Below are 114,566 nucleotides of genomic sequence, written 5' to 3' on the forward strand. Positions count from 1 at the left end.
TGCTGGCCGACAACCTCACCGTGCTGGAGAACATCGTTCTCGGCGCGGAGCAGTTGCACGGCATCGGCGGCAAGGCCCGCGCCAAGATCGTGGAACTCTCCGACGCCTACGGCCTCGGCGTCCGCCCCGACCTCCTCGTCGAGGACCTCGGAGTCGCCGACCGCCAGCGCGTGGAGATCCTCAAGGTCCTCTACCGCGGCGCCCGCACCCTGATCCTGGACGAGCCGACAGCGGTCCTCGTGCCGCAGGAGGTCGAAGCGCTCTTCGCCAACCTCCGCGAGCTCAAGTCCGAGGGCCTGACGATCATCTTCATCTCGCACAAGTTGGGCGAGGTGCTCTCGGTCGCCGACGCGATCACGGTCATCCGCCGCGGCACGACGGTCGGCGACGCCGACCCGAAGTCGGTCACCGTCAAGCAGCTCGCCGAGCTCATGGTCGGCAGCGAGCTGCCGTCGCCGGAGACGCGGGAGTCCACGGTGACCACCGACGTGCTGCTCACCGTCGAGGGGCTCACGCTCTCCGACTCGGGCGTGGAGTCGATCGCGAACTCCTCGGGCCGCCTCTTCATCGAGGAGGCCGAGGCCAGGGACGCCCGTCGACTTCTCGACGACGTCTCCCTCACCATCCACAAGGGCGAGATCCTCGGCATCGCCGGGGTCGAGGGCAACGGACAGTCCGAACTGGTCGAGGCCATCATGGGGATGCGGACCCCCGACGCCGGGGTGATCACCCTGGACGGCGCCGACATCACCACCACCCCCACCCGCAAGCGGCGCGAGGACGGCATCGGGTACATCCCCGAGGACCGCCACCGGCACGGCCTGCTCCTCGAGGGCACGCTGTGGGAGAACCGCATCCTCGGCCACGTCACCGAGAAGCCCAACAGCCGCGGCGCGCTGCTGGACCTGACCGCGGCCCGCCGCGACACCGAGCGGATCGTCAAGGAGTACGACGTCCGCACGCCCGGCATCGAGGTCACCGCGGCCTCCCTCTCCGGCGGCAACCAGCAGAAGCTGATCGTCGGCCGCGAGATGAGCCACCTGCCCAAGCTGCTGATCGCCGCGCACCCGACCCGCGGTGTGGACGTCGGCGCGCAGGCGCAGATCTGGGACCAGATCCGGCAGGCCCGCCGCGAGGGCCTCGCCGTGCTGCTGATCTCCGCCGACCTGGACGAGCTGATCGGCCTGTCCGACACCCTGCGGGTGATGTACCGCGGCCGCCTGGTCGCGGACGCCGACCCCGCCACGATCACTCCTGAGGAGCTGGGTTCCGCCATGACCGGCGCCGCTTCCGGCCGGCTCGAGCACACGGACGCCGAAGGAGAGGACCGATGAAGAAGTTCGACAAGGATCGGCTGATCCTCGGCCTGGCCGCTCCCGTGCTCGCGATCGTCGCCGCCTTCGTACTCACCGCGCTCGTGCTCCTGGCCACCGGCAAGGAACCGTTCCACGCGTTCAACGTGATGTTCGACAAGGGCCTGACGAGCGACAGCCAGGTCTTCATCCTCAACAAGGCGACGCCGTACTACCTCGCCGGCATCGCGGTGGCCATCGGCTTCCGGATGAACCTGTTCAACATCGGCGTCGACGGCCAGTACCGCCTCGCGGCCTTCTTCGCGGCCGTCGTCGGCGGCGCGGTGAACCTGCCCGCCATCGTCCAGATCCCGCTGATCATCCTCACCGCGGTGCTCGTCGGCGCGATGTGGGCGGGAATCGCGGGTCTGCTGAAGGTGACCCGGGGCGTCAGCGAGGTCATCACCACGATCATGCTGAACGCCATCGCCACGGCGGTGATCGGTTACTTCATGATCCCCGGCCGGCTCGCCCAGCTGCACGCGGACACGAACTCGGTCTCCACCAAGGAACTGCCCTCCTCGGGGCACTTCTTCGGGTTCGACATGGGCACGGACGGCACGATCTGGGGCTTCATCGTCGTCGCCGCCCTGATCGGTGTCCTCTACTGGTTCGGCCTGTCGCGCACCCGGTTCGGCTTCGACCTGCAGACGGTCGGCCGCTCGGAGTCCGCGGCCGAGGCGAGCGGCGTCGACGTCAAGCGCATGGTCATCACCAGCATGCTGCTGTCGGGCGGCATCGCCGGCCTGGTCGGCATGCCGGTGCTGCTCAACGACGCGCACCAGTACAGCACCGAGTTCCCGGCCGGCATCGGCTTCACGGGCATCGCCGTGGCGCTGCTCGGCCGCAACCACCCGATCGGCATCGCGCTGGCCGCGCTGCTGTGGGGCTGGTTGGAAATCGCCTCCAGCAAGCTGGAGTTCGAGGACTACGACAAGGAGATCGTCGGCGTCATGCAGGGCATCATCGTGCTCTGCGTCGTCGTCGCCTACGAGGTCGTCCGCCGCTACGGAATCAGGCGCCAGCAACAGAAGGTCGGCGAAGAACTCGCCGCCCAGGCCCGCAACGCCCAGCAGGAGGTGGCAGCGTGAGCGCCACGGCTACCCCCGGCAAGACCGCCAAGAGCCCCGCGGCGAAGATCCGCGCCAAGCTCACCGTCTCCCGTGTGCTGTTGATCGTCGCGGGTGCGCTGATCCTCATCTCCGCGGTCCGCGCTATCACCGGCGCCAACGACATGACGTCGTCCGGACAGATCTCCGGCGCCCTGACCATGGCCGTGCCGATCGGCCTCGCCGGGCTCGGCGGCCTGTGGTCGGAGCGGGCCGGCGTGGTCAACATCGGCCTCGAGGGCATGATGATGCTCGGCATGTTCTTCGGGGCATGGGCGGGCTGGCAGACCAACCCGTGGCTCGCGGTCGTCGCCGGCATCCTCGGCGGCGCGCTCGGCGGTCTGATCCACGCCGTCGTCACCGTGACCTTCGGCGTCGACCACATCGTCTCCGGTGTGGCGATCAACATCCTGGCGCTGGGCGCCACGCAGTACCTCGCCAAGATCTGGTTCAGCATGGGCGAGGCGGCGGAGAAGGGCGGCAGCCCCAAGCAGTCGCCGCCGATGGACGACATCAAGTCGTTCACCGTCCCCGGCCTCTCCGACTGGCTGCACACCCTCGAAGGCCACCACTGGTTCCTGGTCTCGGACCTCGCCGGGATCATCGGAGGCCTGGTCACCGACCTGTCGTCGCTGACCATCCTGGCCGTGCTGCTCTTCGTCGGCACGTTCTTCGTCCTGTGGCGGACCGCGTTCGGCCTGCGGCTGCGCTCCTGCGGTGAGAACCCGATCGCCGCCGAGTCGCTGGGTGTCAACGTCTACAAGTACAAGTACCTGGCGGTGATCGCCTCCGGCGGCCTCGCCGGCCTCGGCGGCGCCTTCCTCGCCATCGTCCCCTCGCACATCTACAACGAGGGCCAGACCGGCGGCCGCGGCTACATCGGCCTCGCCGCCATGATCTTCGGCAACTGGCGGCCCGGCGGCCTCGCCATGGGCGCGGGCCTGTTCGGTTACTCCGACAGCCTGCAGCTGCGCAACGGCGGCGAGACCGTGCACGCGCTGCTGCTGGCGCTCGCCGTCGGCCTGATCGCGCTGGCCGCCTGGCGGCTCTACCAGAAGAAGTACGTGCCGGCGGTGATCGGCGCGGCCGTCGCCGTGCTGCTGGTGGTCTGGTACGCGCTGACCGACACCGTGCCCGACCAGCTCGTCGGGGCCACGCCGTACATCGTCACCCTGCTGGTGCTCGCGCTCGCCTCCCAGCGACTGCGGATGCCGAAGGCCGACGGCCAGCCGTACCGGAAGGGCCAGGGCAAGTGACGAATTCACCTCCCGAGGGGTTCGATGGAGCCGGTGCCGGCTCGGATTCTGTCGACTCCGTCGACTGGGAGAGCCTGCGGAAGCACGCCCGGGACATCATGTCCCGGGCGTACGCCCCGTACTCCAAGTTCCCGGTCGGCGCGGCCGCCCTCGTCGACGACGGCCGGGTCGTCGTCGGCTGCAACGTCGAGAACGCCGCCTACGGCGTCGCGCTCTGCGCCGAGTGCGGCCTGATCTCCGCGCTGCACGCCTCGGGCGGCGGCAAGCTCACCGCCTTCACCTGTGTGGACCTGCGCGGCAACCTGCTGATGCCGTGCGGGCGGTGCCGCCAGCTGTTGTGGGAGAACGGCGGCCCTGACCTCCTCGTGGACACGGCGCGCGGTGTCGTCCCCATGAGCGAAGTCCTGCCGGACGCCTTCGGCCCCGAAGACCTGAACCGCTAAGGAATAGTTGTTATGGACGTCATTTCCGTCATCCGCACCAAGCGCGACCGCGGCCGCCTCAGCGACGAGCAGATCGACTGGGTCATCGACGCGTACACCCGCGGTGCCGTGGCCGACGAGCAGATGTCCGCGCTCGCCATGGCGATCCTGCTCAACGGCATGGACCGCGCCGAGATCGCCCGCTGGACCGCCGCGATGATCAACTCGGGCGAGCGGATGGACTTCTCCTCCCTCCCGCGCCCCACCTCCGACAAGCACTCCACCGGCGGCGTCGGCGACAAGATCACGCTGCCGCTGGCCCCGCTCGTGGCGGGGCCTGCGGCGCGGCCGTGCCGCAGCTCTCCGGGCGCGGCCTCGGCCACACCGGCGGCACCCTCGACAAGCTGGAGTCCATCCCGGGCTGGCGCGCCGCGCTCTCCAACGCCGAGATGCTCGACGTGCTGCGCGGCACCGGCGCCGTCATCTGCGCCGCGGGTGACGGCCTCGCCCCCGCGGACAAGAAGCTGTACGCGCTGCGCGACGTCACCGGCACCGTGGAGGCGATCCCGCTGATCGCCTCCTCGATCATGTCGAAGAAGATCGCCGAGGGCACGGGGTCGCTCGTCCTCGACGTGAAGGTCGGCACCGGCGCCTTCATGAAGACCCTTGAGGACGCCCGCGAGCTGGCCTCCACGATGGTCGGCCTCGGCACGGACCACGGGGTCCGGACCGTGGCTCTGTTGACGGACATGTCCACGCCGCTCGGCCTGACGGCCGGTAACGCGCTGGAGGTGCGGGAGTCCGTCGAGGTGCTGGCGGGCGGTGGCCCTGCCGACGTCGTCGAGCTCACGCTGGCGCTGGCCCGCGAGATGCTCGACGCGGCGGGTCTGCGCGACGCCGACCCCGCGAAGGCGTTGGCCGACGGCTCCGCGATGGACGTCTGGCGCCGCATGATCGCCGCCCAGGGCGGCGACCCCGACGCCGCGTTGCCGGTGGCGCGGGAACAGCACGTCGTGAACGCCTCGACGAGCGGCGTCCTGGAGGTCCTCGACGCGTACGCCGTCGGCATCGCCGCCTGGCGCCTGGGCGCGGGCCGCGCGCGCAAGGAGGACGTGGTGCAGCTCGGCGCGGGCGTGGAGCTGCACGCGAAGCCGGGCGACTCCGTCGTGGCGGGGCAGCCGCTGATGACGCTGCACACGGACACACCGGAGAAGTTCGCGTATGCGCTCAACGCGCTGGACGGCGCGGTGCTGGTGGGGGCGCCGGGCGCGAAGTTCGAACCGAAGCCGATTGTTCTGGACCGGATCGCTTAATGGTGCGGTGAGTTGGCGGGTGCGGGTGCGGGTGCGGGTGCGGGTGCGGGTGCGGGTGCGGGTGCGGGTGCGGGTGCGGGCCGGGGCCCGGTGACTCCGGGGGTGTGTTTCGAAATCGACTATTTACGGGCCCTGGGGGCCCACAAATAGCTCGGGAGGTACTAGCCGTAAACGCACTCGCGTGCGAGACGGGCGGCTAGGACCATGAGTGACATGGCGACAAGCAACTATGACGGATGTGGTCGGTGCATGGTTGGCGTGCGCAGGCTGTCGCGGAAGACGGATGCAACGTCATCTCCCACGAGGCAGAAAGAGCAGGTCCTGAGCGCGGTTGCGGCCGTCGGTGGCCACGTCATCGCTTGGGCGGACGACATGGAGGTATCGGGCGCCACCGACCCGATGACCCGCCCGGGATTCGGTCCGTGGCTACGGGGCGAAATGGGCCCGTACGACGGCATCGCGGGCGCGTCTGTCGACCGCATCGGCCGCAACGTGCGAGATGTACTGAACACTGCGGACAGTAACAAGGCGGCCGGACGCGTACTGGTCACCGCTGATCATGTCGGGCTATGGGATCTAGACGACCCGAACCAAGAGATCGATCTGACGTTCAAGGCTCTAGGCGCGCAGATGGAACATCGAGCGATCAAGAAGCGCAACATCGACGAAACGGAGCGCGCTCGCAAAGCTGGCCAACCGAAGCAGCTGAACAGCTACGGGTACAGGTACGTACGCCTGATCCCCACCGGCAAGGTCGACCACGTCGAGATCGATCCGGTAGCTGCGAAGATCATCCGCGAGGTAGCTGAGCGGGTCCTGACGGACGAAACCGGCACGATCACCTGTGCGACCGAAGCCGCGCGTCTCACGCGTGCTGCTGTGCCCTCCCCTCGTGATCATCGGGCGATGATGTACGGGCGTGAGCGCCAGGGCTTCCCATGGTCGCCGGATTCCGTGCGGAACATCCTCACGAGCGAGGCGTCACTTGGCTTTCTCATCCACGGCAATCGGCCGGTGATCGGAACAGATGGGCACCCGGTACGGCTTGCGCCAGAGCTTTGGAGCCGCGCCACACGAGACCAATTGATCGAAAAGTTGGCGCCGAAGAAGACCGTTCCGCGCACCCGAGCCCCTAAGGGGATCCGTCTCCTGTCTGGGCTGGCTCAGTGCGGGAACTGTGGGAGCCGCATCTATGTTGCTGGCTCCAGTAACGGCGGATACAGGTATGGGTGCCAGGCGCGACAGCGAGGTTTTCCGCCGCCCCCTCCGTGCAAGCCCGCGCCCCGCATGAAGGGAGACGATCTGGACAACCAGGTGACAGATTGGTTCCTCACCAGGTATGGATCCGGTCAAGTCATGCGGCGGGAGTTCGACGCGGGAACCGGATATGGCGCGCGGATTGCCGATCTCAAGGCCGACCGTCTACGCCTACGCGAAGACCGCAAGGCGGGGCTGTATGACGACGCCGATGATGCGGAGTGGTACCGCGCCGAGTACGCCCGAATGGGGCGCGAGATTGCGGAATTCAAGGCGTTGCCCGAACGCCCGCCAGGTATGCACCTCGTGCCGACGGGGCAGACCATCGCCGACGCGTGGCACGCCGCGCAAGACGACGCCGCCCGTAGGGAGTTGCTGAACAACTACGAGGTACGCGTGAAGCTCTTTCCCAGAGGCGCAGAAGAGCGCGCGCAGATCACCGGAGTGAATGTGTTCGCACAAGCGGCGTAACCGACCCAGAGACGAGACGACGCCCCGCCGGATGTGATTCCGACGGGGCACCTTGTTGTCCACCGCCAGGCCCGCTTTGGATCCATGATCCATCAAGGCGGGGCGCCGTGCCCCACCCACCCACCCAGGCAGCTCCCGCAGGCAAGTTCGCCCGCCAGGCGCCGCCAGTCGAGCCAGCTCACCCACACGCATACAAGCGAACGGACCTGGCTGGAGGCCGCCGGCCTCCGCGGCTTCGGCCAGGCCGCACCGGGCTGACCTAGGAGTTTGGGCCGAAGCAGCGGACGCCGGCCGCCGCCCCACAGCAGGCCACCCGCGCCAACCAGTCCAAGCAGAGACCGGGCCCTGATGATCTTGGTCAACTCCCCGCGCCAAGTATGACCACCGACGGTTTCAAGTACTGCACGATGTTCCCGTTGCGCGTGGTGAAGGTCGCTGGCTCGATCGACAGATCGCAAAGTATCCGCCCCGCCGTACTGAGAAGGCGGATAGTGCTTTCGTCTATGACTTCCGAAAGCCGCCACGGGGCGGATGAGTAGAAGAAGACCCCGAGACCGTGTGCTCCCGCCAGGCGGAAGCTGACACCGTCCTCGTTCGTGTCCTCGATCACGACCCTCACACTCGACGACGTATCGACTTCCCATCCCTTGCCGTCCGGCGCTACGCGCTCTCGCGGCTGACCGTCGAGCAAGAGAGACACAGCCTTTGCCGTATCCGGGGAATCAGTAGCTACCCGCCAACGGCTAAACGCCACAGGTCGATCATTCACCGTGCACACGAAGAGGAACCTACCGACGACGTCAGTCATACGGTGGTCCTCCATGCCTCACCAAATCGCGTCGGATCTCCGCCAGCTCTGCCAGGTCCGCAGCAACTCCAGCAGCGATCTCCGCCTCAGCCAAAGTGTGGCCGGAGCCGACATACCGCCAGCCCCCTTCGGTGACCGTCGTACCGTCATCGACTGGCAGCAGCCCGAAGTGCTCAGCGCGGGCAGCCCGCAACGCGCCATAAGTGGTCGAGTACCGCCGGGACTTCGTCAGAACGTGTCCCCGACATCCGAAGGTATGAGCCCATGCCCTCAGGCGCAGGTGATCAAGTCCCGGCAGGTGGCCCAGGCGCCAGCAGGTAGCCATGAGCGTCCGCAGGTGGGCAGCGACCGGAAGCAGCGCGATGTCATCCAGCGATGTGACCCGCCTATCAGTGCCACCGCAGTCGCCGACGCTCTTCGATACGTACTTCGCCACATAGGCCGCGACCGCTTGATCGGTGACAGGCGAGTCGTCTCCGAAGGAGCGCACCGGGTGCACATCGAGTTGCACTCCCCAGCGAAAGACGTGCTCCCCGAGGCCGGGCACATACGACGTGTGCACCGCCACAGCGCCAGCGGCCGTGCGCACAACGTCTTCGAGCAGTTCCACGGTTGCCCAGCCGGGCGGAGAGCCGTTCGGGCCGTTAGGGCCGTCCAGGCGGATCACAGCGTGGAAGTGGATCGCGCCGCGCCGTTGGTACTCCGCGACCTTTGCGAAGCTCACCCGCAGGTGGTCATTCAGCTCGGACTGAGTGATTCCCGCCGCCGTGGCGAGGTGACGCCGGATGGTGATGGTGGTGCGGTTCCACAGTTCTCCGGTATGGGCGTTCCACAGGCAGTGCGCCGAGTAGTCGTAGCAGTCCCGGCAAAGGGGTTGCCCTACAGCCGGTGCGTCCGCGCTGTGTGCCTGACCACAGCACAGCGAGCGCCCATGCTCACAACGGCCGCCATTCCGCCGGGGGTGACACCGATCGGTGCCGGAGCAGGCGCGATGTACGGCGCCGAATGAAGGCGGGGTCAGAGTGACGAACAGCCGGGGATGATCGGCGACGCGGGACGAGGTTCCTTTGCCGCCGAGCAGACCGGCCCGCACCAGGTGGAACGTGTCCCCGGAGTGAAGACGCGAACACGGAGCACAGCGCGATTCCCGGCGGTTGCGGCACCGCACGGCCAAGCGGCCACCCGGCTCGTTGCTGGTGTCGTAGCAGCCCAGAACCTCACCCGTGGCCGCATCGCGGGTAGTCGTTCTACCGGAGAGGTACACCGGCGCGGCACACCCGCCGACGAAGTGAATCTGTTCCATCCACCGCTGGAATCCCGGCTCGTTGACCAGCCGGATCATGTCCCGCTCTGTGGCGGTAAGAGCGCTCAGGCGCTCCGCACGGTGCAGCGCGGAACGCCTGGCGTCATGGTCATCAAGGACCGCACGACGCATCCGGGGGCGACCTTTCTGTGTTCGCAGCCATCAGGGAAGTGATCGAGTGCGCGCGGGTTGCGAATGGCATGGGGATCTCCTGTCGTTGTGACCTGCGGTTTTCACGGTGTGTGCTGGCCGGCGGGCACGATCAGTGACCGGCCCGCCGAGTGGGATTGGTGCTCAGCCCGCTCCCCGATCCCGTAGCCGGGTGCCACGGCAGCGGCAGGGCCGCAGACGTCCAGCGCGGGTGTAGTAGCGGATACGGGAGCAACGGCGGCAGCGGATCGGACGGGACATCGCGGCGCCCTCCTGTCAGTTGGTCAGTTCGAGAAACGCGCGATGATCCACGTCACGAGTTCGCTGATCATGAACACCGCCGGGGTCAGCGCCAGATAGAAGCCGAACAGCCCGATCAACGTCGCCTGCCACCAGGAGACTTCACGCGAGCGGACCATCAGGACCGTGATGATCCCCAGCACTACGACCAGCGGGAGCGCTGCTTGTTCGCTCATGCCGAACTCCCTCCCGTGCCGATCGCGTGAACCAGTCCCGGCAGGACCGGGGTGTTCTTCGCGTGCAGAACGGCGGTACGACGTGCTTGATCGGTCGTGGTGAGCGTCGAGCGAGCCCGAAGCCAGTGACCACCGATCGTCGTAACGGCGACGCCCTGTTCGTCCTCACTGATCGACTGGGCCACCATCACGGCATCCGGAGACAGATCACCGAGCGCCATCTCTGCGGTTGCTTCATCGTTCACGCGGTGACAGATCCGCCCGCCGAGCTGCGCACGCAGTGCCGTCACGCCAGGCCCCAGCTCGGAGCCGACGCGCTGACCGGCCACCACCAGGTGAAGACCGAGCGCCGCACCCAGTTGAGCCAGCCGCAGGAGCGCAGTAGAACATTCGGCCGCCTCCTGCCGAGCGTCACGGGAGCCGTCCGTCAGGTACAGCTCAGCGATTTCGTCGACAAGGATCACGATCGGTACCGGCCGGACATCCTCGCCCAGCTCCCAAATGGATCGGACCCCCGCCGCACGGCATTCGGCCATGCGGTGTTCAGCCTCGATCACGAGCCCACCCAGCAGCCCCGAAGCCTCCCGGCGATTGCACGCCAGCGCGGACAGCCGAGCCTCGAACAACGACAGTTCCATGCCGCCCTTACAGTCGATACCCACCACCGCCACCGGCTGTGGAGCCAGTTGCCCAACCAGTGCAGCCAGCAGGGTGGACTTCCCCGATTGCGTCGCGCCGACCACTAGCCAGTGAGGCACCTGCCGGAAGTCGATCTCCCAGGCCGCGCCGTTCTCGATCCGGCCCACCAGCGCAGCGAGCACCCGCACCGGCCGGACAGGAAGCCTGCCCGCGCCATCGGCCAGCGGATCACGCGCCGTAGCCGTGATCAGCACTTCACCGCGTCGCGGAGAGACCACCCGCGCCGAGTGAACCCGCCAGGCATGCGCCAGCGCCTCACTCGCAGCCATGAACGGCGCCGGAGTCTGTCCCGGATGCAGATGCACCCGCACCGTCAGCCCGTTCCCGGTCGCCCGAGGCAGCCCCAACCGTGGCGGGATCGGTCGAAGTGCTGTGGCTTTCACCAGGAAGTCACCGCCGACCACCGCCTGACGCGGCCGGTTGGTCACCGTCAGATCGGCATTGGTGCACAACTTCCGCCAAGTCCACCGGATCCTCACCACCGTTGAGGGGAACCCGACCAGATACCAGCGCCACGGCACGTCACGAAGCCGCCCAAGCCAGCCGGGAAGCCGGTCCTCCCAATAGCGCTGCGACAGCAGGACCACGATCAGCGCTACTGAGATCACCCAGATCCACATTTCCCACGGCATCACCCGCCACCCCCGTTCCTCTCCTCCGGACGCTCCTCCAGCGTCAGCAGCACCAGACGCGCCCCATGAGCCGCCGACTCGGCATGTACGGCCGTCAGCGAGAGCAGGTAGCGAAGCGTCGGTACGTCCTCAAGTACCGCCAACAGCCGTTGCGTCCCGGCCAGCACTTGCAGATCCCGCATGAGCGCGGTCACCACGTCTGTGCGTCTTTGTGCCACCAGTCGTCACCCCCGTTCGATGTTTGGGCGGCGAGGCCGAGTGCCAGCTCTGCCGCCTCGGTCGCGTCCCTAGCGATGCGTGTGAGCGTCAGGCGCCTCGTATCAGGATCGAGCGGGGCAGCCTCCACCACTTCCGCGATGGCGCCCAGGTTGGTCAGCCGTTCTCGCAGGTCAGGCCAGTCCCCGGCCATCAGTTCTCCCCGCCGGCCGTTTTGGCTTTCACGGCCCCGCCACTCACCGTGGCCGTAGCCGATTCGCTGGTGATCCCCGAAGCGCGAAAGGACGTTCCCTTGCGCCCGTCGATCTCCCAGGCGACCGCGATCAAGTCGGCGACCGTTACCCGCATCCCCTCAGCGAGGCCGACCGGCTTGACGGGTACGGCGATCTCGATCACATCAGCCCGCCGATTGGCCAACTGCCGCACCGATACTCCGACGACGTAAATCGTGTTGCCGTCGCGGTCGGTGCGGATCTGTCCCGTCTCGGTGTTGATCCTCGGCTCAGGAGGAACGACACACATGATCGTTCCAAGCCGTGCCGTGTCCACCGGAATGTTCTGCATGAGCGCACTGCCCCCGCTTTCTCGACCTTGACGAGCCCGTCAGCTTGTTCGCTTAAGACTTGTCCTGATGAGTTGTAAGCGTGGATCAACTTGACGGTTGAGCGCAAGCACTTATTCTGACGAGTGCTGGGCAGACATCGCCTATAGCACGCACCACTGACACTGTGGCCGAGCAGCAGACACTACGAGGAGGCACCCATGCCGGGTGACATCATCCGCCCCAGCGCCATGTATCGGCAGCTCGCGGACCGTCTCGCCGACTCCATCGCCGCAGGCGACTTCCCGCCGGGAACCGTACTCCCCAGCGAGACGCAGTTGATGGAGCGCTACAAGGTCTCCCGCCCCACCGTCCGCGCGGCTGTCGCTGAACTGCGCACCATGGGATTGGTGGAGAGCCAACACGGCAAGGGAACCTTTGTTCGCCGACCGTCCGCACCGACCACCAGCATTCAGCGCACCATCACCCGCAGCGGGAAAACATTCACGGCCGGTCAACAGCAGTTCACCGAGATCGAGCCCCCCACGGTGACCCGCACCGAGACCATAGGTGCTGCCGCTGCGTTCCTGGAGCGCGACGAGGAGGCCGCATTCGCCGTTGACAGGCTGTTGGTGGAAGCAACCACCCACGCCCGAGCCAGCCACCGCACCGTGATCCCGTTCGATGTAGCCGAACGGTTCCCTTCGTTGGCAGAGGAACCGAATACCGCGCCCGCCGAGATTTACGGACTCTTCGCCGCCGCCGGACAAGTCCTTGAGTGGTCCGAGACCGTCACGGCCCGCAGCCCGTTCCCTGACGAGCGAACCACCCTCAACATGCCGGAATCCGCACCGATCCTGATCACCCACCGCGTCACCCACGGCACGGACGGCAGGCCGCTACTCCTCGAAGAACTCAAAGTCAGCGCCGAACAAGCCCGCCTCACATTCCGCGTCACCGCCGACAAGACCCCGCCCAAGCGGGCAGGCTGATCGGTCTAGATTTTCTCTACTTACTCAAGGGCGCGCCTGCGGCGCGCCGGGCGGCCAGGCCGCCCCGTCCGGGCTGCGGCCTGGCGGCCGGTCCCGTCCGGGCGCCCGCCGCCCACCGGACACCAGGGCACCCCAGACAGCGCGAAACCCCCGCCAGCCACAGCCAGCGGGGGCAATCGTCGCTCGGATCATCGAAGGCAGGCATCCGCGTGCTTGCGTGCTGCGAACTTCGCTGGACTCACGCCCGGGGCATACGCGTTGAGCCGACAACCGGAACACGTCACCCACTGGTGACCATCCTTGTCCTCTTCCACGCACACCGTGCCACCCGACCGGGTTCGGTATCGCTGGCCGACCGTCTTACGCCGCATGCCTCCACCCTCCCGCGTCAACCGTTCGCCACAACAGACGGGTTCAAGCCGTGCGGCCGGGTGCGGACGGCGCTGTAAGGCTTCAACCGCAAAGCCTCACAGCGCCGGCCGCTTGCGCCAGCTCGCCACCCGCCACGACCGCTACCACCATGCATCCGGTATCGGCGGGCTGTCATCGCAGTTCCGCAACAGGGAAGCCAACTTGCGCACGGCACCAGGTGAGCCTTTGAACCGCACCAGGCCGAATCCGGCTTGATCCGTAGCGGCCACCGCCCGTAACTCCCGCGCCCCTACGCCCAGGGAGACCAGCACCAGGTTCATTTCCTCAGCCGCGTCCCTGGCGTCCGCCCATGCCTTGATGTAGCCCGCCTCGCGCACCCACACCAGACCGCACACATCCGGTGATGCGTCATCCTCCACCGGACACACCTCCTCACAGGACCTCGCACGCATATGCGAAATCCTTTGCAAAAGCAAAAGTAGCAAAACCGCAGCCAGTTGTGTACGGAACGCGACAACTCACCCCACCCGTCCCGCCAGCAACACTGCGGCCCCTCCCCCTGAATGAGGGAGGGGCCGCAGGATCACAGGCTCAACGTCACCGCCAGGCGCTGCACGGCCACGTCGTGTACGAGTGGCAGACAGGACCGTTGAGGTAGTACTTCCAAACCCAACCGGTCGTACCCGCCCGTAGTCCACCAGCGCTACGACGCGTCAGCCGAACGTGCATCCACGACCCGCGCGCGTTCCCGATGATCTCCACCCGGTCGCCCCGGTAGAGGTGACCCCGAACGTTGGGCCCGAAGCCCCCGTAGGAACGCAGGCGGAGGCCGTTCACGCGCACCGTCGACCACTGCGTCCATGACGAGGAGGTAGCCACGGCGGCGGTCCTGGGTGCAGGCGACCCCGGTTCGGGAGCCCTCTGGGCGCTCGCCGACCCCACGCCGAGGACGGCAGCCGCCACCATCGACGCGGCAATGACCACGGCCCGCAGGCGATTCTTGTTCAACATCAACTCTTGTCCCTTCACGCGATCGAGACGAGAAGGGCAGGTTGTCAACCTGTCGCGACTCATCCTTACGAGTGAAGAGCATGCGCGCCCCCTGTCGAGAGCGTCAACTACTTATCCTGATGAGTGCCGAGCTGATGTCTAACGGTCATGCGGCTCAGGGCAGGCAACAGACGGCCCCGGTCATGCCTGGGAGGCGCAACCGGGGCCGTCTGGGAGCAGTGCTAGGCAGACTTCATCTTGCGCTCCTTGGCCTGCCGCCGTACCTCGGTCTTCTCGCGCCTCACCTGGGCCGCCTCCTTAATGCCCGCCTTGCGGCGCTCCTCGTAGCCCCAGGGCTCAACGACGTGGTAGCACAGCCCGCAGACGTAACCGCCGTCCGGGCCCTCAATCACCGGTTGCAGGCACTTCTCACACCGCATCGTCGGTGACATGTGAGTTCCGTGGCTGGCGTCGTCGGTCATGGGTTCAGTGTGCCGCAACCGGGAGGAGCGGCAGTAGTGGACGGGGGCAAGGAGCGATGCCTCCAGAAGCTCCACAGTTGCATGACCAACGGCCGTCCGGCCCCTGGATCACTGTTGCTCCGCAGTTCGTACAGTTCATAACGACTCCCTTTGATGTTGATGTTCGATGACACTCACGCGCTCGGTTGGATTGCCCACATGTGCGCTCTCTCTTCCTTCTGGGGGGGTGACCCGCTCCCGGGCGGGCGTGTTGACCTTCCTGCCGCCCGGGGGCAGGGGCTTAGGGGCCTGCTACAGGCCATGAGGTCTCCGGTGCCGTCCTGGGCTCGCCGGGGCTTGTGGGGGGACGCGTGGAGCGAATGCGGCCTGCCCGTAGTCGGGTTCTTCCGGCATGCCGACCATGAGCGAATCCCAGACCTGATCAGCGAGAACCTGCATGCAGAATTCGCAGGCGTAGACATGGCCGGTCGCACCGCTGACAGTCGCAGCGCCGATCCACAGGACGCGTGTCGATTCCTGCCCGCACCAAAGCCAGCAACGGCCCGACTGCCATAGGTTCGCGTCACCCGTCTGTGCAACTGGCGGCAGCCCGGCAAGTGTCGGAATCTGCAAGCCGGGCATCCGTGCGCCGGATTTCATTTGCCCCACCTCTCTTGATCGTGGGCGACGGCTATCCGCGTGCTGGCTTCTTCGAGTCCCGTAACGCGCCGCAGCGTCGCCCTGTCGGTGTCCCAGGACCGGCCGGAGCCAAGAGCACGCAAGCTGACTCGTCGCCCCTCAATGGCCGTCACGAGCCCGACTTGCTGTCGGGTGGTGTCCCGCGCAACGGTGCCGACGCGAATGTCATCAGCGGCCCCCGGCGGCCTGTGGGGGCTCACCGCTCCCACTCCCCGAGCCGGTCAATCAGCCGGGCAACCACGTCATGGCGGAGTGGGGCAATGGATACGAATGCTCGACCGTGGATTGGGGGCTCAGGTGTGACCATCACGTGGAACCCGATCTTGGCGAACGCGTCGCGTAGCTCATCCGCCGCGTTCTCCGCGATGCGCCTCACATCGGTGTCGGCTGACTGCTGTCTCGCATCCATCGGACTGCCTCGCTTTTCCGCCGTCGCTGTGTGTACTGCCAGCGTTGCCCTCCGGTGCGTAGGCTCAACAGGGGTAGCCGAGTGACAACCAACGGGTCACAAAGGAGCGTTGAGCTATGGCGATGGCTTACGGCGAATGGCTCAAGGAGCAGCGGGAGAAAGCCGGGCTGACGCAACAGGTTCTTGCCAACGCAGCGACCATGACTCGTAGCCACATCGCCCACATCGAAGCTGGCCGGCGGTGGCCGTCGGAAGAGGACGCGCGGCAACTGGACAGAGCCCTGAACACGGGAAACGTCTTATCCAGCTTCCTTCCCACGGGGGACGGCGCGCCTGTCGCCGACTACTTCGAGAACGCCAAGCAGCTCGAACAACAGGCATCGATGATCCGAGAGTTCGCACTCTCGTACGTGCCGGGCATCCTCCAAACGGAGGCGTACGCCCACGCAGCTTTCCGAGCGGGCTTCCCTCCCATGAGCGAGGAAACGCGTGACAGGGCCGTTGTCACACGCCTCAAACGCGGGCACATACTTGCCGACCCAGTGACGCCGATCGTCTGGGCGCTGTTGGATGAGGCGGTGCTAAGGCGTCCGATCGGCGGGCCAGCGGTCATGGCGGAACAGCTCATGCACCTCGTCGACTTGGCGGACAGCACCCGTATCCGTGTACACGTGTTCCCGTTCGGCGTTGGGGCGCATTCCCTGCTCCAAAGCATGGTCACGCTCATGTGGTTCGAAGACCAACCCCCGATCGCCTACGTTGAGGGGCTCCATACGGGCAAGGTCCACGACAGTCCGGCGCTAGTGGAACGGTTCCAGGGCGCCTACGATCTTGCGTTAGGCGACGCGTTGCCGCTCAAAGAGTCACTTGCCCTCTTGAGGCAGACAGCGAAGGACTTCGGACACGATGAACAGTGAGCACATCGCCCCCAAGGCATCCACGCTGACCGGTTGGCGGAAGTCCAGCTACAGCGGCTCGGACCAAGGGAGCTGCGTTGAAATCGCGGACGGCTACGCCGACGTTCCGGTACGCGACTCGAAAGATCCCCATGGGCCCGCCCTGCTGTTCGCTGCCGACGCGTGGTCTGCGTTCGTCGCGGGTGTGCGTGCCGGAGACTTCCCCGCCATCGACTGACACCAGCAACGCCGCGTCAGCCCAGGCATCGCCATCTGTCGGGGCTGACGCATGTTGATCGGCTGCGGGTTGCTTCACCGGATGATCAGACCCGTGGAGACCGGGCGGCTCCGAGACTTTAAGGTCTGCTGATCAGTGGGGCCCCTCCGAGAGCAAGACAGGGGGCCCAGTGGGACCAAAGGCGTTCTGAGGAGCCTGCGGCCCCACATTCGCCGACAGCTTACGGACCCCCTGTCATGCTCTCGCCCCACAGACCACCAGACCTCAAACTCTCTCCACCGCCCTCCGCCGCGAGTCGTCTGCGGCCTTGGCAATCCAACCCAAAAATCGCCAAAGCCGCAGGTCAGAGGGTTTATTGACCTCCTGGCCGGGTAGAGTAGGTATAGAGCTAGTACCTGGGCAGCATTTCGAAACACACCCCCTCCGCCCCCGTCCCCCTCCGCTCAGACCCCGGGGAACTCGCCGTCCCCGACCGCCGGCCGCGAACGACCGCCAGGCGCCGGCGGTGAAGAGCAGGGCGGGCCCCTGCGGGTCCTTGGAGCCGCGGACGGCCGTTCCCGTACCGCTCCACAGCACTATCGCCGCGCTTGGCCCACGTGTCCGCCAGGTTTTCCAGGTAGATCATCGGCTTGAGTGCGAACCGCTCCGGAAATTGGATGACGAAGAACGACCCGTTCATCCCCGGGTGGGCGCCGGCGCGGAACGGCAGCATCTGCACGTTCACATGGGGCCGGGCCTCGGCCACGTCGATGCTGCCGAGCTATTTGTGGGCCGCCAGGCCCGTGGACAGTCGATTGCGAAGCCCCACCCCGGAGGGCCCGGCGCCCGACCCGCTACCGGCCCGCACTGTCCGCGCGGCGACGCGCGTCGCGTAAAGCGTTACCCCCGCCACTCCCGCCAGCGCCGCACCACCGAACGCCGCCGTCCCGCCCCACCCCACGGAGTGATAGGCGGAAGCGCCGAGAGTTCCGCCGACGCTGTTGCCCACGTAGTACGCCGTCAGGTACAGCGCCGAAGCCTGCGCACGCCCCGTCGTCGCCGTGCGGCTCACCGCCGACGACGCCACGGAGTGGCCGGTGAAGAACCCACCGGTGATCAGTACGAGTCCGGCCAGGACCAGCACCAGCGACGACGAAAGGCTCAGCAGCAGCCCGCTCCCCGCCAGGGCGACCGCGACGTAGAGCGCACCCCGCCGGCCGACCCGGCCGAGCAGCACGCCGGAACCCGCCGATGCCGCCGTCCCGACCAGGTACACCAGGAAGATCAGACCCACCGCCGTCTGCGAGAGCCCGAACGGGGAAGCCATCAGCCGATACCCCAGCACGGTGTAGACCGCGCCGAACACGGCCATGAAGAGCAGGCCGATCACGTAGAGCCGCCGCAGCAGCGGGTTGGACAGATGGCCGGTGACGGTGCGCCACAGGGCGCGCGGGTTGACCGGCCCGGGCTGGAAGTTCCGGGCCGCCGGCACCAGCAGGCGGAACGCGACCGCGCAGGCCAGTGCGACGAGCCCGACGACGAAGAGTGCCGTGCGCCAGCCGAGCGCCTGCGAGACCGCTCCGGAGAACACCCGCGAGCTCATGCCGCCGATGCTGTTGCCGGCCACGTACAGGCCGATCGCGGAGGCCACCGCCTTGGGGTGGATCTCCTCGGCGAGGTACGCCATGGCTGTCGCGGGGAGCCCGGCCAGGGCCGCGCCCTGGATGGCGCGCAGAACGACGAGCGTGGTGAGGTCCGGGGCGAACGGGATCACGAGCGCCAGCAGCACGGCGCTGAAGACGGAGGCGGTCATGACCGCCGTGCGCCCGTACTTCTCGCTGAGCGCGCTCACCGGCAGCAGCGCGATGGCGAGGGCGCCGGTGGTGGCGGTGACCGTCAGGCTCGCCTGCGCCGGGGTCAGCGCGAGGTCGGCGGAGATCGCGGGGAGCAGCGCCTGCGTGGAGTAGAGGAGCGCGAACGTCGCCAGTCCGGCGGCGAAGAGCGCGAAGTTGGCGCGGCGGTAGCCGGGGCTGCCGGGGCTCAGCTTGAGGGCGTGCTCGGCGGTGGTGTCGGGGGACGACGGAGTGAAGGCGCCCGCGCGCGGTGCGGCGGACGCCTCCGTATCGGCGGGAGGCATGCCCTGAATCTAGGCCCGCACTATTTATGCGTCCAATGCACAGACGGTGCATAATTGATGCTGTGGAGCATCAACGCAGCTCAGCGGGGCGCCTGTCACCGTCCCGCAACGGAAAAGACATCTCTCCGGCGGGCCTCGACAGCGAGTCCTGGGCCGCGGTGCTGGCGCCCCGCCTCGCCCAGTTCGCCGCCGTGGCGCGGCACGAGCACGTGACCCGCGCCGCGCAGCAACTCGGTATGCCGCAGTCGACGTTGAGTCGGGCGATGGTCCGGCTGGAGCACGACCTGGGGGTCGCGCTCTTCGCCCGCCGGGGTCGCAACGTCCGGCTGACCCGCGCCGGTCACACCTTCCTGGCGTCGGCCGAGCGGGCGCTCGGCGAGGTCGAGCGGTCCGCCGAGGCGGTACGGGTGGACGCCGACCCGCACACCGGCAAGGTCGCCTTCGGCTTCCTGCACACGCTCGGGTCCGAGACGGTCCCGTCGCTGCTGCGGGACTTCCGCGCGGACTATCCGCGCGTGCAGTTCCAGCTCGTCCAGAACTACGCCGAGGCGATGCTGGAGCGGCTGCGCGCCGGCGAACTCGACCTGTGCCTGACGTCGCCGCCGCCCGACGCCCCGGACCTGGTGGTGCGGCGGCTCGACGAGCAGCGGCTGAGTCTGGTGGTCCCCGCCGACCACCGGCTCGCGACCCGTAAGCGGGTCCGCCTCGACGAGGCCGCGGGCGATCTGTTCGTCGCCCTCGAACCGGGGTACGGACTGCGGCGGATCACCGACGACCTGTGCGCCGAGGCGGGGTTCGTACCGCGCCTGGCGTTCGAGGGCGAGGAGGCGGAGACGCTGCGCGGCCTGGTCGCGGCGGGGCTGGGCGTGGCCCTGCTCCCGCCGCCGGCGGTACCGCGGCCCGGGGTGGTGGAGCTGACGGTCTCGGCGCCACGCGCGGTCCGCTATATCGGGGTGGCGTGGCTGGACGGGCACCCGGACACGGCGCCGGTGGCGGCGTTCAAGAAGTTCCTGCTGTCACGGCGGGGGCAGTTGCTGCCGCGGTGAACAGAAGTGCGGGCGCCGGGGGCCCTGCACTCTCCAACGCGAGCGCGCAGCGTTCAGCGGTGCGACGTCAGTCCGAACCCCGACGCCAGCGGCATCCGCAGACCCAGCGGCGGCGGAGCCGCCAGTGCGTCGGCGATCGGGCGGGCGAAGGGGCGGCCCAGCAGGGCGCCTAAGGCGAAGTCGGTGGTCAGAGCGGAGATTTCGGCGCGGTGCTGGTGGAGGCTATGGCCGTCGGTGTGGACCTCGAAGCGGCAGACGTCGCGGTTGACCTTCTTCGCGCGTTCCGCGAGGAGGTAGGAGAGTTCGGGATCGGTGGCGAAGTCGTCGGTGCCGTGCGCCATGAGGACCTTGCGCCCGATGAGCTGCTTCACCGGATCGGGTTCCTCCCCGGGCGGCAGCCAGGGGGAGAGCGCGACGACGGAGTTGACGGCCGGGTGGCCCGCGGCGTGCAGGGCCGCGCGGGCGCCCATGTCCATGCCGACGAGGCAGACCGGGACGTCGCCGTAGCGGCGGACGACCTCGCCGACGGCCCATTCGGCGTCCGCCGCCGGATGGGCGTTGCCGCCGTTCCAGCCGCGGTAGCGGTAGTGGACGACGTGGGCCGCGAGACCGTCGGGCCTGCCCTCCCGCACGAGGTGGCGGGCGAGCGGCCGCACGAGGGCGGCGGCCAGGGAGGAGGGGCGCCGGGTGCTGGTGGGATCACCGCCGGGAAGGACGAGGGCGACGGCGCGGACCGTCTCTCCGGTCTCGCGCCGCGGGGCGGGAACGAGTCCCGGCGCGATCGGCCGGCCGAGCCGGGCACCTCGCGCCGTCAGTGCTTGCGAAGCCATGGCCCAACGATGGCAGACGGAAGGGTGTGGACTACATGTCCGTGCGGAAAATATTCCGCCCCGAGAGGTGATCTACGCGCGTAGGCGGTATCGTTCGTGGATGCAGAGCCAGAAAACGAGCACCCCGACCCCGGACCAGATCCGTCGCGCGCCCAAGGTGCTCCTCCACGACCACCTCGACGGCGGGCTGCGCCCCGGCACGATCGTCGACCTCGCCCGCGCCATCGGCTACGCCGGTCTGCCCGAGTCCGATCCGGACAAGCTCGGCACCTGGTTCCGCGAGGCCGCCGACTCCGGCTCCCTGGAGCGGTACCTGGAGACGTTCGCCCACACCTGCGCGGTCATGCAGACCCGCGAGGCGCTGGTGCGGGTCGCCGCCGAGTGTGCCGAGGACCTCGCGGCCGACGGTGTCGTCTACGCGGAGATCCGCTACGCCCCCGAGCAGCACCTCGAAGCCGGACTGACCCTCGAAGAGGTCGTCGAAGCGGTCAACGAGGGCTTCCGCGAGGGCGAGCGCCGGGCACGTGAGGACGGCAACCGCATCCGTGTCGGCGCGCTGCTGACCGCGATGCGGCACGCGGCCCGCTCGCTGGAGATCGCCGAACTCGCCAACCGCTACCGCGAGCTCGGCGTCGTCGGCTTCGACATCGCGGGTGCCGAGGCGGGCTTCCCGCCCACCCGGCACCTGGATGCCTTCGAGTACCTCAAGCGGGAGAACAACCACTTCACGATCCACGCGGGCGAGGCATTCGGCCTGCCCTCGATCTGGCAGGCGCTGCAGTGGTGCGGCGCCGACCGGCTCGGGCACGGCGTGCGCATCATCGACGACATCCAGGTCGCCGAGGACGGTGCGGTCAAGCTGGGCCCGCTCGCGAGCTACGTCCGCGACAAGCGGATCCCGCTGGAGATGTGCCCGACGTCCAACCTGCAGACGGCGGCGGCCCCCTCGTACGCCGAGCACCCCATCGGGCTGCTGCGCCGGCTGCACTTCCGGGTCACGGTGAACACCGACAACCGGTTGATGAGCGGCACGAGCATGAGCCGTGAATTCGACCACCTGGTCGAGGCGTTCGAGTACTCCCTCGATGACCTGCAGTGGTTTACGGTCAATGCGATGAAATCAGCATTCATCCCTTTCGATGAACGTCTCGCGATGATCAATGACGTAATCAAGCCGGGATACGCCGAGCTGAAGGCCGAGTGGCTGTTCCAGCAGGCCGTCGTCACACCGGCGCTGGCCAGCGGTTCTGCCGCGGCGCGGGGCTGATCGAAAAGCCTGCGGGCGTGGCCGTGACCCCCGGGTTACGGCCACGCCCGCACGTGTTTCCCCCGCTTGCACCCTTCGTGATGTCATGACTACGTTCCGGAGCCATGACGACCCGAACCATGAAGACTCTTGGCGCCGCCGCTCTCGGCGTCGCCTTCGCCGCCGCTGCCGCAGGCTCCGCCTCGGCCGCCGCCTCCCTCCCGGCCGTGGACGCCCTCGGTACCGCGGGCTCCGTGCTCGACCAACTGCCGGTCGGCTCGGTCGCCAACACCCTGCCCGGCCTCGGCCAGGCCACCGAGTCCACCAAGACCCTGCTCACCGGCAAGGGCTCCACGCTGCCGGAAGCCCAGAAGGACCCGGTCGGCGGCCTCCTCGGCGGTCTGCCCACCAAGGGTCTGCCCACCAAGGGCCTGCCCACCAAGGGTCTGCCGACCGGCCCGGTGTCCAGCAACGCACTGCCCGGCGGCCTGCTCGGCTGACCGTAGGCACCCGGCCCGCCCGGCGCACCCCGCGCGTCGGGCGCGCACCCACGCGACCGAGACGCGGCGACGGGCCGTACCCTGCCTTCCCGGCGGGGTACGGCCCGTCGCTCTTGCTACGCTCCGCGCGTGCACATTCCTCGGAGAACCGCCGCATTCGCGCTGCTCGCGCCCCTGTTGCTGGTCGCGGCCTGCGGCGGATCGTCCGGCGGCGGCAAGGCGGGCGCCTCCACCGGGCCGACCGCGAGCACGCCCGCGGCGCTGCCCGCGGGCACCGCGCTGGAGCGGACGGCTCTGGTGCCGGGGGACGCGGCGGGCTTCACGGTCACGGCGGGCGATCCGAACGCCGTCGCGAGCGGGGGGACGGCCTCCGACAAGCGCCAGTGCCAGCCGCTCGCCGACCTGCTGTCCGGCGTCGCGCCGACGGGGGCGAAGGAGACGGTGGTCAGGACGCTCATCCCGGCCGGGCAGAAGGGTCCGGGCCCGAGCGTGATCGTCACGCTCAGCCGCTACGCCGGCGGCGGAGCGCACCAGCGGATCGCGACGCTGCGTACCGCGGTGCACGCGTGCGCGTCGGGGTTCCGGCCGGTCATCGAGGGCGTAACGGGGGTGCCCGTGGCGGTCGCCACCCGGCCCGCGCTCGCCCTGGGTGACGAGGACCTGCGGTTCGCCCTCGGTTTCGCGGCGGGCGGCAAGGGCGCCCGGCAGGACTTCGTCGTGATCCGCACCGGCGAGACCGTCAGCGTCTTCCACGGCGGGAACCTCACCCTCGCCGAGAGCTACGACGTCCCGCGGCCGGTGGTGACCGCGCAGCTGAAGAAGCTGGGCGCGCCGGTCACCAAGCGGCGGTAGCGGACTTCTCCGCGGACGCCGGCCGGTCCGCGGACGCCGCACCTCCCAGCCGTGGCTGGGGGAGGACCAGGGTGCTCATCTCGTACTCCTCGGGAAGGTCGGCGGCCGGAGGGTTCCGGTGTTCCGATGTCTCCACGCTACGAGCACGTACCGAGACGAATGTCGCTCTACGGGGCGATCCCGACCCTGGTAGTCCGCGGGGACGACCCCTGAGACCGGGCCTGGGGTCCTGGCCGGGTGCGGGCGCCGGCCCCGCGCCGCCGCAGCAGACGCCGGGCCGCCGGGACGACCGCCAGATAGGCCAGCGCGACGCCGGCCGTGTTCAGCAGCAGCGCGTCGATGTCGAAGATCTGGCCCGGCACCACCGTCTGCAGGAACTCCACGGAGAGCGACACCATCAGTCCGGCGAAGACCGTCCGGGCGAACGACCCGACCCCCGGGGTGCGGATCCGCCCGCCCGTCATCGGCAGCAGGAAGCCGAGCGGGGCGAGCAGCACCAGTCCCGCGAGGAGTCGGCGGGCGGCCTCGAAGGGGCTCATGGCCAGGTCGGCGCGGATGGTGCCGAGCGGGCGCAGATTGGGCGCCGCGACCCAGGGAACGTAGTGCGGCCGCAGCATCAGCCATCCGACGAAGGTCAGATGCACGGCGGTGAGCGCCAGGCCCATCGCGCGTGCCTTCAGGATCGGAGCTTCAGGCTGCACGAGGGGAATGACGCCATTCACTTCACGACGGTTCCCGCCGTGTCCGCCGCTTCCGGCCGGGTGCGCAGCGCCGACGTGCACCCGTAGCGCTTGATGTGGTCCTCGGGGTTCGGACCGCCGAGCAGCACCGTGTGGTCCGCCGTGCCCACCCCGGGCGCCGCCTCGAAGGTGCACACCAGCTGGGCCAGGGCGAAGGACGGCAGTTCGTCCAGCGACAGGCTCAGCCGCAGCGCGTCCTTCGGATCACCCCGCAGGGGACCGGAGATGTCCAGGTTGCCCGGCACCTCGGTGGCGAACCCGGCCTCCGCCTCCGCGGCGGACGGCCGGCGCTGCAGCTGGCCCAGCAGCTCGTGGGCGGCGACCAGCCGGTCCGCCGGCGCCGGGCGCGCCAAGGCGCCGTCGGGGACGGTGAGGGTCCGTGTGACCTGCGCGGCGAGCGCGCTGCACACCAGGTACACCTTCACGACGGTGGTGCCGGGCGTCTCCGACGGGACGGCCGCACTGGGCGCGGCGCACGACACGCGGGTGGGCGCGGGCCCCGCGTCCACCGGCACGGTGGTCGTGCGGATGCCGCAGCCGCAGGTGGCGGCGGTGACGAGGGCCGCGAGCAGCGCGGCGGTGCGGAGCGTGCGGGCCCGCGAGGAGCGGGCGCCGGTTCTCAGGAGGGATGTCAGGGTCGTCACGGTCGGCCGCCGTCCTCGTCGCCCTCGGGCAGCGCCTCGGCGGGCCGCACCGGCAGGTACAGGGTGAAGACGGCCCCGCCGTCGGGGGCGTTCGCGGCGGTGATGTCACCGTCGTGGATGTGCGCGTTCTCCATCGCGATCGACAGGCCGAGCCCGCTGCCCTCCGAACGGGCGCGCGAGGCGTCCGCCTTGTAGAACCGGTCGAAGACATGCGGCAGCACGTCCTCGGGAATGCCGGGGCCGTTGTCCGCGACGGTGATGACCAGCTGGTCGTCGGTGGTCCGCATCGAGACCCGGACCGGGGAGCCGCCGTGCTTGAGCGCGTTCCCGATCAGGTTCGCCATGATCACGTCGAGCCGGCGCGGGTCGAGGCGGACGAAGACGCCGCGCGGCGCGTCCAGCTCGACGGAGTCCAACCAGGCCCGCGCGTCCATGCACGCGGTCACCATGTCGGCCACGTCGACCTCGTCGAGCAGCAGTCGGGCGGTGCCCGCGTCGAAGCGGGTGACCTCCATCAGGTTCTCCACCAGCTCGTTGAGCCGGCGGGTCTCGCTGACCACCAGGCGCACGGCGGGCGCGATCATCGGGTCGAGGGAGTCGGCCTCGTCCTCCAGCACCTCCGTCACGGCGGTGATCGCGGTGAGCGGGGTGCGCAGCTCGTGCGACATGTCGGCGACGAAGCGGCGGCTGGCCGCCTCCCGTGCGCTCAGCTCCTCCACCCGCGTCTCCAGCGCCTCCGCCGCCTTGTTGAACGTCCTGGACAGCTCGGCGAGTTCGTCCGTGCCCGATACCTTCAGCCGGGTGCCCAGCCGGCCCTCGCCGAGCTGCTGCGCCGCGACGCCGAGCCGCTGGACGGGCCGCAGCACCGTCGAGGCGGCGGCCTGGGCCAGCAGGGCGGAGCCGATCAGCGCGAGCATCGTGGCGATCCCCAGTGACCAGGCGAGGGAGTTGAGGTCCTTGCGCTCGGCGTCCAGCGACTTGAGCATGTAGCCGGTCGGGCCGTCGTCCATGATCTTCGCGCCGGCCACCAGGTACGGGGTGCCGTGCAGCGAGATCCGCAGCCAGTGCAGGTGGTACTTGTTGTCCTGTTGCTTGTGCCGCGTGTTCACCGCGTCCTGCAGCGCCTTCGGCACGTCGTCCAGGGTGAAGACGTCCCGGGCGGACGGTGCCGCGCACGGCCCGTTGTCCGGGGTCTTGTCGATCAGCAGGACCGCGTACTGGCCGGGTCCGCCCATCTCGTCGGCGGCGTTCTTCAGCCCCTCGCACGGCGGGTTGACCGGCAGCGAGGCGGCGTTGCGCTGCAGCGAGTCGCGGAAGTCGTTGAGCGCGGAGTTCTGCGCACGGGTCAGCACGGCGTCACGGTTCAGCCAGTACGCGATCCCGGACGCCGACACCGCGGCCGTCAGCGCCACCGCGGCGAACACCGCGACCAGCCGCAGCCGCAGGCTGGTCCAGCGCAGCATGCCGGAGGCCCAGCCGAAGAACCGGTCGGTCACTGCGGCGTGTCCAGGCGGTAACCGACACCACGGACCGTACGGATGAGGGTCGGTGACGACGGAACGTCCTCGATCTTCGCGCGCAGCCGCTGCACACAGGCGTCGACCAGCCGCGAGTCCCCGAGGTAGTCGTGCTCCCACACCAGCCGCAGCAACTGCTGCCGTGACAGGGCCTGGCCGGGGCGGCGGCTCAGCTCCAGCAGCAGCCGCAGCTCGGTCGGCGTCAGCTGCAGATCCTCGCCCTCCTTCGTCACCGTCATCGCCGAACGGTCGATCACGATGGAGCCGAAGGCCGCGGAGTCCGTGCTGTCGCGCTCACCGCGGCGCAGCACGGCGCGGATCCGGGCGTCGAGCACCCGGGGCTGGACGGGCTTGATGACGTAGTCGTCGGCCCCCGACTCCAGTCCCACCACGACGTCGATGTCGTCGCTGCGGGCGGTCAGCAGGATGATCGGCAGCTGGTCGGTCCGCCGGATGCGACGGCACACCTCGAAGCCGTCGATGCCCGGCAGCATCACGTCCAGCACGATCAGGTCGGGACGCTGCTCCTTGAGCAGTTTCAGGCCGTCCTCGCCCGTCGCAGCGGCGACCACACGGTGGCCCTGGCGGGACAGGCCGAGTTCGAGGCCGGTACGGATGGCGTCGTCATCCTCGATAAGCAACAGGAAAGGCACGCCGGTCATTGTGGCCTACCGGAAGCCCTTGTAACGAGCACGGGGGGATCTCACCTCGCTGATCGCCCTCCGGCGCCACCTTGCGCGTGCCGGAAGTCTCTGTGACGGGCCTGTGACACTTGGCGGACAGCGCCATGAAACTGGCCCGGCAGTCTTATGGACCTCGGCAGGCATCCACACGGAGACCGACGCCGAATATCACCAAGACGGTTCCACCGACGGGGGCGCGACATGAACGCACTGCACAGCACCACCACCGCAGTCCTTCAGCCGCGCCAGCACACCGCCGGCCGGAACGACGGTAAGTCCGGTGCCGCGAGCGGACGGGGGTGCGCTCGCGGCACCGGACGGCAGACGGCGCAGAGCACCGGCCAGGTGATCCGCAACCGTCCGCCGTACATGACGGCGATCGACGGCGGCGCCGCACCGGCCGCCGCGGTCACGGCCACGATTCCGGCACCGCGCCACGACAGCCTGGCGGAGGCGGAGTTCACCGCCTACGTCAAGGAGCGCCGCGCCTCCCTCTACGCCACCGCCTACCACCTGACCGGTGACCGCTACGAGGCTGAGGACCTGCTGCAGAGCGCGCTGTTCTCCACCTACCGCGCCTGGGACCGGATCAGCGACAAGGCGGCCGTCGGCGGCTACCTGCGCCGCACCATGACCAACCTGCACATCAGCGCCTGGCGCCGCCGCAAGCTCAACGAGTACCCGACCGAGGAACTGCCGGAGACGGTCGGCGAGTCGGACGCGATGGGCGGCACCGAACTGCGCGCCGTGCTGTGGCAGGCGCTGGCCAAGGTTCCCGAGACCCAGCGCACCATGCTGGTGCTCCGCTACTACGAGGGCCGCACCGACCCGGAGATCGCCGACATCCTCGGCATCAGCGTCGGCACGGTCAAGAGCAGCATCTGGCGCTCGCTGCGCCGGATGCGCGAGGACGAGGCGCTCAGCTTCGGCCGCGACGAGGAGGAGTCGTTCGGCGAGCTGGTGGCCTGACGATCCGGACCGTCCACAGAACGCCGGTCGGGGGACCGGTTGGGGGGGCACGGGGGAACGGGGAACGGGGGAAAACCGGGGGGTACGGGGGAATACCGCGGTCGGGGGAGCGCGGTGGGTGCGGGGTCGGACAGTCCGGGGGGACTGCCTGGCCCCGCACCTTTGTGTGTGGGCTTGCGTACGGGCTTGCGTACGGGTTCGTACGTGGGGCCGGGGCCCGCCGTGCGTTTCGGTGGTGCGACGTGTGCGGGCCGCGGGGCCGCCGGCCTCCGTACGGTTCGTTCGGTTCGTTCGGTTACGCGTCCACGGGTATGTCGGCCGGTCGGTCCGACCGCCGCGGAGCGGAAGGCCGCCGTGGCAGCGCGGTGATCCGGCGCAGCGCCTCGTCCTGGCCGCACGGGTAGGCGCCCAGCGCCGTCTGCCGGGCGACGATCGCCCGCTCGCCGCGCATCAGCCGCCAGCCCCTGCGCACCAGGACCGTCACCGACTTGCGGCCCTCGGCCAGATCGCGCCGGAACCGCCGCCAGGCCGTGACGGCCGGTCGCCCGCGCAGGCACAGGGTGTCCGCCAGCAACCCCAGATCGCGGCACCGGTCGGTGATGTCCGCCGCGAAGATCCCCTCGGCGACGAAGACGGGGGAACCGGTCAGCTCGACATGGATCTCGCCGGTGATGGAGCTGGACGCGATGTCGTACTCGGGTACCGAGGCGCTCCCGGTGGCGCACAGCGTGCCGATCGCGGCGACCGCCGCGTCCGCGTCCCAGGACAGCGCCGAGTCCCAGTCCGTGCCGGCGCCGTGCGGCAGCTGGGGGAGGGTCGGGTCGTCGTGCTCTTTGTAGAAGTCGTCGAGGTGCAGCACGGGCAGACCGGTGCGGGCGGCCAGGGACGACTTGCCGGACCCGGAGGGCCCGGTCAGCAGGATCACGCGGGCGGCGGGGAGGGTGCCGGGCAGAGAGGAACTCACGAGACACCAGTGTGCGGCATTACGCCGTGCGGGTGACCCACCGGTCGCGGATTTGGACGGTCTGTGCGCGTCCGACTACGTTGGGTGGCCGAGTGGTGACCTTCGCGGTGTCGCGCCGTGAAGTGTCCCGTCGGGCGCGTCTCCGCGCCGCGTTCCCACCCGATCTCCGCACTCCCTATGCCAAGCAGGTGGCCATGTCGCACCACGCCCGTCCGAAGCGGAACTCCTTGCTGCGCGTCGCGGCCACCGTCACCGTCACGGCGGCCGCCGCCCTTGTGGCGAGCGGCTCGGCCTCGGCGAGCACGGCGGCGCCGGCCCTCACCGACGCCGCCCTCGGGGCCGATTCGGCCCTCGGAACGACGCTGGGCACCCATTCGGCCCTGGGCGCGGCGCTCGGGCCCATCAAGCATCTGGCGCTCAACCCGCTGGCGCACACCGGCACGGACCCGCTGGACAACGTCGTCACGCCGCAGGTGGCGGACTTCAAGCCGGTGTCGACGGGCGCCCTGACCGGGCCGCTCGCCGACGGGGACTCGCTGTCAGAGCTGCCGCTCCTGGGCCAGGTGTCCGAGCTCCTGCCCGGCTGAGGAACCCGCGTCCGCGTCCGCCGTTCCGGTCCTGGCCCTCGGCACGGCCGCGACCGGGATCGCGATGCCTATCGAGGCCTTCGCGACGGCCACTTCGACGTGCCGGGTCTCGGAGTTGTCGGGGCACAGGCAGCTGGTGTCGGCGGCCTCCGCGATGTACAGCAGCGCGTAGCGGAGCTCCTGGGGGTCGCCGGAGCGGACCGCGCGCAGCAGGGTGCGGACGACGCGGGTGGCGTCGACCGCGCGGTGCACGACCCGTGCGGCGGCTCCGAGCGCGGTGAGGGACATCAGCGCGATCCAGACGGTGGCGTCGCCGTCATGGATCCACAGGTCGCGCAGGAGCACCAGAGCCAGGCCGAGGAGCGTCAGGCCACCGAACGAGACGCCGTCGCGGAGGGCCAGTTTCCGTAGGACGGAAACCCGCCACCAGGGCGAGTCGTGGAAGTCCGGCGGCAGATGGAGCCGCCGGGCCAGCAGCCGGTCGAGGGGCCGGGCCAGCGACAGCACCGGGTCGCCGGGCGGCGGCTCGGGCCGCTCCGGCGTCGTGACGGCGGCGGGGACCGCTTCCGAGGGCCGCCAGTGGCGGCTCCACCGCAGCTGCCCGAGGGCGAAGCCCACCGCGCTCACCAGCAGTCCTGCGGCGTAGAGGCCGCCGAGGATCGGGAGGCTGTCGGTGTCGAAGGCGTTGCCGCGCAGCGGCCGGGGCAGGGCGATGACATCGAGGGAGTCACCACGCCGGTACTGCCGGTCGTCCGCCCGGATGCAGTCGACCTCGGCGTCCCGGCGGGAGCCGTCCCAGGGGTCGGTCCAGCCGACACCGCAGTAGTCGTCTCCGGTGTTCGACGTGACATGGGCGGTGACGCGCTCACCGAACACGGCGATCGAGGCCACCGGCACGGCGCCGAGCAGCGCCAGGACGGCCAGGACGGCGCACCAGACCGGCAGGCGGGCCGGCAGAGCGCGCGGGGCCGGCCCGCCGGACGCGGGCGCCTCCAGGGCGGCCCGCAGGGCGTGGCTGTCCCCCCGGGCGGTCTCCACGCGCAGGCTGCCGCCCGACGGCGTCCGGTGGACGAGCGCGGTCCGCACGATCCGGCGGCCGGAGCCGGGCGCGGACCCGGCGCGGGCGTACAGGGTGCGCTCGAAGGTGCCGCCGGGCGGCAGCTCCAGCACCGGGCCCTCCGACGAGAGGAAGTACAACGGCCCACCGGGCAGTGCCACCAGCTCGCCGCGCTCGGAGGTGCTGGGCGGGGGCTCGTACGGGGCCTCTTCAGCGGGGTCGTACGGAGATCCGTCGGCGGGCCGGCGCGCGGGTGCGTCGACGCGGAGCCGGCCGCGGATCCGTATCGCCCGGCCCGCGGCGACCGCGCGGGCCTTGCGCCGCCCGAGCCACACCGGGACGGACGGCACCAGGAAGCACAGGAACGCGCTGATGGCGACGTAGGGAAGAACCCCGGTGAAGCCGTCCCACACAGGGATCCTCCGACAGTACGGGTGAACGGGTACCTCAAACGCAACACCCCCCGCGGGTCAAGACTGCCCCGCGAGGGGTGCCGGTGGGCGGAGACCTTGCTCACACATGACGTGTGAGGGCTGCTCACACGCCGATCGGATGCCAGACGGTCTTCGTCTCCAGGAACGCCGTCATGCGGTCGGTGCCCGGGTCGCCCGACCAGTCGCCGTCCTTCGCGCCGCGCGGGCGCAGGACGCGCTTGAGGTTGTCGGCCGCGGCGATCTGCAGCTCCTTCGCCAGCGCGCCGTCCGCGCCCGTCAGGTCGATCGCGTTGACGTCCTGGTGGGAGGCGAGCGACGGGGAGATCTCCGCCGTCCGCCCGGACAGGATGTTGACGACTCCGCCGGGCAGGTCCGAGGTGGCGAGCACCTCGCCCAGCGACAGCGCGGGCAGCGGCGACTTCTCGCTCGCCACGACGATCACCGTGTTGCCGGTCGCGATCGCCGGGGCGATCACCGAGACCAGGCCGAGGAACGACGACGCCTGGGGGGCGAGGACGACCACGACGCCGGTCGGCTCGGGGGTGGAGAGGTTGAAGAACGGCCCGGCGACGGGGTTGGCCCCGCCGACGATCTGGCCGATCTTGTCGGTCCAGCCCGCGTACCAGACCCAGCGGTCCACGGCCGCGCCCACCTGCGCCGCGGCCTTGACCTTCGAGACGCCCTCGCCGGCGGCGACCTCCGCGACGAACTGCTCGCGGCGCCCTTCCAGCATCTCGGCGACGCGGTAGAGCACCTGGCCCCGGTTGTACGCGGTCGCGCCCGACCAGCCGCCGAACGCCTTGCGGGCGGCCACGACCGCGTCCCGCGCGTCCTTGCGGGACGACAGCGGCGCGTTGGCGAGCCAGTCGCCCTTGGAGTCGGTCACCTCGTACACCCGCCCGCTCTCGCTGCGGGGGAACTTGCCCCCGACGTACAGCTTGTACGTCTTGAAGACGCTGAGCCGCTCGGACTTCTCGACCCTGCCGAGCTTCTCGTTCTTCTCAGTCTTCTCAGTCTTCTCAGACTTCTCGGACTTCTCAGACATCGAGGTACGCCTCCAGGCCGTGACGGCCGCCTTCGCGGCCGAAGCCCGACTCCTTGTAGCCGCCGAAGGGCGAGGTCGGGTCGAACTTGTTGAACGTGTTGGCCCAGACGACGCCCGCGCGGAGCTGGTTCGCCATCCACAGGATGCGCGAGCCCTTCTCCGTCCAGATGCCGGCCGACAGGCCGTACTGCGTGTTGTTGGCCTTCTCGACGGCTTCGGCGGGGGTGCGGAACGTCAGGACGGACAGCACCGGCCCGAAGATCTCCTCGCGGGCGATCCGGTGCGCCTGGGTCACGTTCGTGAAGAGCGTCGGACGGAACCAGTAGCCGGCGGACGGCAGGTCGCAGGACGGGGCCCAGCGGTCGGCGCCCTCGGCCTCGCCGGCCTCGGCGAGCTCGGTGATGCGGGCCAGCTGCTCGGCGGAGTTGATGGCGCCGACGTCGGTGTTCTTGTCGAGCGGGTCGCCGACGCGCAGGGTCTGCATACGGCGCTTGAGCGCGTCCAGCACCTCCTCCGCCACCGACTCCTGGACCAGGAGGCGGGAGCCGGCGCAGCAGACGTGCCCCTGGTTGAAGAAGATGCCGTTGACGATGCCCTCGACGGCCTGGTCGACGGGCGCGTCGTCGAAGACGATGTTGGCGGCCTTGCCGCCCAGCTCCAGCGTGACCTTCTTGTCCGTGCCGGCGATGGAGCGCGCGATGGCCTTGCCGACCTCCGTGGAACCGGTGAAGGCGACCTTGTTGACGTCGGGGTGCTCCACCAGCGCCGCGCCGGTGGCGCCGTCGCCCGTGATGATGTTGACGACGCCCTTGGGCAGCCCGGCCTGGCGGCAGATGTCCGCGAAGAACAGGGCGCTGAGCGGAGTCGTCTCGGCGGGCTTGAGCACCACCGTGTTGCCCGTGGCGAGCGCCGGGGCGATCTTCCACGCGAGCATCATCAGCGGGAAGTTCCACGGGATGACCTGGCCGGCCACGCCCAGCGGGCGCGGGCTCGCACCATAGCCGGCGTGGCTGAGCTTGTCGGCCCAGCCCGCGTAGTAGAAGAAGTGCGCGGCGACCAGCGGCAGGTCGGCGTCGCGGGTCTCGCGGATCGGCTTGCCGTTGTCCAGCGACTCCAGCACGGCCAGCTCGCGGGAGCGCTCCTGGATGATGCGGGCGATCCGGAACAGGTACTTGGCGCGCTCGGAGCCCGGCAGCGCGGACCACTTCGCGAACGCCCTGCGGGCGGCCTTCACCGCCCGGTCCACGTCCTCGGCCCCGGCCTGGGCGACCTCGGAGAGGACCTCCTCGGAGGAGGGCGAGACGGTCTTGAAGACCTTGCCGTCGGCGGACTCGCTGAACTCGCCGTCGATGAAGAGCCCGTACGACGGCGCGATGTCGACGACCGCGCGGGACTCGGGTGCGGGTGCGTATTCAAATGCCATGTCGGTCAGTCCACCGTCACGTAGTCGGGACCGGAGTATCGCCCGGTGCTGAGCTTCTGGCGCTGCATCAGCAGATCGTTGAGCAGGCTGGAGGCGCCGAACCGGAACCAGTGCGGGGACAGCCACTCGTCGCCGAGCGTCTCGTTGACCATCACCAGGTACTTGACGGCGTCCTTGGTGGTGCGGATGCCGCCGGCCGGCTTCACACCGACCTGCACACCCACCGCGTCGCGGAAGTCGCGCACGGCCTCCAACATCAGCAGCGTGTTCGGCGGGGTCGCGTTGACGGCGACCTTGCCCGTCGAGGTCTTGATGAAGTCGGCGCCGGCGAGCATCGCGAGCCAGGAGCAGCGGCGGATGTTGTCGTACGTCGCCAGCTCGCCGTTCTCGAAGATCACCTTGAGGTGGGCGGCGCTTCCGTCCGGCCTCCGGCAGGCTTCCTTGATCGCGCGGATCTCCTCGAAGACCGACATGTAGCGGCCGGAGAGGAAGGCGCCGCGGTCGATGACCATGTCGATCTCGTCCGCGCCGGCGGCCACCGCGTCGGCGGTGTCGGCGAGCTTCACCGGCAGCGCGGTGCGGCCGGCCGGGAAGGCGGTGGCGACGGACGCGACGTTGATGCCGGATCCGTGCAGCGCCTCCTTGGCGGTCTTCACCATGTCCGGGTACACGCAGATCGCGGCGACCTTGGGGGCCGTGCGATCGGTGGGGTCCGGATGGATGCCCTTGGCGCACAGCGCCCGGACCTTGCCGGGAGTGTCCGCGCCCTCGAGCGTGGTGAGGTCGATCATGGAGATCGCCAGGTCGATGGCGTAGGTCTTCGCCGTCGTCTTGATCGAGCGGGTGCCGAGCATGGCGGCACGGGCTTCGAGGCCGACGGCATCGACACCGGGCAGTCCGTGGAGGAAGCGGCGGAGCGCGGTGTCCGAGGCGGTCACGTCCGCCATCGTCGCCAGCCGGGCCGCGGCTTCTGGGCCGAAAGCGGGAACAGTGGGCATGGTCACCACATGAGCATATCTACGCGCGTAGCGACCTGTCACCACCTCCCGCTGATTGCTTCACCACACGGGGTGGCGTGCGCGGGCGGGACCGGAAGCCGCACAGGGCAGGCGCCCCAAGCGATCGGGGGCCGCCGACCGGCTCTCCCCACCCCGGACGCCACCCCCTCCGATGCCGTAACGCAACCTGGGCGCGACCGGCCGCGCGGTGCCCGTCAGGCAGAATCGGGCCTTATGACGAGTTCCGACGACCCCACGCCGACCCCGCAGCCCGACCGGCCCACGTACGCCGACCGCGTCTACCGGTCGATGGCCGGCATCGTCACCGGAGTGCTGCTGATCGCGCTCTCCCTGTGGCTCGGCGGCGACGCGGTGCTCCGCGGCTCGGGACGCACCCCGTGGCTGACGCTCGCCGGACTCCTGGCGGCGCTGCCCCTGCTGGCGGCCTTCACGATCCGGCCCGCCGTCTACGCGGGCGAGGAACGGCTCCGCATCCGTAACCCGTTCCGGACGATCACGGTGCCGTGGTCGGCGGTGGAACACCTCCGGGCCGGCTACTCGACGGAGGTCATCGCGGGGGGCAAGCGCTACCAGCTCTGGGCGATCCCGGTCTCGCTGCGGGCCCGCAAGCGCGTCGCCCGGCAGACCGCCCGCGCGGCCACCGCGACCGCCCGCCAGTCCACCGCCCTCAACGCCCCGGACATCCCGGTCCGCGCCTGGTCCGACCAGGCCGTCGACGAACTCCGCGACCTCGCCGAACGAAACGCCGCGAACCCCGGCGCCCAGGGCGAGGTCACCGTCCGCTGGGCCTACGAGGTCCTGGCCCCGATCGCCACCGGCGCCATCGTCCTGGCCGTCCTCCTGGCCATCGGCTGACGCCCGCCGGGCCGGTGGTCGTCATCACAGGACCGGCAGGCGGTATTCGCGTTCGTAGAGGTGGGCTGAAACCGCAGGACGCCGGCCACCGAGAGCGCTTGCCGTGGGGGTGTGAACGAGGGGCAACTTCGGGGTGAAGCATGCTGTGGCGCCGCTGTGAGTACGCCCTTTGTCTGCACCGTCTCATTACATTGCGTGTGCTGCATGTTGCCGCATATGCAGCCTTCCTTGAGACGGCCAGCAGGGGTGGGGGATGGCAGCAGGGGACACGGGGGGCGCGGCCGGGGTGGGTGCGCGCTGTCGGATAGACATCGATGACGAGGGGTTTCACTCCTGGCGGCTCACCGCCCAGAACGGGCGGACGGTCGCGGTCGGCGCAACCGCTTACCCGGATTACGGGGAGTGCCTGCGGGCGTTCGAGCGGTTGTGTGCCGGGTCGGTGGGGCTGCCCGGGGGAGTGCAGCACGCCGCCGACAGGAACGGGTGGGTGTGGCGGCTGCGCGGGATGGACGGGCGGACGGTCGCCGTCTCGTCGCGGGCCTACGAGCGACACTCGACGTGCCAGACCGCCTACGACCGCTTCCGCGTGCTGCTCACCGAGATCGGCGCCGACAGCGTCGATGTGGTGTAACCGGGCGTAAATGAACGGAAGTTGCTTCTACGGGGCTCCTCGTTCACATCCGCTTGCGCGCCCGTCCACCGCACCCCGTGAACGTCAGCCATGTGACCACGGAAGCGCATGACCGACCGCCCGCGGCAGCCGCCGTCGAGGACGTACCGAGGCGGCTGTACGCGGATCCCGGGCTGCCGGACCGCGTCTTCCGCGGGGTGGCCCGGGGCGGTGGCGGGTTCGTTCTGGCGGTGATGCTGCTCGTCGGCGGGTTCCTGCTGTACCGGGCGTGGCAGGCGCTGTCGAAGGCCGGCTTCTCGTTCCTCACCACCCAGGCGTGGGAGCCCGATGCCGGGAACTTCGGCATCGCGGCCGTCCTCACCGGCACCGTGCTCATCGCGCTCGTCGCGATCTGCCTCGCCGTACCGCTCGCCATCGGCACGGCGCTCTACATCTGCGAGTACTCGCCGGCCCGGCTGCGGCAGACGCTGATCAGCCTGGTCGACCTGATGGCCGCCGTGCCCTCGGTGGTCTACGGGCTGTGGGGGCTGTTCTTCCTGCAGGGCCACGTACTGGGCACCGCGCGCTGGATCGCCCGGTACTTCGGCTGGTTCCCCCTGTTCAAGGTCGACGGAGCCGATCCGTCGGACCCGCTCGCGACCGCCACCGTCTACACGTCCTCGACCTTCGTCGCGGGAATCGTCGTCGCGCTGATGGTCGCGCCGATCGCCTGTTCGGTGATGCGCGAGGTCTTCTCGCAGGCACCGGTCGGCGAGCGGGAGGGCGCCTACGCACTGGGGGCGACGCGCTGGGGCATGATCCGCAGCGTCGTGCTGCCGTTCGGCAAGGGCGGCATGATCGGCGGCACGATGCTGGGCCTGGGCCGCGCGCTCGGCGAGACCATCGGCGTGTACCTGATCATCTCTCCGGTCTTCGCCGTGCAGCCGCACATCCTGCAGAACGGTTCCAGCTCCGTCTCCTCGCTGATCGCGCTGCGGTACGGCGAGGCCAGCGAGTTCGGCATGTCCGCGCTGATGGCCGCGGGCCTCGCGCTCTTCCTGATGACCCTCGTCGTCAACTTCGCCGCATCGTCGATCGTCGCCCGCAGCCGGTCCGGCGCGGCCAGCGACTCCTGAGGAAGTGCCCGATGACCCTCGTCGCCCCACCGCGCGGAGACAGTCCACCGCTCGTTCCGCGCACCACCCTCCCCGCCACGACATTGGTCGAGGCCGTGCGTGAGCCCCGCCGGCGGCTCGCGCTGCTGCGGGCCACCGACGTGTACGCGGTGCTGGGCGCCGCGGCGGCGTCGCTGAGCATCACCGCGCTGCTCTTCACCCGGCTGCTGCCGTTCAGCGGCGGGCTCGGCTTCGCACTCGTCGCGTACGGGCTCTTCCTCGGGCTGTACGCGCTGCTGGTCTCGTTCGACGAGGACGGCCCCGCCGTCCGCGACCGGGTGGCGGCGGTCCTCGCCCAGAGCCTGGGCCTGCTGATGCTCGCCGCGCTCGCGTTCGTCGTCGTCTACACCCTGTGGGAGGGCCGCAAGGCGCTGCCGCACCTGAACTTCTACACGAAGGACATGGCGTCGGCCGGGCCGCTGGACCCGCTGTCGGCGGGCGGCATCCTGCACGCGATCACCGGCACACTGGAGCAGATCGGGATCGCGCTGGTGGTCACCGTCCCGACCGGGCTGCTGTGCGCGGTCTTCCTCAACGAGGTGCCGGGCCGGTTCGCACGGTTCGTGCGGACCATCGTGGAGGCGATGACGGCCCTGCCGTCCATCGTGGCGGGCCTGTTCATCTATGCGACCGCGATCCTCACCCTCGGCCTCGACCGCTCGGGGCTGGCCGCCGCCCTCGCGCTGTCCGTGATGATGCTGCCGATCATCATCCGGGCCGCCGACGTCGTCATCCGGTTGGTGCCGGGACCGCTGCGCGAGGCCGCGTACGCGCTCGGCACCTCGCGCTGGCGCACGGTGTGGCACGTGGTGCTGCCGACCGCCAGGTCGGGGCTCACCACCTCCGTGATCCTCGGTACCGCGCGCGGCATCGGGGAGACCTCGCCGGTGCTGCTCACCGCGGGGTTCACCGCCGTCACCAACACCGATCCGCTGTCGGGGCCGCAGATCTCGCTGCCGCTGGCCACGTTCGAGTTCATCAAGTCCCCCGAGCCGACCATGATCGCCCGCGGGTTCGGCACGGCCGCGGTGCTGATGGCGCTCGTCCTGCTGCTGTTCATCGCCGCCCGTGTGATCGGCGGTCGCGGCCCCGGCCAACTGACCCGCCGCCAGGAGCACCGGCGCGTGCTGGCCTCGCGCCGCGACGCGGCCCGGTTCCAGGAACGGACCGCCGCACGGGCCGAAGAGTCGACCGGCTCACCTGCATCCGCCTCGACCAGGAGTGCTCTGTGACACCCGCACCCGGAACCATGAACCGCGCCCGCCTCGTCGCCGCGCTCCTCGCGCTGCTCTGCGTGCTGCTCGCCTCGAACCTGCCGGCCGCGCAGGCCGACTCGTACACCAAGATCAGCGGCGCGGGCTCGACCTGGAGCTCCAACGCGCTGGACCAGTGGCGGCGCAACGTCACCCAGTACGGCATGACGGTGAACTACGCGGCGGTCGGCTCGTCCGTCGGGCGCGAGCAGTTCAAGAACGGGGTGTCGGACTTCGGCGTCTCGGAGATCCCGTACGGGCTCACCGAGTTCGGCGTGAAGGACGCGCCGCCCAAGCGCGGCTACGCGTACATGCCGATCGTCGCGGGCGGCACCTCGTTCATGTTACAACCTCAAGATCGGCGGCAAGCGGGTCACCAACCTGCGGCTGTCCGGCGCGGTGCTCACCAAGATCTTCACCGGGAAGATCACCATGTGGAACGCGCCCGAGGTCGCGGCCGACAACCCCGGCCTGACGCTCCCGGCCCGCCGGGTCATCCCCGTCGTCCGCTCCGACGGCTCCGGCACCACCGCGCAGTTCAGCACCTGGATGGCCAAGGAACAGAGCGGCCTGTGGAACGACTACTGCCGGCGCGCGGGCAAACCGACGCCCTGCGGTCTCACGTCGTACTACCCGGTCATCCCCGGCTCCGGGTTCACCGCGCAGTCCGGCTCGCTGGGGGTCTCCGGCTACGTCCGGCAGCCGCAGGCGGAGGGCGCGATCACGTACGTCGAGTACTCGTACGCGATCAAGACCGGCTTCCCGGTCGCCAAGCTGCTCAACAGCAGCGGCTACTACGTCGAGCCGACGGCCTCCAGCGTCGCCGTGGGCCTGATGTCCGCCCGGATCAACGAGAACAAGAACTCCACGGACTACCTGACGCAGATCCTCGACAACGTCTACCGCTCCGGTGACCGGCGGGCGTACCCGCTCTCCAGCTACAGCTACATGATCGTCCCGACCTCGAACGAGGCGCCCTTCACCGAGGACAAGGGCAGGACGCTCGGGGCCTTCGCCTACTACTTCCTCTGCGAGGGCCAGCAGCAGGCCGACCAGCTCGGCTACTCGCCGCTGCCGATCAACCTGGTGCAGGCCGGCCTCTCGCAGGTCCGCCGGATCCCCGGTGTCGAGGCCAAGAATGTCGACATCAAGGGCTGCCGCAACCCCACCTTCTCCGCCGACGGCTCCAACACCCTCGCCAAGAACGCCCCGTACCCGCAGCCCTGCGACAAGCAGGGCGGCACGCAGTGTTCGACGGGCACGGCGGGCGCCAAGGACGAACGGACGCCGGTGAAGGCCGGCGCCAACGGCGGAACCTCGTCCGGCGGTACGTCCGGCACCTCCTCCGGCGGCACGACGGCCGGCTCGTCCGGCGGTACGACCGGCGGCACCGCGGCGGGCGGGACCACCGGGGCCACGACGGCGGGCGGGACGACCGGCACGACGGCCGGGGCGACGGGCGCCACCGCCATCGACCCGGACACCGGGGAGCAGGTGCCGGCCGACAGCGGCGGCGGTGGCGGCGATCCGTCCGTGGCCGGCAACCCCGTCTCGCTCGCGGCCGGCGGGCGGGGTGCGCTGCGCACCACGCTGATGGCGCTGTCCGCGATCCTGCTGCTCGGTGTGGTCGTCGGCCCGCCGATCGCCGCCCGCGCGCTGGGCGCCCGGGCCGACCGTAAGAGGAAGAGCGCATGAGCGAGCGCTTGAGTGGACGTATGGGCAAGCGCCTGAGTGGACGTATGGGCAAGCGCCTGAGTGGACGTATGGGCAAGCGCCTGAGCGCACGAATAGGCACGCGCAGGGGCGGGCGAACCGGCACGCGCATGAGCAGGCGCGCGAGCCGGCGGGTGCTCGGTCTCGCCGCCCTCCTCGCCGCGATCGTGATCGCCCTGCTGCCGCTGCCCGTCACCGCCTCGCAGGCGAGCGCCGCCGACGGCGAGGAGTCGGCCGTCACGCACGCCGGCACCAAGGGCCGCTACGACGACTTCTCCGCCCTCAAGGTCACCGTCCACCAGACGCAGAAGCTGCGCGCCCAGGGCATCCGGGTGACCTGGACCGGCGGCGCGCCGACCACCGACACCGAGTTCACCTCCGACTACCTGCAGATCATGCAGTGCTGGGGAGACGGTCAGAACGGGCCCGACCGGGAGAACTGCGAGTTCGGCGCCTCGGGCATCGGCGGCACCGGCGGCCGCTGGGCCGGCCAGCGCGCGCTGCCCGACCAGGTCGACCCGGGCGAGAAGACCTACGTCCTGGACCCGGCGCACCCCTTCGACAACCCCTTCGTGCCGTTCCGCCCCGTCAAGGGGAAGCCGACCAAGTCCTCCACGGACTTCACCTACTTCGGCCCGATCGACACCAACGAGCAGCCGTTCGTACGCGTCGGAGCCGACGGCACGGGGGAGTCGGTCTTCGAGGCGCAGACCGTCGTCCAGGCCCCGCACCTCGGCTGCGGCGACGCCACGGCCGATGGGCCACGGCACTGCTGGCTGGTCGTCGTGCCGCGTGGTGCGCACGACGCCGACGGCACGATGGGGACCGCAGGGGACAAGGTGGACGCGTCCGGACTGTCGGCCACCAGTTGGGAGCAGCGGCTCGTCTTCCGGCTGGACTTCCTGGCCACCGGCTCCTACTGCCCGATCGGTCAGCCCGAGTCCCGCACCATCGGCTCGGAGATGTTGACGGACGCCCTGACGTCCTGGCAGCCGGTGCTCTGCCAGAGCACCGGCACGACGTTCGGCTTCAGCCAGAGCGGTGAGCCCTACGCCCGCCGCCAGGTGACGGCGACCGCGGCCGACGCCCCCGGGCTGGCCTTCACCCTCGACCCGGTGGAGGCGGCCGAAGGCGGCCCGCCGGTGGTGCACGCGCCCGTCGCGGTCTCCGGCCTCACCCTCGGGTTCCACATCGAGACCCCGGGCTCCGGCGAACTGCAGGAAATGCGCCTGACGCCGCGACTCGTCGCGAAAATGCTCACGCATTCCTATATCCGTGACGTACCGGGTTGGCAATTGGCGCAGGCGCCCGCACACGTGGCGAAGAATCCCGCCTCGCTGCGCAACGATCCGGAATTCATCGCCCTCAATCCGCAGTACAAGAACTGGGCGGTGGACGCGGCCCGGCCGCTTTCGCTGCTGGTGCCGCTGGACGAGTCCGACACCGCGCGGCTGGTCTGGCAGTGGCTGCGGTCGGACCCGGAGGCGAAGGACTTCCTCGCCGGGAAGCCGGATCCCTGGGGCACGAAGATCAATCCGTACTTCGGCAGCCTGACCCTGGACAAGGACACCGGTCTGACGGACTTCCCCAAGTCCGACCCGACGCTGTCGCCCGCGCTCTCCGTGCCCGCGAACGACCCGCTCACGTACGGCATCACCGACCTGGACCCGTACACCCAGGACATGCACGACAGCGCCCAGCGCACCCGGCGCGGCAACACCGGGCGGACGATCGTCGCCGAGCTCGACAGCAACGCCCACAAGGCGAAGCTGGTCAGCCAGGCCTCCAAGCCGGGCGACCGGGCCGTCATCGCCCTCGTCGACTCCGCCTCGGCGGCCCGGTACGGGCTGCGGACCGCCGCGCTGCGCACCGCGGACGGCACGTTCGTGAAGCCGACGGACGACACCCTCGCGAAGGGCGTCGGCATGATGCGGCCCTCCGCCGTCCCCGGCGTGCTCACTCCCGACCCGGCCAGTGCCCGGGACGGGGCGTACCCGCTGACCACCGTCACCTACGCCGCCGCCTCGACGGGACGGTCGGCCACTGACCGCACGGCGTACAGCCGGCTCATCCGCTACGCGGCGGGCGCCGGCCAGACGCCCGGCGTGTCGGCGGGCCAACTGCCGCCCGGCTACGCGCCCATGCCGCAAGGGCTGCGCACCCGGGCGCTGGCCGCCGCGAGCACCCTGGAGAAGGTGACGGACCCGCCGAAGGCGGACGGCGGCGGCACGGCCGGCGCGGGAACCACGGGCGAAACCGGTGCCCGTGGTGGGGAGACGTCCGGCGGCCCCGGCGGCACGACGGGCGCCGGCGGCGCTTCCGGCGGACCCCCGGCGTCCGCCACCCCGACCACCCCGCCCGTGACCCCCGTGAAGCACATCGATCCGCAGAAGCAGAGCGTCGTGCGCGCCACCGGCTCCACGCCGGGCGCGGTGCTCGGCGCCGTCCGCTGGGTCCTGCCGGCGGTCCTCGTCGCGGGCGGCGGCGCGGCCCTGGCGGGCCCGGCGACGCTCAAGTGGGGGGCGTGGCGACGCCGGTCCTGAGGGCAGCGGTTCCCGGCATCCCTTCGGATGCCGGGCGTCCGCATTCCCTGCGGCGAACTCCCTTGGGGGCGCCTTGGAAACCCTCCCGTAACCTTTTCATCCGCCTTAATTGGTGGCCCCTGCAGCAGATTTGGGGAATTGTTTGCCATGGCCGATCGACGGGTCGGCAGCACGAAAGTCCGGATTTGCTTGAGCGTCCATTCGGTATTCCGTTTATTCGGAGGAGAACAGAAGTGAACGTCAAGTCCCGCGCTCGTATCGGCTTCATCACCGCGACCGCCGCCCTCAGCCTCGCCGCCCTGGCCGTCCCTGCCTCGGCCAACCCGCCGGCCGGCGAGTACCGGCAGCTCGCCGGTGTCGGTTCCGACACCACCCAGGACGTGGTGAACGGTCTCGGCGACGTCGTCACGAACGCGAGCGGCAAGATCATCGCCTCTTACGACGCGACCGGAACGTCCCCCCTCAAGACGCGTGCGGTGGGCTGTGACACCCTCGCCCGCCCCGACGGTTCCGGGGCCGGCATCGCCGCCCTGAACAACGCTGTGGACAACGCCACCGGCTGCCTCGACTTCGCCCGCTCGTCGAGCGGCCCGTCGGACACCAGCACCACGGACCTGACCTTCATCCCCTTCGCGAAGGACGGCGTCACCTACGCCACGCGCTCCTTCAGCGCACTGCCGACGAACCTCACCAAGACCCAGCTGACCGACATCTACAAGTGCACGCTGACGTCTCTCAACGGTGTGACGATCCAGCCGCTGCTGCCGCAGACCGGTTCCGGTACGCGGAAGTTCTGGCTGAACACCCTCGGCCTGACCGACGCCACGATCGGCTCGTGCGTCAACGGCACGATCCAGGAGAACAACGGCCTGGCGCTCACCAACAACAGCCAGATCATGCCGTACTCGATCGCCCAGTACATCGCGCAGGGCAAGAGCCTGCCGAACGTGCCGAACCGCCGTGGTTCGGCCGTGCTGCGCAACGTCAACGGCGTCGCGCCGACCACGTCCGGCGTCCTGAACACCGCGTTCCCGATCGTGCGCGACGTCTACAACGTCGTCCCGACCGCGAAGCTGACGAACGCGCTCATCTCCTCCACCTTCGTCGGCACGACGTCGAAGGTCTGCGCCCAGACCACCGTCATCCAGAACTACGGCTTCGGCTCGCTCGGTACGTCGTGCGGTGCCACCACCGTCAAGGGCGAGAAGTGACCGTTCGTTCCGCTGCGCTCCGCTGATCTGACACCCCACTCCGCGTGACGGCCGGGCGCCCTCCAGGCGCCCGGCCCTCCGTCCTGAACCGCAGAACATCCCTTGGGGGGATCGCCACCATGATCGTCATCGCACCACGAAGAGTCCCTGCCGCGCTGTTCGCTGTGGCCGCGCTCCTTCTCGCCGCCGCGGCGGCCCTGTTCGACGCTGCTCCGGCGGCGCACGCCGCGCCCGCCGTGAGCGCCGGCACGTTCGCGATCACCCCGGCCAACGGCGAGCTCACCGCCGATCCGTTCATCGCCTCACTGCGGACCTCGGCCGCCTGCCCGGCGGGCTTCGGCGCGTCGGCGGCCCTGCAGTTCGTCCTGCCGGACGGCTCCGCCGTCACCATCCCCGGCGCCCGCGAGTCCGGCGGTTTCGACACCGGCCCGTTCACCCTCACCTATGACGCGATCGGCGGAACGCTGGCGGACGTCATCGGCGCGCCGGTCGCCGACGGTGACCACGAGCTGCGCGTCACGTGCTGGAACGGCACCGGGGACGCGGCGCCCGCAGCCTTCTCCACGACGATCACCAGCACCGGTGACACCTGGACGGTGAAGTCCCAGGCCGTCCCCACCGCCACCGCCCTGGCGGTGAGCCCGGCGGGCACGGCGGTCGCGGGCGCGGAAGTCGCCCTGACGGCGACGGTCGACCCGGCCGCCGCCGTCGGCAAGCTCGCGTTCTTCGACGGCGCGACCGCGCTGGGGGAGGCCGACGTGGCCTCCGGGCAGACCACGGTGAAGACCTCCGCGCTGGTCGCGGGCGCGCATGATCTGACGGCGCGGTTCACGCCGGGCGATGCGGGGGCGTTCGTGGCGTCGTCGTCGGCGGTGGTTCCGTACGTGATCACGGGGGCTACGGGGTCGCCTTCCGCTACGGATACGGGGACAGGGTCTCCGACCCCCTCCGACAGCTGGGTTCCGTCGCCCAGCGACACGGGGTCGCCTACCGCTACTGACACGGGGTCTCCTACGGCGACCACCGGGGACGTGACGTCCGGCGGTACGTCGGGTGAGGGGGGTACGGGCGGTTCTGGGGGTGCTGGTGGTTCCGGGTCTTCCGGTGGTGGGACCGGTGGGAGCGGGAGCCTTGCTCATACCGGTGCGGGGTCGGCCCTGCCGCTGGGGTTCGCGGCTGCCGCGCTGGCCGTGTCGGGGGTTGCGTTCGTGCGGTATGCGCGGCGCAGGGGGCTGTTGACGTTCGGTTCCCCGCGACACCGCTGATCGGGCGGGGGCCGGGACCCCTTGCGGACCCGTCCCCCTCCTCACGTTCCGACCTCCGTGGCCCGGTGGTCGCCCTCTTTCAAAAGCCCGCTGTCGGCTGTTGGACGCCGCTGGGTCGCACGTCCCTCTCAACCTCTGGAGCGCACCCGTGACCGTGCTCGCCCCGCCCGCGCCACCGCCCCCGCTCACGTCCCCCGAGCCCGTGACCGAACGGCCGACCGCTCCCGGGATCGCGTTCGTGGGGGCCGCGTTGTGTGTTCTGGCGGCGTTGTTGCTTGGGTTCGCTGCCAATCTGACGGTTGTGGGGCATCTGCAGCACGCGCGTGATCAGCGCACGGCGTATGACGATCTGCGGGCGCAGCTCGCGATGGGGACCGCGCCGGTCGGGCAGGCCACGTTCGACGGCAAGCCGTTGGAAGTGGGCGCGCTCATGGCGTTGTTGCGGATTCCCGCGCTCGGGGTGAAGCAGGTCGTCTTCGAGGGGACCGGGTCCGGGGTGTTGCGGTCCGGGCCCGGACATCGGCGGGACACGCCGTTTCCCGGGCAGGCCGGCACCAGCCAGATCCTGGGGCGGGCGTGGGGGTACGGAGGGCCGTTCAACGACATCGCGCGGCTGCCGGTGGGCGCCGAGATCAGGGTGACGACCGGTCAGTCCACCGCCGAGTACCGCGTCACCGGGATTCGGCGGGACGGCGATCCGCTGCCCGAGGTGCTCGGGGCCGGTAAGGGGCGGCTCACGCTCGTCACCGCGACCGGTGGGGCCTATACGCCGTCCGGTGTGGTGCGGGTCGACGCCGATCTGGTGTCGCGGACGCAGCCGAGTCCGCCCCGGCCGCGCCGGGCGGGGTGGATCGAGGACGCCGAGAAGCCGCTCGGGAGTGAGAGCGGGGCGTGGTTGTCGGTCTACCTGTGGTCGCAGGCGCTGCTGGCGGCCGCGCTGCTCACCGTGTGGCTGCATCGGCGGTGGGGTCGGTGGCAGACCTGGATCACCGCCGTGCCGGTGCTCGCCGCGCTCGGGGTCGGCGCGTCGGGCGCCGCTATCTGCCTGCTTCCCAATCTGCTCTGAGGACGGAGTTCTATTTTCATGACGGATACCGAGGTACTTCCGGTTCTCGGTGGGATCGGTGCGGCCGGTCTGCGGGCCGAGGCGGTCTCCGCCTGGTTCGGGGACCACAAGGTCCTGGACCGGGTCTCGCTGACCATGCCCGCGCGCCAGGTCACGGCCCTCATCGGCCCCTCCGGCTGCGGCAAGTCGACCTTTCTGCGCGTGCTGAACCGGATGCACGAGCTGATCGGCTCGGCGTCGCTGGCCGGGCAGGTGCTCCTGGACGGCGAGGACATCTACGAGCGGGGGCGCCGCATCACCAGCGCTCGCCGGCAGATCGGGATGGTGTTCCAGAAGCCGAACCCGTTCCCCGCGATGTCGCTCTACGACAACGTGCTCGCCGGGCTGAAGCTGGGCGGCATCAAGTCCACCCGTGGCGGGCGCGACGACCTGGTCGAGGAGTGTCTGACGCGGGCCGGCCTCTGGAACGAGGTCAAGGACCGGCTGCGGCAGCCCGGCGGCGCGCTCTCGGGCGGGCAGCAGCAGCGGTTGTGCATCGCGCGGTCGCTGGCCGTGCGGCCCCGGGTGCTGCTGATGGACGAGCCGTGCTCGGCGCTCGACCCCACGTCGACCCGCCGCATCGAGGAGACGATCGCGGACCTCTCGTCCGAGGTCACCATCGTGATCGTCACCCACAACATGCAGCAGGCCGCGCGGGTGTCGGACTCCTGCGCGTTCTTCCTCGCCGAGCAGGGGACGCCGGGCGTCATCGTGGAGCACGGGCCGACGGACGCCATGTTCGGCGACCCGCAGGACCCGCGCACCACCGACTATGTGAACGGGCGGTTCGGCTGACCCGTCAGATGCCGGCCGCTACCGCCAGGTCGCTCTTGAGGGCGGTCAGGACCGTGTCCGCGGTGCTGCGGGCCCCGGTCAGGGTGGTGACGGGGACGACGACTTCCAGGTAGCACTTGATCTTGGGCTCGGTGCCGCTCGGGCGGACGATGACGCGGGCCGACTCGACGCCGGAGGCCGGGTCACCGGCCAGGGTGTAGCGCAGGCCGTCGGTGGGCGGGAGGGCCTCGCTGCCCTCGGCGAGGTCCTCGGCGAGGGCGACGGTGAGGCCCGCGAGGACGGTCGGGGGCTTCTCGCGCAGGCGCGTCATGGCGTCCGCGATCAGGGAGAGGTCGGCGACGCGGGCGGAGAGCTGGTCGGTGGCGTGCAGGCCGTGGTCGAGGGCCAGGTCGTCCAGGAGGTCGTCGAGGGTGCGGCCGTCCTCCTTGAGGCCCGCGGCCAGTTCGGCGATGAGCAGGGCGGCGGTGATGCCGTCCTTGTCGCGGACTCCGGCCGGGTCGACGCAGTAGCCCAGCGCCTCCTCGTAGCCGTAGCGCAGGCCGTCGACACGGGCGATCCACTTGAAGCCGGTGAGGGTGTCCTCGTAGGGCAGACGGGCCGCGGCGGCGATCTTGGAAAGAAGTGAGGACGACACGATGGACGCCGCGAAGGTGCCCGTCGCCCCCTTGCGCACCAGGTGGACGGCGAGCAGCGCGCCGACCTCGTCGCCGCGCAGCATCCGCCAGCCGGACTCCGAGGAGCGGTCGGGGACGGCGACGGCGCAGCGGTCGGCGTCCGGGTCGTTGGCGATGACGATGTCCGGGCCGACGGACTGCGCTGCCTTGAAGGACAGGTCCATCGCCCCCGGCTCCTCCGGGTTGGGGAAGGCCACGGTCGGGAAGTCCGGGTCGGGTTCCGCCTGCTCGGCGACGGTGGTCGGCGCGGGGAAGCCGGCGCGCGCGAAGGCGGCCGTCAGGACCTCGCGGCCCACTCCGTGCAGCGGCGTGTAGACCACGGACACGTCGCGGGGCCCGTTCGGCGCCACGACGCCGGCCGCCCGGTTCAGGTAGGCCTCGATGACGTCCTCGCCGAGGACCTCCCAGCCGTCCGCGGCCAGCGGCACGTCGGCGAGCGAGCCGATCGCCGCGATCTGGTCGGCGATCTCCGCGTCGGCGGGCGGCACGATCTGGGAGCCGTCGCCGAGGTAGACCTTGTAGCCGTTGTCCTGCGGTGGGTTGTGGCTCGCGGTCACCATGACGCCGGCCACCGAGCCGAGGTGCCGTATGGCGAAGGCGAGGACGGGGGTCGGCAGCGGGCGGGGCAGCAGCGCCGCCCGTAGGCCCGCGCCGGTCATCACGGCCGCCGTGTCGCGCGCGAAGTCGTACGACTTGTGGCGTGCGTCGTAGCCGATGACGACGAGGCCGCCGGTCTGTCCCTGCGCCTTGAGGTAGCCCGCGAGACCCGCGGCCGCGCGGATGACGACGGAGCGGTTCATGCGCATCGGGCCGGCCCCGATCTCGCCGCGCAGCCCGGCGGTGCCGAACTGGAGCGTCCCGGCGAACCGCTCCTCCAGCCCGGCCGCGGCCACCTCGTCACCGGCCTCCACCGCCGTCAGGAGGGCCTCCAGCTCCGCCCGGGTGTCCGGGTCCGGGTCCTCGCCGAGCCAGGTGCGCGCGGCGTGCGTGAGCTGAGTCCTGTCGGTTCCCATATGAGGCTCCTGATCGGGGGGAGGAAGGAAATGGGCGTACGGATGCCGGCGCGGGCGCCGGAAGGCGCCGCCGGGCGGGCCTGTACCGCAAGCCTGCCCGGCGGCGGGGGCCTTCGACCCGTTCGGGCCGGACGACACGAGGCAGACGTCACCGGCCGGACGTCACGGGCCGGATCTCACCGGCCCTGACGTCACGACCCGCGTGCCTCGGGTCGCGGGACCTGAGCGGCACGTCACCGGCCCGGGTGTCACCGGCCCGGGTGTCACCGGCCCGGGTGTGGGCATCCGGCCCGGACGGACGCCCGGACGGACGCCCGGACGCCGGGCCCGGACGCCCGACGGACTACCGGGCCGGACGGCCTACAGCCGGCCGAGGACCTGGCCCAGCAGGCTGCCCATCCGAGTGGCGGACTCGCGGCCGGCCTCGAGGACCTCCGCGTGGTTGAGCGGCTCGCCGGTCATGCCCGCCGCCAGGTTGGTGACGAGGGAGATGCCGAGCACCTCGGCGCCGGCCTCGCGGGCGGCGATGGCCTCCAGCGTCGTGGACATGCCGACGAGGTCGCCGCCGATGGCGCGGACCATGCCGATCTCCGCCGGGGTCTCGTAGTGCGGGCCGGGCAGCTGGACGTAGACGCCCTCCTCCAGGGTGGCGTCCACCTCCTTGCAGAGCGCGCGCAGCCGCGGGGAGTAGAGGTCGGTGAGGTCCACGAAGTTGGCGCCCACGATCGGCGAGGTCGCCGTCATGTTGATGTGGTCGCTGATCAGGACCGGCTGGCCGGGGCGGAAGTCAGGGCGCAGCCCGCCGCAGCCGTTGGTGAGGACGACGGTCTTGCAGCCCGCGGCGACGGCGGTGCGGACGCCGTGCACGACGGTGGCGACACCGCGGCCCTCGTACAGGTGGTTGCGGCCGAGGAAGACCAGGGCGCGGACGCCGTTGATCGTGACCGAGCGCACCATGCCGGAGTGGCCCGCCACGGCGGGCGGCGGGAAGCCGGGAAGCTCGGTGATCGGGAATTCGGCGTCGGCGGTGCCGAGCTGGTCGGCGGCGGGCACCCAGCCCGAGCCCATGACGAGGGCGACGTCATGGGTCTCGGCGCCGGTGAGCTCGCGCAGGCGGGCGGCGGCGGCATCGGCGGCGCCGTACGGGTCGGGGATAACAGAAGCGTTCACGCGCACGAGGGTATCCGGTTCCGGCCTACGCGCGTAGACGTCCTAGCGGAGCGTCTCCCGAATTTCGGATGATCCGCCGATTGACGCCCGTGCCGGAGGGTGGTCGGAACACCGTTCCGGCGCGGCACGGACGGGTCAGCAGGGGCGCTTGCGCAGCTCCATCACGTAGTCGTGCGGCGCGCCGCACGACTCCGCCGCGTCCGCGATCTCACCGAGGTAGCGGGCGTTGGGCAGGCCGCCCTCGTAGTCGTTCAGCACATACGTCCAGGCGGCGACCTCGCCGTCCAGCGTGTGCACCCGGACGGTCGTACGCCGGTAGATGCTCAGCGGGACGCCCTCCCAGCGGTCCATCGACTCCTCGTCGATCGGCGCGATGTCGTACAGCCCCACGAAGACCTGCCGCAGCGGGTCCTCGACCAGGGTCGCCAGGGCGCCCTCCCAGCCCATCTGCTCACCGCCGAAGGTGAGCCGCCAGCCGTCCAGCCAGCCGGTGCCGCGCAATGGGGAGTGGGGGGCGCGGCGGGTCATGAGCCGCGCGTCGAGGTTGCCTGCGTAGGCGGCGTAGAGCGACATGAGGACGAGAGTACGGGAGGGAGGTGAGCCCCCTGTAAGTGAACGCTTGGCGCGTGCGGGACAATGGGGTACGTGACTCGGATCGTGATCATTGGCGGCGGACCCGGCGGATATGAGGCAGCGCTCGTTGCCTCGCAGCTCGGCGCGGAGGTGACCGTCGTCGACTGCGACGGTCTGGGCGGGGCGTCGGTCCTCACGGACTGCGTCCCTTCGAAGACATTGATCGCCACCGCCGAGGTGATGACCACCTTCGATTCCTCGTACGAGGAGCTGGGCATCATCGTCGCGGACGACACCCCGCCGCTGGAGCAGGCGGCGCGTGTGGTGGGCGTGGACCTGGGCAAGGTGAACCGGCGGGTGAAGCGCCTGGCGCTCGCCCAGTCGCACGACATCACCGCCTCCGTCACCCGTGCGGGCGCACGCGTCATGCGCGGCCGCGGCCGGCTGGAGGGGTGCCAGACCGCGGGTGGCACCCGGTGCGTCGTCGTCGAGGCGGCGGACGGAACGTCCGAGACGCTGACGGCCGACGCGGTGCTCATCGCGACCGGCGCGCGCCCGCGCGAGCTGCCGGACGCGCAGCCGGACGGCGAGCGCATCCTGAACTGGACGCAGGTCTACGACCTGGACGAGCTCCCCGAGGAGCTCATCGTGGTGGGCTCCGGCGTGACCGGCGCGGAGTTCGCCGGCGCGTACCAGGCGCTCGGCTCGAAGGTGACGCTCGTCTCGTCGCGCGACCGTGTGCTGCCCGGCGAGGACCCGGACGCCGCCGCCGTGCTGGAGGACGTCTTCCGGCGCCGCGGCATGAACGTGATGGCGCGCTCGCGCGCCGAGTCCGCCAAGCGGGTCGGCGACCGGGTGGAGGTCACCCTGGCGGACGGCCGGGTCATCACCGGTTCGCACTGCCTGATGGCCGTGGGGGCCATCCCGAACACCACCGGCATGGGCCTGGAGGAGGCGGGGGTCAAGCTCAAGGACTCCGGCCACATCTGGACCGACAAGGTCTCCCGCACCTCGGCGCCCGGCGTGTACGCGGCCGGTGACGTCACCGGCGTCTTCGCCCTCGCCTCGGTCGCGGCCATGCAGGGCCGGATCGCGATGTACCACTTCCTGGGCGACGCGGTCGCGCCGCTCAACCTCAAGACGGTCTCCTCGAACGTGTTCACGGACCCGGAGATCGCCACCGTCGGCTACACCCAGGCCGACGTCGACAGCGGCCGGATCGACGCCCGCTGCGTCAAGCTCCCGCTGCTGCGGAACCCGCGCGCCAAGATGCAGGGCATCCGGGACGGCTTCGTGAAGCTGTTCTGCCGGCCGGGCACCGGGATCATCGTCGGCGGTGTCGTCGTGTCGCCGCGGGCCAGCGAGCTGATCCACCCGATCTCGATCGCGGTCGACAACAACCTGACCGTCGAGCAGATCGCGAGCGCGTTCACCGTGTACCCGTCCCTGTCGGGCTCGATCGCCGAGGTGGCCCGCCAGCTGCACACCCGCAAGACCGCGAGCGAGCTGTGACCCGCTGTAAGGCCCTGTAACCCGCCGCGTGACGGAAGATGACCGGAAAGTAACCGGACAGTAACCGGGTGGTGGAGCCGTAACGGCTCTACCACCCGATGGTCTCTTTTGTGCACGACTTCGGTTAAGTGGCGCAAAGTGCTGAAAGCAGACGGTCGTTGGCGTTACTGTCAGTTCCGTGTTCGCTGCAGAACGTCGTCAACTGATCCTCGAAATGGTGCGTGCCAACGGAGCGGTCTCGCTCCGGGAACTCGCCCGTGTCGTCCAGACCTCCGAAGTGACCGTACGGCGGGACGTGCGCGCTCTGGAGGCCGAAGGACTGCTCGACCGCCGGCACGGCGGTGCGGTGTTGCCGGGTGGTTTCACCAGGGAGTCCGGCTTCCCGCAGAAATCCCATCTAGCGACCGCGGAGAAGACGGCCATCGCCGACCTCGCGGCCGGTCTCGTCGAAGAGGGCGAGGCCATCGTGGTCGGCGCCGGGACCACCACGCAGGAGCTGGCCCGCCGGCTCGCGCGGATCCCGGGGCTGACCGTCGTCACCAACTCCCTGCTGGTGGCGCAGGCGCTGGCACACGCGAACCGGGTCGAGGTCGTCATGACCGGCGGCACTCTGCGCGGTTCCAACTACGGCCTGGTCGGCAGCGGGGCGGAGCAGTCCCTCCAGGGGCTGCGCGTGTCGCGGGCCTTCCTGTCCGGTGCGGGACTGACCGCGGAACGCGGTCTGTCGACGTCCAACATGCTCTCCGCGAGCGTGGACCGGGCACTGGTGCAGGCGGCGGCCGAGGTCGTCGTCCTGGCCGACCACACGAAACTGGGCTCGGACACCATGTTCCAGACCGTGCCCACGGATCTGATCACGCACCTGGTGACGGACGAACCGCCGCCCGGTGACGATCGCAGCGCGACCGAGCTCCAGGCCCTCGCGGACCGCGGAGTGCAGGTCGCCGTCGCGACCCTCGTCGGGGCCGACGCCATCGCGGCCGGCCGGCCGCGCCGCGAGATGCCGATGCCCGCGCCTCGGAGGCACCCGCACCCGGGACAGCCGCCGCTGCGCAGCGCCGCGCCGCTCGTGGCCGACCAGCAGGCCGCCAGGATCGCCGACCTGCGGCGCCGTTAGGTACGCGGGAGGAAACCCCGGGCACAGGACGCTTCCGACGCCCTGAGCCCGGTCCACCCCGGGCGATTCCCGACGACGGATCCCGTCACGCCTGCGCGGCGACCGCCGTGGGGGTCCGCAGGCCGTCGAGGGCCAGGTTCATCAGGCGGTCGAAGATCGCCCGGTGCTCCTGGTCCTTCTCCGCTACCAGGACGATGGCGTTCGTCAGCTTGAGCAGGTCGGCGATGGTCGCGTCCGCACGCACCTCGCCGGCCCGCTGGGCGCGCTCCAGCAGCGCCCCGCCCGCCGCGCGCAGCGGCACCTTGCACGCGACCATCTTCGCGTCGTCCGCGGCCATGATGGCCGCCGCCAGCCCGCGGTACATGGTCGAGTGCACGGCGACCATCCGCAGCCACCGGACGAGCGCGTCGGTCGGCGAGTCGGCCGTCAGCAGTTCCTTCGCGCCCACGGTCAGCAGCTCGACCTCCTGCTCGAAGACCGCGTTCATCAGCGCGTAGCGGTCGGGGAAGTGCCGGTAGAGGGTGCCGATGCCGACGCCCGCGTGGCGCGCGATGTCCTCCAGCGACGCGTCGGTGCCGTGCACGATGAAGGCCTGTCGAGCCTCGGCCAGCAACCGGTCGTAGTTGCGCTGCGCGTCTGCCCGCATCGCCACCCGCCTCCCAAGGTCCGATCCCGGAGTCCCGGGGTTCCAGAATGGCATTGTAGAACCGGAGGGTACCTCCGTATAGTTAACGGAGGCACCCTCCGTTTTACTCTCCGCTGGAGGTCTACTCAGTATGTCCACGTCCTTGAGCACGGCTCCGGTCACCACCAACCCCGCCCCGACCCGGCGGCACCACCCGCTCCTCGCCCTCACCGCCATCGTCGGAACCCAGCTGATGCTGCTGCTGGACGCGACCGTGGTGAACGTCGCCCTGCCCGGCATAGGCTCCGACCTGGGCTTCTCTTCCACCGGCATGTCCTGGATCCTGAACGTCTACATCCTGTCCTTCGGCGGTCTGCTGCTGCTCGGCAGCCGGATCGGCGACCTCATCGGCCGCCGCCGCGCTCTGATCATCGGTGTGCTGGCCTTCACCGCCGCCTCCGTGGCCGGGGGGTTCGCCACCGACGCGACGACGCTGCTGATCTCCCGCGGCGCCCAGGGAGCCGCGGCGCCGCGCTGGCCGCGCCCAGCACCCTCGCCCTGCTCACCACGACGTTCACCGGGACCAGCGAGCGCAACCGCGCGCTCAGCGTCTTCTCCGCGATCTCCGGCGCGGGCTCCGCCGTCGGTCTCATCCTCGGCGGGATGCTCACCGAATGGGGATCCTGGCGCTGGGTTTTCTTCATCAACATCCCCGTCGGGCTCGCCATCGCCGCGCTGGCTCCCCGCCACGTCGCCGAGACGGCCCGCCACCCCGGCGGCCGGTTCGACGTCGCCGGAGCGCTGACCGGCACCCTCGGCATGGCCTCGCTCGTCTACGCCTTCATCCGCGTCGCCGACCAGGGCTGGAGCGACAGTCGGGCGCTGACCACCTTCGGCGCGGCCGCCGCGCTGCTCGCCGCGTTCCTGGTCAACGAGGTACGGGCCGAGCGGCCGCTGGTCGTCCTGCGGCTCTTCGCCGACCGCAACCGGGCGCTCGCCTACGGCTGCATGCTGCTCATCCCGGCGGGCATGTTCGGGGTCTTCTACTTCTCGACCCAGTTCCTGCAGGGCGTGCTGGGCTACAGCCCGCTGCGCACTGGCTTCGCCTTCCTCCCGCTGGCGCTCCCGCTCTTCGTGGCCGCCCGCACCGCGCCCCGCGCCCTGGCCCGCTTCGGCGCCAAGCGTGTGGCGTCGACCGGTGCCCTGCTCTCGCTCAGCGGGACGCTGTGGCTCTCGCAGCTCGACGCGGGTGCCGGCTTCGCGAGTGCGCTGCTCGGCCCGCTGGCCCTCATCGGGGTGGGCATGGGCTTCACGATCATGCCGCTCAACACCCTCATCCTGACGGAGGTCCAGCCGCGCGACGCCGGTTCGGCGTCCGGGCTGCTCCAGACGATGCAGCAGATCGGCGGCAGCCTCGGCCTGTCGATCCTCGTCACGGTCTTCGGCACCGCCTCCCGGGGCGCCACCGGCGGCGCGGGGGAGGTCTTCACGGCGGGCGCCACCGCCGCCTTCGCTGCCGCCGCCGTCTTCACCGGCCTGGCGCTGCTGCTGGTGCTGGCCGTGCGGACGCCCGCGAAACGGTGAGGGTGCGGGACGGCGAAATGCCGGGCGGGCCCCTCGGGCCCGCCCGGCATCGTCACTCCACCGGACCGTGGATCAGTCCTTGATCTCGCAGATCAGCGCGCCCGAGGTGACCGAGGAGCCGACCTCGGCCGTCAGGCCCTTGATGGTGCCGGAGCGGTGCGCGTTGAGCGGCTGCTCCATCTTCATGGCCTCCAGGACGACGACGAGGTCGCCCTCGTTGACCTCCTGGCCCTCCTCGACCGCGACCTTGACGATGGTGCCCTGCATCGGGGATGCCAGGGAGTCGCCGGAGGCGGCCGAACCGGCCTTCTTGGTGCTGGCGCGGCGCGGCGCCTTCTTGTTCAGTCCGACCGGCATGGACGCGACACCGAGCGACGCCGGGAGGGAGACCTCCAGGCGCTTGCCGCCGACCTCGACGACCACCGTCTCGCGGGCCGGGGCCTCGTCGTCGTCGCCACCGACCGGCGCGAACGCCGTGATGGTGTTCTCGAACTCCGTCTCGATCCACCGGGTGTGGACGGTGAACGGCTCGGCGGATCCGCCCAGCTCGGGGGCGAACGCCGGGTCGGTCACGACCGCGCGGTGGAACGGGATGGCCGTGGCCATGCCCTCGACGCGGAACTCCGCCAGCGCACGGGCCGCACGCTGCAGCGCCTGCTGCCGCGTCGCCCCGGTCACGATCAGCTTGGCCAGCAGGGAGTCCCAGGCCGGGCCGATGACCGAGCCCGACTCCACGCCCGCGTCCAGCCGGACGCCGGGGCCCGACGGGGGCTGGAACGTGGTGACGGTGCCGGGAGCGGGCAGGAAGCCGCGGCCCGGGTCCTCGCCGTTGATACGGAACTCGATCGAGTGACCCCGCAGCACCGGGTCGCCGTAGCCGAGCTCCTCGCCGTCCGCGATCCGGAACATCTCGCGGACCAGGTCGATACCGGAGACCTCCTCGGTGACCGGGTGCTCGACCTGCAGACGGGTGTTGACCTCCAGGAAGGAGATCGTGCCGTCCACGGCCACCAGGAACTCCACGGTGCCCGCGCCGACGTAGCCGGCCTCCTTGAGGATGGCCTTGGACGCCCGGTACAGCTCGGCGTTCTGCTCCTCGGTCAGGAACGGCGCCGGAGCCTCCTCCACCAGCTTCTGGTGGCGGCGCTGCAGCGAGCAGTCACGGGTGGAGACGACCACGACATTGCCGTGGCTGTCGGCCAGGCACTGCGTCTCGACGTGGCGCGGCCGGTCCAGGTACCGCTCGACGAAGCACTCGCCGCGCCCGAAGGCGGCGACCGCCTCGCGGACCGCGGAGTCGAACAGCTCCGGGATCTCCTCGATGGTGCGCGCGACCTTCAGACCGCGCCCGCCACCGCCGAAGGCGGCCTTGATGGCGACCGGCAGGCCGTGCTGCTGGGCGAACGCCACGACCTCGTCCGGGCCCGCGACCGGGTCCGGGGTGCCCGCGACGAGCGGGGCACCGGCGCGCAGCGCGATGTGACGCGCCGCCACCTTGTCGCCGAGGTCGCGGATCGCCTGCGGCGGCGGTCCGATCCAGGTCAGCCCGGCGTCCAGCACCGCCTGGGCGAACTCGGCGTTCTCGGACAGGAATCCGTATCCGGGGTGGATCGCGTCCGCCCCCGATTCGGCTGCGGCGGCGAGCACCTTGGCGTAGTCCAGATAGCTGGACGCCGGCGTGTCACCGCCCAACGCGTAGGCCTCGTCGGCCGCGCGGACATGCAGCGCGTCCCGATCCGGGTCTGCGTAGATGGCTACGCTGGCGATCCCGGCATCCCGGCAGGCGCGGGCGACGCGGACTGCAATTTCACCGCGGTTGGCGATGAGCACCTTGCGCACGATGGCTCCCTCCTTGAAACAAGCCGAGTTTAGTTACTGACGACACTTCATGCCGAGTCACCCCTACAGGTGAGCTTGCCCACACGGAGGGTGATTCGAGCGCCGGTCGAGCGTCCGAGTGCGTGCAAAATCCACGGTACGAACCCATTCGTCCGGGTGTTGCGGGGCCCTCGGTGTGGCCCATGTCTCTCTGTGTGACCGAGGCCAGGATGGCGGATCCTTTGTGGGTTCTCCACGAATAGGGGGTGGAATCTTTGCTGGTCCGCCACCCCGAAAGGGTGGTGGGGTCACGGACCTTGTCCCGCGGACTACCGGTTAGTAGCCTTCGCCGTGCGTGATACCCGCGGTAACGGTTGCAGATTGAAGGGGGCAAGGTGCGCAGAGGTCTGGCCGCGACCACGGCTGTAGTGCTCGTGCTGGAGGCGCTCGTCATCGCTTTCATCCACCTGGTGCTCGGCCTCTCCGTGCGAAACCAGAACATGTCCCTCGCCGGCCTCGACCCCGACGGCATGGCCATCGGCACCTTCGTCGGCGGCGGCCCTGTTCGCCCTCTTCCTCATCGGCTGTGCCCTCGTCCCCGCGCGAGCGGCGATCCGCAACCGCCCGCCGGGCCGGTTCGGGCGGATCCTGCTCATCGTGTGCGCCGTCCTGCACGGCCTGCTGGGCGCGCTGGTGGTCGGACTGGTCGGCTGGCCCGCCTTCATCTTCATGATGCTGGTCCTGGCGCTCGTCGTCGGCACCCTGGTGGTCTTCCCGGACACCGAGGACAGCGACAGCGCCGCCGCGGGCAAGGGCAACGGCAACGAGCTTCCGCCGCCGACCGCCCCGGCCGCAGCCTAGATCGTCAAGGCCGGAAGCGGGCGGACCCCGGGCCCGTAAGCAGCGCCTACTCGGTCCAGAGGTCGGTGATCCGCACGCCCACGTCGGCCAGCAGCCGCCGCAGCGTCGGCAGGGACAGTCCGATGACGTTGCCAGCGTCCCCGTCGATCCCGTCGACGAACGGCGCCGAGCGGCCGTCCAGGGTGAACGCGCCCGCGACGTACAGCGGCTCGCCGCTCGCGACGTAGGCGGCGATCTCGGCGTCGTCCGGCGTCCCGAAGCGCACGGTCGTCGACGCGGTCACCGAGACCTGCTTGCCGTTCGCGGTGTCGATGACGCAGTGCCCGGTCCGCAGCACACCCGAACGGCCGCGCATGGCCATCCACCGGGCCGTGGCCTCCGCGGCGTCCGCCGGCTTGCCCAGCGCCTCGCCGTCCAGCTCCAGCACGGAGTCGCAGCCGATCACCAGTTCACCGCCGGTCAGGTCCCCCGCGACCGCCGCCGCCTTCGCCTCGGCCAGCACCTTCGCCAGCTCCGCCGGGTTCGCGGCCGTCAGCGCGTCCTCGTCGACGCCGCTCACCACGACCCGGGGATCGAGCCCCGCCTGCCGCAGCAGAGCGAGACGGGCGGGGGAGGCGGAGGCCAGGACCAGGGTGCGGCGGGTGCTCATCGGGCCATCGTAATTCGGGCCGGTGCCGGGAGGTCCTCGGGTCAGGTGCCGGGAGGTCCTCGGCCGGTCAGCCGCGCCAGCCGACCAGGACCATCAGCAGCGGCACGGTCAGCGCGATAACGATCATCATGCGCCGCAGCATCGCCTGCACCTGTCGCATGTCCTCCGGCGGTTCGTCGCGCCGGTCGCGGTCCGACCACAACATGTCTTCCAGGTTGCGCCCGGGAAAAGGCCCGCGCCTGAGTACGGGTACTCAGGCGCGGGCCACGAGGTGACTATTTCCTCGGACGGGTCCCTCGGCGGGGTTCCTCAGCGCGGCCAGTAGGACGTGCGCCAGGCACCGGGACCCGGGGCGGGGGCGGGGCGCGGCACGTTGTGGGCCGGGGCGGCCCACTCGTCCGTCCGCTGCGGGCCGTCGGCGCTGCCCGCCGTCGCGGCGGCCCGCGCCTGGACCAGTGCCACGACGGCGGCAAGCTCCTCCGGGGTCGGATTTCCCCGCTCTACCTTGATCACCACGGGACGGCTCCTTCAGCGGTCGGGGGCGGCTGCGGACTGTCGTACGGTCGGCTACAGGGGGATGTTGCCGTGCTTCTTCGGCGGCAGGCTCTCGCGCTTGTTGCGCAGCGTCCGCAGCGCCTTGACGAGGTGCGCGCGCGTCTCGGACGGCATGATCACCGCGTCGATGTAACCGCGCTCGGCGGCCACGTACGGGTTCAGCAGGGTGTCCTCGTAGTCGGCGATCAGCTGCTGGCGCAGCTCCTCGACCGCCTCCGGCGTCTTGGCCTCGGCCAGCGTGCGGCGATGCAGGATGTTCACCGCGCCCTGCGCGCCCATGACCGCGATCTGCGCGGTCGGCCACGCCAGGTTCAGGTCCGCGCCCAGGTGCTTGGAGCCCATCACGTCGTAGGCGCCGCCGTACGCCTTGCGCGTGATGACGGTGATCAGCGGGACCGTCGCCTCCGCGTAGGCGTAGATCAGCTTGGCGCCGCGCCGGATGATGCCGTTCCACTCCTGGTCGGTGCCGGGCAGGAAGCCCGGCACGTCCACGAAGGTCACGACCGGGATGTTGAAGCTGTCGCAGGTGCGGACGAAGCGGGCGGCCTTCTCGGACGCGTCGATGTCCAGGCAGCCCGCGAACTGCATCGGCTGGTTGGCGATGATGCCGACCGGCCGTCCTTCGATCCGGCCGAGGCCCGCGATGATGTTCGGCGCGAAGAGGGCCTGCGTCTCCAGGAACTCGCCGTCGTCCAGCACGTGCTCGATGACCCGGTGCATGTCGTACGGCTGGTTCGCGGAGTCCGGGATCAGCACGTCCAGGTCGAGGTCCTCGGCGCTGGTCTCCAGGTCGGCCTCGACCGGGTAGGCCGGGGCGTCGGCCAGGTTGTTGGACGGCAGGTACGACAGCAGGGCCTTCACGTACTCGATGGCGTCCTTCTCGTCACCCGCCATGTGGTGCGCGTTCCCGGACGTGGTGTTGTGGGTGCGGGCGCCGCCCAGCTCCTCCATGGCGACGTCCTCGCCGGTCACCGTCTTGATCACGTCGGGTCCCGTGATGAACATGTGCGAGGTCTGGTCGACCATCACCACGAAGTCCGTGATGGCCGGCGAGTACACCGCGCCCGCCCGCGCACGGGCCCACGATCAACGAGATCTGCGGGATCACACCGGAGGCGTGGGTGTTGCGGCGGAAGATCTCGCCGTACATGCCCAGTGAGGCCACACCCTCCTGGATGCGGGCGCCGCCGGAGTCGTTGATGCCGATGATCGGGCAGCCGGTCTTCATCGCCCAGTCCATGACCTTGACGATCTTCTCGCCGTAGACCTCGCCCAGGGCGCCGCCGAAGACGGTGAAGTCCTGCGAGAAGACGGCCACCGGACGGCCCTCGACCGTGCCGTACCCCGTGACGACGCCGTCGCCGTAGGGGCGGGTCTTCTCCAGGCTGAAGTTGGTCGACCGGTGGCGGGCGAGCTCGTCGAGCTCGACGAACGAATCCTCGTCGAGGAGGAGTTCGATTCGCTCCCGCGCGGTCAGCTTGCCCTTGGCGTGCTGCTTCTCCACCGCGCGCTCGGAGCCGGCGTGCGTCGCCTCTTCGATACGGCGGCGCAGATCCGCGAGCTTGCCCGCGGTGGTGTGGATGTCGTGCTCCGGCTCGGCCATGGAGGCGGCTCTCCTGCTCTCGTGGGTCCTGTCGGGTCCTACTTGACTGGCGAGTAACGCTGTTTCGTAGCGTAACGGCGCGACCGCTTCTCCAGCAGTGCGGCGTTGGACACACTCCGTCCACGCCTCATCTCCTAATCTGGACGAATGACGACTCCCAACCGCTGGTCCGACCTGGAGCGCCCCCCTCTCGGTGAGGCCGCGCTGCGCCGCGCGGTCGTCGCGCCGGACAGCTTCTGGACGTCTCTCGACGTCGTCGAGACCACCGGTTCCACCAACAGCGACCTCGCGGAACGTGCCGGGGCCGGCGCCTGCGAAGGCGCCGTGCTCGTCGCGGAGGAGCAGACCGCGGGGCGCGGCCGGCTCGACCGCCAGTGGTCGGCGCCGCCGCGCTCCGGTCTGTTCTTCTCGGTGCTGCTGCGGCCCGCCGACGTGCCGGTGGAGCGCTGGGGCTGGCTGCCGCTGCTCGCCGGGGTCGCCACCGCCACCGCGCTGTCGCGGACGGCCGGCGTCGACACGGCGCTCAAGTGGCCCAACGACCTGCTCGTGACGATCGACGGCGAGGAGCGCAAGACCGGCGGCATCCTCGCCGAGCGCACCGGTAAGGACGGCGTCGTCGTCGGCATCGGCGTCAACGTGTCGCTGCGCACCGACGAGCTGCCCGTCCCCGCCGCCGGCTCCCTCGCCCTCGCGGGCGCCAAGGGCACCGACCGCGACCCGCTGCTCCGGGCCGTGCTGCGCTCGCTGGCCGACTGGTACACCGAGTGGCGCGCGGCGGGCGGCGACCCGGCCGCCTCCCGTCTCCAGCAGACGTACGCGGCCGGCTGCGCCACGCTCGGCCGCGAGGTCCGCGCCGAGCTGCCCGGCGGACGCGAGCTGGTCGGCACCGCGGTCGGCGTGGACGATGACGGCCGGCTGGTGCTCGCCACCGCCGACGGGGAGCAGGCGGTCGGCGCGGGAGACGTCGTGCACATCCGCCGCGCGTAGCGGCCGTCCGCTCGGCCCGCGGCAGCGGGCAGCGGGCCGGCCCCGAGGTGGAATCCCGGCCGCCGGTTGGTCCGCCGGAGCCGCTACGATCCCTGGAACCGATCGGGGCGGTTCACCCGTCCGATGGATCACTGACGTCGGTTCACGGGGGTTAGTACATGGCAGACAAAGACGACGCCGCGCAGCTGAAGATACGCGCGCAGCACCTGCGCGAGTGCGCCAAGCAGGCGCGCTCGGCCGCCCGGACGCTGGGGACGTACCTCGACGGCGTGGTCGGCAAGGCCACCCCGCGCGCGACCGATCCCGCGAAGAACCCGGGCACGGCGATCTGGCACGGGCCGTTCGCCGACCGGTCCACCCAGGCGCTCGTCGGCCGGCACCGCATGCTGCGCGAGATGGCCACGGCGCTGATGGGTGACGCGACCCGATGGGAGAACGCGGCGACGCGGCTCGACGACGAGGCGAAGGCCAAGGAGAAGGCCAAGGCCCCGGCAGGTGGTAACTGATGGCATATCAGGGCTTCGATCCCGTCCAGCTGAAGGCACTCGCGGGGGATCTCGACTCCCTGGCGCAGCACGCCGGCGGGCTGCACAGCAAGTTGGCGGGGCTGCTGACCACCGCCCAGCAGAACCTGCCGCCCGGCACCCGGGCCTCCGTCGACCCGAACCTGCAGGGCCTCGTCGGCGATCTGGTCGCGATGCCGTTCTTCGGCCGCAGCCGGCTGCCGGGAGTGCTCACCGGTGAGCTCGGTGACATGCAAGCCTCGATGAAGCGCCGCATCACGCAGCTGGAGGCACTCGTCGCGTTCCAGAAGCAGGGCTACCCCGTCGACGAGAGCATCGTCTTCCTGGACGAGGCGCCGCCGGACCCCAAGAAGGTCGACGCCGCCCTCAAGGAACTGCAGGCCCTGAACGGCAAGGACTTCGGCAACAACGGCAACCGCGACGACCTGGAGAAGCTCTCCCGGCTCATCGACGGGCTGACCGGGGCCGAGCTCGACGCGATGGTCACCAAGGCGTCCCCGCAGGACCTCGCGCGCTACGGGAAGCTGGCCGACTGCACCGACGACTCCGGCTGGAACCCGTTCGACCACAACGGCCTGCCGACGCAGGAGCGCCTCGACACCCTCGGCCGGATGCTCTCCAAGGTCGGCGCGGAGAACATGGGCAAGCTCACCACCGCTTTCCCCGGTGTGCAGCCGACGTTCGAGAACACCGACGCGTACAAGAACGGCGGGAACTCCCAGAACGGCCAGAACAACTCCGGCATCCACTGGCAGGTCCCGTCGGACCCGCTCTTCAACGGCGAGCCGTCGGCGGACGACATCAACCAGCGCCAGTTCGGCGACTGCTGGTACGTCGCCTCGCTGTCGGCCGTCGCCTTGAAGGACCCCCAGTTCATCAAGGACGGCATCAAGCAGAACGACAACGGCACCGTCAGCGTGCGGATCTGGGACAAGGACGGCAACTACCACTGGGTCACCGTGACCCCGGACCTGCCGACCGACACCAACGGCACCCCGATCAGCACCTACGGCAACGGCGACACCTGGCCGGCCTACTACGAGAAGGCGTTCGCGCTGGCCTACACCGGCGGTGAGGGCGGCTACGGCGGTATCGAGGGCGACGACCCGAAGGCGTCGGCGCCCTATCTGACCGGGCACAACGGCGCGGACATCGACAAGAGCGTCTTCCTGGGGATGGGTTCGCAGGACGACAAGGACCTGAACCACCTGAAGAAGTCGTTCGACGCCGGGAAGGCCGTGACGGTCTCCACGCCGAACGACGAGAGCCTGGACAAGAACTACCCCAAGGAGTGGGGCAACGCCTACCACAGCAACCACGCCTACTACGTGCGCGGTTTCACCGGTGACGGGAAGATCATCCTCGGCAATCCGTGGGGCACGTCGGGCTATCCGCCGCTCACCGTGACCCAGGACCAGTTCAACAAGTACTTCCAGTCGCCCGAGGCGTACGACGTCCCCTGACGAACACGGTGAGCGAGATGACCGAGCACGTGAAATACCCCTTCGAAGTGGACGGCCGGTGGCCGGTCCGCTACCACATCCCCTACGCCGTGGAGCACGACGGACACAGCTACGGCGTCGTGGCCAGCATCTTCGCCGAACCGTCGGTGCACGGCCGGCTGCAGGTGAGCCGGGAGGGAGTGCCCGTCGCCGAGTACGACGACCTGACGGCGGGCGACATCGTGGAGATCACCGGTGACGCGTGGCGCGTCACCGGGGTGGAGTACCGGACCCGCATCGTGCTGGAGCGCGCCGACGCGGGCACGGACGGCAGCGGGAGCGGGGAGACGGCCGATGCGTAGGCACCTGGCACCGGCGGCCGCGGTCGTGGCGCTGCTGGCGCTGGCCGGCTGCGGCTCCGCGTCCGGCTCCGGCGGCGGTACGGACGACCCCACGCCCTCCGGCGGGGGCACGAAGTCCGTGGCGGCGCGGGACAAGGGCCCGGTCTGCGTGGGCACGGCGGCGGCCGACGGGCTGCACGTGCTGCGCGGTGGCGGCTACAAGCTGCCCGGTGGCGGCGCGGTCCGGTACGAGGCGGCGCAGTCGGACGGGACGACCCGCACCGCCACGCTCCGCGAGGGCGCGACCTACCAGGACGGCCAACGGAGCCAGTCGGTCAAGCCCGGCCAGCAGGTCACGTACGCGGGCCACGCCTTCACCGTCAGCCAGATCTGCTCCTACCGGGTGGTGCTGGAGCCGAAGGACGCCGCCGACCGGACCGCGGCGGCCGCCGCGCCCGTGTCCATGAAGTCCGTCGGCGGGGCCGCCGACAGCGGGCTCTGCTTCACCACGAACGCGGCCGTCCGCGCCGCCGCCGCGAAGGGCTTCCCGCCGAAGGGCGGATCCCTGACGCTGATCGACAACGGAGGGCTGAAGGTCTTCCCGACCGGCTGGTCCGTCGTCGCCCTGTCCGTCGATCCGGCGGCGGGGACCGCCCGCTTCACCGCGAACTGCGCCGCGGTGCCGGTGGCGGACTACCAGGACGCGGCGGTCGGCGACCCCGTCGAGCTCGCCGGGGTGGAGTTCACCGTCGGGAAGGTCTCCGGCAAGGTGGTCACCCTGACCCGGACGAGCGCTTAGGTCCTGCACCCATCGCCCGTCCGGCCGCACCTGCCCGGCCCGCCGACGTGGGTACGGGCAGGTGACGTGAGCTACGGCACACCTGCCGTATCGTTGAGGCGGCGCGTCGGCTTGATGATCGGAAGGGCTCGGACGGGCATTGCGCAGGGATCTGACAGGGGGCGGAGGGTGAGCGTGGACGACGCGGACCTTCCCCCGCACGCTACGGAGCCGGGCACCGGCCCGGCCCCGGACGGGGCCGACCCCGACAAACCGGCTGATCCGGCCCCTTTCGCCGACCCTGGGGCGGTCGCCGACCCCGGCGCCGGCACGGATTCCACCGATTCCACCGAGCATCCGCTCGCGCTGCGCCTCGAGCACCTCATCCTCGGCGCCGGCCGTCAGTACACGCCGTTCCAGGCGGCCCGCACCGCCGGCGTCTCCATGGATCTCGCCTCCCGCTTCTGGCGCGCCATGGGCTTCGCCGACATCGGCCAGGCGAAGGCCCTCACGGAGGCCGACGTGCTGGCGCTGCGCCGCCTCGCCGGGCTCGTCGAGGCCGGGCTGTTGAGCGAGCCGATGGCCATCCAGGTCGCGCGCTCCACGGGCCAGACCACCGCCCGGCTCGCCGACTGGCAGACCGACTCCTTCCTCGAAGGGCTCACCGAGCCGCCCGAGCCCGGCATGACGCGGGCCGAGGTCGCCTACCCGCTCGTCGAACTGCTCCTGCCCGAGCTGGAGGAGTTCCTCATCTACGTCTGGCGGCGCCAGCTGGCCGCCGCGACCAGCCGCGTCGTGCAGTCCGACGACGAGGAGGCCGTCGACCGCCGGCTCGCCGTCGGCTTCGCCGACCTCGTCGGCTTCACCCGGCTGACCCGGCGGCTGGAGGAGGAGGAACTCGGCGAGCTCGTCGAGGCCTTCGAGACCACGGCGGCCGACCAGGTCGCCGCGTACGGGGGCCGCCTGATCAAGACGCTCGGCGACGAGGTGCTGTACGTCGCCGACGACCCCGGCACCGCAGCCGAGATCTCGCTGCGGCTCATCGAGACGATGACCGGCGACGAGTCCATGCCCGCGCTGCGCGTCGGGATGGCCTTCGGGACCGTGACGACACGGATGGGCGACGTCTTCGGCACGACCGTGAACCTCGCGAGCCGTCTGACGTCGATAGCGCCACGGGACGCCGTCCTCGTCGACGGCGACTTCGCGCAGGCCCTCGGCGAGGCGGGCGACGCCCCCATCTCCGAGGTCGACGCCTCCGCCGAAGACAAGTACCGCTTCGCCCTGCAACCGATGTGGCGCCGCCCGGTCCGAGGCCTGGGCGTAGTAGAACCCTGGCTCCTGACCCGCCGCGGCTGACGCCTCGCGCGGCGCCCTCCGGACATTCCCCTGCCGGGGCTGATGCCCTGCGGCTGACCCGCGCGCCCTGCGGTCGGGCGCGGCTGCGCCGCGGGCGGCCTCGCGCAACCGCCGCACCAACACCCGACGCGTCGGAGCAGGCCCGTCGAAGCTGATGCACCGCGTCGACGATCCGGCGCGGCAGCCGAGCCGGGCGCCGGAGCCGCGCAGCGGGCCCCGCGGCGGACGCGTGTGGCCGGGCCGGCCACCTCCTCTGCCGCGCGGCCGGCGAGGCTGGCATGATCCGGGGCATGACGGAGTCTGAAGTGCGGTTCGGGGAATGGGTCGCGGTGCGGCGGCATGGTGCGCGCGTCGCGGAGTTGGTGCTGGATCGGCCCAAGGCGATGAACGCCATCTCGACGGAGATGGCGGGGAGCGTGACGGCGGCGTGTGCGGCGCTCGCCGCCGACCGGACGGTCAGCGCCGTGGTGCTGACGTCCACGCACGAGCGGGCCTTCTGCGTCGGCGCGGACCTGAAGGAGCGCAACTCCTTCACGGACGCCGACCTCGGCCGGCAGCGGCCGCACACCCGGGCGGCGTACACGTCGGTGCTGGAGCTGCCGATGCCGTCCATCGCCGCGGTGCACGGCTTCGCGCTCGGCGGCGGCTTCGAGCTCGCGCTGTCCTGCGACGTGATCGTGGCGGACGCCACGGCCGTGGTGGGCCTCCCCGAGGTCTCGGTGGGCGTCATCCCCGGCGGCGGCGGCACCCAGCTGCTGCCCCGCAGGGTCGGCGCGGCACGGGCCGCCGAGTTGATCTTCACGGCACGCCGGGTGCCGGCGGAGGAGGCCCGCGAGCTGGGGCTCGTCGACATCCTGGCCGCCGCGGGCGAGGACCGCGCGGACGCGCTGGCCCTCGCCGAGCGCATGGCCGCGAACTCGCCGGTGGGCCTGCGAGCCGCGAAGCGGGCGCTGCGGCTGGGGCACGGGCTCGACCTGCGGACCGGTCTCGACGTCGAGGACGCGGCCTGGCGGACGGTCGCGTTCTCCGGGGACCGGGCCGAGGGCGTGGCGGCGTTCAACGAGAAGCGGACGCCGGACTGGCCGGGGGAATGATCGGAAGCATGGACAAACGGGAAATCGGTTGAAGGAGTAGTCAAACAGCCCCAAGGGCGACATTTGTTCTTAACCTGGTGGGATGGGTGACGGGACGGCCGATCGACGGCTGCGAGCGGTCGTGGAGCTGGCGCAGGCGATGGCGGCCGCTCAGGACCCGCGCGAGGCGGTACGGGCTGCCGCCGCCAAGGCGCGCTGCGCGATGGGCGGCTCCTTCGCGGCACTGTCGTCGTGGGAGCGGGGCTCTGGCCAGCTCAGGGTGCTCGTCAACGACGGCGACCTGGCGCCGGGCGAGGATCCGGAACCGCAGGACGAGACCTACCCCGTGAACGACTTCCCGGAGATCGTCGAGTTCCTGCACGGGAAGTGGGCCGGCGGCGGGGAGCCGCACGCCTGGGTCGAGACGGCGGACGGCGTGCCGCAGGGGCCGGGCGCCTACTGCCACCAGCGGGTCGCCGCCCTGCGGCGGCGCGGGCGCGGCTGCTGCGTCGTGGCGCCCATCGTGCTGCACGGGCGCGCCTGGGGAGAGCTGTACGTGGCGCGTGGCGCGGGCGAGCCGGTCTTCGACCGGGCGGACGCGGACTTCGCCACGGTGCTGGCCGCCGTGATCGCGGCGGGGATCTCGCAGACGGAGCGGCTCGCCGAGGTGCAGCGGCTGGCCTTCTCCGACCCGCTGACCGGGCTCGGGAACCGGCGCGCGGTCGATGTCCGGCTCGACGAGGCGCTGGAGCTGCACCGGGTGTCGGATGCCGTGGTGAGCCTGGTGGTCTGCGATCTGAACGGTCTGAAGAAGGTGAACGACCGGCTCGGGCACGCGGTCGGGGACCGGCTGCTCGAACGTTTCGGCTCCGTCCTGTCGCTGTGCGGGGCCCTGCTCCCGGGAAGCCTGGCGGCCCGGCTCGGCGGCGACGAGTTCTGCATCGTCGCGGTCGGCCAGAGCGCGGACGAGGTGGTGGGCGCGGCGGACGAGCTGTGCCGGCGGGCCGCCGAGCTGGAGGTGGGCGAGGGCGTCGCCTGCGGGGTCGCCTCGACGGGCGACCCGATCGGGCCCGTGCGCACCGCCCGGCGGCTCTTCCGCCTCGCGGACGCCGCCCAGTACCGGGCCAAGGCGCTGCGCTCGACCACGCCGGTCGTGGCGGGGCGCGGCGGCCCGGACGACCCCGTGGTCCGCCTCGCGGACCAGCCGCCCGCGCCGGAGGGGGAACGGCGACGGATCCGCGGGGGGCGCCGGTCCTGACGAATGCGCGTTCGGGCGGGCTGTGCCCGGCCACGAGCGGTCGTGGTGGAGGGCCCGTGAAGATCGCCGACGGAGCTGCCTGCGAAGGTAAGGAGTGACAGGCGGCGATTCACTCTCTAGGGTGCGTGAATATGAATATGCATAACGTGGTCATCGGCGCCGACGGCGCGAGCGCGGACGACGTCCTGGCCGTGGCTCGCGGCAGCGCCAAGGTGGAACTGTCGCAGCAGGCACTGACCGGGATCGCCGCGTCGCGGCAGGTCATCGAGGCACTGGCGGCCAAGCCCGAGCCGGTCTACGGCGTGTCCACGGGCTTCGGCGCGCTGGCCGTCCGCCACATCAGCCCGGAGCTGCGTGCCCAGCTGCAGCGCTCCCTGGTGCGTTCGCACGCCGCCGGCATGGGCCCGAGCGTCGAGCGCGAGGTCGTGCGCGGCCTGATGTTCCTGCGGCTGAAGACGCTCGCGTCCGGCCGCACCGGCGTGCGTCCGGTCGTCGCCGAGACGATGGCGGCGATCCTGAACGCCGGGATCACCCCCGTCGTGCACGAGTACGGCTCGCTCGGCTGCTCCGGCGACCTCGCCCCCCTGGCCCACTGCGCGCAGGTGCTGATGGGCGAAGGCGTGGCCGAGGGCCCTGACGGAACGATTCGCCCGGCCGGCGAACTGCTCGCCGAGGCCGGCATCGAACCGGTGGAGCTGCGGGAGAAGGAGGGCCTCGCCCTCATCAACGGCACCGACGGCATGCTCGGCATGCTGGTGATGGCGTGCGCGGACCTCGCGCAGCTGTTCACCGCCGCCGACATCACCGCCGCGCTTTCGCTGGAGGCGCTGCTCGGCACCGAGCGCGTCCTGGCGCCCGAGCTGCACGCCATCCGCCCGCACCCGGGCCAGGCGGCGAGCGCCGAGAACATGCGCCGCGTGCTGGAGGGCTCCGGCTTCACCGGCCACCATCAGGACGACGCCCCGCGCGTGCAGGACGCCTACTCGATCCGCTGCGCACCGCAGGTCGCCGGCGCCGGCCGGGACACCCTGGCGCACGCCCGCCTGGTGGCCGACCGCGAGCTGATCTCCGCCGTCGACAACCCCGTGGTGCTGCCCGACGGCCGCGTGGAGTCCAACGGCAACTTCCACGGCGCTCCCGTGGCGTACGTCCTGGACTTCCTGGCGATCGCCGCCGCCGACCTCGGCAGCATCGCCGAGCGGCGCACCGACCGGCTGCTCGACAAGTCGCGGTCGCACGGGCTGCCGGCGTTCCTCGCCGACGACCCGGGCGTGGACTCCGGCCTGATGATCGCTCAGTACACGCAGGCCGCGCTGGTCAGCGAGCTGAAGCGGCTGGCGGTGCCGGCGTCCGTGGACTCCATCCCGTCATCCGCGATGCAGGAGGACCACGTCTCGATGGGCTGGTCCGCGGCCCGCAAGCTGCGTACCGCGATCGACAACCTGGCGCGGATCATCGCGGTCGAGCTGTTCGCCGCGACCCGCGCCATCGAGATGCGCGAGAAGCTCACCGCTGACGGCCTGCGTCCCGCCCCGGCGACCCGGGCGATCGTGGCGGCGGTCCGTGAGGCGGGCATCGACGGCGTCGGCCCCGACCGCTTCCTGTCACCCGACCTGGAGGCCGCTTACGCGTTCGTCCGGGCCGGAAAGCTCATCGAGGCGGCCGAATCCGTGACGGGGCCGCTGGCCTGACGCCACATCAGCGAGGGGGACCGTGGCCGGGCCGGTAGCCGCGGTCGGCTGCTGAGCGTGACGACGGTGGAGGGGCGCGCACCCGGCGGGTGCGCGTCCCTCCGTGCGTCAGAGCGCCTGCGCACGGGAACGGCGGCCGGCGTTCAGCACCATTCCCGCGCCGCCGACGAGGAACGCGGCCCCGCCGATCAGATACGGCGTGTTGTGCACCGTGCCGGTGGCCGCGAGACGCAGCGTCCCGGTCGTCGACGTCGTCGGGCCTGACGCTGCCGAGTGCGGCCTGACCTGCGAAGCAGGTGCGGGCTCCGGACTGGCGGTGGCGGACGGCACGAAGTAGAGCGCTGCCAGTACGGAGGCCGCGGCGGCGGCGACGAACGGGCGCGGAGAAGCCAGAGGCGAGGTCAACGGATCCCCCATTGGGTGCGGCGACTTGACCGGAGACGCCGATGTTAGTGACCTGGTGTGCCTGGTGGGAAGCCGGCGCTCGGGCGTTTACGCTCCGTCGCATGAGCACTACTGAGATTCCCCGTGGCGAGAGCGGCCCGCGCTATGTACGACTCCAGGTCGAGCTCGTTCTCGAGGTCACCGGAGAGCAGGAAATGACCGCCGCCGCGCTGGAGCACATCGCCTCCGACGCCGAGATGCCCGCCGAGGAGCGGACGCACGCCGAGGCGGCCGTCAAGCAGGACGAGTCCGAGGCCCTGGCCTACCTCATCGACCCGTTCGACCTGGTCACGTCGGTCCCCGGGATCGAACTCGTGCAGGCGTCGTGGTCCTGCGCGCACACCGAGTACGACCCCGAATCCGAGGAGTGGGACATGTACGACGACGACGATGCCGCCGAGGAGGACGCGGAGGAGGCCCCCACGGTCTGATAGCCGTCTGAACTGCACTTATTCCTCGACCCCGGGCTGTTCGCGGCCCGGGGTTCCGCACGTGGGCCTCGACACACTTTCCGGACAAACGGAACGGACCCCCTGCTGTCCGTGTTCCTCTGGTTATGGATGAGGCTCGTTTCCGGATCCATCTCGTCCGGATCCGTCGCCCGCGGGGACGCGGGTTGGGAACGAGCGCCACAGGCATTGGAGATTTGTGTGAAGTCGCCCGACACCGGCACCGGCCCCGCCATCGAGCCCGCCGACGGCACGACGCCCGATCGGCCCGTGCGCTCGCGGCGCAGGCGGCGCACCGGCCTGGCGGCCGTCGCGGTCGTGCTCGGCGGTGCGGTCGCGCTCACCGCGTGCGGCGGCGGCACGGACAAGGGCGGCGGCGCCGCGACGGACAAGGGCAAGACGCAGGCGGAGGTCGACGCGGCGGCCGCCAAGGACGCCTCGGACGCGAAGATAGTCATCACCCCGAAGACGGGGACCACCAACGCGAGCATCGCCAGCGGCACCAAGGTCGCCGTGACCGAGGGCAAGCTCACCGCGGTCGCCGTGACCGAGGTCGTGAGCGGCCAGGCCGTCAAGGGCGCGATAGCCGCCGACGGCCTGAGCTGGAAGCCCGACGCATCCCTCGCCCGCGGCAAGAAGTACAAGGTCGCGGCCACCGCGCAGGACGCGAAGGGCCGCACCGTCACCGAGACCTCCAGCTTCGGCACGGTCTCCGCGAGCAACAGCTTCATCGGCTACTTCACGCCGGAGGACGGCTCCACGGTCGGTGTCGGCATGCCGGTGTCGATCAAGTTCGACAAGGCCGTCACCAACAAGAAGGCCGTCGAGTCCGCGATCAAGGTGGCGTCCAGCAGCGGCCAGACGGTCGTGGGCCACTGGTTCGACTCCACGCGGCTGGACTTCCGTCCGCAGGAGTACTGGAAGGCCGGGTCGAACGTCTCCGTCAAGCTGAAGCTCGACGGCGTCGAGGGCTCCGCCGGCGTCTACGGCGTCCAGAACAAGGACGTCGACTTCACCGTCGGCCGGTCCCAGGTCTCGACGGTCGACGCCGACACCAAGACCATGACGGTCGTCCGCGACGGCAAGACGGTCAAGACCATCCCGATCTCCGCCGGCTCGGCCGACCACCCGACCTACAACGGTCGGATGGTGATCTCCGAGAAGTACACGCAGACGCGCATGAACGGCGATTCGGTCGGCTTCGCGGGGGAGTACGACATCCCCGACGTCCCGCACGCCATGCGGCTGAGCTCCTCGGGCACGTTCATCCACGGCAACTACTGGGGCGACAAGTCCATCTTCGGCTCGGCCAACACCAGCCACGGCTGCATAGGCATCAGCGACACGAAGGGCGCCAAGGACCCGGACACGCTGGGCGCCTGGTTCTACAACAACTCGCTGATCGGCGACGTCGTCGTCATGAAGAACTCCCCCGACAGGACGGTCTCGCCGGACAACGGTCTGAACGGGTGGAACATGACGTGGAGCGCGTGGACCGCGGGGTCGGCGTCGGGCGCCGCCACGTCCTGACCTGCGGTCGGCCTCCGGGGCCGGGCCCTGCGGGCCCGGAGGCTCTGCCACCGCGGGCGACGGCGCTCTGACCCGCGGTCGGGCTTCGGGGGGTTCGTCGCCGCGCGGGCGACGGCGCACCGCGCCCGTCCGGGTTTCCGGCGAATGCGGCCGGCGACCGGCCAGAGCACTGGGCCGTGTCAGACACATACCGGTGTCCGCCCGGAGGGCGGGGCCCGGGGCGTCTGGTGCGTGCGATCGCACGGCGGAGGGTCGCCCCTGTACTGGACGTACCGGGGCGGGCCCGACAACTGGGGGCCCCTCCCAGCGGTAGCTGGGGGAGAGCGCGCGTGCCAGGCGTCCCGGGCCAGGCGGGATGTGTCAGACACGGCCTAGCGAGTTGTCCACTCCGACGGGTCGTCCAGGACCGCGCGGATCGCGCTGTACGCGGCGCCCAGGAGGACGCCGTCCCGGCCCAGCCGGGACTCGACCACCAGTGCGCCGCCTCCCGTGACGCGTTCGCCCAGCTCCCGTCGCACACCGGGCAGGAGCCAGGGGGCCAGCTCGGAGAGGGGGCCGCCGAGGACCACGGCCTGCGGGTCGAGCAGGTTCACGGCGCCGCTCAGCGCGATGCCGAGCGCCCGGCCGGCGGCCTCCAGGGCCGCCAGCGCGCGCGCGTCGTCGTCCGCCGCCGCCGTGCGCAGCGCCTTGAGGCGCCCCGGCAGCTCCGGGGCGATGCCCGCGGCGCGCAGCACCGCCTCCTCACCCGCGTACTGCTCCAAACAGCCGCGCGCCCCGCACGAGCAGCGCGGGCCGTCGGGGTAGACCGGGACGTGCCCGAGCTCGCCCGCGAAACCGCGCGCTCCGCGGAAGAGGCCGCCGTTGACGACGAGGGCCGCGCCGATGCCGATCTCCGCCGAGACGTGGATGAAGTCGGTGAGGGGGGTCCGGGCGGCCGGGGCGTCTGCGGCGTTGTCGGAGGCCGTGTCCCTGCCACCGCTCAGCCACAGTTCCGCCAGGGCGCCCAGGTTCGCCTCGTTCTCGACCGTGAGCGTGGTGCGCTCGTCCTTCCAGCCGAGGTTCGGCGCCCGCAGCACCGTGTGCTGGTCGCGGCCCACCAGGCCGGGGACCGCGACGGTCAGCCCGGCCGGGCGCAGCCCCAGTGCCACCGCCTCCTCCGTCACCTGCCGCACGAGCTCCTCCAGCTCGCCGAGCGTCCGCGCCGCGGCCCGGCCGCGGTTGCGGGCCTCCACCGTCGCCCGGGCCCGCACGGTGCCGCGCAGGTCCACCACGCACGCCGCGAGGTGGTCCACGCCCACCTCGGCGCCGATCCCGGCGGGGCCGCGCGCGCTGAGCGCGAGGGCGGTGCCGGGGCGGCCCACGGTGCCGGGGCGCTGCGCGCCGAGCTCCGTGACGAGGCCCGCCGCGATGAGGTCGTCGACCAGCGTCGAGACCGTGGCCCGCGTGAGGCCGACCTCGGCGGCGACCGCTGCCCGGGACTTGTCGCCGGTGGCTACGGCGTGCAGCACCGCCGACAGGTTGCGGCGGCGGAGGGCGGCCTGGGGGCCGGTTCCGTTGGTCACGGGGCTCCGTTCTTCGTGGGGGTCGGGGGCCGGGCCCTCCGGTTCACGCCACCCGGCGGGGGCTCGGGTCGTCGTGGCCGCTGCGTCAGGTCGTGGCGTTCAGTGCCGCGGCCAGATCTGCCAGCGCAGCGTCGTCGCGTTCGATCGGATCGTAGACCGGGCCCGCCGTGGTGCCCCAGCGGGTGGCGATCGCGGTGGGAGTTTCGCCGGTGAGGAGCGACGCTGCCTGGGCCGCCGCGCCGAGGGCGACGAGGTCGTCGGCGTCGGGGATCTGGACCGCGCGTCCGGAGAGCCGCCGGACGGTCTGCCGCCAGGCGGTGCCGCGGGCGCCGCCGCCGATCAGGAGGAGGGGCTCGTCGGAGGGCCGGTCGTCGACCGCCAGGACCAGGTCCAGGGCGGCGAGGAGGGTGTACGTGGCGCCGTCGTAGGCGGCCTGGAGGATCTGGCCGGGGGTGGTGTCGTGGCGCAGGCCGGTGAGGGTTCCCGAGGCGCTCGGGAGGTTGGGGGTGCGCTCGCCGTCGAGGAAGGGGAGGAGGGTGATCGTCGTGTTGGGCTCGACCGCCTCCCGCGTGCTGCCGAGGAGCTGCGCGATCTTGTCCACAGCCTGTGTGCAGTTCAGCGTGCAGGCGAGCGGGAGCCAGCCACCGTGTGCTCCCGCGAAGCCCGCGACCGTGCCCGTGGGGTCGGCGGGGCGGTTGACCGAGGGGGTGTAGACGGTCCCCGAGGTGCCCAGGCTGAGTGCTGCCCGGCCGGGGGCCAGGCCGAGGCCCAGGGCGGCTGCCGCGTTGTCGCCGGTGCCGGAGGCGACCGGGATGCCGGCGGGGAGGGGCAGGCCCGGGAGCGTCGTGCCCGCTGCCTCGCCGGGCGCCAGCACGCGGGGGAGGAGTGCCTCGTCGAGGCCGACGGCGGTGAGGACGTCGTTGTCGTAGGTCTCGGTGTCCGAGGCCCACCAGCCCGTGCCCGAGGCGTCGCCGCGGTCCGTGACCGCCTGGCCCGTCAGCCGTTCGGTGAGAAAGTCGTGCGGCAGGCGCACGCCCGCCGTCGCGGCGGTGACGGCCGCCTCGTTCTCGCGCAGCCAGGCCCATTTCGCGACGGTGAAGGCGGCGCCGGGTACCGAGCCGAAGCGCTCCGCCCAGTGCTTCGCGCCGAAGCGCGTGACGAGCGCCGCGGCGTGGGGCGCTGATCGCACGTCGTTCCAGAGGAGGGCCGGGCGCAGTGGCGCGCCGGACGCGTCGAGGGTGATCAGGCCGTGCTGCTGCCCGCCGATGGAAATGGCTCCGGGGGCCGCCGCCACCTGGGCCCGCAACTCGGTGAGGGTGCTGATCAGGGCCTGCCACCAGACCTCCGGGTGTGTTTCCCGTCTCCCGCCCCCGCTGACCGCGTGCGGCGCTCGGGCGCGCGCCAGCACCTCGCCGGTGTCCACGCGGACCGCCAGCGCCTTCGTCGACTGGGTGGAGCTGTCCACCCCGATCACGACCGTTGATTCCATGAAACGACCCTCTCTCTTCCCATCGCGGCTTCCGCATACTAATTTGTTTAACGGTCTTACGAATAGGAGCAGGCGCCATGAGTCTCACCCCCACCCCCGAGCACAAGTTCACATTCGGCCTCTGGACGGTCGGCTGGCAGGGCCGCGACCCGTTCGGGGACGCCACGCGTCCCGCCCTCGACCCGGTCGAGTCCGTCACCCGCCTCGCCGAGCTGGGCGCGTACGGCGTGACGTTCCACGACGACGACCTCATCCCGTTCGGCGCCACCGAGGTCGAGCGCGAGGCGCACATCAAGCGCTTCCGGCAGGCCCTGGACGCGACCGGCCTGGTGGTGCCCATGGCCACCACCAACCTCTTCACGCACCCGGTCTTCAAGGACGGCGCCTTCACGTCCAACGACCGCGACGTCCGGCGGTACGCGCTGCGCAAGACGGTCCGCAACATCGATCTCGCCGTCGAGCTGGGCGCGCAGGTCTACGTCGCCTGGGGCGGCCGGGAAGGCGCGGAGTCCGGGGCGGCGAAGGACGTCCGGGTCGCGCTGGACCGGATGAAGGAGGCGTTCGACCTGCTTGGCGAGTACGTGCTGGCGCAGGGGTACGACCTGCGGTTCGCCGTGGAGCCCAAGCCGAACGAGCCGCGCGGCGACATCCTGCTGCCGACCGTCGGCCACGCGCTCGCCTTCATCAACGAGTTGGAGCACCCGGAGATGGTCGGGGTGAACCCCGAGACCGGCCACGAGCAGATGGCGGGACTCAACTTCACGCACGGCATCGCGCAGGCGCTGTGGCACAAGAAGCTCTTCCACATCGACCTCAACGGCCAGACCGGCATCAAGTACGACCAGGACCTGCGCTTCGGCGCGGGCAACCTGCGCGACGCGTTCTGGCTCGTCGACCTGTTGGAGACCGCCGGCTACGAAGGGCCCCGGCACTTCGACTTCAAGCCGCCGCGTACCGAGGACTTCGACGGCGTCTGGGCGTCGGCCGAGGGCTGCATGCGCAACTACCTGCTGCTCAAGGAGCGCGCCGCCGCGTTCCGCGCCGACCCGGCCGTCCAGGAGGCGCTCCGGGCCTCCCGGCTCGACGAGCTGGCCCAACCGACGCTGGGAGAGGGCGAGTCGCTCGCCGACCTGCTCGCGGACCGGTCGGCGTTCGAGGAGTTCGACGTCGAGGCGGCGGCCGTGAAGGGGATGGCGTTCGAGCAGCTCGACCAGCTGGCGATGGACCACCTGCTCGGCGCCCGCTGAACATTTCTCATCAGGCTCTCAGCCGCACCTCACCCGTTCATCACCGCTGATTCCTACCGTGACGCCGCAGCGGGAGTACGAGGGGCCTCGCAAGACCCACTCGTACTCCCGCCGACCCCATTCATCCCCCCGCATCCCGGCCGGGGTGGCAACGGCGAGGAATCGCATGTTCTTCACATATCTCAGGCGCGAACTGCGGCGTCGCAGAAAAGCGGCGCTCGTCATCGCGTTGGGTCTGGCCCTCGGCATCGGGCTGGTCATCACCGTCACCTCGGCCTCGGCCGGGATGCGGGTGGCACAGGGGAAGGTCCTGCAGTCCCTGTACGGACTCGGGACCGACATGACGGTCACCAAGGCCGCCGCCGCGCAGGGCAGTACCGGGGCCGCCGAGCGTCCGAAGTTCAACTTCGGTGCCACCGACGGTTCCAAGGAGCAGAGCAGCGACCGGGTGATGGTGCAGGGCTTCCAGTCGCTGCCCGCCTCGGTCGTCACCCAGGTCACCGGCCAGAAGGGCGTCGACGACGCGGTCGGCGGGTTGAGCCTGCGGGTGCTGAAGGTCAGCGGTCAGTTCGACCGGGGCCAGTTCAAGCAGGGCCAGAGCACCGGCGGCCGGCGCGGTACCGGCGGTACGCAGCCGCCGGGTGAGGTGCAGGGCGGCGGCGCGCAGTTCGACGTCAACAACTACTCGGTCTACGGCGTGGACGTCTCCAAGCCCACACTCGGGCCGCTGACCTCCTCGAAAATCACCTCGGGCGTGTCCTTCACGACAGCGCAGTCCAACACCGCCGTCGCCGTCCTCGACAGCTCCTACGCCAAGGAGAACAAGCTCGCGGTCGGCGGCACGCTCACCATCAAGGCCGTCAAGTACAAGGTCATCGGCATCGCGACCGCCGACAGCGGCGACTCCGCCGCCAACGTCTACATCCCGCTGACGCAGGCTCAGACGCTGGCCGACGCCAAGGACAAGGTCACCACGGTCTACGTGAAGGCCACGGACTCGCAGCAGATCGACGGCGTCAAGTCCGCGATCCAGAAGAACGTCCCCGGCACGACCGTCACCACCTCCGCCGACCTCGCCTCCACGGTCTCCGGTTCCCTCTCCACCGCCTCCGACCTGGCGACGAACCTCGGCAAGTGGCTCTCCATCGCCGTGCTGATCGCCGCGTTCCTGGTCGCGGGACTGCTCACCTCCTCCGCCGTCAGCAGGCGGGTGCGTGAGTTCGGCACGCTCAAGGCGCTCGGCTGGAAGAGCCGCCGGGTCACCGGCCAGGTGATGGGCGAAGCCCTGGTCAACGGCCTCATCGGCGGCGTCCTCGGGATCGCGCTCGGCCTCGGCGGCGCGTACCTGATCACCGCCATCAGCCCGACGCTGACCGCGTCGGTCGCCTCGGGTGGCGGCGGCGGTGACCGCGGCGGCTTCGGCGGAGGGCCCGGACGGCGGAGCGCGACGAAGGCGCTCGACATCGCGCTGACCGCTCCCGTCAGCCTCGGCACCATCGCCCTGGCGGTCGGCCTCGCCGTCGCCGGCGGCCTCATCGCCGGCACCTTCGGCGGCTGGCGCGCCTCCAGGCTCCGCCCGGCGGACGCCCTGCGCCGCGTCGAATAGCCAACCGCCTCAGCCATTTCGGGAGTTCACCATGTACCAGCTGACCGGCGTCACCAAGCGCTACCAGCGCGCCAAGGACACCGTCGAGGCCCTGCGGGCTGTCGACCTCACCATCGAGGACGGCGACCAGCTCGTCATCCAGGGCCCCACCGGCGGGGGCAAGTCCACCCTGCTGCAGATGCTCGGCGCCCTGGACCGCCCGACCGAGGGCTCGGTGGAGTTCGACGGCGTCGACCTCGCCAAGCTCGGCGAGGCCAAGCTCACGAAGCTGCGCGCCGAGAACATCGGCTTCATCTTCCAGAGCTTCAACCTCATCCCGACGCTCACCGCCCAGGAGAACGTCGAGACCGCCCTCGTCCCGCTGGGCGTCAAGCCCGCGGAACGCCGCCGCCTCGCCGTCGAGGCACTGGAGTCCGTCGGGCTCGAAGAGCGCCTGAACCACCTGCCGTCGGAGCTCTCCGGCGGTCAGCAGCAGCGCGTCGCCATCGCCCGCGCACTCGTGAAGAAGCCCAAGGTCCTCCTCGCAGACGAGCCCACCGGCAACCTCGACGAGGCCACCCGCGACGACATCATGGGCCTCCTGGAAGGCCTCTGGAAGGAACACGGCCTGACCTTCATCCTGGTCACCCACGACTCCGCCATCGCCAAACGCGCCCCCCGTCTGGCCACCATCCGCAAGGGCCGCGTCACGGTGACGGAACGGGTCCCGGCAACGTGAGCGGCGCTGCCCCGGCCCCGGTGGCGGATTCGGAGCCGGGGCCGCGCTGACGCCGCGGCATCAAGCGATGAGCCGCCCGGCGGCGCGTCACGAAGGCGGCACCCGCTCCGAGCGCCGGCAGCGCGGCGGCTCCACGGGCGGCGGGTCCGCGGGCGGTAACGGCGGCACGGGCGGTAAGGGCGGCACCACGGCCGGCACCACCGGTGCCGCTCCCGCGGCTTCCCCGTCCGCGTCCCCGTCCACCACTCCGGCCGCGACCCCGCCCACCGGCGACCTCGCCCACACCGGCAGCGACGGCACCGGCCTGATCGCCACCTCCGCGGCCCTGGCCCTCGCCCTCGGCGCCGGCCTCTTCCTGCTCATCCGCCGCCGCAACAACGCCTGACACCCGCCGTGGGCATGGGACCTGCCCACGCCCCCGGCGCTTTCACTCGGCGGCGGCGATACCGGTCGGGCAGGACCGGCCCCAGTTGGTCTCCGAGGGGGAGTCCAAGTTCACGCCCGTGCCGCCGATGCCGCAGTAGCCGTCGGGGTTCTTGTCGAGGTACTGCTGGTGGTAGGGCTCGGCGGGGTAGAAGGGGCCGGCCGGGAGGATTTCCGTGGTGATGTCGCCGTAGCCGGCCTTGGTGAGGATCTGCTGGTAGGCGTCGCGGGAGGCCTGGGCGCCGGTCAGCTGGTCGGGGGTGTGGGTGTAGACGGCGGAGCGGTACTGGGTGCCCGAGTCGTTGCCCTGGCGGTTGCCCTGGGTGGGGTTGTGGGACTCCCAGAAGACCTTCAGCAGCTCGGCGAAGGACACCAGCGCGGGGTCGTAGACCACGCGGACCGCCTCGGTGTGGGCGGTGAGACCGCTGCAGACCTCTTCGTAGCTGGGGTTCGGGGTGTGGCCGCCCTGGTAGCCGACGAGGGTCGTCCACACGCCCGGGGTCTGCCAGAACTTGCGCTCGGCTCCCCAGAAACACCCCATCCCGAAGTCCACGACCGCCAGATCGGCGGGGTACGGGCCGGTCAGCTGCTTGCCCAGCACGGTGTGGCGCGCGGGCACGTCGAATTCCGGCTCCGTGCGGCCCCTGAGGGCCTCTTCGGCGGAGGGCAGGTGGTTCTTGTGGCGGTTCAGGAACATGGGGGTTAACTCCTCCGGGGTCGGGCTCGCTACCAGGGAACGTCCGGGCGGGCCGCAGGATTCCGTGCCCGTTGCGTCCTTCGTGCGACGCCATGTGGCCATTGACCGCTCGGACCAAACGATTGCCCGGTTCTGGCGACTAGGCTCGGCGGAATGAGCGACCACGACCAGCAGCACCAGAATTTCGAAACCCTCGCGATCCACGCCGGTCAGGCTGCCGACGCGCAGACCGGCGCGGTGGTGACGCCGATCTACCAGGTGTCCACGTACAAGCAGGACGGAGTGGGCGGGCTCCGCGGTGGCTATGAGTACAGCCGCTCCGCCAACCCGACCAGGTCCGCGCTGGAGGAGAACCTCGCGGCGCTGGAGGCCGGGCGGCGCGGGCTGGCGTTCGCGTCCGGGCTCGCGGCGGAGGACTGCCTGCTGCGCACCATCCTGTCGCCCGGCGACCACGTGGTGATCCCGAACGACGCGTACGGCGGCACGTTCCGCCTCTTCGCCAAGGTCGTCGAGCGCTGGGGCGTCCAGTGGTCGGTGGCGAACACGTCCGACCCGGCCGCCGTGCGGGCGCAGCTGCGGCCGAACACCAAGGCGATCTGGGTGGAGACCCCGTCCAACCCGCTGCTCGGCATCACGGACATCGCGGCGCTGGCGGAGATCGCCCGCGGCGCCGGCACCGGCGTGCGGCTGGTGGTGGACAACACGTTCGCGAGCCCGTACCTGCAGCAGCCGATCGCGCTCGGCGCGGATGTCGTCCTGCACTCGACCACGAAGTACATGGGCGGGCACTCCGACGTCGTCGGCGGCGCGCTGGTGGCCGCTGACGCGGCGCTCGGCGAGGAGCTGGCCTACCACCAGAACGCGATGGGCGCGATCGCCGGCCCGTTCGACGCCTGGCTGGTGATGCGCGGCGTCAAGACGCTGGCGGTGCGGATGGACCGGCACAGCGCGAACGCTTCCCGGATCGCGGAGATGCTCCAGTCGCACCCGAAGGTGTCGCGGGTGCTGTACCCGGGGCTGCCCGAGCACCCGGGGCACGAGATCGCGGCGAAGCAGATGAAGGCCTTCGGCGGAATGATCTCCTTCCAGGTGAACGGCGGCGAGGAGGCGGCCGTCGCGGTCTGCAACCGTGCCGGTCTGTTCACGCTGGGTGAGTCGCTGGGTGGCGTCGAGTCGCTGATCGAGCACCCGGGCCGGATGACGCACGCCTCGGTGGCGGGCTCCGCCCTGGAGGTCCCGGCGGACCTCGTCCGGCTCTCGGTGGGCATCGAGTCGATCGACGACCTGCTGGCGGACCTCACGCAGGCACTCGGCTGACAGCCGTCATTCTGGACACCTGGTGGCGCCGCTACCAGGTGTCCACCGGCGGCGTCGTGTCGAGCGGCTGCGGGTCGGGCCACTCCAGCACCGCGAAGACCAGCCCCGCCACGATCGCCGCGAGCAGCAGCAGCCACAGCAGCCGGTGCACGGCGCGCCGCCGCCGCAGGATGCGGCGGCCGCGCTCGGCGGCCCGCTCGGCCAGTTCGGCGGGGACGTACGGGTGCGGGGTGTCGAGGAGCCGGCGGACCTCCTCCTCCTTGCGGTCCGGGGGGATCATGACGCGGCTCCCCGGATCTCGTCCGCGCTGGTCGGATCGCCGCCCGGCGGGCTCCCGGCCGGGGTGCCCGACGCGCTTCCCCGCGGCCTCCCCGCCGGACTCTCCGGCGGCCTCGCGCGCGCCTTCTCCGCCGCCGCGCGGGCCTCGGTCACCGACCGCGCGGGGGTCCGCGCGGGGCGGCTGCGCAGGGTCGCCGTGGCACGGTTGCAGATGGACCGTACGCGCTCGACGGGCAGGCCCAGCTGCGCCGCGGCCTGTTCCTCCGCGACGCCCTCGAAGAGCCGCAGAACGACCACCAGCCGTTCCTGGGCGGTGAGCCGGTCCAGGGCCCCGCCGTGTGGGCGGCGCCACCACGGCCGGTACGCGAAGCGTCGTACGAGCTCGGTGCGGGCCTGGTCGTACGGGTCGTCGGAACGCGTCCGGAACCAGTTCGCGTACGTGTGCGCCAGGACGGTGACCAGCAGTTTCTCGGCGGCGGCCGGGTCACCGGTGAGCAGGGTGGCGGCGTGTAGGAGCCGTCCCGCCGCTCCTGCGGTGAACGCCTGAAACTCGACGTCCCGTTGGTACTCCGCTGCCGCCCGGCGCGTGCCCACGCCGCCAGTGGACTCCCAGCAGGCGGTTCAGGTCAAGGGCCCTGCGTGTGCGGGGTGCGCGCCGCCGCCGGGGGGCGCGGCGGCGCCGGGCAGCCACCGGATCGAACGACGCCTACCAGCCCGACCGCGCACCGCCTACTCGTCGGATCAAGCAGTGCCCACCGTCCGCTCGCGCAACGCCGACTCGTCGGGCCGAAACGGCGCCTACCGTCCGCTCGCGCAACGCCGACTCGTCGGGCCGAAACGGCGCCTACCCGTCCGCTCGCGCACCGCCTACTCGTCCGACGGACCCGACTGCACCGTCGTCGCGTGCCACTCCGACAGCGCCAGGTTGAAGCGCCCGAGCAGATCGCAGAAAACCGCCCGCTCGTCCTCGCTCCAATCCTCCGTGACCTGGGCCATCAGCTGCTTGCGCGAGCTGCGCACCTCCTCGAGCCGACCCAGGCCGCGCGGCGAGAGGGCGAGCACGACGGCGCGGCCGTCCTCGGGGTGCGAGGTGCGCTTGACCAGGCCGGTGTCGACGAGCGGGGCCACCTGGCGGGTGACGGTGGAGGAGTCGATGCCCATGCCCTCCGCGAGCGCCTTGACGCCCATCGGGCCTTCGCGGTCGAGCCGGTTGAGCAGCAGGTACGCGGCCCGGTCCATGGAGTTGCGGGCCTTGCCCACACCGCCCAGGCGGGTCTGTTCCGCGCGCCGGGCGAAGAGGGCGACCTCGTGCTGGAGTCGCTCGAAGAGTTCGGTGGGCCCCTCCTCGTCGAGGGGGGGAGAGGAGGGCGTCTCCGATGGATTGGGCATGGCCGGAAGCTCGCGTTCTGTCGGTCTCGCGGAGGTTGGGAGAAGAGTACGCGGAGCGGGTCACCGTGAGACCCATCCCGCACAAACCAGGGTCCGGCGGTGATGTGGGACGGGAGCTGGAAGACTGGGCGCATGGACAGAGCGGCGCCCGCAGTACAGCACCCGATCACGCTCGACGACGTGCGCGGGGCGCACAAGATGCTGTCAGGGGTGGCCCGGGTGACCCCGATGGAGGGCAGCCGGTACCTGACCGGTCTCGTCGGCTCCCCGGTGCATCTGAAATGCGAGAACCTGCAGCGCACCGGCTCGTTCAAGGTGCGCGGAGCGTATGTGCGGATCGCCGGCCTGACGCAGGAGGAACGTTCCGCCGGGGTCGTCGCGGCGAGCGCCGGGAACCATGCGCAGGGGGTCGCGCTGGCCGCGTCGCTGCTCGGTGTCCGCTCCACGGTCTTCATGCCGGTGGGCGCACCGCTGCCGAAGATCGCGGCGACCCGCGACTACGGGGCGGAGGTGCGGATGCACGGACAGGTGGTGGACGAGACGCTGCGCGCCGCCAAGGCGTACGCGGAGGAGACCGGCGCGGTCTTCATCCACCCCTTCGACCACCCGGACATCATCGCGGGTCAGGGCACGGTCGGCCTGGAGATCCTGGAGCAGTGCCCCGAGGTGCGGACGATCCTGGTCGGCATCGGCGGCGGCGGCTTCGCCGCGGGGGTCGCACTGGCGGTGAAGGCGCTGCGTCCCGACGTGAAGGTGATCGGCGTGCAGGCGGCGGGCGCGGCGGCGTATCCGCCCTCGCTGGCGGCCGGCCGGCCGGTGGCGCTGGACGCGGTGGCGACGATGGCCGACGGGATCATGGTCGGCAGGCCGGGGGACATCCCCTTCAAAATCATTCGCGAACTGGTCGACGAAGTCCGTACGGTTTCCGAGGACGCCCTCTCCAGCGCGCTGCTGCTGTGCCTGGAGCGGGCGAAGATGGTCGTGGAACCAGCGGGGGCGAGCCCGGTGGCGGCGCTGCTGTCGGATCCGGAGTCCTTCGAGGGCCCGGTGGTGGCGGTGCTGTCCGGCGGGAACGTGGACCCGCTGCTGATGCAGCGGATCCTTCGGCACGGCATGGCGGCGGCGGGACGCTATCTGTCGCTGCGGCTGCGGGTGACGGATCGTCCGGGCGCCCTCGCGACGCTTCTGGCGGTGTTGTCAGAGGCGGACGCTAACGTCCTGGACGTGAGCCACGTACGGACCGATCCCCGGCTCGGACTCACGGAGGCGGAGGTCGAGCTCCATCTGGAGACCAAGGGGCCGGAGCACTGCGAGGCGGTCGAGGCCGCGTTGCTGGGTGCTGGGTACGTGGTCATCTGACTCCTGCTTCGAGCCGGTGTCCGAAGGACAGCTTCGGGCCGGTACTCGAAGATTCCGGGGGTCCCGGTCTTGACGCGATATATCGCATGCGCCATGCTCGCGATGTGTCGCGTTCGGACGCCATGTGTGCGGGCTCCTGACGTCGGCCATGCGGTTCGCGGACGCCCGCGAGCCCCGCGATCATCGACACACAGAGACCTATCCCCGGATTGGGAGTAGTCACATGCCAGGCGCGATCTACGCGGAAGGTCTGGTCAAGACCTTCGGTGACGTACGGGCATTGGACGGAGTGGATTTCGACGTCCCGGAAGGCACGGTCCTGGGACTGCTGGGCCCGAACGGCGCCGGCAAGACCACTGCCGTAAGGGTGCTTACCACCCTGCTCAAACCGGACAGCGGCACCGCCGTCGTGGCCGGTATCGACGTGCTCAAGCACCCGAACGAAGTCCGCCACCAGATCGGCCTGTCCGGCCAGTTCGCGGCGGTCGACGAGTATCTGACCGGCCGTGAGAACCTGCAGATGGTCGGCCAGCTCTACCAGATGAAGAGCCGCGACGCGAAGCTCCGCGCGGCCGAACTGTTGGAGCGTTTCAACCTCGGGGACGCGGCCGACCGGCCCGCCAAGACGTACTCCGGCGGTATGCGCCGCCGCCTCGACCTCGCCGCCGCGCTCGTCGTCAAGCCGCCCGTGATGTTCATGGACGAGCCCACGACGGGGCTGGACCCGCGAAACCGCCAGGTCATGTGGGAGGTCATCCAGGACCTGGTGGCCGGCGGCACGACCCTGCTGCTGACCACCCAGTACCTCGAAGAGGCCGACCAGCTCGCGCACGACATCTGCGTGATCGACCACGGCAAGGTCATCGCCCGCGGCACCTCCGACCAGCTCAAGGCGCAGACCGGCGGCGAACGCGTCGAGGTCGTCGTCCACGAGCGGGAACGGATCCCTGAGGCGGAGGACGTCCTGCGCGGCCTCGGCAAGGGCGACACCAAGACCGAGGAGCACACCCGGCGGATCACCGTCCCGGTCGACGGCGGTGCCAAGCTGCTCGCCGAGGTCATCCGCGATCTCGACGCCCGGGGCATCGAGATCGACGACATCGGGCTGCGCCGCCCGACGCTGGACGACGTGTTCCTCTCGCTGACCGGCCACGAGGCCGAGGTCGCCGCACCTGAAGAGGAGGGCAAGTGATGGCAACCACCGAAGCAACCGCCCCGAGCACGCTGGTCCCCAGGCCGGGCGGCGGGATCATGCAGTCCGTCCGGGACTCGCTGGTCATCGCCAAGCGCAACCTGATCCGGATGACCCGGATCCCGGAGATGATCATCTTCGGGCTGATCCAGCCGATCATGTTCGTGGTGCTCTTCACCTACGTCTTCGGCGGCTCCATGAAGGTCGGCGGCAGCACCGACGCCAACACCTACAAGGAATTCCTGATGGCGGGCATCTTCGCCCAGACCGTCACCTTCGCCACGGCGGGCGCCGGCGCGGGCATCGCCGACGACATGAACAAGGGCCTCATCGACCGCTTCCGGTCCCTGCCCATGGCGCGGGGCGCGGTCCTGACCGGCCGTACCCTCGCCGACCTGGTGCAGACGACGCTGACCGTCGTCGTGCTGGCCGTCGTCGCCCTGATCGTCGGCTGGCGCGTCCACGAGGGCATCCTCAAGATGCTCGGTGCCTTCGGGCTGCTGCTCCTGCTGGGGTACGCCTTCTCCTGGATCGGCGCGCTGATCGGCCTGTCGGTCCGCACCCCGGAGGCGGCCACCTCCGGCGGCCTGATCTGGCTGTTCCCCGTGACGTTCATTTCCAACGCCTTCGCGGACACGAGCAACATGACGCCCTGGCTGCGCCACATCGCCGAGTGGAACCCGTTCAGCGCCACGGTGCAGGCCTGCCGGCAGCTGTTCGGCAATCCGGGCGTCTCGCAGTCCGGCGCCTGGCCGATGCAGCACGCCGTGTGGGCGTCGCTGATCTGGTCCGTCCTGATCCTCGTGGTGTTCCGCACCCTGGCGGTGCGCAAGTACCGCTCGGCGACGGCCTGAGCGTGCGCGCCGGTCTGAGCGGACGTGCCGGCCTGAGCGTTCGTGCCGGTCTGAGCGGACGCGTCGGCCTGAGCGTTCGCGACGGCTTGATCCGACCGGTCGCCTGACGCGAGAACGGGCTCCCCGCCGTACCCACGGCGGGGAGCCCGTTCTGCGTACACGTACGGAAGGTCAGCCCCGGTGCGGCTTGACCGAGAGGATCTTCACGGAGGACTTCTTGCCGTTCGGCAGCTCGTAGACGGCGTTCTCGCCGGCCTTCTTGCCACTGACGCCCTTGCCCAGCGGCGACTGCGGCGAGAACGTCTCCAGGGTGTCGCTCACGTACTCACGCGAGCCCACCAGGAAGGTCATGGTGTCGTCCGGGTCGCCGTCGAAGGCGATCGTCACGACCATGCCGGGAGCGACCACGCCGGTGTCCTCCGGCGCCTCGCCGACCTTGGCACGCTCCAGCAGCTGGGTCAGCTGGCGGACCCGCAGTTCCTGCTTGCCCTGATCCTCGCGCGCCGCGTGGTACCCGGCGTTCTCCTTGAGGTCGCCCTCCTGACGGGCTTCCTCGATCTTGGCGATGATCAGAGCGCGTGCCGGACCCGACAGGTACTCCAGCTCGGCCTTCAGCTGGTCGTACGCCTCCTGGGTCAGCCAGGTGACGCTCTCGCTGGTCTGGGTCACTGGTGCTCCTCGTAGGTACATGGGACTGCGTCAAAGCGCCTTGCCATCGCGTGGCGGGGCGAAACCTGGAGCCTAACAATTCCGGCAGCCGCACGGCAGCGGGAAATCGTCAGGGGGTAAGTCGGTGTACGAGCCGGTGTTCCGGTCGGTGTATGAGTCAGTATGCCGTCGCGGCAGGTCAGCCCTGGTCCGCCGGCTTGCAGCCGAGCAGCTCGGCGGTCTGCCCGCGGTGGGTGGTCCGCATGGTGACGACGGTGTCGACCTGCTTCTTGTGGTCGCGCAGGGTCACGTCCATGCGCCCCACCTCGGTGTGGTCCTCGTCCACCGAGCGCAGGGTGCACACGGCGACCGTTCCGGCGCCCTTGCGGACCTCCAGATGGATCTCCACGGCCTGGTCGGAGACGGCGCGGGACTTGATGACCTCGCCGCTCACGTCGGTGCTCGCGACCGAGTGCCAGCCGAACCAGCCGACCCCACCCAGTGCCAGCACGCCCAGCACCAGGCCGATGATCTTCAGTCGCCGGTCGGCCCGTGCGTCGGCGCCGCGTCCGTAGCGCCCTTCGGGCAGCCCCTCGCGCACCGCAGCCATGATCGTTCCTTCCGGTGGGGGACATGGAATTTATTGCCCCCTCGCTTCGGTCACTATAGGAGGCGCCCTTTACATGGAACGAGGGGGCCACTACCGATGACTAGAGGATCCAGCCTTGACTGAGCAGCTGCGACTGATGGCCGTCCACGCCCACCCCGACGACGAGTCGAGCAAGGGTGCGGCCACCATGGCCAAGTACGTGTCCGAGGGGGTGGACGTACTGGTCGCCACCTGCACCGGCGGAGAACGCGGTTCGGTGCTCAACCCCAAGCTCCAGGGTGACCCCTACATCGAGGAGCACATCCACGAGGTCCGTGCCAAGGAGATGGACGAGGCCCGCGAGATCCTGGGCGTCAAGCAGTCCTGGCTCGGCTTCGTCGACTCCGGCCTCCCCGAGGGCGACCCGCTGCCCCCGCTGCCCGACGGCTGTTTCGCCGTACAGGACGTGGAGGAGGCCGCCGGGGCCCTGGTGAAGCTGATCCGTGAGTTCAAGCCGCAGGTGATCACCACCTACGACGAGAACGGCGGCTACCCGCACCCCGACCACATCATGACCCACAAGATCTCCATGGTCGCCTTCGAGGCGGCGGGCGACCCGGAGCGCTACCCCGAGGCCGGCGAGCCGTGGACGCCGCAGAAGCTCTACTACAACCAGGGCTTCAACCGGGCCCGCACCGTCGCCATGCACGAGGCGCTGCTCTCCCGCGGTCTGGAGTCCCCGTACGCGGAGTGGCTGGAGCGCTGGAAGGAGTTCGACCGTCCCGAGCGGCAGATCAGCACCCACGTGCCCTGCGCCGACTTCTTCGAGATCCGCGACAAGGCGCTGCTCGCGCACGCCACGCAGATTGACCCGGACGGCCCCTGGTTCCACGTCCCCATGGAGATCCAGCAGGAGGTCTGGCCGACTGAGGACTACGAGCTCGCCCGTTCTCTCGTGGACACCTCACTGCCCGAGGACGACCTCTTCGCGGGCATCCGCACCCTCTAGGCCGTGTCTGACAGATCCCGCCTGGCCCGGGACGCCTGGCACGCGCGCTCTCCCCCAGCTACCGCTGGGAGGGGCCCCCAGTTGTCGGGCCCGCCCCGGTACGTCCAGTACAGGGGCGACCCTCCGCCGTGCGATCGCACGCACCAGACGCCCCGGGCCCCGCCCTCCGGGCGGACGCCGGTATGTGTCAGACACGGCCTAGCGCACAATGGGTACCGTGATTGCCTCCCACGCACTGACCCAGTACGTCCCGCTCGCTCAGGAGCTGGACAACAACAAGGTGACGCCCGGCCTCATCGGCTTTGTGATCTTCGCGGCGATCGCGCTGTCGCTGTGGGCGCTGATGAAGAACATGGGCAAGCAGTTCAAGAAGATCGACTTCGAGGAGGCCCCGGACCCCGCCGGGGCGACGGCGGCCCCGAAGCCGTCGCGGGGTCTGCGGGCGCACCGGGAAGCGCAGGCGGCCCAGGCCGCCCAGGCCGCCGCCCAGGACAACCAGACTTCGTAGCGCGCCGGGGCACCGGTCGGGCCGGCCGCACACCGGCCCGACCGGCGCTCCTGCTTGCCGCCGACTCGGAGCCGCGCTCAGGGCGTGATCGGCGGCAGGTCCATGACCATGCGCGCGGAGCGCCGTGGCAGCATGCCCAGCCGCCACGCCTCCCAGCTGCCGCCCGGGGCGGCCGTACCGCGCTCCAGCAGGACGGAGTACGCCTCGGCGTACTCCTCCAGATCTGGATCCCGGCTCGGGTGGTGCTCGGCCAGCAGGGCGCGCAGCTCCTCGGCGGCCCGCCCGGCGCCGTCCTCGGACAGCAGGGGCCGGACGGTGCAGCGCAGGAAGACCGCCCAGTCGTGGCCGCGCCGGTCGCCGAGGCCGGCGAAGAGCTCGCGGGCCCCGTCCAGCAGCGCCAGGGCCTCGACGTAGCGGTTGTTGCCCGCGTCGATCACCGCGAGTTCCACGCAGGACCACGCCTCGCCGTGCTCGACGCCGATCCGCCGGAAGTCCTGCCGGGCGTCCTGGAGCAGTTGGCGGGCGAAACCGCTGTTGCGGAGGTTGCCGGTGCGCACGGCGCGCTGGTCGCGGGTGACCCGGGCCGAGTGGTGGCGGGCGCAGGCCAGCCCGTACACGTCCCGCATCCGGCTGAACATGGAACGGGCCCGCTCCAGGGTCCGCAGCGCCTGGTCGCTGTCGCCCGACTCCTCCAGCGCGTGGCCCAGGTAGTACAGCGTCCATGCCTCGCCGCGGGCGTCCTCGCAGGCCCGGTGGCGCACCAGTGCCTCGTCCAGCTCGCGGGCGGCGCCCTGGGCGTCACCGCGCTGCAGGGTGGCGCGGGCGAGCTGGGTGCGGGTCCAGGCGGCGCCGCGCGGGTCGCGGGTCAGCGCGTAGCACTGGCCCGCGCTGCGCAGCTCCGCCTCGCCCTCGTCGACCGCTCCGAGCCGCAGGTGAAGCTGCCCGAGCTGGAGATGGGCCCAGCCCTGCCCGCTGACGCTCTCGTTCTGCCGGTGCAGCTCCAGGGATTCGAGGAGCAGCGGCAGAGCCTTGCCGAGCTGGCCCATGTCGCGCAGTACGGCCGCCAGCGCGTGCAGCGTCCAGGCCCGGTCCTCGCCGAGCTCCGGCGTGGACTGCAGCTCCAGGGCCTCGCGGAGCTTGGTCTCCGCCTCCCGCAGGTTGCCCTGGTGGTGCAGCGTGATGCCGAGGCTGCCCAGTGCGCGGGCGGCGCCCGCCGGATGCTGCGCCTCGAAGTACAGGTCGACGACGGAGCTGAGGGTGGAACGTGCCTTGTCGAGCTCGCCGAGCTGCCGGGCGGCGATGCCGGTGCGCCACTGCACCGAGCGCACCAGGATGTTCTGCTCCTCGTCCGGAGCGGCCTTCAGCGCCTGCGCCAGCTCGCTGATCTCCCCGAGCCGGTACAGGTCGCCGCGCAGCAGGCAGTAGTCGCACAGCGCGCCGAGCAGGGCCTGCACGACGGTGCGGTCCACGCCCTCGGCGTGCCGCAGCGCCGCGGTGATGAAGCTCGACTCGTCGTCGAGCCAGCGCAGCGCCGATTCGAGGGAGGCGAAGCCGTGGGCGCCGAAGCGCCCGGCCCGGGTGGACGTCTTGCCCTCGACGAGGCGGATCACGGCGTTGGCCAGCTCGGCGTAGCTGCGGATCAGCCGCTCGTGGGCGGCGGCGCGCTCGGCCGGGTCCTCCTCGTCCAGCAGCCGTGCGTGGGCGAAGCGGCGGACCAGGTCGTGCGGCCGGTAGCGGCTGCCGCGGATGTGCTCGATCAGTCCGGCCCGGGCCAGCTCGTCCAGCCGGCGGCCGGCCTCCTGCTCGTCGGTGGCCAGCAGGGCGGCGGCGGCCGCCGCGCCGAAGCTGGTCCGCCCGGCGAGGGCGAGCCGGCGCAGCAGCCGCCGGGACGGCTCGGGCTGGTCGCGGTAGCGCAGCGCGAGGATCCGCTCCACGGCCTCCTGCGGGCCGTACGCCTCCAGGCCGGCGGCGAGCCCGGCGGCCGTGCCGTGGTCCGGCAGCGCCGCGCCCGCTATGCGCAGCGCGATCGGCAGGCCGTCGCACAGCCCCCGCAGCCGCTCGGACTCCACCGTGGTGGGCTCAGGCGCCTTGGCGGCCCTGGCCAGCTCGCCCAGCAGCTCATGGGCGTCGTCGGCGTGGAGCGGGCCGACGGGCAGGCTGTGCACCCACGCGTTCGGCAGGTCCAGGGAGAGCGGCTCGCGGGCGGTGACGAGCACCAGCGCCTCGGACCGCTCGGGGACCAGCATCCGCACCTGTTCGGCGTCGGAGGCGTCATCGAGCACGATCGTCACCGGCGTGCCCGTGAGGTGCTTCTGGTACTGGTCGGCGAGCCGCCGCAGATGCTGCTCGTGGTTGGGGCGCTCGCGGAACAGCAGCTGTTCGCGGGGCGCGCCGAGCCGGTTGAGCAGGTGCAGCAGCGCGTCCCGGGTGGGCAGCGGGCGCTCGTCCAGGGCTCCGCCGCGCAGGTCCACCACGCACGAGCCGCGGAACTGGTCACGCAACTGGCGGGCGGCGCGCACCGCGAGGGTGGTCGCCCCGGCGCCGGCCGGCCCGTGCAGGACGACGACGGTCGGCTTGGACTCCGTGGAGACCCGGGCCTGGTGCACCCACTGCGTGATCTGCGCGAGCTGCTTACGGCGGCCGGCGAACGGCCCCTCGGCCGACGGGAGTTGGCCGAACGACTGCTCCAGCACGGACCGGGTCCTGGCGGCGGCGCTGCGGTCGGTCCTGCGGGGCGCCGGAACCGGGTGCCGGCCGCCCGCACCGGCGGAGGAGGCGCCTCGGGAGGCGGCGGACTCCGCCGTTGCCCGGCTCCTGTGCTGTTCGAGGAAGGGCCGGATACCGCGCTGCTCCACCGCGTCCAGCCAGCGCAGTCGGTACGGGGCCGGGTCGTCGCCAGCCGCGGCGGTGCCGGTACGGCGAGGCGCCCGGAGCCCCACGGCCACCGCTCCGACCGCCCCCGCGGCGATGCCGGTGATGAGCGACACCCCGGCCGACAGGTCCTGGGCGATCAGGTCCACCGCGAACGCGGTCACCCCGGTCGAGCCCGCGGTGATCGCGGCGGTGGTCACCGTCTCCGGGCCGAACCGCCCGGCGAGCCCGGCAGGCCCGCCCTGCCCGGCGGCCCGCGCGTAGAGCGCGTACTCCTCCGCGGCCTGCGCCATGATCTCGTCCAGTGAGGCCAGCGCCCGCCGCAGCAGCCGCTCCGCGTCCGCGGCCGTGCTGCCGCGCGACGCCTCGACCACGGCCAGCTTCAGCCGGCTCTCGACCTCCGCCCGGTCCCTCCCCGACGGCCTCGCCGGCTCCGGCACTTCTCGCAACGTAGCTCCCCCTCGGTCGCCCGCCCGCCCCCAAGTGTCCTGCCGTACACGTCGCAGGGCGACACCGTGGGAGAGCGCGGGTGCACGGCCGATCGACTCAGCCGTTCCACCTCTCCCTACCTCCTACGGCACGCTGACAACCCTCTCACCGGTCCGCCGTCCCGTCCGGCCGCGACCGGACGGGACGGCGGACCCGGCGGGCGGGTACCGGCCGGCCAGGATGATGTGCACTGCGGCGGCGCCGGAGGTCATCCCGCGCTCTGCGCGCCCATCCGCAGCAGCGATCTGCCACTGACCGCAGTGAGCAGGAGGATCCCGCAGCCGGACACGATGATCGGCACGTTGATGTCGGTGATCTCGGCGACCACGCCGGCGGTGATCGCGCCGAACGGTGACACGCACACCGACAGCATGCGGAACGCCCCGTTCACCCGGCCCAGCAGGTCGTGCGGGATGGTGGTCTGGCGAAACGCCGTGATCAGCGTCTGCCACGTGGCGATGCCGAATCCCACCGCTCCGAAGGAGACGGCCGCCACGGCCGTCGACCGGATCCCACCGATCAGCAGGCACGAGACGCCCATGACGGCCAGAGCCAGCACCGCACCGGGCAGCACGCCCACCCTCCTTCGCACCCAGTCGCTGCTGAGCCCGCCGGCGACTCCGCCGATCGCGTTCGCCGCGAGGAAGAAGCCGTACGCGCCTTGGGGGAGGTGCAGCCATCTGACGACGTAGAGGACCATCAGCACGCCGAGGCTCATGGTGAAGAAGTTCAGGACGCCCAGCACCACGGCCAGCCGCATCAGCAGTCGGTCCGACCGCAGATAGCGCATGCCCTCCCGCACCATCTGCCACCAGCCGGTACGCGGCCCCGCCGGGTCCGTCCGCACCGTCCGGAGCGCCGGGAGGAGCAGCAGCATGAGACCCAGCAGGAACGAGGCGCCGTCGAGGAGGAACGGCGCCACCGCGGCGAAGGCGAAGAGAACACCGCCCAGGGGCTGGCCGATGCTGTCGCGCAGCACCACCTGCACCGCGTGCAGCCGACCGTTCGCCCTGGTCAGCTGCTCGGGCGCGACGACCTGGGGCAGGAAGGCCTGCGAGGTGACCAGGAAGATCGACTCGCCCATGCCGAGTACTCCGGCGGCGATGTAGACGAGGACGAGGTTGAGCGTGTCGGTCAGCACGCCGAGGGCGATCAGCCCGACGACGACGAACCGGCACAGGTCGATCGCGATGAGCAGGGCCCGCCGGTCGTAGAGGTCCGCCCACACCCCGCCGATGGGCGCCATCATCATTCCCAGCGCGGTGACGATGGTCGTCAGCGACAGCAGCACCGGATTCTCGGTGAGGGAGAACGCGAGCAGCGGCAAGGCGCTGTTGCGTACTCCGTCGCCGAGCGCGGACACCGCGTTCGCCGTCCACAGCCGGCCGAAGTGGGGCCATGTCTCGCCGGTCCGCGGCGGAGCGGGCGGCCGCTCCTCGCGCGGCGGCTCCTCGCGCGGCGGCGAACTCCCGGCCCCGCCTGCCACGGCCCCGCCCACGGCGTCCGCGTCCGAGTCCGTCACCCGCGCCCCTGCGCGGCGCCGGACTTCTGACGCGCGAACCCGGCGGCGCCGGTGGCGTCGACACCGGTGACCAGGCTGAGCAGCCGCCCGTCCTCCTCGAACAGGGCCCGGTGGCGCTGGAGCAGCGCGAGCCGCTCGGCGACGTCGTCCGGGGACGCTCCGTCCGGAGCGGTCAACTGATCGGGCCGCCTGGGCGCGTTCAGCTCCTGGAGCAGGTGCAGCATGGTCCCGTCGACCGGGATCCGCTGCTCGGGACCGAAGCGGGTGTCCTTGACGACCTGCCCGCCGTCCTCCTCGACGAGCTCCAGACGTGGCTTGTCGCCGGCTTCCTTCCACCCGGCCTGCCAGTCGGCCACCACCCGCTGGAGAGCCGGGTACCACTTCAGCGCGTTCATCGCGTAGGGCGCGGGACCGTGGTCGGCGAAGAAGTAGGCCAGTTGGTCCAACTGTGCTGCGTCGAAGGGGAAGACCAGCGGGTAGAAGTCCATCGGGCGCAGATCCAGCCCGTAGTCGAGCCGTTCGTTGAAGTAGGGGCTGAAACGGTCGAAGCGGATGAAGAAGGCGCCGGTCGGTGGCGTGAGGTGCGCCAGGATGGGAAAGTCCCGCTCGTACTTGGCGTACATGTCCTCGGGCTCCCGGGGCGCACCGATGAGCAGGTTCCACTCCGGGTGGATGCCGAACTTCAGGCAGAGCTTCATGAACTGCAGGCTCTGGAATGCCGTGGTGCCCTTGCCCAGCAGCTTGAGCACCTCCGAGTTGACCGCCTCTATCCCGGCCTGCACCCGGTTGACCCGCGCGGTGGCGAGGGTCTGCATGTTCGTCTCGCTCATCGGGAGCTTGATCTCGTAGAAGATGGAGGCGTCGTCGGGGGCGTCGATGCGCGGGAAGACGTCGGCCGCGTAGTTCCTGGGCAGGATGTAGTCGGTGCACATGTAGTTCTTGAACTGCGGGTGCAGCGAGAACAGCCACTCGAACTGGCTGACGGCCAGATCCGGGTCCATCTGCCGGAAGCCGATGGTCTCGTCGTTCAGTCCGCAGAAGGTGCAGTGGCTGCGCGCCCCCCACCAGCAGCCGCGCGAGGTCTCGAAGAACAGCGTCGGTTCGAGTTCTCCCTCCGCGAGGGCGTCCTCGGCGTCGCGCATGGTGACGGCGAAGTCGTCGTAGTGGAGCGGCACGTAGTCGTTGATGTCGCGGTCCCGGCCGACGCCGAAGCGGACCTGCGGATCCGTGCAGTTGTCCCGGGTGATGACACCGCGGGCCGAGAAGGCCGTGGTGTCGCCCTCGCTCAGGAGATGGTCGAGGAAGGCGCCGAAGCTCACCAGGCTCGGGCCGGAGAAGACGTAGTCCAGGTACGGCACCTCGCCGGCGAGGACGGCACCCATCGAGGTCTCCACGTTCGAGCCGCCGAGGAGGATGATCGCCTCGGGGTTGCGCTCCTTGATCATCCTGGCCAGTGCGATGGTGGGTACTGTCTGGGCGAACATCGTGGTGAGTCCGACGACATCGGCCGAGGCGAGCTGGTACCGGTCGATCAGCTCGGCCAGGAAGACCTCGATGCCCTCGCGGCGCCGCATCAGGTCGTCGCGAAAGGGCTTCCAGTTCGGCTCGCGGTAATACCGGCTGAAGTAGCTGTCGGAGTTATCCGGCTCATCCGGAAATGCGATGTGCCGGAAGAGCCACTCACCCACCCCGCTGTAGAGGTGGGTCATATCGCCGGATAGCTCCTCGTACGCGCGTACGCCGAAGTATCGGGTGAAATCGACGTTGAGGTAGTGCACCTCGGCGGTCGCCCGGTCCGCGTACTCGTTGCCGATCAGTCCGGCGAGCTGACTGAGCGCGAACGACGGGCGGTTCCAGTCGGCGAAAGGCATGTTGACGAAGGCGACGCGAAGCACGGAAAACCTCTCGGAAGGGGGCGGCTCTCGGGGGAAGTTCCACAGGAAAAGCCGCAAGTCCCCCCGACCTGTCATGTCGTCAGCGTCGCTCCGCGGGTTGGGCGTTTCACGCCAAACCGATCCTGCGGGGGCATTGCGCAATCCCGGAAACGCAGGCCGAGGAGAGCGCTTCGCCTGTCCCCCTGTTCAGCTGAATTCCTCTTCTGAGGCTAGGCAGGTCAACTCTGGTGGGTCAAGCCCCAATAGCGGGTGTCGGAGATCGATCGGCCCCTGGGCGCGAGGCGTCCGGAGGTCGGTGCCGTGTGCGGCCGGCTCGGTGAGGGGCCTTTTCGATCACATCGATAATTTGTTCCCGCGCGTTCGGGTGTCGTGACGTAGCATGGCCGTTCGTGGCCGCGGGTAGCACCCGGCCACCGAGTCCCCCACCGGTCAACTCATGGAGGCAAGAGCCTTGTTGAACGTCGAGGCAGACAAGGTGACACCGACCGAGTCCGGGGTGGCGGAGGTCTGGACCGCGGTGCTGAACCATGATCAGTTCGGTCCCGAAGACAACTTCTTCGCCGTCGGCGGACACTCCCTCTACGCGACCTTGGTGATCTACCAACTGCGTGACATATGGAGTATCGAGTTCCCCTTGTCGTTCATCTTCGAGTACTCCACCGTCCGGGAACTCGCGTCGGCCATAGACCGGGCCAAAGCGGAAGCCGCCGAATCGGATGCCGTCACCGGCTGAGAAGCGGATAACCCTCGGGTCCGCGCCGTAGGGCAGGCCCGGGCCGATTTCTCGCGCGAAGGAAATGGTGAGATGCACTCGGGGATCAATCTGGAAGACCGACGTGCGCGATTCCTGGACCGTATCCGCGGTGCCGCCGCGGGATCCGCGCGGCCAGGCCGCCCCGGACCGTCCGTCACGCCGCTGAATCCCCCCACCACGCTTCCGCGCGCGGTGGCCCACGGCCCGGCAGGACCGACCGAGCGGCGCGACGCCGTTCACCAACTCGACGACGCCCCGCTCAAGGCGTTGCACGACTGTGCCGAGCGGACCGGCGCACCGGCCGGCTCGGTCCTGACGGCCGCCCTGCTCGCGTCCATCGCCCGCTACTGCGCCGAGCGGGACCTGCTGGTCGCCGTCGCCGACACCGCGGGCGCTGTCCGCCGGCTCGCTGTGGCGGTGGATCCACGGGCGCCGCTGGGGGACTTCGTCCTGACCGTGGACCGCTCGCTCGCCGCGGTCCGGTCGTCGTCCGGCACACTCCCGGCCGGTCCCGCGGCCCCGCCGGTCCTGCTGCGGACCGGGCCCGGCGAGGACGGTCGGCCCGGCACGGACGAGGACGGCCCGGGGGCGGGCCACGGCGCGGGGAGCGTCACCTTCGGGATCTCCCCCCTCGGTGCCCTGAGCGCCGCGTACGACCCCGACCGCTACGAGACGGTGATGATCGAGGGGGTGCTGCGGGGCGCCGGTGCGCTGCTGGAGGCCCACCTCGCCACGCCGGACGCCCCGCTGGCCGCCCTGCACGTCCTTACCGGCACCGAGTGGCGCCAGGTGACGGACGAGCCCAACCGCACCGAGCGCGACCGGCCGCCCGGCACGCTCACCCAGGCTTTCGACGTCGCCAGGGAACGCTTCGCCGACCGGATCGCGCTGGTGGACGCCACGGGCACGTTCACCTACCAGGAGACCGCCGAGTACGCCGCCTCGCTGGGACACCGGCTGCGCACGTCCGCCGGAGTCGCGCCCGAGGATCTGGTCGCCGTCCACGTCACGCGCGAGGACAAGCGCTGGGTGATCGCCTGCCTGGGCGCCCTGCACGCGGGCGCCGCGTGGCTCCCGATCGATCCAGCGGTCCCCGCCGGACGGCTGGCGGCGCTGCTGCGGGACGCGGGCGTCACCGCGGTCGTCACCGACGCCGCACAACGTGATCGCATTCCGGGCGGCGACTGGCGCGTCCTGGATCTGGACGACGCCGAGGAGGCCGCGCCGGCCCCGGACGAGGTCGTCATGGCGCCGGCGCGCACCGACGCGCGACAGCTCGCCTACGCGATGTACACCTCGGGCAGTACCGGCGCGCCCCGCGCGGTGCTCGTGGAGCACGACAGCGCGCTCAACTTCGTCGAGTCCCTGCAGCGGCTCTTCGAACTGACACCCGACGACCGGATGCTGCAGTACGCGTCCCCGGGGTTCGACGTTTCCGTGTTCGAGATCTTCTGCGCACTCCTCAGCGGATCCTCGCTCCACATGATCGGCGACGACGACCGGCGCTCGGTCGCCGGGCTGACCCGGGCGCTGACGGACGGTGGGATCACCGTCGCCGAACTGCCCCCGTCACTGCTGGAACTGCTCGATCCGGACCTGGTACCGCTGCTGAGGCTGGTCTCGGTCGGCGGTGAACCGTTCTCCGGCCGGCTGACCACGCGCTGGTCGCGCGACCGGCGGTTCGTCAACGGGTACGGCACCACGGAGACCACGATCGGCGTCATCTACAAGGAGTGCGCCGGTCTGTGGCGGTCCCCGCCGCCCATCGGCCTCCCCGTCGACAACCACCAGGCGTACATCCTCGACGACGACCTGCGCCCCGTACCCGCCGGCGCGGTCGGGGAGCTGTTCGTCGGGGGTGCCGGCGTGGCACGCGGCTACCTGGGCCAGGCGGCCCGCACCGCGGAACGCTTCCTGCCCGACCCGTTCCGGCCGGGCGGCCGGCTCTACCGCACCGGCGACCTCGCCCGCTGGTCGGCGGAGGGCGACATCGTCTTCCTCGGCCGGCGCGACCGGCAGGTCAAGGTGCGCGGACAGCGGGTGGAACTGGGAGAGATCGAGGCGGCGCTCACCGCACTGGCCGGAGTCTCCGCCGCGGTCGTCGCCGACGTCGACGGTGCCCTCGTGGGCTATCTGGTGCCGTCGGACGGGGGGACGGACCCCGACGACGTCCGCCGCGGCCTGGCCGACCGCCTGCCGTCGTACATGGTGCCGACGCTGCTGGTCGAGGTGCGGCAGATACCGATCACCGCCTCCGGCAAGGTCGATCTGCCCGCGTTGGCGACCCACCATCCCGCGCCCGCCGCCGGGAGCGCCACCGCGTCGGACGGCGCGGGCGGCACGTCCGCGGACAGCGCGGCCGGCCTGGTGCGACGCGTCTCGGTGGAGGGCTTCGCCGCCCTGCTGCCCGGCGTGCGGATCACCCCCGACACCAACTTCTTCGCCACCGGCGGTGACAGCCTGCGGGCGATCCGGTTGCTGGCCTGGGTGCGCGAGGTCTTCGGGGTGGAAGTCCCGATGAGCGCGTTCTTCCGTAACCCCACCCCCGGAAGGCTCGCGGAGACCATCGGTCGCGGGCGGAGATCCCCGGACGAGCCGGCCGGACCGGCCGCCTCCGCCGTACCCGCCTCCGCCGTACCCGCCTCCGCCGTACCCGCCTCCGCCTCCGCCGTACCCGCCGGGGAAGACCTTCCGCTGTCGTCGTCGCAGCAGCAGCTCTGGCTCCTCGACCAGTTGCGGCCGGGAGACACGTCGTACAACGTCACCGAGGTGTTCCGGCTGCGCGGGGACCTCGACGCCGACGCCCTGCGCCGAGCCCTGCACGCGCTCGTGGGACGGCACGAGATTCTGCGGACCCGCTATCCGGCGCCCTCGGGGACACCCCGCCAGGTGGTGGACCCGGAACCGACCGCGAAGCTGGTGCTCCGCGACCTGGCCGGCGCCCCCCAGGCGGACCTCGACGCGCTTCTCGCCGCCGCGGCGGCCGAGCCGTTCGACCTGGCCACCGGTCCGCTGATCCGCCTCACGCTGATCCGCCGCGGCCCCCGGGAGCACGTCCTGGCCTGGGTGATCCACCACATCGTCGCCGACGGACGCTCGACCGAGGTGCTCTTCGGCGAGCTGAGCGAGCTCTACGGCTCCTTCCACCGCGGCGTGCCGACCGGGCTGCCGCCCGTGCGGCTGCAGTTCCGCGAATACGCCCGCCGGCAGCGGGCCGCGCTCGCCGGCGGTGCGCACCGCGAGGGCCTGGCCTACTGGCGCCGGCAGCTCGCCGGCGCGCCGGCCCGGCTCGAACTGCCCGCGGACCGGCCGCGCCCCGCGAAGCCCACCACACGCGGGGACTCCCTCCACTTCGACCTCCCGCCCGGGACCGCGGCCGAGCTCACCGCGTTCTGCGGCCGTAACGGCGTCACTCCGTTCATGGTGATGCTGACCGCCTTCTTCACCCTGCTCTCCCGCTACGGACGGGAGAAGGACGTGATCGTCGGTACACCCTTCGCCAACCGCAACCGGCGCGAGGTGGAGGACCTGGTCGGCTTCATGGTCAACATGATGCCGCTGCGGGCCGACTGCTCGGGCGATCCGACGTTCGCCGCTCTGCTGCGACAGGTGACCGAGACGTCCCTCACGGCGGGTGACCACTCCGAGGTCCCGTTCGAGGAACTGGTCGGCAGCCTGGGCGTGACCCGTGAGTTCGGGGTCGACGCGCTGGTCCAGGCGATCTTCCAGCTGATCGACGCTCCGGAGGACCAGCTGGCGCTGGAGGGACTCACGGCGGAGAAGATCCCGGTGGCGGAGCGGGCAGCCGCGTTCGACCTGGTCATGGAGATACGGGCCGGCCGGCAGGGACGGCTCGCCGGACGCGTCAACTATCGTGCCGACCTCTTCGACCGCGCGACCGTGGCCCGCATGGCGGGGCACTTCCGCCGGATCCTGCGCTCGGCGCTCGACGCTCCCGAGCGGCGGCTGTCCGAGCTCGACATGCTCGGACCGGACGAGCTGACCACGGTGCTGCGCACGTGCAACGAGACGGTCAGCACCCCGGTGGACACCGTCACCGCGCTGGTGGAGCGCCAGGTGTCCGCGTCGGGCGCGCGCGTCGCGGTGAGGGACCAGGCCGGCGAGACCACTTACGCGGAGCTGAATACGGCCGCCAACCGGCTCGCCCACCATCTGGCCGACCTCGGCGTGGGCCGGGACGTCCTGGTCGCCCTGTGCCTGCCGCCGGGAGTGGACCTGGTCGTGGCGATGCTGGCGGTCCTCAAGGCCGGGGGAGCCTACCTGCCGCTGGATCCCGCCTATCCCGCCGAACGGATCCGGCTGCTGCTGGCCGACTGCCGCGCGGACGTCGCCGTGGGCCGCCGGGCCGTGTGGGACCGGCTGCCGAGTGGACTGTCCCGGTTCGTGGACCTGGACGACGACCGCGCGGCCATCGCCGCCCGCCCGGCCGGGAACCCTCCCGGTGCCGATCCGGAGGACCTCGCGTACGTCCTCCACACGTCCGGCTCCACCGGGCGGCCGAAGGGCGTCGCGGTCCCGCAGCACGCGCTGGTGCGGCTGGTGCTCGGCTGCGACCAGGCGCCGGTCGGCCCCGACGACGTGTTCCTGATGGTGCACCCCGCCACCTTCGACCCGTCGAACCTGGAGATCTGGCTGTCCCTGGCGCACGGCGCGTCCCTGGTGATACCCGGGGAGCGGCCGGTCGACCCGCTCGAACTCGGCGCCCTCGTCCGCCGCCACGGGGTGACCGTCCTGTGGTTGCCCGCCACGCTGGCCCAGATGATGGTCGACATCAACCCGCAACTGCTCTCGGGCCTGCGGATGCTGGGAATCGGCGGGCAGGCCCCGTCCGTTCCGCACCTGCGCCGGCTGCTGCGCGAGCTCCCCGGCCTGCGGCTGCTGAACTGCTACGGCCCCACCGAGTCCACCACCAACACCACGCTGCACCACCTGCGTTCCGAGCCCGCCGCGGACGCCACCTCCATACCGCTGGGCCGGCCGATCGGCGACACCACCGCCTACGTCGTCGGCGTGGACGGCGAGGCACTGCCCGTCGGTGTGCCGGGCGAGCTGTGGATCGGCGGGCGCGGACTGGCCCGCGGCTACCTCCACGCTCCGGCCCTGACCGCGGAGCGGTTCGTGCCGGATCCGTTCGGCCCGGCGGGGCAGCGCGTCTACCGAACCGGCGACCTCGTGCGCCGGCTGCCGGACGGCACCTTGGACTTCCTCGGCCGCGACGACGACCAGGTCAAGATCCGCGGCTACCGGATCGAACTGGGCGAGGTCGCGACGGCGATCCGCGGACACGCCGGGATACGGGACGCACATGTGCTGCGGCACGGCCAGGGCGCGACGGCGGAACTGGCGGCGTACGTCGTCGCCGACGAAGGCGACGTCGACGTGGACGACCTCCTCGCCCGGCTGCGGGGGCAACTGCCCGGCTACATGGTCCCGGCGACGGTCACGCCGCTTCGCGAGCTGCCGGTGTCGTCCAACGGCAAGGTCGACCGGGCGCGGCTGCCGGAACCCCAGCGGCCCCGGGCCCACGGCGGCAGCGGCCGGCCGCCGGGTACCGGGACGGAGAGGACGATCCACGCGATGTGGGCGGAGGTGCTCGGGCGCGACGACTTCGGCATCGACGACGACTTCTTCACGATCGGTGGCAACTCGTACCAGGCGACTCAGGTGGTGGCCCGGCTGCGCGAGGCCCTGGGGACCGCGCTCACGGTCCGGATGATCTTCGAGTACCCGCGTGTCGCCGACCTCTCGGCCGCTGTCGCGGCGGCACCCGCGACCGGCGACGGCGATCCGGTGCGCCGCCGGTCGGCGGACGGTTCGGCACCGCTCTCCGTCGAGCAACAGCGACTCTGGCTCCTCGACCAGTTCCACCCGGGCAGCGCCGAGTACAACGTGCCGATGAACCTGTGGCTGCACGGCCCGCTCGACACCGGCGCCCTGCGGTCGGCCCTGGGCCGGGTGGTGGCCCGGCACGAGGTGCTGCGCTCCCGGCTCACCCTGGGGGACGACCGCCTGCCGGTCCAGGTGGCGGGACCCGCCGCCGACTTCGAGCCGGCACTGACCGACCTGTCGGGAACCGCTGCTCCCCAGGCCCGCGCCGCCGCGGAGGCGGCGGCCGCGGAGGCGGCGCGGCTCCCCTTCCGACTCGACCGCGGCCCGCTCATCCGCGCCGTACTGCTGCGCGTCGCCGCACAGGAGCACCTGCTCTCCCTCGTGGTCCATCACGCGGCGGCCGACGCCGAGTCGTTCCGGCTGCTCCTCGGCGAGCTCGGGGAGCTGTACCGGGCGCACGCCACCGGGCAGCCGGAGCCGCTGGACGAACTGCGATTGCAGTACGCCGACTACGCGGTCTGGCAACGGGAGCGCCTCGCGGGCGTCGAACAGGCTGACCTGGGTTACTGGCGGGATCAGCTGCGGGACCTGCCCGTCCTGCGACTGCCCACCGATCTGCCGCGTCCACGGTCACGCACCGGCGCCGGCGGCAGGCTGCACACCGAGCTGCTGGGCGCGGCGGACACGGCTCGGCTGGGCACGGTCGCGCGGGAGCACGGCACGACCGAGTTCATGGTCCTGCTGGCAGCGGTACAGGCCGTCCTCGGCAGGTTCAGCGGCCAGCAGGACTTCGGCGTCGGCACCCCGGTCTCCCTGCGGTCCCGGCCGGAGCTGGCTCCGTTGATCGGATTCTTCGTCAACACGCTGGTCATGCGCGCCGACCTGTCGGGTGATCCGGCCTTCGCCGAGCTGCTGGACAGGACCCGCGGCACGGCCCTGGCCGGTTACGCCCACCAGGAGCTGCCGTTCGACCGGGTCGTGCGGGAACTGCTGCCGACCCGCACCCTGAGCCGGTCCCCGCTGATCGACGTGGTCTTCCACGTCGACGACGCGGGTGCGCCGCCGGAGCTTCCCGGACTGGTGGTCCAGGTGGCCGACGCCGACACCGGCAGCGCCAAGTTCGACCTGGACATCGCGGTGGTCCGCCGTGACTCCGTACTGGGCTGCACGATCGAGTTCAGCACGGACGTGTTCACGCCGCCGACCGCGGAGCGGCTGGCGGACGCCATCGGGCAGACGCTGCGGTCCGCCCTGGCCGAGCCGAGCCTGCGCCTGTCCGAACTCGGCCGGGAACGGCCATGATGACGCGTCCGATCGCGTCGACCACGGAGGTGGTTGCCATGAGAGCCGACACCGAACCCACCGGCCCCGCCGGCGAACTGGGCCGGTGGTTCCTCGGCGGCCTGGAGCGGCCGTGGCGGGACGACCAGCTGCTGTGCCTGCCGCACAGCGGTGGTAACGCGTCGAGCTACCGCGGTTGGCTGGCCGCGGCCGAGCCGTCCGTGGACGTGGTCCCGGTACAGCTGCCCGGCCGGGAGACACGCCTGGCCGAGCCCCCCTTCACCGACCAACCGGCGCTGGTGGCCGAGCTCGCCGACGTGGTCGGCCGTGCGGGATTCCGGCGGATCAGCCTCTTCGGGCACAGCCTGGGAGCGGTGCTGGCGGTCAACCTGTGCCGTGAGCTGGAGACGGCCGGGGTCGAGGTCGCCCATCTCTTCGTCTCCGGACACGGCGGGCCGTCCCAGCGTCCCAGCTCCGCGTTTCCCACCGACGCCTCCGACGAGACCCTTCTGGACGCGCTCCGCGACAACGGTGCGCCCAACCACGACGCCCTGCTGCGCTATCCCGAACTCCGGGAGATGGTGCTCCGGGTCTTCCGGGCCGACCTGGGCCTGGTGCTGACCGGTTGCGCGGCCGGCCCCCCGGTACGGGCGCCGATCACCGTCGTCAGCGGCACGGACGACCCCACGTCGACCCGGTGGGACCTGAACGAATGGGCGGGGATCACCAAGGGATCCTTCGCCTCGCACCTGCTGCCCGGGGACCACTTCTACCTGGTCGGGCAGGGCGACCGGCTGGCCGGCATCATCCGTACGACGCTGACCGGGCAGCTGCCGCCCGGTCCCGCCACGAGAGACGAGGATCCCATCGGATGACCTCCTACACGGTCGTTGTCAACGACGAGGAGCAGTACTCGATCTGGCCGGCGGACCGGGAGATCCCGGCCGGCTGGCGGGAGGGCGGTCCGCGCGGTTCGAAGGAGGAGTGCCTCGCGCACATCGAGGAGGTCTGGACCGACATGCGGCCGTTGAGCCTGCGCCGGCGGATGGGATCGACGACCGAATGACGTCACCACGAGTAGCGGTCGTCACCGGTGCCGGCCGCGGAATCGGCGCCGCCACGGCGTGCCGCCTCGCCGCGGACGGAGCCGCGGTCGGCGTCCTCGACCTGGACGGCCGTACGGCCGCGGCCACCGCGGACCGGATTCGCGCGGCAGGGGGCACCGCGCACGCCGTCGTCGCCGATGTCGGTGATCCCGGCCAGGTCAAGGGGGCACTGGAGACCCTGGCAGCCGAACTGGGGCCGCCGGTGATACTGGTCAACAACGCCGGCGTCATCAGGGACCGCCCGGTGCAGGATCTCTCCCTGGAGGACTGGGACACCGTCGTGGACGTGAACCTGCGCGGGCCGTTCCTGATGTGCCAGGCGATCATCCCCTACCTGCGGGAGCAGCGGTGGGGCCGCATCGTCAACTTCTCGAGCTCCTCGGCTCTCGGCAACCGCGACCAGGCCAACTACTCCGCCGCGAAAGCCGGGATCGAGGGCCTGACCCGCACACTCGCGATCGAACTGGGCCCGTACGGGGTGACCGTGAACGCGGTGGCTCCCGGCTACATCGCCACCGACATGACGGCGGGAACGGCCGCCCGTATGGGCATGGACTTCGCCAAGCTGCAGCAGATGGTGGCCGCGCAGACCCCGGTGCGCAGGGTGGGGCAGCCCGAGGACGTCGCGCACGCCGTGGCGTTCCTCGTCGCGGAGGATTCCGGTTTCGTCTCCGGGCACACCCTGTACGTCACCGGTGGTCCGATGCGCTGACCGCTCCCGGGGCCGGCAGCGCCAGGCGATCGACCTTCCCGTTGACGGTGAGCGGCAGCACCTCCAGGGGGACGAACCTCCCGGGGACGAGCGGGGCGGGTAGGCGGTGGCTCAGGTACGTCCGCAGCGCGCCGACGTCCACCCCACCGGGCGCCGCCGGAACCACGTACGCGACCAGTTCGGCAGCCAGTCCTTCGCCGCGGACCATGACGAAGGCGTCGCGCAGCGTGGGATGTTCCGCCAGCGCCGCCCGGACCTCACCGGGTTCGACGCGGAATCCGCGCAGCTTGACCTGGTCGTCGACGCGGCCCGCGAACTCCACGACGCCGTCGACGCGTCGGCGGCCCAGGTCCCCGGTGCGGTACAGCCTGCCGCCCGGCGGGCCGAACGGGTCCGGGACGAACCGTTCGGCGGTCAGGCCGGGACGCCGCAGGTAGCCTCTGGCCAGGCCGGCGCCCCCGACCAGGATCTCGCCGAGTATCCCGGCCGGCACCGGGTTGGCGTCCTCGTCGACGATGTAGCAGCGGGTCCCGCCGATGGGGCGGCCGATCGGTACCGCGGTCGCCTCGTCGAGCTGCTCCGGCGCCACCGGGTGCGTCGTGGCGAAGGTCGTGGTCTCGGTCGGTCCGTAGCCGTTGACGATGCGCAGCCCGGGACTGGCCCGCAGTAGGGCCCGCAGGTGCCGCACCGACAGCGCTTCGCCGCCGACGACCAGGGTGCGCACCATCTCCAGCGCGCTCGGGTGTACGTCCGCCACCAGGTTGGCCAGCTGCGCGGTCAGCCACAGCACGGTCACTCCCAGACGGCGCAGCTCCGTGCCGAGTTCACGTGGCCCGACCGGTCCCGGGGGATGGACGGCGAGCCGGGCCCCGTGGCACAGCGCGTTCCAGACCTCGAAGGTCGACGCGTCGAACGCGGTCGGAGCGAGCATGAGGAGGGTGTCCTCGGGACCGACCTCGACCTGGTCGAGGCCGAGGACGAGCCGTACGACGCAACGATGGGTGACGGCGACCCCCTTCGGCACGCCGGTGGAGCCGGAGGTGTACATGACGTAGGCCAGGTTGTCCGGCGAGACCGCCGGCCGCGGCCGCGGGACGCCGCCGGGCGGCCGCGGTACGTCGACGTGCAGCCGCTCGATCGTGCCGGCGACCCGTCCGGACAGCTGCCGGTCGGTCAGCAGCAGCCGCGCCCCGCTGTCCCGCAGGACGAAGTCGAGACGCTCCTGGGGGTGGGTGGGGTCGAGCGGGACGTAGGCGCCGCCCGCCTTCAGTACGGCCAGCATCGCCACGACGTGCTCAGGACCGCGCGGCAGCAGGACGGCGACCAGGTCGTCCGGCCCGACGCCGAGGCCGGCCAGGTGGTCGGCCAGCTCCTGTGCCCGCACGTCGAGCTCGGTGAAGGAACACCGGTACGGCGGGCTCCACAGGGCCGTCCGCCCGCCGGCGGCTTCCACCTGCCGCTGGAACAGGTCCAGCACGGTCGACTCCGCCGACTCCACCGCGGTGCCGGCCCGTGCGGGAGCCGCCGGCCCGCCACCGGCGAGGAGGTGACGCCGCTCCGCGGCGCCGAGCATCTCCAGCCGGGAGACCGGCCGGTCGGGGTGGGCCAGCGCGTCGGTCAGCAGCCGGCGGAAGTGCCCGGCCATGCGCTCCGCGGCCTCCGCGCTGAACAGGTCGGCGTCGCAGGAGAAACCGACCGTGTGGGAACCCCCCGCGCCGTCGGCGACCACGGTGACCGACACGTCGAACGGCGAGCTCGGCGGGGCGAGCGGTTCGGACGCCGGGGGCCGCGCGTGCGGTTCCCCGGCCGTGGACCGCGGCCACACGTCCAGCGCCACCTGGGCGATCGGGAACCGGCCCGGCCCGTGGTCCGCCGCGAACTCCTCGACCAGCCGCCCGAAGGGAGCGACCGCGTGCTCGACCGCGCCCCGCGCGGCTTCCCGGACCCGCTCCGCCAGCTGCCGCGACGAGGGGTCGCCGGATCCGTCGATCCGCAGGGGAAGCAGGGTGGCCGGGGAGCCGGCGGCGGTCCTGGTCGCGAAGACCACGTCCCGCGAGCGCGAGTACCGGGTGAGCAGGGCGGCAAGGGCCGCTCCGTACCGGGCGAGCACATCGTTGTCCGCGACACCGGCCATGCCGAAGACAACGGTGCGGTCGCGGCCGGTGCGCACCGGCGGAGCGGGCAGATCGGCGGGAAGCTCGGTGAAAGGCGGGAGGTCCGCCAACCGCTCGCGCCAATAGTCGAGTTGTGCGTGCGATAGGCCATCTGGATTCGGCGCTTCCGGCTCCCGTGGCGTCGACACCCTTGCACGCTAACACCCATGACGAACTGTTAGGCCGGTGTCGATCAATTGCACTAGGCTTTCGATGAGCGTGGCCCAGGTAGCCCATGTATCACGGGGGAGCGTATGGACTTCGGCCATACCGCCGATGAATCGGACTTCCGCGCCCATGTCCGGAGGGAGCTGGAATCCCCGGACCTCGTGGCGGAGGTGACGGCCCTGCGGGCCGGCGGCGGGCGGGAGCCCGACGAACGAGGCGTCTACCGGTTGCTCGGCGAGCGCGGACTGCTCGGCGTGGACTGGCCCCACCGCTACGGGGGACAGGGCCGTAACGCCGCCCACGCGGCCATCGCCGTGGAGGAGATGATGCGGGCGGGCGTTCCCGACACGCTGTTCGTCAACGGCATCCAGACCGTGGGGAAGCTGCTGCTGCTCGCCGGCACCGAGGAACAGCGGCGACGGGTGCTGCCGTCGCTGGCCTCCGGCCGGCGCTTCGCGAGCGTGCTGTACACCGAGCCCGGGGTCGGCTCCGATCTGAGCGCGCTGACGACGCGCGCGGTCGCGGTGGACGGCGGTCACCGGATCTCCGGGGTCAAGACGTACAACCTCAAGAGCGGGATCACCGACTACGGGCTGTGCGCGGCCCGTACGTCGGCGGAGAGTTCGCGCTACGAGGGGCTCAGCCTGTTCCTTGTCGACATGCGCGCGCCAGGGGTCCGCGTACGGAGCCTGGACACCATGGCCGACGAGCTGTTCCACCAGGTCGAGCTGGACGGGGTCCTCGTCCGCGACGACAGCGTCGTCGGCGGGATCGGGCAGGGCTGGGGAGTCCTCGCCGAGGCCCTTCCGCTGGAGCGCACCGGGTTCGACTTCGCGTTGCGCGCCGAGCGGTGGTTCGCGGCGGGTGCCGGAGGCCCCGGCCCGGCCGGGCACTGGCTGGCGGACATCGGCCGGCACGGGGCCGCCACCAGCGCGGCGCGCCTGCTGGCCTGGCGCTGCGTCGGCGCCGCCGACCTCGGACAGCTCGACGAACTGCGGACGGCCACGGCCAAGTGGTACGCGAGCGAGCAGGCGGCCGCCGTCGCGCGCTGGGCCACCGAGCGCCACGGGTTCGACGCCGCGCCGGAACTGGCGGAGCTGCTCGACAGTGCCTACCGCGAAGCCCCGGGCCTGACCCTCTCGGGCGGCACGTCGGAGATGATGCTGCAGACGATCTCCAGCTTCCTGCTCGCCGCCGAGGCGACGACATCCGACGTTCCGGAGGTGAGCCGGGATGCGACTCGAAGGTGACGAACTGCAGCGCGATCTGGCGCGCGCGGTGCGTGCCGGGCTCGGCCCGCCGGGGGAGGCGGGCGAACTGCTCGATCCGGACCAGGTTCACGCCTGCCTGGCCGATCTGGACCTCTTCGCCCTGGAACTGCCGGACTCCGCCTCCGGTCTGGCCATGGGCCTGACGTACGCCGTCCCGGTGTGCGAGGAACTGGGGCGCCGGGCAGCGCCCGACGCCTACCGGTCGGGAGTGCTGCTCGCGGACCTCGTCCAGTCGCCGGAGGCGGTCGCCCCGGAGCCCCGGTCCCCGGCCGTGGACGACCTGCTGCCGCTGCTCGCCGCGGGCAAGGCCACCGCGGGTCTGGCCGCGGGTGCCGGTGTCACCGCGACCCCGACCGCCGCGGGCTGGGAGCTGCATGGCGACTGCGCGCTGCCGCAGCCGCCACCCGGCGCGGCCTTCCACCTGGTGCCGGCACACCATGCCGGCACCAGGGTGCTCGCCGCCGTGGCCGCCGGCTCGCCCGGCCTGACCGGCGCCGCCACCCGGCGCGACGGGGTCGGGGAACTGCGCCTGCGGCAGGTCACGGCGTACGCGGTGTCCGCGCCCCTGCTCGACCGGGACGGCGTCCCGTCCCCGCTGCTCATCCGCGCGCGGATCCGCCAGGCCGCCTACCTGCTCGGACTGGCGGCCGGCGCGCACCGCCTCGCGCTCGCCCGCGTCGCCGCCCGCCGGCAGTTCGGACGCGCCATCGGTGAGAACCAGGCGGTCGCGTTCCCGCTGGCCGAGCAGTACGCCCACCTGGAGGCGGTGCGCCTGCTGGTCCACGAGGCCGCGTGGCAGTCCGACACCGACCGGCCCGCCGCCGTCGGCGCCACCCAGTCGCTCGCCTACGCCGCCGAACTCGCGCTGCGGGTGACCGCGCTGGCGGTCCACCTGCACGGAGCAGCCGGGATCACCACCGCCTCGGCTGTCCAGCACTACTACCGGGCGGCGGCCGTGGAGGCGGCCCGATGGGGGGCTCCGACCTCGCTGTGGCAGGAGGCCGGGGCGCTGCGACTACGGTGACGGCACCCCGGGCAGCACGATGCTGCTGCCCGGCCCGCCGCCGGAGAGCACCCGCAGCGGACGCTTCGCCGCCGCGTCGGTGATCCACACCTCCGGTACCCCGCCCAGCAGCGCCTCGCGGGCCGCCACCAGTTTGATGCGCATGCCGCCCGCCACCCAGGAGGGCGCCGGCTCGCCGACCGGCGGCAGCCGGTAGGCCGCCAGCACGCTGCTGGGATCGGACGGGTCTGTGAGCACACCGGGCGCGCCGGTGAGGAACACCAGGCAGCGAGCCCGCAGCGCCACCGCGACGGCCGCGGCGGCACGGTCCGCGTTGGTGTTGACCGGTTCGCTGTCCTCGGCGAGGGCCGGCGGCGACACCACCGGCACCACGCCCGCCGCGAGGAGACCGTGCAGCAGTCCCGCGTTCACCTCGACGATCCGGCCGCCGCGGTCGTCGCGGACGACGGTGGGACGTCCGTCCACCACAGCCCGCACGGATCTTCTGCGGCGTGCCCTGAGCAGCCCCGCGTCCAGGCCGGTCAGCCCCACGGCGGGCACTTTGTGCCGGTCGAGCGCGCAGAGCAGGCCGGGCTTGACCCGGCCGGCCAGTGCCAGGGTCAGCACGTCGAGAGTCGCGTCGTCGGTGTAGCGGGTGACGACGCCGTCGGGCGCGGTCAGATGCCTCAGGCGCACGCCCAGTTGCCCCGCGAGCCGCTCCATCTCCGCGGAGCCGCCGTGCACCAGGACCAGCTTCTGGCCCGCGGCGGTCCGCTCGGCGACGTCCTCGCACAGACGGGTGACGTCCAGCGCCCCGCTGCCGCCGCACTTGACGACCACGATCCCCTGGGAGCGGCCGGGCGCGTGCGCGCTCACAGCGGGTGCAGCCCGGGGAAGCCCAGCCCCAGGTCCTCCGGCCAGCCCTGCCTGATGTTCACGCACTGCACGGCGTTGCCCGCCGCTCCTTTCACCAGGTTGTCGAGGGCGGCGACGGCGACCACCTGGCCGTGGTCCGCGTCGAGGGCGAAGCCCACATCGCAGAAGTTGGACCCACTGAGGATCTTCGGCTCGGGCAGCCGGTACAGCCCGCGCCGCTGCGCGACCACGCGCACGCAGGGCTCCGCGGCGTAGGCGTCGCGGTACACCCTGCGCAGCTCCGGCTCGCGGATATCGGCGGTCAGGGTGGCCCGGCACAGGACCTGCGCGCCGCGGACGGCCTCCACGCCGGTGGCGCTCATGCTGACGCTGAGGCCGGTCAGCTGCGCCACCTCCGCCTCGTGCCGGTGGCCGGCCGGCGCGAACACCCGCATCGCGCCGCTCCGTTCGGCGTGCAGGTTCATCGGCCCGGCTCCGGAGCCGGAACCACTGGACCCGATCCGGCCGTCGACCGTGACACGGTCCTCGATCAGACCGGCGGCCGCCAACGGGGACAGGGCCAGCATCGCGGCGGTCGCCATGCATCCGGGCACGCTGATCCGGTCCGCTTCGGTGAGCTCCTTGCGAAACCGCTCCGGCAGACCGGTGACGAACTCGGGCAGCAGCTCCGGGGCCGCGTGCGGGGCGCCGTAGTAGTGCTCGTACACCGCCGGATCACGCAGCCGGAAGTCGGCGCTGAGGTCGACCAGGCACCCGGCCCGACCGGCCCAGTACGGCACCATCCCCATCGTCTCGCGGTGCGGAGTCGCCAGGAACAGGACGTCACAGCGGGGAGCGTCGTCCGGAGCGCTGAAGGTCAGGTCGGTCAGACCGCGCAGATTGGGGTGCGCCCCGTCCACCCGCTTCCCGGCCAGGCCGCGCGAGACCGGTGCGACCAGTTCGAGGCGGGGGTGGCCGAGCAGGATCCGGCACAACTCGCCTCCGATGTAGCCGCTGGCGCCGACGATGCCTGCCCGGACGACGGGACCCGGGCTCTCATTCACCCCAGTCCTCCTCGGCTTCGGGTGCGAGCGCCATCAGGACCGGGTCGACGCTGAGGATCTCGAGTTCGCTGCGGCACTCCGCGCACTCGACGATCTCGTGCTGCCTCGGCGCGCTGTCGAGCGCGACGTCGCTCTCGCAGCTCGGGCACACGGCTGTCGTCATGGCATGTTCTCCTTCTGTCGTGATCACCTGTGTCATGTGCGGCTGCCCGCCGGGGCGGCTCCCAGGAGGACGCGCGCCTCCCGCACGATCCGGTCCACCGTCACGCCGCTCTCCTCCAGCAGCTCCCGTTCGTCCCCGACGCTGTCGAGGTAGCGGTCCTCGATCCCCACCCGGCGCACCCGACAGGGCTGCTCGGAGGTCACCACCTCGCTCACCGCGCCACCCAGCCCGCCCACGACGAGGTGGTCCTCCACCGTGACGATGCCGGCCGTGTCCCGTGCCGCGGACACGAGCGCGGAACGGTCGAGCGGCTTGATGGTGTGCATGTTCACCACACGGACCGAGAATCCCCCGGCCGCGAGCACGTCCCGTGCGGCCAGGGCGTAATGGACCGGGAGCGGGCCGGTCGCGACCACCGTCACGTCGTCGCCGTCTGCCAGCCGCACCGAGGCGCCGATGGTGAAGTCGTAGGGCTCGCGGTAGATCCGCGGGGTCGCCTTCCGGCCGAGCCGGACGTACACCGGGCCGGGGTGGTAGGCGGCGGCGCGCATCGCCAGGGCCGCCTCGCCGGCGTCGGCCGGCACGAGGACCGTCAGCAGGGGCATCGTGCGCAGGATGGCCAGGTCCTGTACGGCGTGGTGCGACGGGCCGTAGTGGCCGGCGGACAGGCCGCCGTGCGTGGCGACCACCCTGACCGGGAGCGCACTGCCCGCCACGTCGAGCTTCAGCTGCTCGCAGGCCCGGGTGGTGGCGAAGGCGCTCATCGTGTGGGCGAACGGGACGAGGCCGGCGGCGGCGAGTCCCGCCGACACCCCGAACAGATTCGCCTCGGCGATCCCCACGTTGACGTACTGGGAGGGCAGTTCGGCCGCGAAGCCGTCCTCGAACCCGCCCATGTCGGAGTCGACGCAGAAGATCCGCGGGTCGGTTCTGGCCAGCTCCAGCAGCGTATGCCGGCAGGCTTCCCGGGCCGCACCCGTGTACAGCGCCGCCCAGGAGGCCCCGGCCGTCACGAGCCGCTCTTCGGCCGCCGTCATCGCTGGTTCCTCCGCCGTGCTCGCAAGCCCGCCAGCGCCCGCTCGTGGAGGCGGGGCGTCAGCTGGACGTAGTGGCTCTTCCTGTTGTCCTCGAAGATCGGCACGCCGCGCCCCTTCAGGGTGCCGGCGAGGACGACCGTAGGGCGGCCGCGCTCGGCCGGCAGTGCGCCGAACACCGCCCGCAGTGCCTCCAGGTCGTGTCCGTCGGTCTCCACCACCGACCAGCCGAAGCTGCGCCAGCGATCAGCGAGGGGCTCCAGCGCGACCGAGTCCTCGGTGCGACCGCTGATCTGCCAGCCATTGCGGTCGACCACGGCCGTCAGGTTGTCCAGACCGTACTGGGACGCCGACATGATCGCCTCCCAGTTAGAGCCCTCCTGCAGCTCGCCGTCGCCGAGCAGGACGAACACCCGATTGCTCCGGCCGGTGCGGGCCATGGCCAGCGCGACTCCGCAGGCGAGCGACAGCCCGTGGCCGAGCGAGCCGGTCGGGAACTCGACCCCGGGCACCTTGCGCAGCGGGTGACCGGCCAGCCGGCTGTGACGCCGCCCGTACTCGAGGCACTCCTCGGGCGGGAAGTAGCCGTGCTCGGACAGC

At 71.2% G+C, this 114,566-nt stretch carries 103 protein-coding genes and 4 pseudogenes (2 of these 107 only partly in view); 59 read left to right on the forward strand and 48 right to left on the reverse strand.

Annotated features, from left to right (window positions below):
* The 6 genes and pseudogenes from M2266_RS22165 to M2266_RS22190 form a co-directional block, all read left to right on the forward strand.
* Window positions 1-1,334, forward strand: partial view of an ABC transporter ATP-binding protein gene (locus tag M2266_RS22165; RefSeq protein WP_346780953.1) — the 3' portion only. 280 nt of this gene lie to the left of the window's left edge; the window shows 1,334 of its 1,614 coding nt (coding positions 281-1,614); its start codon lies off the left edge, out of view; its stop codon occupies window positions 1,332-1,334.
* Window positions 1,331-2,443, forward strand: a complete 1,113-nt coding sequence (locus M2266_RS22170) for an ABC transporter permease (protein ID WP_277439744.1) — start codon at window positions 1,331-1,333, stop codon at window positions 2,441-2,443. The genes M2266_RS22165 and M2266_RS22170 overlap by 4 nt, the downstream gene beginning before the upstream one ends.
* Before the next feature lie 47 nt (window positions 2,444-2,490).
* A complete protein-coding gene (locus tag M2266_RS22175; protein WP_277441300.1) occupies window positions 2,491-3,717 on the forward strand; it encodes an ABC transporter permease in 1,227 nt (408 codons plus the stop codon).
* Window positions 3,714-4,160, forward strand: a complete 447-nt coding sequence (locus M2266_RS22180) for a cytidine deaminase (protein WP_277439745.1) — start codon at window positions 3,714-3,716, stop codon at window positions 4,158-4,160. The genes M2266_RS22175 and M2266_RS22180 overlap by 4 nt, the downstream gene beginning before the upstream one ends.
* 12 nt (window positions 4,161-4,172) lie before the next feature.
* Window positions 4,173-5,452: pseudogene (locus M2266_RS22185) on the forward strand (thymidine phosphorylase).
* Window positions 5,453-5,665: 213 nt separating this feature from the next.
* On the forward strand, window positions 5,666-7,180 hold the full coding sequence (locus tag M2266_RS22190) for a recombinase family protein (protein WP_277439746.1): 1,515 nt from the start codon (window positions 5,666-5,668) through the stop codon (window positions 7,178-7,180).
* Between the two features lie 358 nt (window positions 7,181-7,538).
* On the opposite strand, the gene M2266_RS22195 is transcribed toward M2266_RS22190, so the two are convergent.
* The 7 genes from M2266_RS22195 to M2266_RS22225 all read right to left on the reverse strand — a co-directional run bounded on the left by M2266_RS22195 (window position 7,539) and on the right by M2266_RS22225 (window position 12,028).
* Window positions 7,539-7,988: a hypothetical protein gene (locus M2266_RS22195; protein WP_277439747.1), complete on the reverse strand. Its 450-nt coding sequence runs from the start codon at window positions 7,986-7,988 to the stop codon at window positions 7,539-7,541.
* Complete coding sequence (locus tag M2266_RS22200) at window positions 7,981-9,330, reverse strand: replication initiator (RefSeq protein WP_277439748.1); 1,350 nt, start codon at window positions 9,328-9,330, stop codon at window positions 7,981-7,983. The genes M2266_RS22195 and M2266_RS22200 overlap by 8 nt, the downstream gene beginning before the upstream one ends.
* 395 nt (window positions 9,331-9,725) lie before the next feature.
* On the reverse strand, window positions 9,726-9,917 hold the full coding sequence (locus M2266_RS22205; protein ID WP_164299535.1) for a hypothetical protein: 192 nt from the start codon (window positions 9,915-9,917) through the stop codon (window positions 9,726-9,728).
* Window positions 9,914-11,248, reverse strand: a complete 1,335-nt coding sequence (locus tag M2266_RS22210) for an FtsK/SpoIIIE domain-containing protein (RefSeq protein ID WP_277439749.1) — start codon at window positions 11,246-11,248, stop codon at window positions 9,914-9,916. Before M2266_RS22210 ends, M2266_RS22205 begins: the two co-directional genes overlap by 4 nt.
* On the reverse strand, window positions 11,248-11,430 hold the full coding sequence (locus tag M2266_RS22215) for a hypothetical protein (protein WP_277439750.1): 183 nt from the start codon (window positions 11,428-11,430) through the stop codon (window positions 11,248-11,250). The genes M2266_RS22210 and M2266_RS22215 overlap by 1 nt, the downstream gene beginning before the upstream one ends.
* 8 nt (window positions 11,431-11,438) lie before the next feature.
* Entirely contained in the window at window positions 11,439-11,657 is a 219-nt protein-coding gene (locus tag M2266_RS22220) for a hypothetical protein (protein WP_164299539.1), read from the reverse strand.
* Window positions 11,657-12,028 carry a hypothetical protein gene (locus M2266_RS22225; protein ID WP_277439751.1) on the reverse strand — a complete coding sequence of 124 codons (372 nt, stop codon included), beginning with the start codon at window positions 12,026-12,028 and terminating at the stop codon, window positions 11,657-11,659. The genes M2266_RS22220 and M2266_RS22225 overlap by 1 nt, the downstream gene beginning before the upstream one ends.
* A gap of 198 nt (window positions 12,029-12,226) precedes the next feature.
* On the opposite strand from M2266_RS22225, the gene M2266_RS22230 reads away from it, so the two are divergent.
* The gene (locus M2266_RS22230) at window positions 12,227-12,997 is read left to right on the forward strand and encodes a GntR family transcriptional regulator (protein WP_277439752.1); all 771 of its coding nucleotides are present in this window, start codon (window positions 12,227-12,229) and stop codon (window positions 12,995-12,997) included.
* Between the two features lie 512 nt (window positions 12,998-13,509).
* Here M2266_RS22230 and M2266_RS22235 read toward each other — a convergent pair.
* Together M2266_RS22235 and M2266_RS22240 are read right to left on the reverse strand one after the other, a co-directional pair.
* Complete coding sequence (locus tag M2266_RS22235; protein WP_277439753.1) at window positions 13,510-13,788, reverse strand: hypothetical protein; 279 nt, start codon at window positions 13,786-13,788, stop codon at window positions 13,510-13,512.
* An 813-nt stretch (window positions 13,789-14,601) separates the two neighbouring features.
* Window positions 14,602-14,841 carry a hypothetical protein gene (locus tag M2266_RS22240; protein WP_277439754.1) on the reverse strand — a complete coding sequence of 80 codons (240 nt, stop codon included), beginning with the start codon at window positions 14,839-14,841 and terminating at the stop codon, window positions 14,602-14,604.
* Between the two features lie 1,203 nt (window positions 14,842-16,044).
* Between M2266_RS22240 and M2266_RS22245 the strand changes: the two genes are divergently transcribed.
* Together M2266_RS22245 and M2266_RS22250 are read left to right on the forward strand one after the other, a co-directional pair.
* Window positions 16,045-16,845, forward strand: a complete 801-nt coding sequence (locus tag M2266_RS22245) for a helix-turn-helix transcriptional regulator (RefSeq protein ID WP_277439755.1) — start codon at window positions 16,045-16,047, stop codon at window positions 16,843-16,845.
* Complete coding sequence (locus M2266_RS22250; protein ID WP_277439756.1) at window positions 16,835-17,062, forward strand: DUF397 domain-containing protein; 228 nt, start codon at window positions 16,835-16,837, stop codon at window positions 17,060-17,062. The genes M2266_RS22245 and M2266_RS22250 overlap by 11 nt, the downstream gene beginning before the upstream one ends.
* 388 nt (window positions 17,063-17,450) lie before the next feature.
* On the opposite strand, the gene M2266_RS32405 is transcribed toward M2266_RS22250, so the two are convergent.
* A complete protein-coding gene (locus M2266_RS32405) occupies window positions 17,451-17,774 on the reverse strand; it encodes a hypothetical protein (protein WP_346780954.1) in 324 nt (107 codons plus the stop codon).
* A 48-nt stretch (window positions 17,775-17,822) separates the two neighbouring features.
* Window positions 17,823-19,178: an MFS transporter gene (locus tag M2266_RS22255; RefSeq protein ID WP_277439757.1), complete on the reverse strand. Its 1,356-nt coding sequence runs from the start codon at window positions 19,176-19,178 to the stop codon at window positions 17,823-17,825.
* A 62-nt stretch (window positions 19,179-19,240) separates the two neighbouring features.
* Here M2266_RS22255 and M2266_RS22260 point away from each other — a divergent pair, with 62 nt between their 5' ends.
* Window positions 19,241-20,224 (forward strand): LysR family transcriptional regulator, encoded by a 984-nt coding sequence (locus M2266_RS22260; protein WP_277439758.1) that lies wholly within the window; start codon window positions 19,241-19,243, stop codon window positions 20,222-20,224.
* 53 nt (window positions 20,225-20,277) lie between these two features.
* Here M2266_RS22260 and M2266_RS22265 read toward each other — a convergent pair whose 3' ends face one another.
* On the reverse strand, window positions 20,278-21,054 hold the full coding sequence (locus tag M2266_RS22265; RefSeq protein WP_277439759.1) for an alpha/beta hydrolase: 777 nt from the start codon (window positions 21,052-21,054) through the stop codon (window positions 20,278-20,280).
* 100 nt (window positions 21,055-21,154) lie between these two features.
* On the opposite strand from M2266_RS22265, the gene M2266_RS22270 reads away from it, so the two are divergent.
* The 3 genes from M2266_RS22270 to M2266_RS22280 all read left to right on the forward strand — a co-directional run bounded on the left by M2266_RS22270 (window position 21,155) and on the right by M2266_RS22280 (window position 23,652).
* Window positions 21,155-22,321 carry an adenosine deaminase gene (locus M2266_RS22270; protein ID WP_277439760.1) on the forward strand — a complete coding sequence of 389 codons (1,167 nt, stop codon included), beginning with the start codon at window positions 21,155-21,157 and terminating at the stop codon, window positions 22,319-22,321.
* Window positions 22,322-22,425: 104 nt separating this feature from the next.
* Window positions 22,426-22,800 (forward strand): ATP-binding protein, encoded by a 375-nt coding sequence (locus M2266_RS22275; RefSeq protein ID WP_277439761.1) that lies wholly within the window; start codon window positions 22,426-22,428, stop codon window positions 22,798-22,800.
* 129 nt (window positions 22,801-22,929) lie between these two features.
* Entirely contained in the window at window positions 22,930-23,652 is a 723-nt protein-coding gene (locus M2266_RS22280; protein ID WP_277439762.1) for a hypothetical protein, read from the forward strand.
* A gap of 167 nt (window positions 23,653-23,819) precedes the next feature.
* On the opposite strand, the gene M2266_RS22285 is transcribed toward M2266_RS22280, so the two are convergent.
* The 4 genes from M2266_RS22285 to M2266_RS22300 are packed head-to-tail and all read right to left on the reverse strand — an operon-like array spanning window position 23,820 to window position 27,206.
* Window positions 23,820-24,353 carry a VanZ family protein gene (locus M2266_RS22285; protein ID WP_346780921.1) on the reverse strand — a complete coding sequence of 178 codons (534 nt, stop codon included), beginning with the start codon at window positions 24,351-24,353 and terminating at the stop codon, window positions 23,820-23,822.
* A 17-nt stretch (window positions 24,354-24,370) separates the two neighbouring features.
* Window positions 24,371-25,036 (reverse strand): hypothetical protein, encoded by a 666-nt coding sequence (locus M2266_RS22290; RefSeq protein WP_277439763.1) that lies wholly within the window; start codon window positions 25,034-25,036, stop codon window positions 24,371-24,373.
* Window positions 25,033-26,499: a HAMP domain-containing sensor histidine kinase gene (locus M2266_RS22295; RefSeq protein ID WP_277441302.1), complete on the reverse strand. Its 1,467-nt coding sequence runs from the start codon at window positions 26,497-26,499 to the stop codon at window positions 25,033-25,035. Before M2266_RS22295 ends, M2266_RS22290 begins: the two co-directional genes overlap by 4 nt.
* A 29-nt stretch (window positions 26,500-26,528) precedes the next feature.
* Entirely contained in the window at window positions 26,529-27,206 is a 678-nt protein-coding gene (locus M2266_RS22300; RefSeq protein WP_277439764.1) for a response regulator transcription factor, read from the reverse strand.
* Between the two features lie 231 nt (window positions 27,207-27,437).
* Between M2266_RS22300 and M2266_RS22305 the strand changes: the two genes are divergently transcribed.
* Window positions 27,438-28,205 (forward strand): SigE family RNA polymerase sigma factor, encoded by a 768-nt coding sequence (locus M2266_RS22305; RefSeq protein WP_277439765.1) that lies wholly within the window; start codon window positions 27,438-27,440, stop codon window positions 28,203-28,205.
* Window positions 28,206-28,500: 295 nt separating this feature from the next.
* Here M2266_RS22305 and M2266_RS22310 read toward each other — a convergent pair whose 3' ends face one another.
* Window positions 28,501-29,169 (reverse strand): ATP-binding protein, encoded by a 669-nt coding sequence (locus M2266_RS22310; protein WP_277439766.1) that lies wholly within the window; start codon window positions 29,167-29,169, stop codon window positions 28,501-28,503.
* 194 nt (window positions 29,170-29,363) lie between these two features.
* Here M2266_RS22310 and M2266_RS22315 point away from each other — a divergent pair, with 194 nt between their 5' ends.
* Complete coding sequence (locus tag M2266_RS22315; protein ID WP_277439767.1) at window positions 29,364-29,756, forward strand: hypothetical protein; 393 nt, start codon at window positions 29,364-29,366, stop codon at window positions 29,754-29,756.
* Here the strand turns inward: M2266_RS22315 and M2266_RS22320 are convergent.
* From M2266_RS22320 to deoC, 4 genes are all read right to left on the reverse strand, one after another.
* Window positions 29,709-31,226 carry a hypothetical protein gene (locus tag M2266_RS22320; protein ID WP_277439768.1) on the reverse strand — a complete coding sequence of 506 codons (1,518 nt, stop codon included), beginning with the start codon at window positions 31,224-31,226 and terminating at the stop codon, window positions 29,709-29,711. The genes M2266_RS22315 and M2266_RS22320 overlap by 48 nt on opposite strands.
* 124 nt (window positions 31,227-31,350) lie before the next feature.
* Window positions 31,351-32,292 (reverse strand): aldehyde dehydrogenase family protein, encoded by a 942-nt coding sequence (locus M2266_RS22325; RefSeq protein WP_277439769.1) that lies wholly within the window; start codon window positions 32,290-32,292, stop codon window positions 31,351-31,353.
* The gene (locus tag M2266_RS22330; protein ID WP_277439770.1) at window positions 32,285-33,715 is read right to left on the reverse strand and encodes an aldehyde dehydrogenase family protein; all 1,431 of its coding nucleotides are present in this window, start codon (window positions 33,713-33,715) and stop codon (window positions 32,285-32,287) included. Before M2266_RS22330 ends, M2266_RS22325 begins: the two co-directional genes overlap by 8 nt.
* Before the next feature lie 5 nt (window positions 33,716-33,720).
* Complete coding sequence (gene deoC, locus M2266_RS22335) at window positions 33,721-34,713, reverse strand: deoxyribose-phosphate aldolase (RefSeq protein WP_277441303.1); 993 nt, start codon at window positions 34,711-34,713, stop codon at window positions 33,721-33,723.
* 234 nt (window positions 34,714-34,947) lie between these two features.
* Between deoC and M2266_RS22340 the strand changes: the two genes are divergently transcribed.
* From M2266_RS22340 to M2266_RS22390, 11 genes and pseudogenes are all read left to right on the forward strand, one after another.
* Entirely contained in the window at window positions 34,948-35,589 is a 642-nt protein-coding gene (locus M2266_RS22340; RefSeq protein ID WP_277439771.1) for a PH domain-containing protein, read from the forward strand.
* Window positions 35,590-35,842: 253 nt separating this feature from the next.
* Window positions 35,843-36,220 (forward strand): hypothetical protein, encoded by a 378-nt coding sequence (locus M2266_RS22345; protein WP_277439772.1) that lies wholly within the window; start codon window positions 35,843-35,845, stop codon window positions 36,218-36,220.
* 92 nt (window positions 36,221-36,312) lie between these two features.
* Complete coding sequence (pstC, locus tag M2266_RS22350) at window positions 36,313-37,335, forward strand: phosphate ABC transporter permease subunit PstC (RefSeq protein WP_277439773.1); 1,023 nt, start codon at window positions 36,313-36,315, stop codon at window positions 37,333-37,335.
* An 11-nt stretch (window positions 37,336-37,346) separates the two neighbouring features.
* On the forward strand, window positions 37,347-38,606 hold the full coding sequence (gene pstA, locus M2266_RS22355) for a phosphate ABC transporter permease PstA (RefSeq protein ID WP_277439774.1): 1,260 nt from the start codon (window positions 37,347-37,349) through the stop codon (window positions 38,604-38,606).
* 17 nt (window positions 38,607-38,623) lie between these two features.
* A pseudogene (locus M2266_RS22360) lies at window positions 38,624-38,920 on the forward strand (substrate-binding domain-containing protein); the annotation flags it as partial.
* A 106-nt stretch (window positions 38,921-39,026) separates the two neighbouring features.
* Window positions 39,027-40,322, forward strand: coding sequence for a substrate-binding domain-containing protein (locus M2266_RS22365; RefSeq protein WP_277439775.1), 1,296 nt, complete (start codon window positions 39,027-39,029; stop codon window positions 40,320-40,322).
* A 128-nt stretch (window positions 40,323-40,450) separates the two neighbouring features.
* Window positions 40,451-42,883 (forward strand): hypothetical protein, encoded by a 2,433-nt coding sequence (locus M2266_RS22370; RefSeq protein WP_277439776.1) that lies wholly within the window; start codon window positions 40,451-40,453, stop codon window positions 42,881-42,883.
* A gap of 233 nt (window positions 42,884-43,116) precedes the next feature.
* Entirely contained in the window at window positions 43,117-44,094 is a 978-nt protein-coding gene (locus M2266_RS22375) for a substrate-binding domain-containing protein (protein ID WP_277439777.1), read from the forward strand.
* 119 nt (window positions 44,095-44,213) lie between these two features.
* Window positions 44,214-45,359 (forward strand): Ig-like domain-containing protein, encoded by a 1,146-nt coding sequence (locus tag M2266_RS22380; protein WP_277439778.1) that lies wholly within the window; start codon window positions 44,214-44,216, stop codon window positions 45,357-45,359.
* 238 nt (window positions 45,360-45,597) lie between these two features.
* Entirely contained in the window at window positions 45,598-46,425 is an 828-nt protein-coding gene (locus tag M2266_RS22385) for a sortase (protein ID WP_277439779.1), read from the forward strand.
* An 18-nt stretch (window positions 46,426-46,443) separates the two neighbouring features.
* The gene (locus tag M2266_RS22390; RefSeq protein ID WP_277439780.1) at window positions 46,444-47,259 is read left to right on the forward strand and encodes a phosphate ABC transporter ATP-binding protein; all 816 of its coding nucleotides are present in this window, start codon (window positions 46,444-46,446) and stop codon (window positions 47,257-47,259) included.
* A gap of 4 nt (window positions 47,260-47,263) precedes the next feature.
* Here M2266_RS22390 and M2266_RS22395 read toward each other — a convergent pair whose 3' ends face one another.
* From M2266_RS22395 to M2266_RS22405, 3 genes are all read right to left on the reverse strand, one after another.
* The gene (locus M2266_RS22395; protein ID WP_277439781.1) at window positions 47,264-48,946 is read right to left on the reverse strand and encodes a phospho-sugar mutase; all 1,683 of its coding nucleotides are present in this window, start codon (window positions 48,944-48,946) and stop codon (window positions 47,264-47,266) included.
* A gap of 360 nt (window positions 48,947-49,306) precedes the next feature.
* On the reverse strand, window positions 49,307-50,116 hold the full coding sequence (locus tag M2266_RS22400) for a purine-nucleoside phosphorylase (protein WP_277439782.1): 810 nt from the start codon (window positions 50,114-50,116) through the stop codon (window positions 49,307-49,309).
* Window positions 50,117-50,251: 135 nt separating this feature from the next.
* Window positions 50,252-50,689, reverse strand: a complete 438-nt coding sequence (locus M2266_RS22405) for a gamma-glutamylcyclotransferase (protein WP_138352192.1) — start codon at window positions 50,687-50,689, stop codon at window positions 50,252-50,254.
* 63 nt (window positions 50,690-50,752) lie between these two features.
* On the opposite strand from M2266_RS22405, the gene M2266_RS22410 reads away from it, so the two are divergent.
* Together M2266_RS22410 and M2266_RS22415 are read left to right on the forward strand one after the other, a co-directional pair.
* A complete protein-coding gene (locus M2266_RS22410) occupies window positions 50,753-52,201 on the forward strand; it encodes an NAD(P)H-quinone dehydrogenase (protein ID WP_277439783.1) in 1,449 nt (482 codons plus the stop codon).
* A 178-nt stretch (window positions 52,202-52,379) separates the two neighbouring features.
* Entirely contained in the window at window positions 52,380-53,318 is a 939-nt protein-coding gene (locus M2266_RS22415; protein WP_277439784.1) for a DeoR/GlpR family DNA-binding transcription regulator, read from the forward strand.
* 85 nt (window positions 53,319-53,403) lie between these two features.
* Here the strand turns inward: M2266_RS22415 and M2266_RS22420 are convergent, their stop codons facing one another.
* The gene (locus M2266_RS22420; RefSeq protein WP_277439785.1) at window positions 53,404-53,964 is read right to left on the reverse strand and encodes a helix-turn-helix domain-containing protein; all 561 of its coding nucleotides are present in this window, start codon (window positions 53,962-53,964) and stop codon (window positions 53,404-53,406) included.
* A 232-nt stretch (window positions 53,965-54,196) separates the two neighbouring features.
* Between M2266_RS22420 and M2266_RS22425 the strand changes: the two are divergent.
* Together M2266_RS22425 and M2266_RS22430 are read left to right on the forward strand one after the other, a co-directional pair.
* Window positions 54,197-54,406 (forward strand): annotated as a pseudogene (locus M2266_RS22425) (MFS transporter); the annotation flags it as partial.
* A gap of 95 nt (window positions 54,407-54,501) precedes the next feature.
* Window positions 54,502-55,527: an MFS transporter gene (locus M2266_RS22430; protein WP_277441304.1), complete on the forward strand. Its 1,026-nt coding sequence runs from the start codon at window positions 54,502-54,504 to the stop codon at window positions 55,525-55,527.
* A 72-nt stretch (window positions 55,528-55,599) separates the two neighbouring features.
* On the opposite strand, the gene M2266_RS22435 is transcribed toward M2266_RS22430, so the two are convergent.
* Window positions 55,600-57,366: a biotin carboxylase N-terminal domain-containing protein gene (locus tag M2266_RS22435; RefSeq protein WP_277439786.1), complete on the reverse strand. Its 1,767-nt coding sequence runs from the start codon at window positions 57,364-57,366 to the stop codon at window positions 55,600-55,602.
* A gap of 636 nt (window positions 57,367-58,002) precedes the next feature.
* Here M2266_RS22435 and M2266_RS32410 point away from each other — a divergent pair.
* On the forward strand, window positions 58,003-58,206 hold the full coding sequence (locus M2266_RS32410) for a hypothetical protein (protein WP_346780922.1): 204 nt from the start codon (window positions 58,003-58,005) through the stop codon (window positions 58,204-58,206).
* Window positions 58,207-58,252: 46 nt separating this feature from the next.
* Here the strand turns inward: M2266_RS32410 and M2266_RS22445 are convergent, their stop codons facing one another.
* The 4 genes and pseudogenes from M2266_RS22445 to M2266_RS22460 all read right to left on the reverse strand — a co-directional run bounded on the left by M2266_RS22445 (window position 58,253) and on the right by M2266_RS22460 (window position 61,013).
* Window positions 58,253-58,855, reverse strand: coding sequence for a nucleoside triphosphate pyrophosphatase (locus M2266_RS22445; protein ID WP_277439787.1), 603 nt, complete (start codon window positions 58,853-58,855; stop codon window positions 58,253-58,255).
* Window positions 58,856-58,922: 67 nt separating this feature from the next.
* Complete coding sequence (locus M2266_RS22450; protein ID WP_277439788.1) at window positions 58,923-59,060, reverse strand: hypothetical protein; 138 nt, start codon at window positions 59,058-59,060, stop codon at window positions 58,923-58,925.
* A 104-nt stretch (window positions 59,061-59,164) separates the two neighbouring features.
* Window positions 59,165-59,368: an acyl-CoA carboxylase subunit epsilon gene (locus tag M2266_RS22455; protein ID WP_277441305.1), complete on the reverse strand. Its 204-nt coding sequence runs from the start codon at window positions 59,366-59,368 to the stop codon at window positions 59,165-59,167.
* 54 nt (window positions 59,369-59,422) lie between these two features.
* A pseudogene (locus M2266_RS22460) lies at window positions 59,423-61,013 on the reverse strand (acyl-CoA carboxylase subunit beta).
* A gap of 147 nt (window positions 61,014-61,160) precedes the next feature.
* Here M2266_RS22460 and M2266_RS22465 point away from each other — a divergent pair.
* The 9 genes from M2266_RS22465 (at window position 61,161) to hutH (ending at window position 70,466) form a co-directional block, all read left to right on the forward strand.
* Window positions 61,161-62,000, forward strand: a complete 840-nt coding sequence (locus M2266_RS22465; protein WP_277439789.1) for a biotin--[acetyl-CoA-carboxylase] ligase — start codon at window positions 61,161-61,163, stop codon at window positions 61,998-62,000.
* A 158-nt stretch (window positions 62,001-62,158) separates the two neighbouring features.
* On the forward strand, window positions 62,159-62,506 hold the full coding sequence (locus M2266_RS22470) for a hypothetical protein (RefSeq protein ID WP_277439790.1): 348 nt from the start codon (window positions 62,159-62,161) through the stop codon (window positions 62,504-62,506).
* Window positions 62,506-63,987, forward strand: coding sequence for a C2 family cysteine protease (locus tag M2266_RS22475; protein ID WP_277439791.1), 1,482 nt, complete (start codon window positions 62,506-62,508; stop codon window positions 63,985-63,987). The genes M2266_RS22470 and M2266_RS22475 overlap by 1 nt, the downstream gene beginning before the upstream one ends.
* 17 nt (window positions 63,988-64,004) lie before the next feature.
* Window positions 64,005-64,328: a hypothetical protein gene (locus tag M2266_RS22480; RefSeq protein ID WP_277439792.1), complete on the forward strand. Its 324-nt coding sequence runs from the start codon at window positions 64,005-64,007 to the stop codon at window positions 64,326-64,328.
* Entirely contained in the window at window positions 64,321-65,106 is a 786-nt protein-coding gene (locus M2266_RS22485; protein ID WP_277439793.1) for a hypothetical protein, read from the forward strand. The genes M2266_RS22480 and M2266_RS22485 overlap by 8 nt, the downstream gene beginning before the upstream one ends.
* 168 nt (window positions 65,107-65,274) lie before the next feature.
* Entirely contained in the window at window positions 65,275-66,444 is a 1,170-nt protein-coding gene (locus tag M2266_RS22490) for an adenylate/guanylate cyclase domain-containing protein (RefSeq protein ID WP_277439794.1), read from the forward strand.
* Window positions 66,445-66,734: 290 nt separating this feature from the next.
* A complete protein-coding gene (locus M2266_RS22495) occupies window positions 66,735-67,538 on the forward strand; it encodes an enoyl-CoA hydratase-related protein (RefSeq protein WP_277439795.1) in 804 nt (267 codons plus the stop codon).
* Window positions 67,539-67,620: 82 nt separating this feature from the next.
* Window positions 67,621-68,775 carry a sensor domain-containing diguanylate cyclase gene (locus M2266_RS22500; RefSeq protein ID WP_277439796.1) on the forward strand — a complete coding sequence of 385 codons (1,155 nt, stop codon included), beginning with the start codon at window positions 67,621-67,623 and terminating at the stop codon, window positions 68,773-68,775.
* A 137-nt stretch (window positions 68,776-68,912) separates the two neighbouring features.
* Entirely contained in the window at window positions 68,913-70,466 is a 1,554-nt protein-coding gene (gene hutH, locus M2266_RS22505; protein WP_277441306.1) for a histidine ammonia-lyase, read from the forward strand.
* A 108-nt stretch (window positions 70,467-70,574) separates the two neighbouring features.
* Here hutH and M2266_RS22510 read toward each other — a convergent pair whose 3' ends face one another.
* Window positions 70,575-70,871: a hypothetical protein gene (locus tag M2266_RS22510; protein ID WP_277439797.1), complete on the reverse strand. Its 297-nt coding sequence runs from the start codon at window positions 70,869-70,871 to the stop codon at window positions 70,575-70,577.
* 101 nt (window positions 70,872-70,972) lie between these two features.
* Here M2266_RS22510 and M2266_RS22515 point away from each other — a divergent pair, with 101 nt between their 5' ends.
* On the forward strand, window positions 70,973-71,341 hold the full coding sequence (locus tag M2266_RS22515) for a hypothetical protein (protein WP_277439798.1): 369 nt from the start codon (window positions 70,973-70,975) through the stop codon (window positions 71,339-71,341).
* A 252-nt stretch (window positions 71,342-71,593) separates the two neighbouring features.
* Entirely contained in the window at window positions 71,594-72,889 is a 1,296-nt protein-coding gene (locus M2266_RS22520; protein WP_277441307.1) for an Ig-like domain-containing protein, read from the forward strand.
* 371 nt (window positions 72,890-73,260) lie between these two features.
* Here M2266_RS22520 and M2266_RS22525 read toward each other — a convergent pair whose 3' ends face one another.
* Window positions 73,261-74,451 carry an ROK family transcriptional regulator gene (locus M2266_RS22525; RefSeq protein WP_277439799.1) on the reverse strand — a complete coding sequence of 397 codons (1,191 nt, stop codon included), beginning with the start codon at window positions 74,449-74,451 and terminating at the stop codon, window positions 73,261-73,263.
* Between the two features lie 85 nt (window positions 74,452-74,536).
* Complete coding sequence (gene xylB, locus M2266_RS22530; RefSeq protein ID WP_277439800.1) at window positions 74,537-75,940, reverse strand: xylulokinase; 1,404 nt, start codon at window positions 75,938-75,940, stop codon at window positions 74,537-74,539.
* 77 nt (window positions 75,941-76,017) lie between these two features.
* Between xylB and xylA the strand changes: the two genes are divergently transcribed.
* From xylA to M2266_RS22550, 4 genes are all read left to right on the forward strand, one after another.
* A complete protein-coding gene (gene xylA, locus M2266_RS22535) occupies window positions 76,018-77,187 on the forward strand; it encodes a xylose isomerase (protein WP_277439801.1) in 1,170 nt (389 codons plus the stop codon).
* Between the two features lie 166 nt (window positions 77,188-77,353).
* Window positions 77,354-78,793, forward strand: coding sequence for an ABC transporter permease (locus M2266_RS22540; protein ID WP_277439802.1), 1,440 nt, complete (start codon window positions 77,354-77,356; stop codon window positions 78,791-78,793).
* Window positions 78,794-78,824: 31 nt separating this feature from the next.
* Complete coding sequence (locus tag M2266_RS22545; RefSeq protein ID WP_277439803.1) at window positions 78,825-79,511, forward strand: ABC transporter ATP-binding protein; 687 nt, start codon at window positions 78,825-78,827, stop codon at window positions 79,509-79,511.
* 67 nt (window positions 79,512-79,578) lie between these two features.
* Entirely contained in the window at window positions 79,579-79,896 is a 318-nt protein-coding gene (locus tag M2266_RS22550) for an LPXTG cell wall anchor domain-containing protein (RefSeq protein WP_277439804.1), read from the forward strand.
* 42 nt (window positions 79,897-79,938) lie between these two features.
* Here the strand turns inward: M2266_RS22550 and msrA are convergent, their stop codons facing one another.
* On the reverse strand, window positions 79,939-80,631 hold the full coding sequence (gene msrA / locus M2266_RS22555) for a peptide-methionine (S)-S-oxide reductase MsrA (protein ID WP_277439805.1): 693 nt from the start codon (window positions 80,629-80,631) through the stop codon (window positions 79,939-79,941).
* Between the two features lie 153 nt (window positions 80,632-80,784).
* Here msrA and M2266_RS22560 point away from each other — a divergent pair, with 153 nt between their 5' ends.
* Complete coding sequence (locus M2266_RS22560; protein WP_277439806.1) at window positions 80,785-81,948, forward strand: cystathionine gamma-synthase; 1,164 nt, start codon at window positions 80,785-80,787, stop codon at window positions 81,946-81,948.
* A gap of 31 nt (window positions 81,949-81,979) precedes the next feature.
* Here the strand turns inward: M2266_RS22560 and M2266_RS22565 are convergent, their stop codons facing one another.
* The 3 genes from M2266_RS22565 to M2266_RS22575 form a co-directional block, all read right to left on the reverse strand.
* The gene (locus tag M2266_RS22565; protein WP_277439807.1) at window positions 81,980-82,228 is read right to left on the reverse strand and encodes a hypothetical protein; all 249 of its coding nucleotides are present in this window, start codon (window positions 82,226-82,228) and stop codon (window positions 81,980-81,982) included.
* Window positions 82,225-82,821, reverse strand: a complete 597-nt coding sequence (locus tag M2266_RS22570; protein ID WP_277439808.1) for a sigma factor-like helix-turn-helix DNA-binding protein — start codon at window positions 82,819-82,821, stop codon at window positions 82,225-82,227. Before M2266_RS22570 ends, M2266_RS22565 begins: the two co-directional genes overlap by 4 nt.
* Before the next feature lie 273 nt (window positions 82,822-83,094).
* A complete protein-coding gene (locus M2266_RS22575; protein WP_277439809.1) occupies window positions 83,095-83,616 on the reverse strand; it encodes a MarR family transcriptional regulator in 522 nt (173 codons plus the stop codon).
* Between the two features lie 132 nt (window positions 83,617-83,748).
* On the opposite strand from M2266_RS22575, the gene ilvA reads away from it, so the two are divergent.
* From ilvA to M2266_RS22590, 3 genes are all read left to right on the forward strand, one after another.
* On the forward strand, window positions 83,749-84,975 hold the full coding sequence (gene ilvA / locus M2266_RS22580; RefSeq protein WP_277439810.1) for a threonine ammonia-lyase: 1,227 nt from the start codon (window positions 83,749-83,751) through the stop codon (window positions 84,973-84,975).
* A 223-nt stretch (window positions 84,976-85,198) separates the two neighbouring features.
* A complete protein-coding gene (locus M2266_RS22585) occupies window positions 85,199-86,167 on the forward strand; it encodes an ATP-binding cassette domain-containing protein (protein ID WP_277439811.1) in 969 nt (322 codons plus the stop codon).
* A 59-nt stretch (window positions 86,168-86,226) separates the two neighbouring features.
* Window positions 86,227-87,021: an ABC transporter permease gene (locus M2266_RS22590; RefSeq protein WP_277441308.1), complete on the forward strand. Its 795-nt coding sequence runs from the start codon at window positions 86,227-86,229 to the stop codon at window positions 87,019-87,021.
* 171 nt (window positions 87,022-87,192) lie between these two features.
* On the opposite strand, the gene greA is transcribed toward M2266_RS22590, so the two are convergent.
* Window positions 87,193-87,690, reverse strand: coding sequence for a transcription elongation factor GreA (gene greA, locus M2266_RS22595; protein WP_277439812.1), 498 nt, complete (start codon window positions 87,688-87,690; stop codon window positions 87,193-87,195).
* 178 nt (window positions 87,691-87,868) lie between these two features.
* Complete coding sequence (locus tag M2266_RS22600; protein WP_277439813.1) at window positions 87,869-88,279, reverse strand: DUF4307 domain-containing protein; 411 nt, start codon at window positions 88,277-88,279, stop codon at window positions 87,869-87,871.
* A 115-nt stretch (window positions 88,280-88,394) separates the two neighbouring features.
* On the opposite strand from M2266_RS22600, the gene mca reads away from it, so the two are divergent.
* Together mca and M2266_RS22610 are read left to right on the forward strand one after the other, a co-directional pair.
* On the forward strand, window positions 88,395-89,267 hold the full coding sequence (gene mca / locus M2266_RS22605) for a mycothiol conjugate amidase Mca (protein ID WP_277439814.1): 873 nt from the start codon (window positions 88,395-88,397) through the stop codon (window positions 89,265-89,267).
* Window positions 89,268-89,484: 217 nt separating this feature from the next.
* Window positions 89,485-89,775, forward strand: coding sequence for a hypothetical protein (locus M2266_RS22610; protein ID WP_277439815.1), 291 nt, complete (start codon window positions 89,485-89,487; stop codon window positions 89,773-89,775).
* A 77-nt stretch (window positions 89,776-89,852) separates the two neighbouring features.
* Here the strand turns inward: M2266_RS22610 and M2266_RS22615 are convergent, their stop codons facing one another.
* The 3 genes from M2266_RS22615 to M2266_RS22625 all read right to left on the reverse strand — a co-directional run bounded on the left by M2266_RS22615 (window position 89,853) and on the right by M2266_RS22625 (window position 96,552).
* Window positions 89,853-93,020 (reverse strand): tetratricopeptide repeat protein, encoded by a 3,168-nt coding sequence (locus tag M2266_RS22615; RefSeq protein ID WP_277441309.1) that lies wholly within the window; start codon window positions 93,018-93,020, stop codon window positions 89,853-89,855.
* Between the two features lie 323 nt (window positions 93,021-93,343).
* Entirely contained in the window at window positions 93,344-94,657 is a 1,314-nt protein-coding gene (locus M2266_RS22620; protein WP_277439816.1) for an MFS transporter, read from the reverse strand.
* A complete protein-coding gene (locus M2266_RS22625; RefSeq protein ID WP_277439817.1) occupies window positions 94,654-96,552 on the reverse strand; it encodes a RiPP maturation radical SAM C-methyltransferase in 1,899 nt (632 codons plus the stop codon). The genes M2266_RS22620 and M2266_RS22625 overlap by 4 nt, the downstream gene beginning before the upstream one ends.
* 454 nt (window positions 96,553-97,006) lie before the next feature.
* On the opposite strand from M2266_RS22625, the gene M2266_RS22630 reads away from it, so the two are divergent.
* The 5 genes from M2266_RS22630 to fabG all read left to right on the forward strand — a co-directional run bounded on the left by M2266_RS22630 (window position 97,007) and on the right by fabG (window position 106,255).
* A complete protein-coding gene (locus M2266_RS22630; protein ID WP_277439818.1) occupies window positions 97,007-97,285 on the forward strand; it encodes a phosphopantetheine-binding protein in 279 nt (92 codons plus the stop codon).
* A 213-nt stretch (window positions 97,286-97,498) separates the two neighbouring features.
* Complete coding sequence (locus M2266_RS22635) at window positions 97,499-104,458, forward strand: non-ribosomal peptide synthetase (protein WP_277439819.1); 6,960 nt, start codon at window positions 97,499-97,501, stop codon at window positions 104,456-104,458.
* 38 nt (window positions 104,459-104,496) lie between these two features.
* Window positions 104,497-105,312, forward strand: coding sequence for an alpha/beta fold hydrolase (locus M2266_RS22640; RefSeq protein WP_277439820.1), 816 nt, complete (start codon window positions 104,497-104,499; stop codon window positions 105,310-105,312).
* Entirely contained in the window at window positions 105,309-105,503 is a 195-nt protein-coding gene (locus tag M2266_RS22645; RefSeq protein ID WP_277439821.1) for an MbtH family NRPS accessory protein, read from the forward strand. Before M2266_RS22640 ends, M2266_RS22645 begins: the two co-directional genes overlap by 4 nt.
* On the forward strand, window positions 105,500-106,255 hold the full coding sequence (gene fabG / locus M2266_RS22650) for a 3-oxoacyl-ACP reductase FabG (protein WP_277439822.1): 756 nt from the start codon (window positions 105,500-105,502) through the stop codon (window positions 106,253-106,255). Before M2266_RS22645 ends, fabG begins: the two co-directional genes overlap by 4 nt.
* Here fabG and M2266_RS22655 read toward each other — a convergent pair.
* Entirely contained in the window at window positions 106,233-108,557 is a 2,325-nt protein-coding gene (locus tag M2266_RS22655) for an amino acid adenylation domain-containing protein (RefSeq protein WP_277439823.1), read from the reverse strand. The genes fabG and M2266_RS22655 overlap by 23 nt on opposite strands.
* 105 nt (window positions 108,558-108,662) lie before the next feature.
* Between M2266_RS22655 and M2266_RS22660 the strand changes: the two genes are divergently transcribed.
* Window positions 108,663-109,826, forward strand: coding sequence for an acyl-CoA dehydrogenase family protein (locus M2266_RS22660; protein ID WP_277439824.1), 1,164 nt, complete (start codon window positions 108,663-108,665; stop codon window positions 109,824-109,826).
* Entirely contained in the window at window positions 109,810-110,871 is a 1,062-nt protein-coding gene (locus tag M2266_RS22665; protein ID WP_277439825.1) for an acyl-CoA dehydrogenase family protein, read from the forward strand. Before M2266_RS22660 ends, M2266_RS22665 begins: the two co-directional genes overlap by 17 nt.
* Here M2266_RS22665 and M2266_RS22670 read toward each other — a convergent pair.
* The 5 genes in view from M2266_RS22670 to M2266_RS22690 are tightly spaced (at most 32 nt apart) and all read right to left on the reverse strand, a layout consistent with a single transcriptional unit that may run on beyond the window.
* On the reverse strand, window positions 110,863-111,726 hold the full coding sequence (locus M2266_RS22670) for a [LysW]-aminoadipate kinase (protein ID WP_277439826.1): 864 nt from the start codon (window positions 111,724-111,726) through the stop codon (window positions 110,863-110,865). The genes M2266_RS22665 and M2266_RS22670 overlap by 9 nt on opposite strands.
* The gene (gene argC / locus M2266_RS22675; protein ID WP_277439827.1) at window positions 111,723-112,769 is read right to left on the reverse strand and encodes an N-acetyl-gamma-glutamyl-phosphate reductase; all 1,047 of its coding nucleotides are present in this window, start codon (window positions 112,767-112,769) and stop codon (window positions 111,723-111,725) included. The genes M2266_RS22670 and argC overlap by 4 nt, the downstream gene beginning before the upstream one ends.
* The gene (locus M2266_RS22680) at window positions 112,762-112,932 is read right to left on the reverse strand and encodes a lysine biosynthesis protein LysW (RefSeq protein WP_277439828.1); all 171 of its coding nucleotides are present in this window, start codon (window positions 112,930-112,932) and stop codon (window positions 112,762-112,764) included. The genes argC and M2266_RS22680 overlap by 8 nt, the downstream gene beginning before the upstream one ends.
* Window positions 112,933-112,964: 32 nt before the next feature.
* Window positions 112,965-113,969, reverse strand: a complete 1,005-nt coding sequence (locus tag M2266_RS22685; protein WP_277439829.1) for a transketolase C-terminal domain-containing protein — start codon at window positions 113,967-113,969, stop codon at window positions 112,965-112,967.
* On the reverse strand, window positions 113,966-114,566 hold the 3' portion of the coding sequence (locus M2266_RS22690) for a transketolase (RefSeq protein WP_277439830.1). 242 nt of this gene lie beyond the right edge of the window; the window shows 601 of its 843 coding nt (coding positions 243-843); the start codon falls outside the window, past its right edge; its stop codon occupies window positions 113,966-113,968. Before M2266_RS22690 ends, M2266_RS22685 begins: the two co-directional genes overlap by 4 nt.

It is taken from the genome of Streptomyces sp. SPB162 (assembly GCF_029504575.1).
In the GTDB taxonomy this organism is placed as follows: domain Bacteria; phylum Actinomycetota; class Actinomycetes; order Streptomycetales; family Streptomycetaceae; genus Actinacidiphila.

Excerpts from the sequence above, each read along its gene's own strand:
- M2266_RS22405 (WP_138352192.1), bottom strand. The coding sequence starts at position 50,689 with ATGTCGCTCTACGCCGCCTACGCAGGCAACCTCGACGCGCGGCTCATG.
- M2266_RS22645 (WP_277439821.1), top strand. The coding sequence starts at position 105,309 with ATGACCTCCTACACGGTCGTTGTCAACGACGAGGAGCAGTACTCGATC.
- M2266_RS22220 (WP_164299539.1), bottom strand. The coding sequence starts at position 11,657 with ATGGCCGGGGACTGGCCTGACCTGCGAGAACGGCTGACCAACCTGGGC.
- M2266_RS22270 (WP_277439760.1), top strand. The coding sequence starts at position 21,155 with ATGCAGAGCCAGAAAACGAGCACCCCGACCCCGGACCAGATCCGTCGC.
- M2266_RS22410 (WP_277439783.1), top strand. The coding sequence starts at position 50,753 with ATGGGGTACGTGACTCGGATCGTGATCATTGGCGGCGGACCCGGCGGA.
- M2266_RS32405 (WP_346780954.1), bottom strand. The coding sequence starts at position 17,774 with ATGCTGCCGTTCCGCGCCGGCGCCCACCCGGGGATGAACGGGTCGTTC.
- M2266_RS22170 (WP_277439744.1), top strand. The coding sequence starts at position 1,331 with ATGAAGAAGTTCGACAAGGATCGGCTGATCCTCGGCCTGGCCGCTCCC.
- M2266_RS22540 (WP_277439802.1), top strand. The coding sequence starts at position 77,354 with ATGTTCTTCACATATCTCAGGCGCGAACTGCGGCGTCGCAGAAAAGCG.
- M2266_RS22665 (WP_277439825.1), top strand. The coding sequence starts at position 109,810 with ATGCGACTCGAAGGTGACGAACTGCAGCGCGATCTGGCGCGCGCGGTG.
- M2266_RS22685 (WP_277439829.1), bottom strand. The coding sequence starts at position 113,969 with ATGACGGCGGCCGAAGAGCGGCTCGTGACGGCCGGGGCCTCCTGGGCG.
- M2266_RS22245 (WP_277439755.1), top strand. The coding sequence starts at position 16,045 with ATGGCGATGGCTTACGGCGAATGGCTCAAGGAGCAGCGGGAGAAAGCC.
- M2266_RS22200 (WP_277439748.1), bottom strand. The coding sequence starts at position 9,330 with ATGATCCGGCTGGTCAACGAGCCGGGATTCCAGCGGTGGATGGAACAG.
- M2266_RS22345 (WP_277439772.1), top strand. The coding sequence starts at position 35,843 with ATGGCAGCAGGGGACACGGGGGGCGCGGCCGGGGTGGGTGCGCGCTGT.
- M2266_RS22190 (WP_277439746.1), top strand. The coding sequence starts at position 5,666 with ATGGCGACAAGCAACTATGACGGATGTGGTCGGTGCATGGTTGGCGTG.
- M2266_RS22295 (WP_277441302.1), bottom strand. The coding sequence starts at position 26,499 with ATGCTGCGCTGGACCAGCCTGCGGCTGCGGCTGGTCGCGGTGTTCGCC.
- M2266_RS22250 (WP_277439756.1), top strand. The coding sequence starts at position 16,835 with ATGAACAGTGAGCACATCGCCCCCAAGGCATCCACGCTGACCGGTTGG.
- M2266_RS22315 (WP_277439767.1), top strand. The coding sequence starts at position 29,364 with ATGTCGCACCACGCCCGTCCGAAGCGGAACTCCTTGCTGCGCGTCGCG.
- M2266_RS22390 (WP_277439780.1), top strand. The coding sequence starts at position 46,444 with ATGACGGATACCGAGGTACTTCCGGTTCTCGGTGGGATCGGTGCGGCC.
- M2266_RS22565 (WP_277439807.1), bottom strand. The coding sequence starts at position 82,228 with ATGATCCCCCCGGACCGCAAGGAGGAGGAGGTCCGCCGGCTCCTCGAC.
- M2266_RS22600 (WP_277439813.1), bottom strand. The coding sequence starts at position 88,279 with ATGGCTGCGGTGCGCGAGGGGCTGCCCGAAGGGCGCTACGGACGCGGC.
- M2266_RS22330 (WP_277439770.1), bottom strand. The coding sequence starts at position 33,715 with ATGGCATTTGAATACGCACCCGCACCCGAGTCCCGCGCGGTCGTCGAC.
- M2266_RS22445 (WP_277439787.1), bottom strand. The coding sequence starts at position 58,855 with ATGAGCACCCGCCGCACCCTGGTCCTGGCCTCCGCCTCCCCCGCCCGT.
- M2266_RS22265 (WP_277439759.1), bottom strand. The coding sequence starts at position 21,054 with ATGGCTTCGCAAGCACTGACGGCGCGAGGTGCCCGGCTCGGCCGGCCG.
- M2266_RS22325 (WP_277439769.1), bottom strand. The coding sequence starts at position 32,292 with ATGTCTGAGAAGTCCGAGAAGTCTGAGAAGACTGAGAAGACTGAGAAG.
- xylA (WP_277439801.1), top strand. The coding sequence starts at position 76,018 with ATGAGTCTCACCCCCACCCCCGAGCACAAGTTCACATTCGGCCTCTGG.
- M2266_RS22475 (WP_277439791.1), top strand. The coding sequence starts at position 62,506 with ATGGCATATCAGGGCTTCGATCCCGTCCAGCTGAAGGCACTCGCGGGG.
- M2266_RS22545 (WP_277439803.1), top strand. The coding sequence starts at position 78,825 with ATGTACCAGCTGACCGGCGTCACCAAGCGCTACCAGCGCGCCAAGGAC.
- M2266_RS22640 (WP_277439820.1), top strand. The coding sequence starts at position 104,497 with ATGAGAGCCGACACCGAACCCACCGGCCCCGCCGGCGAACTGGGCCGG.
- M2266_RS22370 (WP_277439776.1), top strand. The coding sequence starts at position 40,451 with ATGAGCAGGCGCGCGAGCCGGCGGGTGCTCGGTCTCGCCGCCCTCCTC.
- M2266_RS22480 (WP_277439792.1), top strand. The coding sequence starts at position 64,005 with ATGACCGAGCACGTGAAATACCCCTTCGAAGTGGACGGCCGGTGGCCG.
- fabG (WP_277439822.1), top strand. The coding sequence starts at position 105,500 with ATGACGTCACCACGAGTAGCGGTCGTCACCGGTGCCGGCCGCGGAATC.
- M2266_RS22660 (WP_277439824.1), top strand. The coding sequence starts at position 108,663 with ATGGACTTCGGCCATACCGCCGATGAATCGGACTTCCGCGCCCATGTC.
- M2266_RS22210 (WP_277439749.1), bottom strand. The coding sequence starts at position 11,248 with ATGCCGTGGGAAATGTGGATCTGGGTGATCTCAGTAGCGCTGATCGTG.
- M2266_RS22195 (WP_277439747.1), bottom strand. The coding sequence starts at position 7,988 with ATGACTGACGTCGTCGGTAGGTTCCTCTTCGTGTGCACGGTGAATGAT.
- M2266_RS22470 (WP_277439790.1), top strand. The coding sequence starts at position 62,159 with ATGGCAGACAAAGACGACGCCGCGCAGCTGAAGATACGCGCGCAGCAC.
- xylB (WP_277439800.1), bottom strand. The coding sequence starts at position 75,940 with ATGGAATCAACGGTCGTGATCGGGGTGGACAGCTCCACCCAGTCGACG.
- M2266_RS22240 (WP_277439754.1), bottom strand. The coding sequence starts at position 14,841 with ATGACCGACGACGCCAGCCACGGAACTCACATGTCACCGACGATGCGG.
- ilvA (WP_277439810.1), top strand. The coding sequence starts at position 83,749 with ATGGACAGAGCGGCGCCCGCAGTACAGCACCCGATCACGCTCGACGAC.
- M2266_RS22485 (WP_277439793.1), top strand. The coding sequence starts at position 64,321 with ATGCGTAGGCACCTGGCACCGGCGGCCGCGGTCGTGGCGCTGCTGGCG.
- M2266_RS22560 (WP_277439806.1), top strand. The coding sequence starts at position 80,785 with ATGAGCGACCACGACCAGCAGCACCAGAATTTCGAAACCCTCGCGATC.
- M2266_RS22215 (WP_277439750.1), bottom strand. The coding sequence starts at position 11,430 with ATGCGGGATCTGCAAGTGCTGGCCGGGACGCAACGGCTGTTGGCGGTA.
- M2266_RS22395 (WP_277439781.1), bottom strand. The coding sequence starts at position 48,946 with ATGGGAACCGACAGGACTCAGCTCACGCACGCCGCGCGCACCTGGCTC.
- M2266_RS22585 (WP_277439811.1), top strand. The coding sequence starts at position 85,199 with ATGCCAGGCGCGATCTACGCGGAAGGTCTGGTCAAGACCTTCGGTGAC.
- M2266_RS22255 (WP_277439757.1), bottom strand. The coding sequence starts at position 19,178 with ATGCCTCCCGCCGATACGGAGGCGTCCGCCGCACCGCGCGCGGGCGCC.
- deoC (WP_277441303.1), bottom strand. The coding sequence starts at position 34,713 with ATGCCCACTGTTCCCGCTTTCGGCCCAGAAGCCGCGGCCCGGCTGGCG.
- M2266_RS22380 (WP_277439778.1), top strand. The coding sequence starts at position 44,214 with ATGATCGTCATCGCACCACGAAGAGTCCCTGCCGCGCTGTTCGCTGTG.
- M2266_RS22450 (WP_277439788.1), bottom strand. The coding sequence starts at position 59,060 with ATGTTGTGGTCGGACCGCGACCGGCGCGACGAACCGCCGGAGGACATG.
- M2266_RS22340 (WP_277439771.1), top strand. The coding sequence starts at position 34,948 with ATGACGAGTTCCGACGACCCCACGCCGACCCCGCAGCCCGACCGGCCC.
- M2266_RS22465 (WP_277439789.1), top strand. The coding sequence starts at position 61,161 with ATGACGACTCCCAACCGCTGGTCCGACCTGGAGCGCCCCCCTCTCGGT.
- pstA (WP_277439774.1), top strand. The coding sequence starts at position 37,347 with ATGACCCTCGTCGCCCCACCGCGCGGAGACAGTCCACCGCTCGTTCCG.
- M2266_RS22590 (WP_277441308.1), top strand. The coding sequence starts at position 86,227 with ATGCAGTCCGTCCGGGACTCGCTGGTCATCGCCAAGCGCAACCTGATC.
- msrA (WP_277439805.1), bottom strand. The coding sequence starts at position 80,631 with ATGTTCCTGAACCGCCACAAGAACCACCTGCCCTCCGCCGAAGAGGCC.
- M2266_RS22275 (WP_277439761.1), top strand. The coding sequence starts at position 22,426 with ATGACGACCCGAACCATGAAGACTCTTGGCGCCGCCGCTCTCGGCGTC.
- M2266_RS22420 (WP_277439785.1), bottom strand. The coding sequence starts at position 53,964 with ATGCGGGCAGACGCGCAGCGCAACTACGACCGGTTGCTGGCCGAGGCT.
- M2266_RS22205 (WP_164299535.1), bottom strand. The coding sequence starts at position 9,917 with ATGAGCGAACAAGCAGCGCTCCCGCTGGTCGTAGTGCTGGGGATCATC.
- hutH (WP_277441306.1), top strand. The coding sequence starts at position 68,913 with ATGCATAACGTGGTCATCGGCGCCGACGGCGCGAGCGCGGACGACGTC.
- M2266_RS22500 (WP_277439796.1), top strand. The coding sequence starts at position 67,621 with ATGGGTGACGGGACGGCCGATCGACGGCTGCGAGCGGTCGTGGAGCTG.
- M2266_RS22575 (WP_277439809.1), bottom strand. The coding sequence starts at position 83,616 with ATGCCCAATCCATCGGAGACGCCCTCCTCTCCCCCCCTCGACGAGGAG.
- M2266_RS22515 (WP_277439798.1), top strand. The coding sequence starts at position 70,973 with ATGAGCACTACTGAGATTCCCCGTGGCGAGAGCGGCCCGCGCTATGTA.
- M2266_RS22230 (WP_277439752.1), top strand. The coding sequence starts at position 12,227 with ATGCCGGGTGACATCATCCGCCCCAGCGCCATGTATCGGCAGCTCGCG.
- M2266_RS22550 (WP_277439804.1), top strand. The coding sequence starts at position 79,579 with ATGAGCCGCCCGGCGGCGCGTCACGAAGGCGGCACCCGCTCCGAGCGC.
- M2266_RS22225 (WP_277439751.1), bottom strand. The coding sequence starts at position 12,028 with ATGCAGAACATTCCGGTGGACACGGCACGGCTTGGAACGATCATGTGT.
- M2266_RS22495 (WP_277439795.1), top strand. The coding sequence starts at position 66,735 with ATGACGGAGTCTGAAGTGCGGTTCGGGGAATGGGTCGCGGTGCGGCGG.
- M2266_RS22680 (WP_277439828.1), bottom strand. The coding sequence starts at position 112,932 with ATGACGACAGCCGTGTGCCCGAGCTGCGAGAGCGACGTCGCGCTCGAC.
- M2266_RS22305 (WP_277439765.1), top strand. The coding sequence starts at position 27,438 with ATGAACGCACTGCACAGCACCACCACCGCAGTCCTTCAGCCGCGCCAG.